Genomic DNA, 115343 nt, shown 5'->3' with positions numbered 1-115343 from the left:
GTCCATGAAGTCGGTTTGGCAATGGCCGTGGTCCTCCATGGGGCCTCGGCTGCCGACCTTTCCTCCCGACAGATGAGATGGTATTGAGCGGAACGCTCGGGAATGTCATCCTGACGCGTTCATTGTTCCCTCTGGATACAACCCTATGGTGAGTACGGCTCATATCGAGAGTACAGGAGCCCCGGCTATTTTTTGCCTGGCCACGAAGAGGGCGCATCGAGCGATGGTTCCGTCCTCGTGCATCCGGCCGGGTTCGGCGAAGAAGCCGGATAGATCGAAACGGGCGGACCGCGCATCGTTCCCAAGGCGTTCCGTGGATTTCTCGTGCGGCCTGGAGCCGCGAACGTTTCATCAGACGACATCAGCCTGAAGATGGCACAGCCAGTTACACGACCTGACGAGGCGCGAGAGGCGTCCGCCCTGATCGCGGAGGAGCAGGCAATCGTCGATCGTATGTCGGAAGAGATCAGCCGTTTGCGAAGTGAGGCCGTGGTATTGGTGTTGACGGGCCCGGTCTCGGACGCTCTCTTCGAGCGCTTACGGCGAGAGCCCCGTGTCACTCAGGTGATTTCGCAGACATCACCGGGTGTAAGAGACATCCGAAGATTGGGAGGCTCTGCGTTTCGGCTCCGAACAGCACTGATCTTTTGGTCCGAAGATTTCGCGGGATTGCGCTGGGCCGTCGCGGTATTGCGAAGCGGCGCGCTTCGGATCGTCAAGGTTTCTCGCCATCCACCGACGTCGGAGTCAATATCCACGCTCCAGTTCATCGGTCGGGACGTTCGCGGTCGTCTCCGTCTGACGGACCGATTGCTGCAGCTGTTGGCGAAGAGCGGAAACGCCGGTTTTAGAAGGCTCTCCGAAAGAATTGTCGGCGCTCCCATTTCCCGACTGCAATTATCGAGCTTTCCGATCAATCGCATCCAGGCCGATGGTCCGATCGTCTATGCCTCCGGTTCGCTTGGCGCGGGCGGCTCGGAACGACAGCTTTCGCTGACGGCCAAGGGGATATCTTCCCGCTCTCGCCGTCACGTCTCGATTATTTGTCAGTCGCCTCTGACCGGCGGAAACCGATTCTTTGCCAGCGAACTCGAAGCCGCAGGCATCGTTGTCGAGGACCGGGTCAGCGTTCAGCAAAGACTGAATCAGGGCGTTGCAGGCTACGATCAGTCGATACGGTCCGCGTTTCGTCGAGATCCGCAGTTGGTGGATCTCATCCTGTTTTTCGCGAACAAGTTTTTGACGGAGCGTCCCGCGATCGTTCATGCGTGGCTGGACGAACCAAATATCGCGGCTGGAATAGGGGCGGTGATAGCCGGCGTTCCGAAAATCGTGCTGGGCTGCAGGTCGTTGTCGCCGCTCCATTTTCAGTTCTACCAACCGTATATGTGGCAGGCCTATCGCGAACTGGCGAAGCTTCCCCAGGTCACCATTCTCAACAATAGTGTCGCAGGCGCCCGTGACTACGCCAAATGGCTCCAGCTGCCGATTGCACGCATCAAGGTGATACCGAACGGGCTGGATTTTTCGTCAGATGGCAAGTCTGCAGCGGCGGATGCCGGAAGTAACCGTGTGCGAGAGGGCAAACGTGTTGTCGGCACAGTGGGCCGCATTGCGGAGGAAAAGCGTCCTTATCTCTGGCTTGAAATTGCAAGCAACATCCTGAAGAAACGCCCGGATGTCCATTTCGTGTGGGCGGGCGATGGTCCGATGCGGAAAGACGTCGAGCGCCGCGCCGAGCAATTGGGGATCAGCGCGCATCTGTCGCTTCTGGGCCTTGTCAGCGACATCAGCGCAGTATGGCCATCGATGACGGTGTTTCTGTTGACGTCGCGCGTCGAAGGATTGCCCAACGTATCGATCGAGGCGCAGCATTTCGGCGTACCCGCTGTTGTCGCCGCGGTGGGAGGCTGTGCGGAAACCATCAATGAAGGCGTTACGGGAGCTTCTGTTGCGGGAGAGGATGCGCAGGCATTTGCCGAAGCCGTGCTGCGGTTTCTCGATAGCCCCGAAGCGCTCGCTCGAACCAAATCGCTCGGTCCGGCACTCGTTCAGGAACGATTCTCCGTCGAGCGAATGATTGCAGCGACCATGGACGTCTACGAGCTCGAAGCCGGCAGATCATGACTTCGAGCGTGATCAATTGAACAAGCCGGTCACCAGACATGCGGTTGCTCGGCGGCAGTATGGATCGCTGCGGCGCGCGTCGTATTTCAGGAAATTGCCGTTATGACGGTTCCCAACTTCTTGAGAGTGCCCTTTCTGGTGTTGAGGGCTGCCATGTGGTTTGGCCTCGCCGCGTCGCTGGCCTATGTGGTTGCCAGCCTTGCGGCTCTTGTCGATGGCTACGCGCTTCCGACCGCAGCCATCTTTCATTGGGGGTATTGGGTTCGCGCCGCAGGCGAGCATGATCATTACGCGGCGCATTTCCTGCTGCTAGTAACCAGCCTGTGCGCCGTGGCGACCTGGCTGTCCGCGATGATAGGGGCTCGCTCGTACGAGCTGGAACTGGAATCGCTCGATAAATTTCTGCAATTCTGGGGGCTGCCGCTCACGCTGTGTCTGTTTATATTCTCGATGAGCGGGACGTGGGCGGGGTTGCCGCGTCCCGGAGATTTCAACGGCGCAAGCATTGGTGGCCTCATTCCGTTTTCGGATGCCCACGGCTACTTCGCCGCTGCTCAGGATCAGGCGAGGGACGGTTACTGGAACGGCATGGCCCTGCGCAGGCCGTTTGCCGCAGCTTTCAGATCGATATTGATGGGGGCGGCCGGGTTCTCTTACGCCCAGATGTTGCTGATCCAGGTGATCCTGTGTGCGGCCGCGGTCTGGGTCGCGGCGCGATCGATTCTCATTTGGCGCGGCCCGCTGGCATGCCTTGCCTTTGTCGCGCTCTCATTGATGTTCTGCCGCTCGTTCCTGGCCACCAGTCTTACCGAACCACTCGGGCTTATCTGGAGTTTTCTCTCTGTCGCCTGTTTTGTGGAATCGTTCAGGCGTAAGTCGCTGCAATTTGCATTGCTGGGCGTGGCGTGGACCTTCATGGCGCTGATGACGCGAATGGGCGCGATGTTTCTGCTGCCGGCTTTGCTGTTGTGGGTCATGTGCTGCTTTGGGGATCGTTGGCGCAACAAGTTCCGGATCGGTGTCATCCTGATCGCAATTGTCGGCACCGGCCTTGCGACCAATTTTGCGCTGCAGAAGATTTATGGCAGGGGCGCCGACATTTCAGGCAGCAATTTTGCCTATGTCATCTGCGGACTTTCGATTGGGCAGGACTGGTCGTCGTGCCCTGTTCGATATGCGGTTCAGCTGAAGCAGGTCGGCAACGCCGAGAAAGCCCAGACCGATTTCCTGTATGCCAAGGCCGTGGAGAATATCGTGCAAGACCCGGCAACCATCGTTCGCCGTCTTGCCGTCAGCGCTGCATTGTTTGCACGGGCTTTGCCTTCGGTCATGTTGAATGGCTACCTCACTTCGCCGCCGACGAGATGGCTTCCGACTTCTCTGTTCTTGTCGGTTTCGTTGGTCGGCCTGGTCATCTTGATCGTGTGCCGTGCCTTTGGTGCGGAAACACTGTTCTGGCTGTTTTCCATGCTTGCGATTTGGGTGTCGTCGGCATTCGTCTATTATGATGACGGCATGCGTGTCATGACCGGAAGCTACCCGTTGATAGCAACGCTGGTAGTCTCCGGACTTTTTACCCGAGACATTCAAACCGTGACCGAAATGGAGCGACCAGCGAGGCAGTGGTGGGGCGGCCTCGCCGCCGCTCTGCTGCTTCTCCTGTCGATTCCGTGGATCGAACATCGGGTTTCGCGGCCCGCAATAACGGCGAAGGCTGTTCCAAACCAGCAATTGGTATTTGGAGGGAAGCGAATCTCCGGCTTCCTTGTTGTTGCTGATGACCAGCCGTTGAGGAAGGACGTGCCGAGCCTTCACTTGACGGAGTTCGCCAAAATAGTCGCGCTGAGCAATAATGAAATTTATCAACCTCTTCTCAAAGAGAAGGTTCCGCAATTGCCGTTCGGCTTTATAGTTGCCCCGAGAATGGAGGCGGGATTGGATAGCAATAACCAGTTCATCGTGCCGGCCCATGTCATGCTGGACCAGAAAGTTAAGGCCTGGAAATTCACCACCGCGGACTGGTCGAAAATCGAGGGGAACAGCATCTACTGGTACCTCGTGACTGACGCGCAACCTATAGATCTTCCGGCGAAATGAGACGCCGGTTCCGAGCGCTTTCGATTTGCGGAATTCAGGACTTCGGATGAATGTGAAGCCGGATGCGGCCAAGGGTGACGTCATCTTCACCATTGGCACGTTGGAAATCGGGGGCACCGAGTTGCATCTGGCATCGGTCGCAGCCGAGCTGGTGTCGCGAGGCTGGAACGTCTCGATCTACAGTCTGGCGGGTGAGGGGCCGCTGGCCCGGAGCCTCACGGAAAGGGGGGTGAAGATCATTTGTCCGCCGATCAAGCGGGACGGCCGGCCGGCCCCGATGATCGTCCGTTTCATCAGGTTTGCGATCGTGTCCGGACACCTCTTTGCGGTGCTGGTGCGGAGACGGCCCGCGATCGTGCACTGCTTGCTTCCGATGGCCTATTTGACAACGGCGCCATTGGCATTGCTCGCCGGCATCCGAATCCGGGTCATGAGCCGCCGGAGCCTCAACCATTACCAGGGGAAATACCCCCTGCTGCGAATTCTGGAGCGGCGCCTGCATGGCCGTATGACTGCCATCCTGGGCAACTCGCGGCGCGTGCTGGGAGACCTCTTGGAAGAAGGAGTCGATGAGCGACGCCTCGGCCTCATCTACAATGGCGTCGACCTGAAGCGTGTTACTGCAAGAGCAGCTCGTAGCGAGACGCGCGGTGCGCTGGGTATTTCAGCAGACGCTCTGGTCATGATCGTCGTTGCGAACTTGATACCCTACAAGGGGCATCTGGATCTGATCAATGCGCTCGGCGGCGCCGAACCCCCGCTGCCCCGGGATTGGCAGCTTCTGATCGTCGGTCGCGATGACGGGGCAGGCGCTGAAATCGGATCGCTGGCTGCGAAGCTGGGTATCGGTGACCACATCAGGTTTCTGGGTTCGCGCAGCGATGTTCCGGACCTGATTGCCGCGAGCGACCTTGGTATTCTGCCATCGCACGAAGAGGGATTTTCCAACGCGGTCATTGAACAGATGGGAGCGGGACTATGCGTCATCGCGACCGACGTGGGCGGAAATGCCGAGGCGATACTTGATCGCAAGACCGGCGTGATCGTGCCGCCGCGAGATATCGACGCATTGTCGCGGGCAATCGGACAGCTAGCCGGCGATCCGGCCTTGCGTTCCCGCCTTGGAAGCGCGGCAATGGCGCGCGTGCTGTCGAATTTCACCATGGATGCATGCGTCGCCGGATATGAGAGCCTTTATCGCGGGCTACTCGGCGGCAAACCGGTTTATGATATTGGAGAAGTGCGCGTGCCCGGTAACGCCGGCAGCAAGGCTTAGGCCCAACGCTCGCGCCAGGCTTCGAACATCAATACATCCCACAGCAGGTACGCCCAGTTGTTTTTTCTGGAAAGGTGCTGTTCCCAATAGTGGCGTACCAAGGCCGTATCGAACAGGCCGGCTTCGCCAAGCCGTTTTTCCGATAGCAGGTTTTCCGCCCAGTCCCGGAGCGGACCGCGAAGCCAATCAGCCAGCGGCACGCCGAACCCCATCTTGGGCCGCTCAACGAGTTCGGCGGGAACGTGCCGATTGAGTACTTGCCGAAGCAGCCATTTGGTTTTTCCGTTCCTGATCTTGACCGAGCGGGGCATCCTCCAGGCGAGTTCCACCACGCGATGATCCAGCAGGGGAACGCGTGCCTCGAGGGCGACGGCCATGCTCGTGCGGTCGACCTTCGTGAGGATGTCGTCGGGCAGATAGGTCGTCAGATCGAGCAGCTGCATCCGGTCGAGCAGGTTGGGGAAGTCGTGTTGAATCGTGTCGTCCTGCAGGATGCCGACCGTCTCTGAAACACCCGGCATCAGGGCGGCGGGATCCCAATGGCTCACCAATTGACGATAAATTTGCGTGGAGTCGTCGACTTCAAGCAGGCTGGCCAGCTTGTGCAGGCTACGGCCGGGCTGGGCCGTCGGGCGATATCTTCGCAGTATGGCGAAGATATTGTCCCATTGGTCGGCGCCGACCGAAGCCAATCCCGAAGCTGCGCCCTTGCGCATGAACGCGGGCAGAAGTGCCAGCTTTCGCCATATGTTCGAAGTCAGCTGATATCGGTTGTAGCCTGCGAACAGTTCGTCGCCGCCGTCTCCGGACAGAGCGACCGTGACATGTTTTCGCGTCATCGCCGACACCAGATAGGTTGGAATTTGCGATGAGTCGGCGAATGGTTCGTCGAACATTTCTGCGAGCCTGGGCACGACATCCAGCGCCTCGCTGGAGCTAACCATCAGTTCGGTGTGTTCGGTTCCAAGATGTTTTGCGATCGCCGCGGCATAGGGTGCTTCGTTGAATTCCCTTTGTTCGAAGCCGATCGAGAACGTCTTCACCGGGCCTGAGTTGGTCGCCTTCATCAAGGCGACAACCAGAGATGAATCGATGCCGCCGGAGAGAAACGCGCCGAGCGGCACATCCGCCATCATGCGTTTTCCCACCGCATCGAGCAGCAGGGACTCGAGACGGTCGGTCAACTCCTTATCGTCTTCACGAAGCAGATTGCGCATGCCGTCGATGGCAACTTCGCGTGCATTCCAGAATTTCTCGCAGCTGGGTTCGCCGTTCCACGGCAGCGTGAGAATCGTTCCGGGCTCGAGCTTGTGGACGCCCTGATACACCGTATGCGGCGTCGGAATGTAATTGTGCCGCATGTAGGAAGCGACGGCCTCCGGCCTTATCCGCGGTGTCCATCCGCGGTATTCGCGCATCGCCTTCAGCTCCGATGCGAACATGAAGACGCCGTCGATCTTCGCCCAATAGACCGGTTTGATACCGAGCCTGTCGCGGACCAGCGTCAGGGTGCGGTCCCTGCGGTCCCAGATTGCGATCGCGAACATCCCGATAAGCCGGCGTATTGTTCCGGTGATGCCGTGTCGCGCGACTGATTCAAGAATGACTTCGGTGTCGGAATGGCCGCGAAAGCTCTGTCCGGCAGCCTCCAGTTCCCTGCGAATCTCGAGGTGGCTGTAGACTTCGCCATTGTAGCTGATGACGAAACGCCCGTCGGCCGAATGCATGGGCTGGCGGCCGGCGGGCGACAGATCGACGATGGCCAGGCGGCGGTGGACCAGCGCGACCCCGGCATCATGGTCAAGCCAGACGTCGTGGCCGTCCGGCCCGCGATGCTCGAGGCTGCGATCCATCGAATCTGCGAGACCAGCGAGATCGTCCGGGGATATGCGCCGATTTGGGTCGATGATGCCAGCTATGCCACACATATACCAGCCAGCACCATATTCTGTTGTTCGAAGTCGTTATTGCGGGGATTTGCGGCAGATTTCACCACTTCTTACCCAAAAATACCTTCTTGGCAAGCCAACGCAACCAGCGCATAAGGATGGCCAAAAGCGGAAATTGATAGCGCGAAATTCACGCTGGATGCGTGCGGGATAGCTGCGCCGCGAGGGGATATTCGAAAGTGCTCACGAAGCCATGATAGTCGTCGCAGGACCATCGCGCAAAGCCGCTATTCTAAATCATTCAGAGGCCTATGCATCTGCTCGCGCCAATTGGCGAGAGAAGGCCGGTTTTTTTCATCGTGAAGACGAAAACTATCTGCGCTTCTTGATCCCGAAAGGTGCGCGCGTTCTGGAAATCGGATGCGGCACCGGCGATACGCTTGCGGGCCTCGAGCCGTCGTTCGGTGTCGGTCTGGATTTCAGCCCGGCGATGGTTGAACAGGCCCGCAAGCTTCATCCTGGTCTGACGTTTCTGGTTGGCGATGCCGAAGACCCGGAGGTGATTGCGTCTATTCCCGGGCCGTTCGATTTCATCGTTGTGCTGGATACGATCGGATCACTCGACGACGTTCAGGCATTTTTCGAGCGGCTTCATCCGTTGTGTACACGCGAGACGCGGCTGGTCATCGGTTACTTTTCACATCTGTGGATGCCGTTGCTGAAGCTGGCTGAATTCGCCGGGGGGCGCATGCCCCACCCGCCACAGAACGTCCTGTCGCCGGCAGACGTCCAGGCGTTGGCCGGTCTAGGCAGCTTTGACGCCGTCAAAACCGAACAGCGCATGATTGTTCCCATGTCCCTGTTTGGAATCGGACGTCTCATCAACCGCTTCATCAGTATTCTCCCGCTGTTCCGGTGGTTCGCGTTGCGTCACTACGAGGTGTGCCGTTCAGTGCTGAAGTCCGATGACGGGTTGCGTTCTGCCACTGTTGTCATTCCGGCGCGCAACGAGCGCGGCAATATCGAGGCAGCAGTCCAGCGCATCCCGCAGTTTTGTGATGATCTGGAGATCATCTTCATCGAGGGTCACAGCAAGGACGGCACCTTTGAGGAAATGCTGCGCGTCAAGGCTGCGTATCCGGACAAAGACATCAAGACCATGGTCCAGCCGGGCAAAGGCAAGGCAGACGCTGTGTTCGCCGCCTACGATGTTGCGCGTGGCGATGTCCTGATGATCCTCGACGCCGATCTTACGGTGCCGCCCGAGCAACTCCCGAAATTCTGGGCTGCGATCCAGTCCGGCAAGGGCGAATTCATCAACGGGTCGCGCCTCGTCTATCCGCTGGAAGATGACGCCATGCGGTTCCTGAATCTGATCGCCAACAAGAGCTTTTCGTATTTGTTTTCGTGGTTGCTCAATCAGCGCTATACCGACACGCTATGCGGCACCAAGGTAATGCGACGAACCGACTATTATCGCCTGCGCGAAGGTAAGGCGTATTTTGGCGATTTCGATCCGTTCGGAGATTTCGATCTGATTTTTGGTGCATCGAAGCTAAACCTGAAGTCGGTCGATCTTCCGATCAGGTATGCCGCCAGAACCTATGGCGAAACCCAAATTTCGCGATTCCGCCATGGCGTGATGCTGTTGAAAATGGTGGTGTTTGCCTTTTTCAAGATCAAGGCGATTTGACACGCGTTGCATGTGCAATTCGCTTCAATTGACTCGCGCGATGACATTGATGCTCTCCCCGTCGGCGATCAGTTTTTGCAGTTCACTTGCGGTCGACGGCATCGCGCGCTCGGTACGCTCGTCGTAGAGACGGTAGCCGTTGGGGATCAGGAACGAGAGCATTTCCTCCAGCGAAGCGCCGCGCTCGACGAGCACATAGGGCGCAAGCTCCATTACGAAAATCGGCCGTTGATCGCGAAGCAGTGCGGTAGCTCCACGAAGAATCTCGCACTCGAAACCATCGACATCGAGCTTTACCAGTTGCACAACGGGGTTGCCTGCTTCTGCAAGGACGCTATCGATGCTGCGGGTTGTCGCCGTTTCGGTCGCCATCGCCCGTCCAAGGTGTTTCTCATGAAGTTCGCCTTCCGGCATCAAGGGCCAGCTCGAATAGATGGCGTCCGGGAGAGTGTTGCCGTCTTGTGCCCCGAGGAAGCAATGGTAAGTACTGATCCTGCCGGCAAGTGCGGGGTTCAAATCGATGTTTCGGCGCAGCTTGCGGAATGCAAATTGGGTAGGTTCGAATGCCAGGACGCGACCGGCCGGACCGACGAGTCCGGCCAAATGCAGCGTGTGTGCGCCGATATTTGCGCCAATGTCGAGGACTGTCGACGAGGGAACTACCAGCCTGCGCAGGGCTCCCTTTGTGCCGAGCTCGAACACGTTGCCGAGGTAAATCGTAAAATCAATCGCCTGCGAGAGTTCAAGCTCGAACGTTGCGCCGCCGCGATTCACGATGCATTGGTCGGATCGGCCGACAAGCGCGCGCCCCAGATGGACGACACGATACATCGAGCGCGCCAAAGCAATTTTATTGGCGGTTTTCATGAAAAGTCCTGACTCCGAATTGACGATTGCTCGTACAGATTTGATCTTTCGGCGCTACGCATTTAGGCTCGCCGCTGCCTCTTTAGCGGACATTCTTGCGCTGCGAAGTTTGTAAGCATATGGAAGCCATAACGATGTATTCGGTGAATTGATAAATGTCCACCACACTCTCGCATGACCCTCACGCTTCCTATCGCAGTGTCTGGGCCACAAAGCCGATCCTGCGATTGGTCTACGAGGACTATTACCGCCGGATTGCCGCGGCGTGCGTGGCCGGAGAAACCATTGAAATTGGCGGGGGGATCGGGCAACTCAAGAACTTCATTCCCGCGGCCATATCTTCGGACATCCAGCATTCCCCCATGGTCGACGTGGTCGCGGATGCACAGAATTTGCCATTTGGTTCCGGCGCCATCAGCAACATCGTCATGCTCGACGTGCTGCACCATATCGAGTTCCCAGTTCTGTTCTTCCGGGAGGCCGAGCGTGTTTTGCGCGCTGGCGGCCGTTGCGTGATGATCGAGCCGGCGATTACTCCCGGGAGTACGGTTTTCTACCGGTTGATTCATCCCGAACCGGTACGAATGAGGGCAACTCCGTTTGCCGAAGGTTTGCCGAACCCCGAGCGTGATCCCTACGATTCCAATCAAGCGATCCCGACGCTGCTGGCGACGCGCGACCGTCTGCAATTCGAGAGGCTGTTTCCAAATCTCGAATTCGTCGAGGTGTCCTGGTTTTCTTTCTGGGTCTATCCGCTTTCCGGCGGGTTCAAGCGCTGGACGCTGATGCCGGAGTCGTTGGGGCGGCGGGTGCTGGCGTTCGAGAAGCGCATCGAGTCTGCGCTCGGTCGCATGCTCGGGTTTCGAACCATGATCGTGCTGCAGAAAAAATCTGCCTGACCATCGTCCAGCGAATCTAATTGCGGCGCCCTCAGCCTGTCTCTGGAAGTGCGTCGGGAGTCTTTGCAGCTTTCTCCGCGCTGAGTATCCAGACCAGTCCGCCAATCGCGCCTACGACGAAGGAGGATGCGCCGTAAAGCAGCGACACCATGGTGCCATCTGTCTGCACCAGGCCGGCGTAGCCGAATGCGACCATCATGGTCGCCTCCCGCACACCCCAACCGGCAATCGAAATCGGCAGCATCGTGACCAGCATGATCGGTGGTATGAGGAGGAACACCTGGCTGAAGTCAGCGGGCGCAGAGATCGCGCGCACGACACACCAGGCAATCACAACGGTCAGGACGTGCACGCACAGCGAAAGGATTGCAATCCTGGGTCCGCTGTGACGGTCGAAGAGGGTTCGATTTGCAATCAGTGAGCAGGCGTGGATGTGCCGTGTTGGCCACCACGTCCGAAGCCACTTCCACGGCAGGTGCCCCAGGAGCAGGAAGCCCAAACCGCCCGAGATAGCGGCAAGATCAATCAGCACAAGAGCAAGGCGTCCCCGCGAATCCCCGATCAGCTGATAACTCCAGGGGAGGCTGACAACCACGACCATCGCGAGCGCGATGAGTCCGATTGCGCGGTCGACCAGCACCGAATAGGTGGCAGCTCGCCAACCTGCACCGGTACGGTTGACCAGCCAAAGACGCAGGGCGTCTCCGCCGATGGTTGACGGAAGCGTTTGGTTGAAGAAAGTTCCGATCATGTTGAACTTGAAGGCTTGCGTTGCACGCAACGGAGCCCCGCAGGGACCGGAAATCTCCCGCCATCTCAAGGCGCCAAAGAAAATCTGGACGATGTTTACCAGCACCGAAAGTCCCATCCAGCCCAAAATCCAGGCAGGGCTGCTTTCGCTGAGGCGGGACTGGATCGCGGCAAAATTCACGCCGCGGAGCGCCAGATAGAGCAGGGCGCCGGACACCAGAATACGAGCAGCAAGAACCAGAAATCCGCGCATTCCGAGCCGTCGAGTTGGAGTGAAAGACGCCCTGCGCGCCGACCGCTATTTACCAGAAAGTGAAGGGTTATCTAGCCCTGTTATGGGTTTACGGCCGAATAGGCAATACGGTCCTTTTCGGCTATTGCTGAAGGCGCAGCACTGCGGGTAAACAGGCCCCGTCGTGGGGTATGACGCAGCTGGAAAACCATAAGTGACACATAGACGTAGCATAGCAGTTATCGGCTTGGGATATGTGGGATTGCCTGTTGCGGTCTCTTTTGCTCGGGCGGGTGTTCCGGTCGTGGGTTTCGACGTGGACCGTACCCGCGTTTCCGAGTTGCAGGCTGGCCATGATCGCACCCGGGAGGTCGAAGCCGATGACCTCCGACATGGGTCGCTGGCCTTCAGCCAGGAACTCGCGGACATCAGAAACTCTGACTTCTTTATCGTGACCGTACCGACACCCATCGACGACGCGCACAAGCCGGACCTTGGTGCGATGATTTCGGCATCGCGTTCGATCGGAAGCGTGCTCAAGAAGAATGATATCGTCGTCTATGAATCGACGGTCTATCCCGGTGCGGTGGAAGAAGATTGCATTCCCGTCCTGGAGCAGGCGTCATCCCTCAAGGCGGGTGTGGATTTTACGGTCGGCTATTCGCCCGAGCGCATCAATCCAGGCGACAAGGAACATCGCTTCGAAACAATCATGAAGGTTGTCTCGGCGCAGGACGATAAAACGCTGGATATCGTTGCGGACGTCTACGGGTCGGTTGTGACGGCCGGTATCCACCGTGCCCCGTCCATCAAAGTGGCCGAAGCCGCGAAGGTGATCGAGAATACCCAGCGCGACCTCAACATCGCGTTCATGAATGAACTTTCACTCATCTTCCAATCCCTCGGAATCGACACCGGCGACGTGTTGGCGGCCGCGCGGACGAAATGGAATTTCATGCCGTTTCAGCCCGGGCTGGTTGGTGGTCACTGCATCGGGGTCGATCCCTATTATCTGACCCATCGGGCCGAGAAGGCAGGTTACCATCCGGAAGTCATTCTTGCCGGGCGCCGGATCAATGATGGAATGGGGCAGCGCATCGCGCGCGAATGTATTCGCGGGCTGCTGCGCCGAAAGGGCAAGGCCGGAATTGTCACGGTGCTCGGTCTGACCTTCAAGGAAAACGTTCCGGACACGCGCAACTCTCGTGTGATCGATATTATTCGCGAACTGGAATCGTTTGGTCTGACCGTTCAGGTTCATGATCCAATGGCTGATGCCGCGGACGCTCGCCACGAATACGGTGTAACTCTGGTCGACGCCGACGCTCTTCGGCCGGCTGATGCCGTCATATTGGCGGTGGCGCATGATCTCTACACTGACGGAGGTTGGCCGCTGATTCAGAAATTGTTGAACGACGGTGCGGGATTGGTTCTCGACGTCAAGACCAGGCTCGACCGCGGCTCGCAGCCTGCCGGGATCGAGTTGTGGCGGCTCTAGGAATAAGGTCGGGAGATAGATGTCGGATACGATACTAGTCACCGGGGCCGCGGGCTTCATTGGCTTTCACGTGGTGCAGCGCCTGCTGGCGGCTGGCCGCAAGGTTGTTGGTCTCGATATCGTCAACAGCTATTACGATCCGAGACTCAAGGAGGCGCGTCTCGAAATTCTCAAGCGCGATCCAAATTTCGCTTTTGAGAAGCTCGACCTGGCTGATCGCGCGGCGATCAAATCGCTGTTTGCGCAGCACCGCTTTCCTACCGTTATCCACCTCGCGGCACAGGCGGGCGTTCGCTATTCACTTGAAAATCCGCACGCCTACATCGATGCGAACATCGAAGGCTTTATCAACGTGCTTGAAGGTTGCCGGCATAATGGATGCGGGCATCTCCTGTTCGCCTCATCGTCGTCGGTCTACGGCGCCAATACCAAATTGCCGTTTTCGGTAAACGACAATGTCGATCATCCCATCAGCCTCTATGCCGCTTCGAAAAAGGCCAATGAGCTGATGGCGCACACCTACAGCCATCTTTATCGCGTTCCGGCCACCGGCCTGCGATTCTTCACGGTCTACGGTCCGTGGGGGCGTCCGGACATGGCGATGTTCATTTTCGCAAAAGCGATCCTGAGCGGGACGCCGATCAAGTTGTTCAACCACGGCAAGATGCGCCGTGATTTCACCTTTGTTGAGGATGTTAGTGAGGCGATCGTTCGCTTGGTGGACCGGCCACCTCAAGGTAACCCGGACTGGTCCGGCGATCGGCCCGATCCTTCGAGCAGCGCGGCGCCGTGGAAGATCTACAACATTGGCAACAACAATCCTGAAGATCTCATGCATGTGATCTCGGTTCTGGAGAAAGAGTTTGGACGGACGGCCACCAAGGAGATGTTGCCCATGCAACCGGGTGACGTGCCGGCAACATACGCCGACGTCGAAGACCTGGCGCGAGATATCGGCTTCCGTCCTGCGACCAGGATTGAAGATGGTATTATGCGATTTGCCAGGTGGTATCGTGAATATCACAAGATTTAGCGGCAGGGCTTAAATGAACAAGCGCATCATTCCATTGATCATGTGCGGCGGCGCTGGAACCCGGCTGTGGCCGGCCTCGCGCGAGGTCCATCCGAAGCAGTTCCTGCCCTTGTTCGGGGCACGTTCGACGTTTCAGGATACGCTGATCCGGGTATCGGACGCGGCGCTGTTCGAGCGTCCTGTTATCATCACCAACAACGCCTATCGCTTCATGGTGCTCGAGCAATTGGCGGAGATCGGCCTGGAGGCCGACGTGCTGCTGGAGCCGATGCGGCGCGATTCCGGGCCTGCGATCGCGGCCGGCGCTGCCTTTGCGCAAACGCGCGACAAGGATGCGATCATTCTGGCGCTGGCGGCCGATCACGTGGTGCGCGACACCGCAGCCTTCGTCGCCGCCTGCCGCGAGGGGCTGACGGCTGCGCAAGCCGGGCACATCGTGACCTTCGGCGTACAGCCCGAGCGGCCCGCCACCGAATACGGCTACATCAGCCCCGGCGATGTCATCTCGGGGCAAGTTCGCGCGGTCGCAAAATTCGTCGAGAAGCCCGACGCAGAAACGGCGGCGGGCTATGTCAAATCGGGCTATCTCTGGAACAGCGGCAACTTCATGTTCCGCGCCGCGGTGCTGCTCGACGAATACCGCAAGGTCGATACCGCCAGCGTTCAGGCCGTCGCCGATTCCGTCGCCAACGCCGGCAGCGACCTCGGCTTCATCAAGCTCGATACCGATACGTTCGCTTCCGCCAAGTCGATCTCGATCGACTACGCGGTGATGGAGAAGACCTCGCGTACCGCCGTGGTGCCGGTCGCCTGCGGCTGGTCCGATGTCGGCTCCTGGCATGCGGTGTGGGAATTGTCCGACAAGGACGGGCAGGGCAACGCCGCGCGCGGTGCCGCCGTGTTCGAGGATTCACGCAATTGCAACGTGACGACCGACCGCGCGCTGGTCGCGCTCGAAGGCGTCGATGACCTCGTAGTGGTCGCAACGCAGGACGCGGTGCTGGTATCCAGGCAAAAGGACGCCAACGGATTGAAGCGGCTGGTCGCGACATTGAAGAACGTGGCACCGCAGGTGACCGAGGATCATATCAAGGTGCACCGGCCCTGGGGCTCCTATCAATCGGTGGACAATGGCGAGCGTCACCAGGTCAAGCGCATCATCGTCAAGCCGGGCGGCCGGCTCTCGCTGCAGAAGCACCATCACCGTTCCGAGCACTGGATCGTGGTGCGGGGTACGGCACAGGTGACCGTCAACGAACTGGTCAAGACCGTGCACGAAAACGAGTCGATCTACATTCCGATCGGCGCGGTGCATCGGCTGGAAAACCCCGGCAAGATCCAGCTCGAACTGATCGAGGTCCAGACCGGCAGCTATTTCGGCGAGGACGATATCATCCGCATTGAGGATGATTACAGTCGTTCATAGAGGGGTCGATAAGCTAGCGATCATTGGGAGCAATTCTGCGCTTGGGATACCCATTTTGTCCTATGGCCAACGAAATGCGCCGCCGATTGATCCTCGATCGGCTTTCGAGAAACCTCGCCTTCATAGCGACTTTGATGGATGCGGGGGTCTAGCTCATTGCGGTCGATAATCCTCACGCAAACAAAGTTACCATTCACATCCTCGCAGCCGTGGCGCAGCATGAACGGGAGATGATCGCGGAAAGAACGCGCGCGGCACTTCAGGCGGCGAAGGCGAGGGGTGTCAAAATTGGACGCAATGGCGCTGAATGCCTAGCGCCCGCTTATCGGGTAGCCGCTGCTGAACGGGCGATGAGTCTCGCTCCTGTTCTTACACAGCTAGTGAAAGCTGGCCTGTCTGCGAGACAAATTGCCGCCGAACTGACAGCTCGAAAGGTGCCCACCCTGCTAGGGGTGATGGCATGCCCAAACGGTGCTCAGGGCGGTGCATCGCGCAAAGCTTAAGGGTGTCTGAGGTACAGACCGAAGTGACGGAAGTCAGAGGCGACCGGTGGCAACGGGCAACAATCATCAGTTCGTCGGACCTCCGTCATCTTCATGTATAACCTATTGAAAAAACGTATATTTTGTAAATGTAGCGCATAGGGTCCCTAACTCGGCCCCAAACTGGTGTGTGTGTAACCGTTCCTGTGGCGTGGTTGCGTTGGTATAGCTGCCGTGCTTGGAAAGCCATTCAACCCTTCGGGCAATTAGGCATTAATCGTGGATCATAACGCGCCCAAGACAATTGCTACTTACCCTGCTGTTTCTGTTGTTTGTCCCCTCTTTAACGAAGAGGCGATTATCGAGCGCGCCGTTCAGCGCATGCTCATGAATCTCCGCCAGCAATTCGGCGATGCGTTTGAGCTGATTTTGGTCAATGACGGATCAAAGGATAAATCGCTGGAACGCTTGTTTGGCGTGCTCGTGGCCGAACGTGCAGAAAAGCAGGTCCGAGTGTTGTCTTATCCGATCAACCAGGGACGAGGGCGCGCTATCAAAATCGGTATCGACGAAGCGACGGCTCCTATCATCGTAACAACAGAGGCCGATTGCTCGTGGGGCGACGACATAGTTCAACGCTTACACGCAGAGCTAGTGGCTCATCCCGAGGCGGATTTTGTAATTGCGTCGCCCCATCGCGAAGGCGGAAGTTTGGTGAACGTATCACCCACGCGGGTGTTCCTGACTCAAGCAGGCAACAGGCTGATCCGTCTTTTCTTCGACAGCAGCGTCACGATGAATACGGGCATGACTCGTGGTTATCGCGCCGCCGTTATTCAACCGCTCCTGACGGAGGAGAATGGTAAAGAGTTTCATCTTGAGGTGCTTCTCAAGCTTCTTGGCCTCGGCTTTCGTGCGCGCGAGATCCCTGCCACTTTGACCTGGCTCGATGACAAACTCCAACGCGACGGTGCGGCCAAGCGCAAGTCATCTACGAAAATTTTCAAGACTATCACTAGCCATCTGCGCTTTATCGCTATCGCCCAACCTGTTCGGCACTTCGCATTCTTAACAGCGCTAATCGCTCTGCTCGGCTGCGGATTCATCGCAGCCGCTGTCGCCATGCTGGTCACGCATGCAGCGCCAGCGATCTATCTCGCGCTGGTCGGCCTTATTCTCTTCGTTATTGCTCTGCTTTTTGCAGGCTTTTCTATTTTGTTCTTTCAGCTACGAGAGCTCGCGCGAACAAATTGGATGCAAGGATACGGTGCGAGGACTCCGCCGACAGCAAAGCCTGCTGAATTGGTATTTCCCGTGAAAGCTAGCTAACGAGATGTGCGGTATTGTTGGGACAGCAGGCCGGTATGATCCGGCTTTGGTACGTCGCATGGCCGATAGGATTTCCCACCGCGGACCCGATGGCGCTGGATTTCACGATTTCCCAAGTGCCGAAATAAGCATTGGAATGCGGCGTCTTGCCGTTATTGACCTTAATACTGGCGATCAGCCGCTGCATGGCGATCAGAATCGCGTCCACATCGTCTATAATGGTGAGGTCTATAACTATCGTGAATTGCGTACCGAGCTTGAGAAGCTGGGTCATCACTTTATCACCACGAGCGATACCGAAGTTGTGCTTCATGCCTATCTAGCATGGGGGCGCAACGCCTGGGTGCGCCTTCACGGCATGTTCGCGATCGCCATTGTTGATGAACGTGGCAGTCGAACGAAGCTATTGCTGGTTCGCGATCGTCCGGGCATCAAGCCTTTGTATTTCTGCCGTCAGGGCAAGAGCCTGCTGTTCGCGTCCGAGATCAAGGCGCTTCAGGCAGACAGCGGGTTTTCGTCCGAGGTCGATCTGGCCGCAATCCGTTCGTATCTGTCTCTTCGATATGTGCCAGGCCCCGGTTCGCTACTGACTAGCGTCGAAAAGCTTGCGGCCGGGCATGACCTAGTTTGGTGCCAAGGCGACATCGAGGTGAAGCGCTGGTGGTTTCCGCCCGGCGCGGACTCGGTGGAAGCTGGCCTTGATATCGAAGCGGCCGCGGATCGCTTTGGCACGGCCCTGCGCGCGTCCGTTCACCGGCACATGATTGCGGACGTGCCGGTAGGCGCCTTCCTGTCCGGGGGCATCGATTCAAACGTAATTGTCGCCTTGATGGCCGAGGTTGCGGCTGGCCCGGTCAAGACGTTCTCGATCGGATTTCCCGATTTCCCCGATCACGACCGCGAGCTTGCGGCTCTAACGGCGCGTCGCATCGGAGCTGACCATCACGCGATCGATTGCCGCGCCGAGGATATGGCCAGCTTGCCGGAGATCGCTTTTGCGCTGGACGAGCCGGTGGGAGACGCGATTGTTGTTCCCATGTATGTGCTCGCGCGCGAGGCCCGAAAAGAGGTCAAGGTCGTATTGTCTGGTGAAGGCGCAGATGAAATTCTCGGCGGATACATGTTTCACCGCAAGCTTCAGCAAATTGCGCGAGTGAAGTCGTTTGTGCCGGCGCATTCGTTTCCAATTGCCGCACGCCTCGCCTCGATTATACCGGTCGCGATCCTTGAGAGACTTTTCGACTATCCTGGCGCGCTTGGCAAAGTGGGGCGTCGCAAGATCGTGTCCATGTTGGAGCGCATGGGTGATGCACCGCTGACGGATCTCTATCGATCGGCTGTGTCGCTCTTCGACGCGGATGATATCCGCGCGATGGCGGGAGGTCATGCGCTTGCCGGTGTGGCGGATCGCAGCGTCGGTCCGGTTTTAAAGAGATTACCCGGTGAAACGGCACTACAATCGCTGGTCGCGATGCAGTACCCCGATTGGCTACCAGACGACATTCTTATGAAGGCCGACAAGATGACCATGGCCCATTCGCTCGAAGGGCGGGTACCGTTCATGGACGAGTTCGTCATCGCAGCCGCGGCAGCCTTGCCGGATGCGACCAAATTGGGGGCGTCCGGCAACAAGCTTGCGTTGCGGCGCTTCGGAGTTGGTCTCCTGCCGTCGGAGGTCCTGCAGGCTCCTAAACGCGCATTCTACATTCCGCTTGAGGCGTATGCGACAACCAAGCCTCTTGCTGATATTTTCGATTGGGCTCTCGATCCCGTGCGTGTCAAGAAGCGCGGTCTCTTCAGTCCTCAATGGATTGCCGCGCAGCGCGCTGCGGATCCTGCCCAAGGTTTTTTACCACTCAAGCGGTTGTTCTCGATCGTGATGCTGGAGCTGTGGTTCGAACGATTCGCGCCGTCTTCAAGCTGGACTTGAACTGCGCGTTAATACAGAAGGTGCCTATGAAGATTGTGGTGCAAAATTTCAAGTCTGGCGTTTTGTCGGTCGCCGATGTTCCCGCGCCGCGTGCGGGTGCCGGTCAGGTTCTCGTTCGGGTGCATAGTTCGCTCATCAGTTCCGGCACCGATCGCGCGATAATCGGCTTGGGCAAGAAGGGTTATCTCGGCAAGGCTCTGGACCGTCCCGATCTTGCGATGAAGGTGATAAACAGGGCGCGCACCGAAGGCCTTTGGCCAACGTATAAAGTAGTGAAGAATCTGATCGCAGAACCGATCCCACTCGGATATTCCCTTGTCGGCACCGCGCTGGAGGTTGGGCGCGATGTGAACGACATTTCGGTGGGCGATCGCGTTGCTTGCGCCGGCCTTGGTTTTGCAAATCATGCGGAGTTGGTGGCCGTTCCCAAGAATCTCTGTGTTCGTGTGCCAGCAGCGGTTACCGACGAACAAGCCAGTTATGTGACGCTGGGCGCCATTGCACTCCACGGCTTGAGGCAGGCGGATCAGCAACTGGGAGCGACTGTTCTGGTCGTAGGATTGGGCTTGGTCGGTCAATTGACCGTGCAGTTATGCGTCGCTGCGGGTATGCGGGTTGCGGGCCTCGATCTCGATTCTCGCAAACTCGATATGGCGCGAGCCGCCGGTGCGACCGTTGCCACAATACCGTCTGATCCCGCGCTTGCGACTCAGATAGCCACGATGACAGGTGGTTTTGGTGTGGATTCAGTTTTGCTAACTGTGGGTTCGCGCGATAGCGGCGCAGTTTTCGAAGATGTTGCGAAGCTGTGTCGTGACCGGGCGCGCGTAGTCGTGGTCGGCGATGTCAAGATGGATATAGCGCGTCGAACCTATTTCGAGAAAGAACTGGAGATTCTTCAGTCACGCTCATACGGACCGGGCCGATATGATCCCGCCTATGAAGCGAAAGGTCAGGATTATCCGATCGGCTATGTGCGCTGGACTGAGCGGCGCAACCTCTCAACGTTTCTTGAATTGATTGGTGATGGCAGGTTGGATCCGGCGCGGCTTACGACTCATAAATTTTCAATCGCGGATGCAACCGAGGGCTACGATCTGGTCACCGGCAAGAAACAGGATTTCAGCGTAGGCATTGTCCTTGAGTATCCATCCGAAATGAGTCCCTCGAAGTCGCTTGCTCTTTCGGCATCGCGACGGCCCGTATCCGGTCGGATTGGCCTTGGTGTCATAGGGGCAGGAACGTTTGCAAAAGGTATCCTGCTGCCCGCTTTGATGGACGCTCAGGCTTTCCACATGGTCGGCGTAGCTACCGGAAAGGGCATTTCGGCAAAAAGTGTTGCCGAGCGATATGGCGCCGGCATGGCCCACAACGATGCAAATGCTTTGCTGGATGATCCCTCCGTTCAGGCGGTCGTCATCGCTACCCGTCACGACAGCCACGCGCGTTATGTGGTCGAAGCTTTGAACCGGGGCAAGCATGTCTTTGTCGAGAAGCCGTTGGCAATCTCGCGCCAAGAACTTATCGATGTTGAGGCAGCGGCGCGCGCCTCTTCATGCACGTTGACTGTCGGTTTCAACCGGCGGTTTTCACCTTTAGTGCAAGCGATGGCTGGGCATTTCAAGGGGCGCTCGGAACCAATGGCTATGCTCTATCGCATCAACGCTGGCCGTATTGCACTCAAGTCTGAACTCGGCTGGGTACACGATCGGGAAAGTGGTGGCGGCCGAATTATCGGTGAGGCCTGCCATTTCATCGATGCGATGCAGAGCGTCTGCGGTTCACTTCCAGAGTCTGTTCAAGTGGCCCATGTTAGTCCGCGACGTTCTGATGTTGCCGCCGACGATATCGTTACCTTTACGGTGAGATTCCAAGACGGGTCGATTGGCACCGTGCACTACTGGTCGAACGGTGACGCTAGCTATCCCAAGGAACGGTTCGAAGCCTTTGCGCAAGAGCGCATGGCGCTGCTGGACAATTTCCGTGCACTCGATCTTGTGGCCAAAAACAAAACATCGCGCCGCCGCTCTTTGAATGTTGACAAGGGATTTGCGGCGGAAGCGGCCGCTTTCGCGGAGGCTTGTCGAACGGGCAATCCCGCAATTTCGATCGAAAGCCTGATTGCAACCACCGAGGTTACCCTCGCAGTCACCGAGGCCTTGCGGGGCGTTGGATCCGAAGATGAGATTGAGTGAGCGGACGCATGACAAGGGAGATCGTGCCATGCGTTGTTTGCGGTTCGTCTGACCCGCGGCCGTTGCGAGTTTCGCTGGGGTACGGCGGCATCCGCGAGTGCGGCAGTTGCGGATCAGGATTGCTGGAACCGCGTCCCTCCGCACCCGATCTGATGGCACTGCATGGCAGCGACGAGTATTTCAACCATCCGTATTTCATCGCGCGGCGTGAACTGACTCCCTTGCTGCGTGCGACATGCGAGGCAAAACTGTCGCGGGTCGAGCGCCAAATCGGCGCGCTTGACGGCAAAGCTCTGGTCGATGTCGGGTGCGATCTCGGAATCCTCGTCGCCTATGCCGTAGAAAGTCGGCATATGACAGCGATCGGCATCGACATCTTTCCTAAGGTGGTGGAGCTCGGCCGCGCCGCGGGCCGCGACTTGCGGGTCGGTACGCTGGAGACCGCTGCGTTGGCGGCATCTAGTGCAGACATAATCTGCGGATTTGATCTCATCGAGCACGTCGATAATCCTGATCGCTTCCTCCGCGAAGCATTTCGTGTGCTGAAGCCAGGCGGCACGCTGGCGCTGGAAACGCCAAATTACGATGGCCTCGTCTATCGGATCGGCCGGGGGCTTGCGAAATTGTCTGGATTGCTGCGGCCTCTGCAAGAGCGTCTCTGGCCGCCCTTTCATGTTCAGTATTTTACTGAGGCGTCGCTGGCGGCGTTGTTGCAGAAAACAGGCTTTGAACAAGTGAAAATAGAGGGCCGCGAGTTGGAATCGTCTGAGCTGGCTGTAGCGCAGCCCGTTTTGCGTGTTGCGGTGCAGAGCGTATTCGCGCTCGCGCGCCGCGTTGGCTCCATGACTTTGCTGACAGCGATTGCCCGCAAGCCGTTGAATGACATCAAGGCCTGATGTTCTTCGAAGCATGTCGGTCGTCGGCGCGAGCATGCTTGTTGTAATTAGAGGTGGCAAAAGATGAGCGGGCCAATGGATAATTCGGACAGTTATCTCGCCGCCATCCGGCCGCTGTTGGGCCGTGCCCTTTCAGGTCTCGATGCCGAGCCAACATCGCCGACACACGGTAGCTTCGATCGAACGTGGTGGTGCTGGAAGTTTACCGATTTTTCTGCCACCCGCTTCCAAGAAGGCGCGCATCTGCTTGGCTGGCTGGCGTCATCCCCAAGATCGCCGGCGCCTGTCGAAGCAAGAGGCCGCATGACAGAGCTTGCCGGTGGCGCCCTGCGTTTCTGGACAAGGCTTCAGCACAGCGATGGCAGTTTTGACGAGGCTTATCCGTTTGAGCGCAGTTTGGCCGCGACGGCGTTCACCGGCTTCTATCTTGGAATCGCGCTGGAGCGGATACGGGACAGGGTAGACCAGGCGACGGAGCTGAAAACACTTTCGTCGATCGAGCGTGGGGCGACTTGGCTCGCAAATAATGGCGAACATCATGGTATCCTCTCCAACCATCTCGCGGCGTCCGCGGCTGCCTTGCAGGTGGCGGGTGACGTCATCGGCACTGACAAGTTTAAGGCCGCGCGGGATCGCTATCTCGGCGTGATTTACAAGCATCAGCATCCTGATGAAGGATGGATGAAAGAGTATGGCGGTGCGGATCCGGGCTATCAAAGTCACGGGATGTTTTATCTTGCCGAGATCGAACGTCGGACCGGCGATAAGGAGCTGTTCGGGCGTCTGATCCGTGCTAGCGATTTCGTGAGCTGGTTCGCTCATCCGGACGGCAGTCTCGGGGGAGAGTATGCGAGCCGAGGAACGAAGTTCGCTTATCCCGCTGCATTCGAAATGCTGGCAGCGCGTGTGCCATCATCTGCCGCGGTTGCCAAGCACATGCGCGAGAGATTGTCAGCGGGTCGCGGCGTAGGTGCGCAAGAGATGGACGCGTGGAATCAGTTTCCGCTGCTTAACAACCTGCTTTTCGCCGCGGATGCCGCTGGCGATCTTTCGCATGCGGCGGAGCTTCCCTGGCGGACTCGAGGTGCTGTCGCAGTGTTTGCGGATGCCGGCCTTGCCATAGCAAATGCCAATAATCGCATTGTTGCGATGGGTGGCCAGATGGGTGGCTCGGTCAAATTGTTCGAGATGACAGGCGCTTTGATCTATGAGGACTGCGGATATGCTGTCGCGTCGCCGAAAGGCTTCGTAATCAGCCAGGGTGAGGGGCGCTGCCAGATCGAGACCGATCGCGAGCGTATGCTGCATGTTGATGTGGAAACTGCCTTTCGTGGCATTCCCTCGATGCGGTTCGATCCTTGGCGATTCGTCGCGTTCCGACTCTTCACCACCACGCTGGGGCGCTTCCCTGTTGTATCGCGCTGGCTCAAAGACCTGCTGGTCACGACGCTCATTCGCAAGAAAAAGAGTCATCCGGGCCGGCTGCATCGGCGCATTTCCGTCGCGAAAGACGGGAAGATAACCATCGAGGATCGGATCACAGGTGTGAGCGGAGCGCCTATTCCCGTGCCGCGCCATGTGCCCTTTCATATGGGATCATCACGGTACGCGGATTTTGAGGATTGGTGTGGTGCGCATGTCGCATGTAAGCCAGCGAAACCGCTCAGCGACGGATCCCAAGAACCGCCTACCTATCATCGACATATAGAGCTGACCTGATGCCGCGAATAATCTTGAACATCGGCTGGAATCTAGCCGTCCGGCTCCTTAAGGTCATGTGCCATCACCGATAGAATGATGCGATCATCAAAAGCAATTGTCTTGATCGAAGTTATCTGTGCCAGCGCGTTGGCTTTGGTAACTATTGTGGCAATTGAATCAACACTCCGAAGCAAGCCAGTTCTTCAGTGGCTCGATCACAACAGGCCTCCTTACATACCCAGAAGTGGGTTGGTTGATATCAGGCTTCACGTTGAAAAGCAGATGGTGCACCTCGAAGCCTTGGCGCGAGAACCAGAACGAAGAGTTTCGTTCGTTGGTAGTAGCTCGGTCGTCAATGGCATAGACGAGTACGATGTCAAAGCAGCGCTAAAAGCGGCGCCCAAACTTCAGCCGAGAAACTTGGGGCTCACGGGTATGCTGGCTAGCGAGCTTTCGCCGCTACGGTCTTTGCTTGTTTCGGATGGCACGGTGGCCGTGGTGTATTTGTACAACGGCTTTTCCTTTTCTGATGTCCGCAATCCCGATGCTATCGATGCCAGAGGGAGTGCAATTGATGACCTAAAGCATGAGCCGATTGCGTGGTGGCAAATTCGGCGCGCAGCTCGCTTTGGTGAGCGGCTGCTATCAGAACGCCTTTGGATCCGGCGCTATCGAAATCTCATTATTTCGTATGTTGAACGCTTGCTTGCGTCGGATATTGAACCGCTGAGGTCGCCCTTTGACTATTCTGTTGACCGCCCGCCGCCTCCAATCAGCGAGCGGACCAGAGTGCCACGGCCGCCCGTTTCATCGGAAAATTGGGTGCGTCGCGCCTACATTGAGAGCTCGGAGCGCGACACTACACTTGGCTATTCAGCACTAAGCTCTTTTTGCGATGATCTTAAGCGAAATAACATAAGGCTCATCATATCGGCGGCCCCGGAAGCACTTTTTGGCCGAACCAATCCATACGCTGTTGGAATTGACTTCGATGCGATCGATGCGCGCATCGAAAAGATTTCGAAGCAGTGTGGCGCTTACTACATCGGTCGCGACAAAGTGTTTGAAGATGATGATACAAATTTCGTTGATGAAGTGCACTTGTCTGCCAAAGGGCGTGAGAAATATAGCAAAGCCATCGGCGCAAAGGTTGATGAGGTGCTTGGCCGATGAGTTTTCACTCCATTGAATTCCTTTTGCTTCTTTCGGTAACGTTATTTGTTTTAGCTGCTGTAACGCATACGGCTAGACCGTGGATTCTGGTAATTGCAAGTTACTTGTTTTATGCGGCCGGGTCGCTCTTTTGGCTGTCGATCCTGGTTGCAATGACGTTGCTGAATTTCGGATTGGCAAAGCTGACCGAACGTGGATCGGCCAAAGGTAACAGCGGGGCGCTCATAATCGGCGTCGTAATCAACGCCGCGCTGCTTGCCTCTTACAAGTATGCTGGATTTCTCGCGGAGACTTTTAACTCGATTGCGGGCTGTAAGTGCCTTCCGATAGTTTCCCTGGAACTGCCGTTAGGTATTAGCTTCTATGTGTTCGAGTCGATCAGTTATATTGTCGATGTGCACCGTAAGCGTATGCCTGCGGTCAGGCGGCTGCGTGATTATGCTCTGTTCATTTCGTTCTTTCCCCATCTTGTCGCGGGGCCAATAGTTCGAGCTGCCGACTTCGTTCCGCAAATCGAAACCGCGAAACCATTTGATCCTTATGCCTCCAGGCGCGGTCTTGAACTAATCGCTGTTGGCTTTTTCAAGAAGCTCGTTATCGCGGACAACCTTGCGCCGTTTGTAGATCGAGTTTTCCTCAACCACGCTGCATATGGCGGAGGCGTCTTGTGGATTGCTTGTATTGCGTTCGCCATCCAAATCTATTGCGACTTCAGTGGATACACGGATATTGCGCGTGGCATTGCGAAGTTGCTTGGCTTTGAGCTGGCCTTGAACTTTGACTGGCCCTATTTCAGCCGATCAATCCGCGACTTCTGGCGCCGGTGGCACATCTCTCTTTCATCGTGGCTCCGCGACTATTTGTACATTCCGCTCGGAGGAAACCGAGGCGGTCTAACGCAGTTCGCTTCAGCCGTAACGGTTACATGGTTTTTGGGTGGATTGTGGCACGGAGCTTCTTGGACTTTCATACTCTGGGGAATTTACCACGGCGCGTTGGTCACCGCCGCCGGCTGGTCGCGTGGCTCCCGAATCGGAAGCTTGTGGGAACATGTACCCGCTCCGCTACAAATGCTGATAGTTTTCCTGTCGGTTGTTGCTGGTTGGGTTCTTTTTCGCGCAAAAACGATCGTAGATGCAATGCAAATCTGGGGAGGGATGCTTGGCCTTGGATCAATGCCGTTCAGCGAAAAGTTCGATCGCGTGTCGCCGCTGCTAATTGTTGGGATGCTCATAGCGGCCTTAATGCATTCCATTACTTATCGGCTACGACGACACCAGGATAATGTTTGCGCAATCGGAGCTGAAAGCGTCACGCTAAGAGTCGTGGCGATCGCAGCAATAATTGTTGGCTGCTTCCTTTTAGCAGGCACTTCTCAAACGTTTATCTACTTCCAGTTCTAGATTCAGTTCAGAGATTGCCGACAAACGCGGTCTCAATCTTGGTGCTGTCGAGCCGTACAAGCGCGCAATCACATTGGTTTAACGACGTGCACGGCGATCATCAGGCCGTATCGTCGGGATATGAAGCTGTGCAACGGCTTCAAAAGTGCTCCCATCCGGCCAAGGCTGCGCAAAGGAAAATAGTAACGCCAGGCTTTCTCGATACTGAAACCCGCGTCCACCATCATCCGGCAAATCTGCGCCTGGGTGTACGACTTGCCAACGGGGTTATCGACTCCGTCGTAAAGTCGAACGATTTCATTTGCATCACCTGACTTAAGCAAATCTTCGCGCCCTCGGCCCGGCAAGAAAACCATCTTACCGAGCGCAAACGCAGCTAGTCGTGTGAGTAGTTTCGATTTCAGAATCGCATTGCGCCGATACACGCTAATGACGGCGGATCCGCCCGGCTTCAAGCTCTGAATGGGATCGTCTCGGCATCTGCCGTAATCGCATGAGCGTGCAAGTCAAATATAGCCAAGCTCTTTGTTGTCAGTTTTGCCGCTGCGAGAGTGATATCAATGCCAATGACGTTCATCCCGCGACGGGATAGCTGCCGAACCCAAAAGCCCGGACCGCACCCCACGTCTATGATCATTTCCCGATCCTTGAATGGGAAAAATTCAGACGGTATCAGCCCGCGCGGGAATACATCAGATAGGTAGACATTTTCGTGATGCTGAAAATACTCGCGAGTGCCTGGATCATGCGTGCTTTCTCCCGCAAACAAGGGTTTGCTTTCCCAAAACGTTCTAACGTCGCTTTTCAAATCCCGCGACATGATAATCCTGCTTATTCCGAAAGCTGATACACGACATAGGTGTCGTTTTCAAAGACGCGGGGTAGATCCAGAGTTTGCGTTTCGGCCGGCCCGCATGTCCATTGCGCAGGTGTCGCTCCAGGTTTGATCGCAACGAAGTAGTGCAACGAGGGGTACTGCGAGCGAAGTTGGTGTAATCGAGAAATGTCCGACGTGAGCTTCACGTAACCCTTTTCAAAGACGCAGAGTATTTGGCCGTTTTTTGCGACGTAAGTTTGAATGGTCTGTGGCGAAAAATTCAAAAGATTGATTTTAAGTAGAAGCTCGATCTGGTTGATTTCGAGCGCCACGAGTCCGCGTGCGTAAACGGAGTACCCCATGTACCCGTAATCGGCCGGATTTATGTGTCGAGACGAAACCGTGGCGTAAGGATATGGCGGCATCAGAACGATCTGATCGCGTGGAATAACGTTTCGGACGTAATCTGTGACCTGTGCCCAGGAAGTGCCGGGGTGGCGCGGCATCATGGCAAGCGCCCCTTGCCATTTAGCGGGCAACATAAGAAATGGCGCAGCAACGGCGAGAACTGCGAGCGCAGTGCCGGGGAGTCGCGTTGTGCGTCGCACGGCGACGGTCGGCGCCGCATCGGGTAGGTACATGAGTATAGTTGTTGCTACCAACGCTATCAATGACGATGCTTTGACGAAATCGCTGGCGATCGGAAGAGCCAGTAAGGCGCTTGTTAGCGAAGCGAGAATCAAGCGCAGCGCGTTCAATGTATTCTGCTGCTCGTTCCAGCTTCTCAAGCAAAGTATTGTAAGGGTCGCTGCAAGCGCGGGGATCGCGGCCATTGGAATCAATGCCGAGCGCGACAGGACCGCCCCGATCAGTGCAGGTATAGGAACAATTGCGAAGGCGGCGTACGCTATTGCACAAAAAATGGTAACTGCGACTCCCGTCGCAATTAGTCGGTAAGTGTAGATGGCAGATATTCTTGATGACAGTGCCGCAATCAAGGCGCACCAAAAAGCAAGTATCCAGCACAGAGGTTGGACAATGCCGCCTGGGCCCCAAAGATAGATGTGGAATGGCTTGCGAAAGCTCATCAGTGTCCACCACGCTGTGTCAGGCACCCCGGTGGGCAGGCTGGCAGGCGGCAGCTGATAAAGTATGAGAAGCCCTTGCGGCAAAGCTCCAAGCGAGAAGAAAAATATCGCCGACACAATACGCTGCAATGCAGGTGCGAGTTTGCGGGCGATCAAGGCTTCAATACTGATACCCGTAAGAATAATGCCTATAACAATGAGTCCGTACGTTGCGTGCAGATTGGTAAGCAGCCCCGCCAGTCCAGCACAAATCAATAAATTTACGAGTGTTTGTCCGGACGTAATCCAGATGACCCAAACGAAAAGTGAGGCGGCAATTCCCCAGCTGCCAAGCAGATGGCTTGGATACTGAACATACAAAGGATAGCCGACGTTAAGTGCAGTTACCCAACTCTGTAAGAACACTACGATCGCAAGAATCGCGACGAAAGCCGCTCCATAGCCGCGAGCCGATGACAGTCTGACCGCCAGGATACCAATGGCGCCGAGACCGCAAACCAGGAAAAGGCCCGCAAGAACATCATGAGCCAACTCCACGGAAAGAGCCCACGACTGGTCTAGCGCACCTAGGATCCGTGGGAGCAGGAGTGGGAGCTGAGGGAATAGGGAATGTTGTAAGGTGCCGACGGGAGCCGCGAGCTTCCCGGCGTACCAAAGCGAAGGGGCAATGGTGTCGCTGTAGTTTGGATCAGGCGGGGCCATTAACCAGAGGCTGGAGCCCCAAACTGCAATACCAACCAGGCAGGTAGCGACTGCAAGTATCGTATGAAGGCGCACATCCATTTGCATTAATATGGTCCGGAATCTTACGCCGCGGCGAGAAGTCGAATATATCCTTGTTCAGTAAAAGGCCTTTTCAATCAATGCATATCTCAAAGTTGGCGAACAGTTTTCGAAATCATTCAGATGTAATCTCGCGACCAGGGCGGCGCACCCGTAGCCGAGCGCTGACTCGCAATGGTGCGAATTCCGGCGAGGGCGATATCATTCGCATTGAGGATGATCAGCGCGCGTGATCGGGACTACTGAACGTCCCGCACGACGCGAAAACCGTTGGCGAAGTAGCGCACGTCGAGATCGTAGCGGTAACGCGCCGCCGAGGTGACCGTATTGGCCTTGTTGGCGAACGATCCGCCGCGCAGCACGCGCTGACGGCATTGTCCTTGCGTCCAGGCGGAGCCGTCCTTGGGCGCATTCTTGTAATTGTCGTTCCAGCAGTCCTCGACCCATTCATAGACGTTTCCAGATGTGTCGTAGAGCCCGAAGCCGTTCGGCCGGTAGGATCCGGTCCGCATCGTCCGGCGCAGCGAGTCGCCGCAATTGTCGCAATTGGCGTTCGACTTGCCGACCTCTTTGCCCCACCAGTAGGTGGTCGTGGTGCCGGCGCGCGCCGCATATTCCCACTCGGCTTCGCTCGGCAGGCGGTAGTTGCGGCCGGTCTTCTGCGTCAGCCACAGAACGAAAGCCTTGGCATCCTCCCAGCTCACGTCGATGACCGGCTGATCGCCGCGACCCCAGCCGCGATCGTCCGGCCGGTGCCTGCATTTGCCGTCCGAGACGCACGCATCCCACTCGGCGAAACTGGTTTCGCGCCGTTCGATCGCGAAGTTCTTGGCGATGGTGACCCGGTGCGGCGGTCCCTCGTACGGGCTGTCCTTGCCGCCCATGTCAAATTCGCCTGATGGCACCACCACCATTTCCGGGCAATCCGGACAGTCGCGGAACAGCTCGCCGGGTTCGGGCGGCGCGGCCGACTGGGCGGCGGCCGGTCCGGCAGCGAGCAGAAATATCAAAAAAGCAAAAAATCTGAACATCATACCCTCGGCCTCAATGCGCCGGTCGTCCTGCGCGCCGCCTATCGGTCCATCGTGCCCGCAACACTCCATAAAATCAAAAGTCGCAGTGTCGCTATCGTCAGTTAGTTTTATGGTAATATAATACTCCAGTTTGCCTCACCCATCATCAAATCGATGAGAGCTTGTGCGCCGGGAGTGGTCCGCCCGCGGCAGGGGACGATATTCAATAGGGTAAATCCAGTGTACTATTTCACAGACGCATTACAGTTCTTGAGTTATTTGAGATTTTGGCCGCCGGCCCGTCCTGATTTTAGGAGGCGTTTGTGTTCTCGAAAGTACCGACCGGAATTGCTGTTTCGCTTTTGATGCTGGCAGGAACGATCGGACCGGGCCACGGACAACAAAAGCCGGTTGGCGGTCCCAATCCCTCTCCCCCCGGTGCGGCCGTTTACTTCGTCGGTCTCAAGGATGGTCAGACGGTACCGACCACCTTCACCGTGAATTTCGGCCTCAAGGGCATGGGCGTCGCGCCCGCCGGCTCCGACAAGGCGAACGCCGGACACCACCATTTGCTGATCGACACCGAGCTGCCGCCGCTCGATCAGCCGATACCGAGCGACTTCAATCATCTGCATTTTGGTGCGGGGCAAACCGAAGCCGAAGTGACCTTGCCGGAAGGCGAGCACACGCTGCAGCTGGTGCTGGGCGACAAGGACCACATTCCGAATACGATTCCGCTGATCTCCGAGCGGATCAAGATTCGCGTGGTTGCCGCTTCCGCGGTGCCTGCGGCGTCGGCTGCTGCGGCGGCGCCCGCCACGACCAGCCCCGCCAGCGCGGGCCGCAAAAAATCTCCTGAAGGCGCCAAGGTATATTTCGTCTTTCCGAAGAATCGCGGCTATGTCACGCCGACGCCGGTCATCCGTTTCGGCCTGATCGGCATGGGCGTTGCCCCCGCCGGCTTCGAGAAGGTCAACACCGGTCACCACCATCTGTTGATCGATACCGACGTTCCGAACCTCGACCTGCCGATTCCCGCCGACTTCAATCATCTGCATTTCGGCGCCGGCCAGACCGAAGCCAAGATCACGCTGCCGCTCGGCAAGCATACGCTGCGATTGCTGCTGGCCGACGAGCTCCACATCCCGCACGATCCGCCGTTGCTGTCGGAACCGATCACGGTCATGGTCACCGCCAACGGCCGTCCGCCTGCAAAGAAGAAGTATCGCAAATATCGTCGCTATTACTAAAGGGGGGCAGTTCCGGAGCCTGATATGAGCACACGTCGTCCGATCTGGATTGCAGCTCTGTATAGTCTCGTGCTGCTGACCTGTTCGATCAGCGTTGCGAAGGCTGACCGGCGCGTTGCGCTGGTTGTAGGCAACTCGAACTACAGCAATGCGAGCCTGTTCCTGGCCAATCCGAAGAACGACGCCACGGACGTTGCCGCGGCACTCCGCGGCGTCGGTTTCGAAGTGTTGCAGGCGATCGACGCCAACAAGCGCGATCTCGACCTGAACATGGCCAAATTTGCAAGGCTGGCGACCGACGCCGACGCCGCGCTGTTCTATTACGCCGGTCATGCCGTCCAGTATCAGGGCCGCAACTTCCTGATGCCGACCGACGCCGAAGTAGAGGACGAGATCAGCTTCCGCTACCAGATGACGCCGCTCGACGACGTGCGCGCCGCGCTCGACCGCGGCGACGGCGTCAAGATCGTGATCCTCGATGCTTGCCGCAACAACCCGATCGTCAACGCGCTTCGCCGCAAGAAGAAGTCCGGCGACAGCCGCGCCATCGATGCCGTGCGCGGCGGGCTCGCCAAGATCGACAAGGCCCAGGGCATGGTGGTGGCCTATTCCACCGCGGCGGATGAAGTCGCCGCCGACGGCGACGGCCGCAACAGCCCGTTCACCAGCGCCTTCCTGAAGCGGCTCAAGGAGCCCGGCCTCGAAATCGAACAATTGTTCCGCCGCGTCGCCGCCGACGTCAACGCCCAGACCGGCGGCCGCCAGCGCCCGGAAACCTACGTGTCGCTGCTGAGCAATTACTACCTCAACCAGACCGACCGGATCGCGTTCGACAAGATCAAGGACTCGCCCGATCCCGCCGTGCTCCAGGACTTCATCGCCAAGTTCTCGACGTCGAGCTACGTGCCGGAGGCGCAAAACCGCATCCAGCGCATCGAGGCCGCTATTCGCGAGCGCCAGAATCAGGAGGCCCGGCAGCGCGAAGCAGCAAGGCTTGCGGAAGAACAGCGCAAGGCCGAACGCGAAGCGGCGCTGCGCAAATTGGCCGAGCAGGAAGAGGCGCTGCGCAAGCAGGAGACCCTCCGTGCGCAGGCGGCAGCTGAAAAAGTCCGCAAGGAGCGCGAGGCCGCCCAGGCGCAGGAAGAGCAGCGCTTGCGGCTCGTGGCCGAGAAGGAGCGCAAGGAGCGGGAAGCTGCAAAGGCCCAGGAAGAGCAACGTGTGAAGCTTGCGGCCGAGCGGGAGCGCAAGCTGCGTGAAGAGGCTGCGCAACTGTTGGCCGAGCAGGCGCGGACCAAAATCGCCGCGATCGATCGGAAGGAGCCGACCAATCCCTCGCTTGCCGGCATATCGACCGACATCCGGACGCTGCCGCCGCCGACCGAGGCCGCGCCGGCGCCTGGCGATCCCTGTGATCGCGACGGGGCCATGCTGGCGCAGTTGCGCAGCAACGCGTCGATCGAGGCGGTCACCGAGTTGGAGCGGCGCCTGAGCTGCGAGAAATTGCGTGCCCAGATCCTGCGGTTGCGGGAAAGCCTCTCGGCGGTCGCCAATGCGGCGCCGGCCATCGCCCCCCAGATCAAGCCTGCCGTTGAAAAAATTGCCCCGCCGCCGGCCCTGGTGATTGCGCCACCGCCGCCGCCGCCGGCCGCCCCGAAACAGGAAGCCGCCCCGAAGCCGCCGGAACCGCCGAAGGTTGCCGTTGCGACTGTCGCACCGGCACCCGAATGCAAAAAGGACGAAGCCAGGCTTGCCAAGATCCGCGCCAATCCCTCGCACGCCGATCTGGCCGCGCTGGAGCGTGACCTAGGCTGCGAACGGTTGCGCCCGCAAATCGTGCGCTTGCGCGAGAGCCTGCCCAAGGAAACTGCGAAGGAAACTGCGAAGGACGCGCCGCAGCCGGATCAGCCGTCGGCTGCGGCCAATCCGCCAACCCTTCAATCCGCTCAGTCCGCGCCATCAGGGGCGAAGCCGGCGCAACCCGCGCCGATTGTCCAGGTCCGAAGCTGTGACGAGGAGCGGGCCACCTTGGCCAAGCTACGCGCCAGCCAGTCACGCGAGGATGTGGTTCGATTCGAGCGCGAACTCGCCTGCGAGCAGTTGCGGCCTCAGGTCATACGGCTGCGGGAAAGCCTGTCCGGCGGTTAGTCAGGACGGGCTCTCACAGCCCTCGGCCAAGCACTTAATTCCTCCATATTGCGGTGGCCTAAGCCCCCTATGAGCCCTGCGAATGCGCTTCTCACAGTGCTTCCTGGGCTGTAACTCTTTGAATCAAAACGTGTCCGGATAGAGTGGATGGCGTTCGCCACATTTGTGGCGGCGTGCTAGAGAACCGCCGGGGCGATACTTCGAATAGTCTATTGGGGTCCACAATATGAGTTCCAAAGGGTCCGGGTCGGATGCGAAAGCCGGCGCCACGCCTGAATTGCGCGTTGGCGTGATCGGTGCCGGCGTGATGGGCAGCAACCATGCCCGCGTGCTGGCGGGCCTGCCCGGCGTCACGCTGGTCGGCATCGTCGATCCGCTGCCGGAACACCGCGCGCGCGCCACCGAACTCGTAGGCTGCCGCGCTTTCGGAGTCCTCGAAGAATTGCTGGCCGAGGGCGTCGATGCGGTCACGATCGCAGCTCCGACCCATCTGCATCATGAGGTCGCGCTCGCCTGCATCGCGCGCAACATCCATATCCTGGTCGAGAAGCCGATTGCGCCCACGGTCGAGGAGGGGCGGGACATCGTCGACGCCGCGCGGCGCGCCGGTGTCACGCTGATGGTCGGCCATGTCGAGCGCTTCAATCCGGCGGTCGCGGCAATCAAGCAGGCGATCTCCGGCGAGGACATCCTTTCCATCGGCATCACGAGGGTCGGGCCGTTTCCGCCGCGGATGTCGAATGTCGGCGTCGTCATCGATCTGGCCGTGCACGATATCGACCTGATCCGCTGGTTCACCGAATCGGACATCGTCGAGGTGCAGCCGCAGCTCTCCAGCGCGATCGCCGAGCGCGAGGACATCGCGCTGCTGCAGTTCCGCACCGCCTCGGGCGTGCTCGCCCATATCAACACCAACTGGCTGACGCCGTTCAAGGCGCGCAACGTCACGGTCGCGACCCGCGGCAAATATGTGATGGGCGACCTCTTGACGCGTCAGGTGACGGAGTGCTTCGGCTTCAAGCCCGACGGCAGCTATTCGATGCGTCATCTGCCGGTCGGCCATGACGAGCCGCTGCGCGCCGAATTGATCGCGTTCCTCGATGCCGTCCGGTCAGGCAATGTGCCGGCGGTTACCGGCGACGAGGGCGTGGCCAGCCTCGAAATCGCGATCCGCTGCCTCGAAGCGCCGGCCCGGCCCGCAGCTTCCTCCGCGCGCAAGGGTCCACGCCGCGTCGCCGGCTGATTATCGTTCATCTCATTCGTAGCAAGGCTCCATGAACCAGCACATGCGTCCAGAACCCATTCCGCTGATCGATATCGCCGCGCAGCGCCGCCGGCTTGGCAAATCGATCGATGATGCCGTGTCCCGCGTGCTCAACCACTGCCAGTTCATCAACGGTCCGGAAGTGACCGCGCTCGAGAAGGCGCTGGCGGCCTTCAGCGGCGCGAAACATGTCGTGAGCTGCGCCAGCGGCACCGATGCGCTGCTGATGGTGCTGATGGCCAAAAACATCGGTCCCGGCGATGCCGTGCTGTGTCCGTCGTTCACCTTCTGCGCGACTGGCGAAGCCGTGGCGCTGACGGGCGCTACGCCGGTTTTTGTCGATGTCGATGAAGCCACCTTCAACATCGATCCCGCCTCGCTCAAGCGCGGCATCGCGACCGCCCGGCAGCGCGGCCTGAAGCCGCGTGGCGTGATCGTGGTCGATCTGTTCGGGCAGAGCGCCGACCACGACGCCATCGGCGCGGTTACGGAGACCGAGGGGCTGTTCGTGCTGGATGACGCCGCGCAGGGCTTTGGCGCCAGCTACAAGGGCCGCAAGCTCGGCACCTTCGGGCTTGCCACCGCGACCAGCTTCTTCCCGGCCAAGCCGCTCGGCTGCTACGGCGATGGCGGCGCGATCTTCACCGACGATGACGAGCTTGCCAACACGCTGCGCAGCATTCGCGTGCACGGCCAGGGTGCGGACAAATACGACAATGTCCGCCTCGGCCTCACCGGACGGCTCGACACCATGCAGGCGGCGGTCCTGATCGAGAAGCTGAAGATTTTCGACGACGAGATCGCGGCGCGCAACAAGATCGCGGATCGCTATGCGCGCGGCCTCGGCAATGTCGTGACCGTGCCGCGGCTCGCCTCCGGCTGCACCTCGGTGTGGGCGCAGTACACCATCCGTCTGCCCAAGGGGACGGACCGCGATGGTTTCGCCGCCGCGCTGCAGGCGCAGGGCATTCCGACCGCGGTCTACTACACCAAATCGATGCATCAGCAGACCGCGTATCGCAATTACCCGGTCGCGGAAGGCGGCCTGCCGGCGAGCGAAAGCCTTTCGGAGGACGTCATCAGCCTGCCGATGCACGCCTATCTCGATGAGGCGACGCAGGATCGCGTCATCCAGGCGGTGCGCGGCGCGCTTTCCGCCTGATCTCGGCATAGCGTTTTCGAAGAAAACGCGTCAAACAACCGATAGCGTTTACGTGAAGAAGGCGCGTCATTGCAAATATAGCTCTCGGTTCTGATGCAATCAGAACCGAATATGCGCTAGAAGCTAGCCCATGCTTGGGCGCATCTTCACCGTCGGCGGCTATACGCTTCTTTCGCGCGTGACCGGTTTTGCACGCGACATCATGCTCGCGGCGATCCTCGGCGCAGGGCCGGTCGCGGACGCGTTCTTCGTGGCGCTGCGCCTGCCCAATCATTTTCGCGCCATCTTCGCCGAAGGCGCCTTCAACGCCGCGTTCGTGCCGGCCTATGCCCACCTTCATGGGCAGAACCAGACCTCGGCAAAACTGTTCGCCGATCGCATCTTCACGCTGTTGTTCGGCGCCCAGATCGTATTGCTCGTGGTGGCGTGGCTGTTCATGCCGCAGGTGATAGGCCTCCTGGCGCCGGGATTCTCCGACGATCCGGCCCGCGGCGAACTTGCGATTGCGCTGACCCGGATCACGTTTCCCTATCTGCTGCTGATCACGCTGGTGACGCTTTACGGCGGCATGCTCAACGTCATGCATCGCTTTGCCAGCGCGGCGGCGGCGCCGATCTTTCTCAATCTGTCGATGATGGCGACATTGGCACTGGCCGCGTTCTTTCCGGGCGCAGGCTATGCCGCCGCATGGGGCGTCCTGATCGCCGGCATCCTCGAATTCCTGCTGCTGGCCGGTGACGCGGCGAAGAACGGCATCCTGCCGAAGTTCAGCATTCCCAGGCTCGACAACGATGTCCGCGCCTTCTTCCGCGCGCTGGGTCCGGCGACGATCGGCTCGATGGGAACGCAGGTGGCGCTGTTCGCCGACACCATCATCGCGACGTTTCTCGCCGCCGGCGCGCTGTCGGCGCTGTATTACGCCGACCGCCTCAACCAGTTGCCGATCGGCGTGATCGGGATCGCGATCGGCACGGTGCTGCTGCCGGAAATGTCGCGGCGGCTGACGGCGCACGACCATGCCGGCGCCGCCAAGGCGCAGCGGCGGGCGTTCAATTTCACGCTGTTGTTTTCGATACCGTTCGTCGCCGCGTTCCTCACGGTGCCTGACGTGATCATGCGCGCCATGTTTGCGCGCGGCGCTTTCTCCAAGGCCGACGCCGCAGCGGCGGGCGCGACACTGGCGGCCTATGCCGTCGGCCTCATTCCCTTCGTGATGATTCGCAGCGCGGTCGCCACCTTCTATGCCCGCAAGGACACCGCCACGCCGGTCAAGGCGGCGCTGACCGGCGTTGCCGTCAACGTCGCCCTGAAAGTCGCGCTGATGGGGACGCTCGCCCAGATCGGCCTCGCGCTCGCCACCGCGATCGGCGCCTGGGTCAATCTGCTGCTGGTACTCGGTTTTGCAGTGCGAAGAGGATTTCTCGAGCTGGACCGCGAGTGGCTCAGATCGCTCGCCAAGTTCGCGATAGCTGGCATCCTGCTTGCCATAGCCCTTTGGCTGACCGCGCGTTTCGCCAATTTTTATTTCGCGCAAATGAGCTCATTCCGCGACGAACTCGCATTGCTGTTACTTATGGTGAGCGGCATCTTTGTCTATGGTGTTTCAATCCTCGTCCTGTTCGGCAGAGGCTGGATTTTCTCGCTGATCCGCGGCTAAACCCGTTTGCGCTTCCTGGCGAACCACGCCAATATGGCGCGAAACCAATCAGGCTATTGGAGATACGATGGCAGCTCCCATCAAGTTCGGCGTCGGTCATAGCGTCCGCCGCAAGGAAGACGATGCGCTCATTCGCGGCAAGGGCCGCTACACTGACGACGTCTCGCCGTCTCCCGCGTTGCACGCGCTGATGCTGCGCTCGCCGCATGCGCATGCGAAGTTCACCATCAACGTCACCAAGGCCCGCGGCATGCCCGGGGTCGGCGCGGTCCTGATCGCCGACGACGTCAAGGATCTCGGCGATCTGCCCTGCCTGTTCAATTTCGAAGTCGATCCGTTCACTGGGCCTCCGTACCCGATCCTCGCCAAGGATGAAGTCCGCCACGTTGGCGATTCCATCGCCTTCGTCGTCGCCGACACCATCGATCAGGCCCGCGACGCGATCGAGGCGATCGAGGTCAACTGGACGCCGCTGCCCGCGGTGGTCGGCCTTGTCAACGCGGTCAAGAAGGGCGCTCCGCAGGTCTGGCCCAATCATGCCGGCAATTTGCTGTTCGACGTGCCGATCGGCGACAAGGCGGCAACCGAGGCCGCGTTTGCAAAAGCCCATGCGGTCGCCGAAGTGTCGATCGTCAATCCGCGCGTCATCACCAACTTCATGGAAACGCGTGCCGCGGTCGCCGAATACGACGCCAAGAAGGACCATCTGACGCTGACGATCGGCAGCCAGGGCAGCCATCGCCTGCGCGAGATCATCGGCGGCATGGTGCTCAAGATGCCGTTGGAAAAGATGCGGGTGATCTGCCCCGATGTCGGCGGCGGCTTCGGCACCAAACTGTTTCCGTACCGCGAATATGCGCTGATCTCGGTCGCGGCGAAACGGCTGAAGAAGACCATCAAATGGACCGCCGACCGCTCCGATCACTTCGTCGGTGACGCGCAGGGGCGCGACAACGTTACTGTGGCGAAGATGGCGCTCGCCGAGGACGGCAAGTTCCTGGCGATGGACGTCGACCTGATGGGCGACATGGGCGCGTATCTGTCGACCTTCGGTCCCTACATTCCGCATGGCGGCGCCGGCATGCTGCCCGGCCTCTACGATATCCAGACCTTCCACTGCCGCGTCCGCACCGTGTTCACCAACACCGTGCCGGTCGATGCCTATCGCGGCGCGGGCCGCCCCGAGGCGGCTTACGTGATCGAGCGGCTGGTGGATGCCTGCGCGCGCAAGCTCGGCATGACGCCCGATGCGATCAGGCGCAAGAATTTCATCCCGCCGAAGGCGCTGCCCTACAAGACCGTGACCGGCAAGGTTTATGACTCCGGCGATTTCACCGCGCATATGAAGCGGGCGATGGAAGTCGCCAACTGGAAGGAATTTTCCAAGCGCGCCAAGGCCGCCAAGAAGGCGGGGCTGGTGCGCGGCATTGGCCTTGCGAGCTATGTCGAGATCTGTGGCACCATGGGCGATGAGACCGCCAATGTGGCGCTCGATCCCAATGGCGACGTCACCATCCTGATCGGCACCCAGTCGAGCGGGCAGGGCCATCAGACCGCCTACGCGCAGTTGATTGCCGAACAGTTCGGGTTGCCGCCCGAGCGCGTGCACATTGTGCAGGGCGACACCGATCGCGTCGCCACCGGCCTTGGCACCGGCGGTTCGGCCTCGATCCCGACCGGCGGCGTCAGCGTGCAGCGTGCGGCCCACGACCTCGGCGGCAAGCTGAAGGAGATCGCGGCCGAAGCGCTGGAAACCAGCGCTGCTGACCTCGAGATCAGCGACGGCCGAATCCGGATCGCCGGCACCGACCGTTCGGTGAGTTTCGCCGACCTGGCGAAACGTCCTGATGTCGATCCGTCAAAGCTGAATGCGAGTGCGACCTTCAACCAGGCCGACGGCACCTATCCGAACGGCACCCATCTCGCCGAAGTCGAGATCGATCCGGCGACCGGCATCATCAAGATCATCAACTACGTGATCGTCGACGATTTCGGGGTGACGCTCAATCCGCTGCTGCTGGCCGGGCAAGTCCATGGCGGCGCGATGCAGGGCATCGGCCAGGCCTTGATGGAGCAGGCGGTGTTCTCCAGCGACGGCCAACTCGTCACCGGCACCTTCATGGATTACGCGATGCCGCGCGCGGCCGACGGCCCGTCATTCCACTTCGAAACCCACAACGTTCCCTGCACCACCAATCCGCTCGGCGTAAAGGGCGCGGGTGAGGCCGGTGCGATCGGGTCCTGCCCGGCCGTGGTCAATGCGATCGTCGAGGGGCTGTGGCGCGAATACAAGATCGACCACATCGACATGCCGGCGACCGCCGAACGGGTCTGGATCGCGATCCGGGAGGCGCAGCGCCGGCATAACCTCTGATATTTTGTCGCAGCTGGAATGATTCTAAGTTTATGGTGTTATCAGGCTGGGCGAGGTCCGCGGTGACCGCGGCCCGGTCTGTGTCATAAAAAAGGGATCTGGCGAATGAAACGGGTTTTGGTGGTTGCAGGAGCACTATTGCTCAGTGTCGGCGTTGGCGTGGCGCAGCAGGATCCCGTCAAGGATGCCCAGAACGTCATGAAGGCCAACGGAAAGAACCTCGGCGGCGTGTTGAGCCCGATGTTCAAGGGCGAAAAGCCTTACGATCAGGCCGCGGTCGATACTGCGCTGACACAACTCGAAGACACCGCAAAGAAGCTTCCGACCTTGTTCCCCGCCAGCGTCAAGGATGCCAAGTGGGAGGGCGACTACGCCCCCTCGCCAAAGATCTGGGAAGACAAGGCCGGCTTTGACGCCAAGGTCGCCAGCTTTACCAAGGTGGTGGCCGAGGCCAAGGCCAAGATCAAGGACCTCGATTCGCTGAAAGCGAATTTCCCCGGCATCGGCAAGGAATGTGGCGCCTGCCACGAGACCTACCGCCTCAAGAAGGGCTAGCTCTTCGGTTGACCAGACAGGAAGAGGCCGGATGCGTGATGTGTCCGGCCTCTTTTCTTTATTCGCGGACGCGAAGGCTTACCTCGCTCATCAACTCGGTGTGAAGTGGGCTTCATCACTTCGGTGTGAAGCTGCTTCATCGTCGTGTGAAACTTACCACTTGCCCATGGATTTCCACGCGCGGATTGGCCGCGATTTGTTGCCAAAACGGCGTTGAGTTGTCGAAATTTCATGGAAGCTTCCGGCTGAAATTGCGTACATACTGGCCGCTATACTGAAACGCCCGATGACGGATTGGTGAATGCTGAAACGACTGTTCCTTCTGGCCGTTTTGGCCGCCGTCGCCGGGCTTGGCATTTTCTGGTGGCTGACCATACCGGCGGTGGTCGCTGCGAGTTCATTGCCCGCCTACAATCCCAACCTCGCCAACGGCCTCACAGCGTTCAATGCCGGCGGATGTTCGTCCTGCCACGCGGTGCCGAACCAGCCCGATCGCCTCAAGCTCGGCGGCGGATTGCCGATTCCGTCGCCGTTCGGCACCTTCAACGTTCCCAATATCTCGCCCGATCCGAGCGATGGCATCGGGCGATGGAGCGAGGCCGATTTCGTTACCGCCGTGCTCAAGGGCACGTCGCCGTCGGGCTTCCATTATTTTCCGGCGTTTCCCTACGCGTCTTACGAGCATGCCAAGGTCGAAGACGTCCGGGACCTGTTTGCCTATTTGAAGACGCTGGCGCCGGTGGCCGGCAAGACGCGCGACCATGACGTGCCGTTTCCGTTCAACATCCGCCGCAATGTCGGAGTGTGGAAATTCCTGTTCACGGACGGCAAGCCGTTCACGCCGGATCCGAGCCGTTCGGCGCAATGGAATCGCGGCGCCTATCTCGTCAACAGCCTCGGTCATTGCGCGGAGTGCCACAGCCCGCGCAATTTTCTCGGCGGCATCGTCGATGCGCAGCGTTTTGCGGGCGGGCCTAATCCGGAAGGCGAGGGCTGGGTCCCCAACATCACCCAGAAGCGGATGTCGGACTGGAGCGCGAAGGATTTCGCCTATTTCCTCGAGAGCGGGCAGACGCCGGACGGCGACACCGCCGGCGGCTTGATGACGCGCGTGATCCGCAACACTTCGCAACTGTCGCCGGAGGACCGCACCGCGATGGCGGAGTATCTGAAATCGCTGCCGCCGGTGGAGGGACCGCCGCGGCCGAAGAAGGCGGAGAAGGCGTCATAACTCGGCTCTGACTGGATCAGAGCCGAAGCTGTATCCACCAGTCATTCCGGGATGGTGCGTAGCACCAGACCTCAGGGGCGCAATTGCGCCCCCGGGGAATCTCGAGATTCCGGGTTCGATGCTACGCATCGCCCCGGAATGACGTTGCCGCATCACTCGAACGTATTGACCATGCCGGCCTTGGCGAGCGCGGCCTTGCGTGCGCTCATCCACTCCTCGGCGAGTTTTGCCGGGTCGGAAGACGGGCTTCCCTTGATGTAGTCGTTCCACGCCGCGATCAGGACTTCCTGCCGCTTGAGCAGTGCGTTGTTGTGCTTCTCCTGGTCGTCGCTCCAGGCACCCACCTCTTTGAGAGCCTTGACCGCGCCCTTGTGCGTCGGCACCGCCCAGTTCTTTGCCTGCGCCTTCACCGCAAGCCCGCTGGCGCCGGGCGCGTTGTCCTTGTAGCCGTCATAGCCGTCGATCAACGCCTTGGTCAGCATGTAGACCTCGTCTTCGGACTGGCTGCCATAGACGCTGTAGATCGGATATGGATAGGTGCCGACCTCGAGCGGCTTGTCCTTGGAAAATTCGCCCGCGCCGCAGGTTGCCTTGTGCTCGGTGAAATACGGGCCGACCTTGCGCATGCGTTCCCATCCCGCTTTGTCGGAGAATGGCATGGCGGGCCACGTGATGCCGCGCGGCGATGTCTGCAGTTCCTTGGCGGGCCCGGAGATCGTCGAACCGAATACCGCATCGGTATCGTTGTTGATGATGCCTTTCCACATCGCATTGTTGCCCGCGAACTCGACGATCTTGACGTCCTTTGCCGTCAGATTGGCGAACGCCAGCACGGCAAGCGCATTCTGGTTGAGCGCGGGAGAGCCGACCACGAAGCCGATGCGCTTGCCTTTCAGGTCGGCATAGCTCTTGACGCCGATGTCGGCGGCGACCGCCAGTGAAAGGCCGTTGCAGTCGATCGAGCTCAGCGTGATCTGGATGGGCTGCGGTCCCCATTCCCGGGTCGCGAATTCGAACACGCCTTCCTGCGCGAAAAAGACCCCGACGCCCATTGCCGAGATGCTGGCGCGGTTGAGGCGCAGCGGTTGCAGGCGGGCGACGTCGTTGCCGGCCGGCAGCACGCGCGTATCCGAGCCATATTTGTCCTTGAACATCTTGCCGACGGCAACCGTGATGTTGAAGCCGGAGGTCCCCGTGTCATACGCGGTCATCGTCACGTTGGGCGGCAGTTTCACCTGTGCGACCGCCGTCGATGCCGCGACCGCGGTTCCGGTCAGCGCGATGGCCGCAAGCATCATCTTCGGATTGATCATTCATCCCTCCCGTTGCGGCTGACGTTGCAGCCTTGAGACGCTTGTCGCCGATGTTTCCTTGCCCGCAACGGACATCAACTGGAAACAGGCTCTGCGATTTGGCGCGAATGCTCGCGGATTTCCGCGTCTACTGCAAGGCAGAAGCAGGGGGGACCGATCCGCGTCAGCTTGACGCGTTGCGTTGTCCGAAACGGCGGAGGGTGGCGGCAAGTCCTGATTCAGGTCAGGTTCGCCATGCCAAGCTCATCGGCGACCTGATCGAGCCCGCGCATCAGCGCCGGCGGAATCGGAATGCCATCGCGCATCCGCGCCTCTCGCGTGGCGTGGCTGCGCTCGCCGGGAACGAAGATCCGCTCCACGCCGGGCATCCGCTCGGAGTTTCTGAAATCGCGCACCAGCGCATCGACGCTCGCCTTGAACACGTCAACATCGCCGAAGGCCGAGATGTTGATCGCGGCGACCGCCTGACCGGTATTGGTGACGCTGTCGTCATCATGGTTGAAGTCGATGACGTCCCGGCCCATCGCCGCGCCACCCAGCGTGCCCGCGAGCAGGCCGATGATCATGGCGAGCCCATAACCCTTGTAGCCGGCCTCCATGCCGCCGAGCGGCAGCAGCATGCCTTCGTCGGCGCGCTTCGGATCGGTCAGCGGCTTGCCCTCACGATCGATCATCCATCCCTCCGGCATGGTCTCGCCGCGCAGTGCCTTGGATTTCACTTTTCCATAGGCCGCAACCGTCGTCGCCATATCGAGAATGATCGGCTTCTCATCACCGGCCGGAATTGCGGCTGCGATCGGGTTGGTCGACAGCAGCATGTCGAGGCCGCCCCAGGGTGGCAGATGGTTGGCGTTGCCGACCGCGAAATAGAGCCCGATCATGTCGTGGGCCAGCGGCATCGACGCGTAGAGCGAGGCAGGACCTGCATGGTTGCTGTATTGCGAGTTGACCCATGCGATCCCCGTGGTGCGCGCCTTTTCGATCGCGATCTCGGCCGCGCGCTTCATTACGAGATGGCCCATGCCGTTATCGCCATTCAGCAAGGCGGTGGAGGCGTGTTCGCGCACGATCCGGATATTGGGCCGCACGTTGAATCCATCAGCCTTGATGCGGCGGGCGTATTGCGGCAACCGGCTGACGCCGTGGCCGTCCGATCCCTGCAGATCGGCTTCCGCCATCAGCGCGGCGACATCAGCGGCGTCGGCTTCAGGCAGGCCCAGCTTTGTCATGGCTTCCCGGATGAAGGCCTTCAGCCGGTCGAAAGTCACTGTCGATGTCGTCAGGATACCAACTCCCGTTTTCTTGTTGGCGCACTTGCGCTGAACATATCGTGGCAAATTCCTAGTCGGATAGGAAGCGCACCGATGATGTGGCGATGGCGACGGTCACAGCGGTGCCGACCTCGTGCAGCGTGTCGCCGGCGTGGAAGGGACAATCGACGGCGATGTTGGCGGCGCCTGCGCGCACGCCATAGCGCACGCTGGCGCCGAGGAATTCGCGATAGGTCACCGTGCCCGCGGCTTCTGTCCTGTCTGGCCCCGCGCTTTCGCCAGCACCGATGATCGTGCAATCCTGCGGCCGAAACAGCATGCGTGCACCCGGGGCCACTTTCCGGTCCGCAGCAATCGGTATCTTCGGGCCGCCGGCCACCTCAAAGGCGCGCGACGCGCCGTCGCCGATCACGCGGCCTTCGACAATGTTCGCCGTGCCGATAAAGTTCGCCACGAACAAATTGGCCGGCTGCTCGTAAAGGTCTTTCGGCGTGCCGACCTGCTGAATGACGCCCTGGTTCATCACCGCGATCCGGTCGCACACGGTGTTGGCCTCTTCCTGGTCGTGGGTGACGAAGATGGTGGTGAGCCCCAGCCGTTGCTGCAGTTCGCGCAGCTCGCGGCGGACCTGTACGCGCAGCTTGGCATCGAGATTGGACAAGGGTTCATCGAGCAACAGGAGCTTTGGCTCGACCGCGATGGTGCGCGCCAGCGCCACGCGCTGTTGTTGCCCGCCGGAGAGCTGCGCCGGGCGGCGTTGATCGAGGCCGGTGAGCCCGACGAGTTCAAGTGCAGCCGCGACCCGCGGGCCGATCTCGGCGCGCGGCACGCGCTTTTCCTCAAGGCCGAACGCGACATTGCGCGCCACCGTCATATGCGGCCACAGCGCATAGGACTGGAACACCATGCCGATGTCGCGCTTCCATGGTGGCAGAGCGGAAATATCCTTCTCTCCGACCAGCACGCGGCCACTGTCGGCATGGTTGAAGCCGGCGATCAGCCGCAGCAGCGTGGTCTTGCCGCAGCCGGAGGGGCCGAGAAACGCAAAGAACTCGCCGGGGCGGATATCGAGATCGATCGACTTCAAGACGTGATTGTCGCCATAGGACAAATTGACCTGTTCGATCCGGACACCGACGGCCGGTACGGCGAGCGCTCGATTGGCTGTTGCGGCCGTCATGGTGCTGAAGATCCCGGCATGAACATCAATGTCCTGCTTGCGGCATGGCGCGGCCACGCTCGATCACGAAATGCGACAGGACCGTGCAGACCGCGACCAGCAGCACGGCGATGACGCCGAGCGCCGCGCCAGGGCCGCGGCCCGCGGCCGATTGCATCAGGACGTAAAGGCCGTAGGCCAGCGGCGCATCGGAATTGGACTGCACCAGCATCAGCGTCGCCGAGAGCTCGACGGCGGCGGTGGCAAAACTGGTGACGAAGCCGGCCAGCATGCCGCCCATCATCAGCGGCGTCACGATCCGGCGCACGGTACGCAGCTTGGTGGCGCCGAGATTTTCGGCGGCTTCTTCCAGCGATACCGATATCTGCTGCAGCGCCGCGTAGCAGGCCCGCAGCGCGTAGGGCAGGCGGCGGATCGCCAGCGCCAGCACGATCACGATCCACAGCGAGGCCAGCGGCGTGCCATCCCACAGTTTCACGCCGTAAAACGCGCGCAAATAACCGATGCCGAGCACGATGCCAGGGACGGCGAGCGCGGCCGAGGCGGCCCAGTCCAGCGCGTCGCGCCCGATCAGTTTGGTGCGCAACACCAGATAGGCGATTGCGGTCCCGAGCACGACGTCGATCAGCCCGGCCAACGAGGCATAGATCAGCGTGTTCTTGATGTAGAGCGAGCTCTCGCCGAAAATTCGCGCGTAATGCGCCATTGTATAGCCGTCCGGCAGCGGCGAGAACGACCAGATCGTCGAGAACGACAACAGCAGCAGGCCGGCATGCGGCGCCAGCACCAGCAGCAGGATCAGCAGCACCGTCAGATAGGCGAGCACGCTTTCATATGGACGCAGCACGCGCCGGGCGAGCCCGCCACCGCCGCGCTGCACGGTCGAATAGTCGATGCCGCGCGTCGCCAGCGCCGAAAGTGCCATCGCCGCGACGGAGGCCACGATCAGCACCACCGCGATCACATAGCCCATGGGATCGGCGATCCCGATCGAGGTGACGCGCAGATAGGCCTGCGGCGCCAGCATGTCCTTGACGTTCAAAAGCAGCGGCGTGGCGAGATCGTCGAACACCTTGACGAACACCAGCGAGGCGCCCGCGATATAGCCGGGCATCGCGAGCGGAAACACGATGCGGCGAAACAGGCGAAATCCGGACGAGCCGAGATTTTGCGCGGCTTCCTCCATCGAGGCGTCGATGTTGCGTAGCGCCGCCGAGAGGTTGATCAGGATGAATGGAAAATAGTGGATCGACTGCACGAAGATGACGCCGTTCAGTCCCTCCATGAACGGGATCTTGAACCCGAACGCGTCGTCGAGCAGCAGGTTGACGCTGCCGTTGCGGCCAAAAAACAACTGCATCGCCACGGCGCCGACGAATGGCGGCATGATCAGCGGCAGAAATCCCAGCGTCTGGATCAGCGCCGTGCCGCGAAAGGCAAAGCGCGAGGTGATGCAGGCGAGCGGCAGCGCCAGGATCGACGCCCCGACCACCGCCAGCGCCGAGACGTAGAACGAATTCCAGAACGAACGCAGGAATAAGTCAGTGCGGAAGAAGTCGACGAAATTGACCAGGGTAAACGCGCCGCCGCCCTTTTCGGTGAACGCCACATAGATCACGGTCGCTGACGGCCACACCAGAAACAGCGCGAGGAAAACCGCGATGCCCAGCGCCAGTGCGATCTGCCCCGGCGTTGCCGAAAATCTTGCGCGGGCACGAGGTGCGGAGAGGGTGAGGCTCATGGGCGGCGTATCCACAACGTCGTCCCGGCGAAGGCCGGGACCCATAGCCACCGGAGCTTGTTGGTGAAGAAGGTCGCCGACACCCGAGTGTCACAGCGAGGCTGCGGCGTATGGGTCCCGGCCTTCGCCGGGACGACGCTGAGAGGGCGCCCTCGTATCACTTCGCCAGCTTCGCCGCTTCCTCGGCTTTGGCCTGCGCCTGCGCGTAGCGTTCCTTGGCGAAAACAGCCCATTGCTGTTCCAGCTCGGCCTGCCGCGCGCCTTTCTGTTTGCCGCCGGTGAATGCGCTTGCCGTCTCCTTGGCGGAGGCTGCGGCTTCATCGACCGGCATCGCGGCGATCAGCTCGCGCGCCTGTGTGATGAGCGCGCGGGCTTGCGCATTGTCCTTCCTGGCGATCGCGGCTTCGGCCTCGTGGATCGCCTTGGTCGCGGCCTTGAGCGAATCGAGCTGGAACGAAATCAGCTGATCGAACAGCACGTCGACCACATCGTTACGCGCCTCCGATTTGGCGACGTCGAACTTGATCATCGAGTTCAGCCGCGGATCCTTGAAGGGGTTCGGGTAGTCCGCGGGCGCCTTGGCATAGACGTCGGGATTGACGGGGAGGCGGCGGATGCCCGGCTCGAACAGCACCTGCTGGCCGGCCGGCGACAGCAGGAATTCCACGAAGGCTTCAGCCGAGGCCTTGTTCGGCGCATTGGCGACGATGCCGACATTGGCCGGCACGATCGTCGTGACCGTCGGATAGATGAATTTCACGGGGAAGCCGGAGGCCTGCGCCGAGAACGCGAAGAAGTCGATCACGATGCCGTAGCCGACCTGCCCGGAATTGACCGCTTCCGGCACCCCGAACGAGCGCTCGGTGATGTTGCGGAAATTGCCGGCCATCGCCTTGACGGTGCTCCAGCCCTTGGCCCAGCCTTCGCCCTGCAGCACGGCTTCGACGGTCAGATGCGTGGTGCCGGAGCGCGAGGGGGCGGCGATCGAGACGTGGTCGTAATAAACCGGCTTGGCCAGATCCTGCCATTCCCTGGGATCAGGCAGCTTGTTGGCCTTCACGTAGCGCTCGTTCCACATGATGCCGTAGCCGGACGCGGCAAAGCCGAAATAGAAGCCGGCGGGGTCGTTGATCGGAAATTGCCCGATCTTCTCGGGAATGCCAGTCGCCTTGGGCGCGTATTTCTGCAGCAGCCCCTTGCCCTTGAGAACCTCGAACGCATCCGGCGCCGAAGCCCAGAACAGATCGACCTGGTTGCTGGACTTGGTTTCCTCGAGATATTTCACGCCGGCATTGGTGTTGCGGTTCTGCACTTCCAGCGTCACGCCCGGCGTCGCCGTCTCAAACGCCTTCTTGACGGGGTCGGTGACGTCCTTGGCGAAGGAGGTGACGACCGTGACCTTGCCGGCGGGCGCCTGCGCGAACGCCGCGGTCGAGACCAGCGCTGCGCAAAGCGACAGCATCAACAGCCGATGCATCATGTTTCCCCGTTTGCTTGTTCTTTTCGTTGCCGGTGGCCGCGGAAGCGGGGTCTAGCCCCCGCCGAACGCCTTGAAGGTGATGATGGTGTGGGTGTCCTGGATGCCGGGAATGACCTGCACCTTCTCGTTGACGAAATGGCCGATGTCGGTGGCGTTGTCGACGTAGAATTTGACCAGCAGGTCGTAATCGCCGGCCGTGGAATAGATTTCCGAGGCGATCTCGGCTTCCGCGAGCGCATTGGCCACCGCATAGGACTGGCCGAGCTTGCATTTGAACTGGACGAAGAAGGGAACCATGGCTGTCGTCTCCGAAGGGAAGATTTGTGCTCAATATAGCGTTTTCAAGCGAAGTGGATACCGGTTCGCATCAGGAAAACGCGTCAGAGTCAGAAGGCCAAAAACGGGAGCCCGTGGCAAGCCAACTTGCTGGGAATGGAACGGCGCGGTAGGACAGTTCATGACCCCGAACACACCTTTTGCACGAGGCGGGCGATGACACCAATCGCGCTGACCATCGCAGGCTCCGATTCGTCCGGCGGCGCCGGAATCCAGGCCGACCTGAAGACCTTTGCGGCGCTCGGCGTCTATGGCGCCTCCGTGATCACGGCGCTGACGGCGCAGAACACGACCGGCGTCAGCGGCATCCATCAGGTGCCGGCGGAGTTCATCACCGCCCAGATCGATGCGGTATTTTCCGATCTCGCCGTCGGCGCGGTCAAGATCGGCATGGTGGCGCAACCCGCGAGCATAGATGCCATCGTCGCAGGGCTGACGCGCTGGTCGCCGAAGCATGTCGTGCTCGATCCCGTGATGGTCGCAACCTCGGGCGACCGCCTGCTGGCTGCGGAAGCCGTCGATGCGCTGCGCACCAAGCTCATTCCGCTCGCCTCGGTCATCACGCCTAATCTGCCGGAAGCGGCGGCCTTGCTCGATGAGCCGATTGCGACAGACGAAGCCGCGGTCGAAAATCAGGGCAAGCGGTTGCTGGCGATGGGCTGCCGGGCGGTGCTGATCAAGGGCGGCCACGGGCAGGGCGCCGAGAGCACCGACTATTTTATCGACGCCGGGAAGACCATCACGCTGGCAGCACCGCGCGTCGCCACCAAAAACACCCACGGCACCGGCTGCTCGCTATCGTCGGCGATTGCGGCCGGACTGGCGAAGGGCGAGAACATGGAGACCGCCGTCCGCAACGCCAAGGCCTGGATCAGCGCCGCGATATCAGCCGCGGACCGCTTCAGCGTCGGCCGCGGGCATGGCCCGGTGCATCATTTTCACAAGTATTACTGAAAGCGCTTCCGGGCGGCGTTTGCGATCAGGCTCAGTCGCTGTTCGCCTTCATTCTGCTCATGCGGAGCGGCCAGGCGCCCCGGCTGTTCCTTGTCCGAATGGCCCATTGGCGGGACCATGCCCGGCGCCTATAATTCACCGCCTGTAATTCAAGTGAATCGCGACGTCGCCAACGAGCGGACCAGTGTCGCAATATCCGGGAGAGAAACGCCGTGAGACAAAAGACCCTGCGCTACGCCATATTGACCGTTCTGGCGGGCCTTTCCATCGCCGCAAATCCGGCCCAGGCCCAGACATGGCCGGACAAGCCGATCACGTTCGTGGTGCCGTTCGCGGCCGGCGGCGGCACCGACGCTTTCGCGCGCCCGCTCGCAGCCCAGCTCGACAGCCAGCTCGGCAAACGCGTGCTGATCGAAAACCGCGCCGGCGCCGGCGGCACGGTGGGCGCCTCGGCGGCGTCCAAGGCCGCTCCCGACGGCTACACCTTCTTCATGGGCGCGGCGCACCACGCCATTGCACCCTCGCTCTATCCCAACCTCGACTACGACATCGAGAAGGATTTTGTCGCGGTTGCGCTGATCGCGCGTCCGCCGCAGGTGATCGTAGTCAATCCCGACAAGGTCGCCGCCAAGACGCTCGCCGAATTCATCGCGTTCAACAAAGCGAACCCGGGCCAGTTGAACTACGGCTCCGCCGGCGCCGGCACCACGCATCATCTCGCGGGCGAGTTGTTCAAGATCCTGACCAAGACCAACCTCCAGCACGTGCCCTATCGCGGGGCGGGACCTGCGATGCAGGATCTGATCGCCGGCCACGTGCCTGTGGTGTTCGACGGCATGGGCTCGTCGGCCGCGCCGATCAGGGCCGGGCAGCTCCGCGCGCTCGCGGTCGCCGCACCGAAGCGGGTGGCGGCTTTCCCCGACCTTCCCACCGCCAAGGAAGCCGGTCTGCCTGACTACGAAGTCGCGACCTGGTACGGACTGTTCGCGCCCAAGAACACGCCGCCGGCGATCGTCGAACGCATGATCAAGGAGCTGCAGCAGGCGATGCAGGTGGCTGCGATCAAGGAGGCCTGGGAGCGCAACGGTTCTGATGTCCCTGATGTGACGGGTCCTGCATTCGCCACCATGGTGTCCGCCGAAGTCGTGCGCTGGCGGAAGGTCGTAAAAGAGGCCAATGTGAAGCTGGACTAGAGAGCGTTTTCCAGCGAAGTGGGCACCGGTTCGCGTCAAGAAAACGCGTTAAAATAAGAATCCGGAGCCCCGTACCGGTTCAATCGGTACGGGGCTCTAGCAAATTGCGCGTCGCGATGAGGCGACGCGGGGAGCAAGACGCAGACTTCGCCTTGCTCCAATGCGGGCACCGCCCATCGGTGCCCGCCCGCCCGCCGCGGATCGCGCGGTGCGCGGAAGTAGCCCTTCCACGCATGCCCCAAAATTCGTTAAGATGAGGGCCGAAGGGTCGCGGAAGCCTCTGCCCGCGCCAACCGATTTGCAATCCAGGGAGTGATCACATGAAGCGCCGTACGTTCCTCAAAGGCGGCGCCGTGGCCGGCGCGACGACGCTGGTTGCGGCACCCGCGATCGCGCAAGCCGCGCCCGAGATCAAGTGGCGCCTGACCTCGAGCTTTCCAAAGTCGCTCGAGACCATCTACGGCACGGCGCAGACCTTTGCCAAATACGTCGCTGACGCCACCGACAACAAGTTCCAGATCCAGACGTTTGCGGCCGGCGAGATCGTGCCCGGCCTGCAGGCGCTCGATGCCGTGAGCACCGCAACCGTCGAGATGGCGCAGACCCCGCTCTATTTCTACATCGGCAAGGAGCCGGCGCTCACCTATGCCACCGGCGCGCCCTTCGGCATGAACCATCGCCATCAGCATTCCTGGTGGACGTTTGGCGGCGGCGCCGAACTCTGCAACGAGGCGCTGAAGCCGTTCAAGGCGCATGCGATCCTGTGCGGCAACTCCGGCACGCAGATGGGCGGCTGGTTCCGCAAGGAGATCAAGACCGCCGATGATCTCAAAGGTCTCAAATTCCGCATCGCGGGCATGGGCGGCCATGTGCTGGCAAAGCTCGGCATCGTGCCGCAGCAGATCGCGGGCGGCGACGTCTATTCGGCGCTCGAGAAAGGCTCGATCGATGCCGCCGAGTTCGTCGGTCCTTATGATGACGAGAAGCTCGGCTTCTACAAAGTAGCAAAATACTATTATTACCCCGGCTGGTGGGAAGGCGGGGCCATGCTCCACATGATCGTCAACGACGAGAAGTGGAATGCGCTCCCCAAGCAATACCAGGCGATCCTCAGCCAGGCAGGTTCGGCGGCGGGCGCGTGGATGATCGAAAAATATGACAGCGTCAATCCAGCCGCCCTGAAGCGGCTGATCGCGGGCGGCGCCGAACTGCGCGCGTTCCCGCAACCGGTCATGGAGGCCTGCTACACCGCCACGCAGGACCATCTGAACGAAATCGCCGAGAAGAGCCCGCTCTTCAAGAAGACCAAAGAGAGCCACGACGCCTACATGAAGGAAGTGCTGTTTTACACGCAGATCGCGGAAAACTATTACGACAACTATCTGCTCAGCAAAATGCGCAAGGGCTGAGCGCGGCCGGCCGGGAGAGGCGGATTGCTGCCTGGGGTAAGGCCAGGAAGCAATCCGTGTCGCTCACCTCAGCGCAAACTGGCTGCCGTCGCAAGTCCTTCATGAACGCAACAGGATGGCCACTGGTAAGCCCGGCTATGTCCGCTATGCGCCGGCGGCGTCAAAGTCGAGCACCGTAGCGAACTGACGCGATGTGCCAGGTGCGGACGTGCGAACTGTCCAACGATCGCCATGAACGCCGGCCAGTTTGGGGCGGACAAACCAATCGGACCACGATGTCCCCTAGCTCCAACACCAGTATCGCCAAGAAAGCTCGCACGAAAGCCGAGGCGGATTTTACCACTTGGCTCATGATGGCCAAGCTCGGTGGTTACGATGACCTTCCGTCAAACGCACAGAGCTTTCTGACTAACTATAGAATCCGACTCGAGACGATGAGCGAGGCCGAGTCCACGGCCCTGGCCGTTCGCGAGGTCTATAACGCTTATTACAGCGAGATGGGAGGCGTGGGCGCGGCCCCAGAACCAAAGGCTCGCACACCAGCGTCAGAGGGCAACGGCGTGCGGCCCCAGAGACGGCCTAAACCTCAGCCCGGTCTGCCGGCTGCGCGCGATTCGACTAGGCCAATGATCCGAAAGTCCCTTCCGGCACTGCTGATTTTCGCGAGCATGGTGGCTGCGATTGTCGCATATGGATTTCTGGCGCAGTAACACCGCCCGCGGATTGTGTGCGAGGACGTAGTGCTGCTCACAGCAACCACAGGTGCGCAATTTGATCCTCTCCTCTTGGCCTGCCCTCGCCAAATGGCCCAACAGGAAATTCGTGCGGCGCACGTTCTTGGTGTTGATCGACGCCATTGTGCCGGCGGTCCGCTCGGGGTTAAGAGCCGAAATTCCATCGAAAGCGGACTGGTCAGCATGATTGGCATGTTTCACTTCCCAACAGGTGGACCGATAACCTCGTTGACACGATTTTCAATATTTTTACTTTCCTCGCTTGGCCCGTTATGCCCTCCGTTAAATTCTTGGGCCCGGGGGCTTTTGTGCTTTTGGCACCGCCTCGATCAACAACGCGAGCGCCTTGCTGAAGCCTGAAGCGGCGTAAGATTCGCCCCGATAGTGCCCGAGACGCACGACGACGAGATCGTGCGAGGGAATGATCAGCGTGGTCTGCCCGCCAGCGCCCGCCATGTAATAGGCATCGCGCGGGACTGGATATTGCCCGTCGCCGTTGAGCCAGAAAAACGCTCCATAGATCGGCCGATTGTCCGCGGCCCAGGCGGGCGCAAGCGTGCTGACGAATGTGGTGTAGCCCTCTGGGAGAATGCGCTCACCGTTCCAAACGCCCCCCTGAAGATAGAGATTGCCAAGCCGCGCCCAATCGCGCCCGGAGCCCACCTCATAACCTTGCCCTAGAAAATTTCCGAACGGATCAGTTTCGATCACCATGGTACGGATGCCGAGCTTGTCAAACAGCACCCGCTGAGGAAATGAGAGATATTCGTCGCCGCTTTTTTCGACACCGAGCCGGATCAGATAGTTGATCAGGACCGGATCGGTGTTGCGATAGCGTCCGACCGTGTTGGGAGGCCATTGCAATGGTCGTGTTGCCGCGTAGTGAAAGGAATCGATGCCGCCGGTATAAAGATAGACGTGATCCGGGTAAGGCCCCGCTGGGTCATAATCCGGGTCTTGGGGCGCCCTGATCCGGAGCCCGCTCGACATGTGAAGGAGATCTGCAATGCGTATTTTGGCACGCGGGTCGCCGGGCGTTTGCCATTCAGGGACCGGTGCCGGCTGGTCCAAATCATAGACGCCGTCTTTGACCAGAATGCCAAAGAGCGTTACCGTAACACTCTTGCCCATGGACCAGCCTTCGAGCGCTGTCTGCGCCGTAACGGCTTCAGCGTAGCGCTCCGCAATGAGGCGGCCTTTCCACGTCACAACGAACGCCGCGGTCAATGCTTCGGCTGGCTGGAACGCGGCATTCACGGCAGCTTTGAGTTTCTCGGCGTCAATTTCTGCCGGCAACGGATCCTGCGGCAGCATGTCGCCCATGGGCCACAGTTGGGTCGCGGGATCGGGCAATCGGCTCGTGACAACGACCGGCTTGAAATTCATGGCGCTCTCGCCGATCGGGAACGTGACGCAACCCTGGCTCCCGAGATATTTGGCCGTCCGGGTCGCGCCGTTAGGGAGTGTGACGTGAACCGCCTTGTTGACGCGATCGATGACCGGCTTGCCGAGCTTCGCGCGCTGTCGGTAGGGCGCCGTGAAAAACCCAACATTTCCGGCCGCGAAATCGGGTGTAAGGCCGGTCAAGAATACAGCTGAGCACATGACCTTCGCATATCCGGCGGCATGATGCATCCAGGGATCGCCTGGCGGCGGCACATAGGGCGTATCGAGTTCGAATGATTTCGCGCGGGCGATGAGCGCGTCTTTGGTGGGAGCCTGCGCCCCCGCGGCTGTACCGGTGAGAGCCACCAGAATTGTCACCAGAACACACTTATTCATGATCGCTCCCGCGAAAACAAAAAATCGTTTGGTACAATTGCTGCGCGCAACACATCAATATACCCCAACGCGTATCTGAGTGAGAGTATGGACCAGCCCTCGCGGCGCAGGATATCAGATCGGTGGCACAACCGCTCGGCCGCTGGCTACGGACCGCGACTTCCGCTTCGGGTCATCCGCGAGCCGGTCAGGTCGCTCGCACGCCCGGTCATGTCCGCAATGCCGCCGAAAGCAGAAACCTGCCTGCGAATGCATTTCCGACCAGCGAGCTTCGCTCGTCTCGACCCTGCGAAGCGGGGCGAGGGAGAGGTGCTCCGCTTCGCTCCGATCTAACCGCATCACTAAAGCTGCCGCAGAATCACGGGATCGGTAATCCTGTCGTCGGCCGCGAGCAGCATCGCCTTGGAAAGGATGATCGATCAAGGTGCGGTCGCCTCCGGCGCCTATAGTTCACGATTGGGAAAGTTCGCTCGACTTCATACTCCGGCTCGGTTGGCTTGCACACCGCCACCACCCATAACCGCCGTCCACGGTTGTTGTACGAAAACCCGTTGAAGCATCGAATGCTGTTGCTCTAGTCCATCAATCAGAGCCAATGTCTGGTCGATCTCTTCGAGTTTCCTTAAAACGTCGGCGCCGATTGCTCCAGGCGCTTCGTCACTCAGTCGCACGGCTATGACTTCGCTCAAAATTCGAATGACAGGCCGAAAACGCCTGGCGTCGCGTCCGTTCTCCCCGGCCCATGTTGGGGCTGCACCCCACCACAATATGTCGACAAGCCGCGTAAGGTCTGCCTCAAGAAAAACTGCTCGCGCCAGGCCCGCTACCGCTTGAAGCAGCGCGCCCTTGACTTGATCGACCCCAAGCCGGCTGTCGCCCAAAACCTCCCCGAGCGCCTCGAGTTCGCTATCCAGCGCCTGTTTGTCAAAATTTTGTATGCGTGCACCGACCATGGTGCCCGTGTGGTCATGGAAGATCGTAAGCGCTTCCAGGGCGTTGATGAGCGGATGATATTCCTGACCTTCGTCCCAGCCAAACTGCCCCCGGAAGAAGATTTCGTCATAGCCTTTCGGGACGCCCTGGAACCAAATGCCGGCGGGCTTGCTGCTGCGGTCGATGGTGTAAAGCGCCAGTTCCAGCGTGTTGACCGGCCAGCCCAGATCGATGGCGGACCAGAATCCATCCGGCGGCGTCTCGTCAGCCAATGCCAGGGCATTGATCAACAGATGAGTGGCCTGACGAAGATTCTGGACATTAAAGTTGCGGTCCGGACCATGCAACGCGACCATGCCGGCTTCTATGCCGTCGAAAATGTCCTGCGTGACTAGCCCATTTTCCATGATGTGAGTGAAGCGTGTACAACGAAAATGTGTGGACGTGCTCCGCCGTCCAGCATCGACCCACTGGGCTTCGGCGAGTTTCTTGCTGCCGGCGTAGACGTGGTCGCTCACATAGGCAAAGCATTTGCCAGTGGAGGAGTAGATCGCAGCTTCCACGTCATGCCGCAGGCATGCGTCGATGACATTGCGGGTGCCAAACACGTTGGTCGCGATGGCGTCGCGCACCGCGGCCTCCGCGCGGCCCGGCTCGCGAACGCCTGCCAGGTGAAAGACGACATGGGGCCTTAGTGCCGAAAAGATGGCATCGAGCGCCTGCGCGTCGCAGATATTGACCTTGTAAGACGTGGGTTGCGGCCCGTCTTCCTCTTGCCCGTCAGGCTTGTAAGGATGGTCCGCGATATCCACGATGGCAACCGACTGAACTCCCAGGCCGATCAGCAGGGGGATGAGGCGTGAACCCACGCAGCCAAGGCCTCCGGTCACGAGAACACGGCGACCTTCAAGCCGCGCCGCCGCCGCATCGCGATGCAGATCGACGGTGCGGGTCATCGCGAGCATCATCGGGCTTTCGTCGAGCCGGCCATCCGCCTTAAAGATGTCGATCAATTCGCGCGTGGCGTCTTGTAGCTTTTGCGCCGTCTCCTGCGTCTGCGGGCATCCAAGGGCCATAATCTGACGGATAACATCGTCGCTGGATACAATCTGCTTCTCAAGGTCCATCGGCGATTTCCTTAACAGACGCCTGTCGGCTTCCATCCGGTATAGTCAGTGCCTGATCGGGAATGAGATTCATCAATGCCAACCGCGTCAGAAAGTAACGTGACCTGGCCACGCAGACATGCCTTGCTCAAGATTGAAGAGGCGCTTCGGATCATATCCTGCCGCAACAAGAAACTTAATGCTGGCACTGCTGCGCATGCCTGACTGGCAAGCCACGATGATGTCTTGGTCCATCGGAAGGCACGACAGGGGCGCGCCGTTTGCTTGCGCGAGCGCCTTCTCCAGTTCCGGCTTGGGAAAGCCTATCGATCCGGGAATGCGGCCGGTCAGCCATTCGTCCGGACTACGAACATCGACAATGATGAGTGGCTCTTGCGCATCAAGCCTGCCCTGAAGCGCCTCGGCGCGGATCGTCCCGCCAACAGGGGCAGCACAGATCATAACGGTTTCAGTGAGCACGATATCTTCAGAGGCTTTGCTGCAAACGCGGCAGTCGCTGTCCTTGGCGATCCGCATGGTGTTGAAGCTGAGGTCGAGCCCATCATAGATCAGCATGCGCCCGATCATGGGCGTGCCGATACCCGCAAGCAGCTTGATCGCCTCCGTCGCCTGGAGGCAACCGATAACCCCCGGCATCACGCCCAGCACACCCGCCTCGGCGCAGTTCGGCGCAAACTCGATCGGCGGAGGTTCGGGAAAGATGCAGCGATAGCAAGGGCCGTAGCGCGCGTCGAAGACGCTTAGCTGGCCATCGAAGCGCAATACGCCGCCGAAAACATTCGGCTTCCCAAGTTTCACGCACGTGTCGTTTACGAGGTACCGCGTCGGGAAGTTATCCGTTCCATCGATGATGACATCATATTGCGAGATCAGTCCGACGGCATTTTCCAGTTCGAGCCGCATCTGGTGACGCTCGATCACAAGATCAGGATTGAGGTCGAGCATCCTCGCCTCGGCGCTGTCGATCTTTGGCTTCCCCAGGACCGCATAGCCATGTGCGATCTGGCGCTGAAGGTTGGTCTCTTCGACGACGTCGGCATCGACGAGACCGATCCGGCCCACACCCGCCGCGGCGAGATAGAGCGCGGCAGGGCTGCCTAGGCCGCCTAGGCCAATCAGCAGCGCGCTGCCGGCCTTCAGGCGGCGCTGTCTTTCGATGCCGAACTCCGGCAAAACGAGATGGCGACCAAAGCGCCGGAGTTCGGCGTCCGAAAGGCTGGGAGCGGGATCCGCACGCATGCGCGTTCATCCTCCGGCGACGCTGGCTATGATCTGGACTTCGTCAGCGTCCTCGATCGGCGTTTCCATGCCGTTGAGCAGCCGGATATCCGTGCCGTTCTTGCAAACGACCACGAAGTTGCGCAGCGTCTTGCCCGTGAACAGATGGTTCTGCAAATCTTGGGAACGCTCGGCAAAGCGCGCGAGAGCTTCCGCTATTGTTCCGGCAGAAAGGGAAAGCCTGCTCTGTTGGTCCGAGTATCTGCGTAACGAACTGGGTACCAGGATGACTGCCAATCTAGTACTCCCTCAAGTTGCACTGCCCGGACAACAAAGACTAGTCAAAAAGCCGCGCCTGGTTATTGTCGGATATCAAGTTGGCCACATGGAGCCCACGTTTTCCTCGTCCTTTCCGGGTCATTCGCGACCCGGTCAGGACGCCAGTAAGCTCGGCCATGTCCGCCATGGCGCCGAAAGCGGAAGCTTGCACGCGCGTGCGCTTCGACGATTGATAAGGTTTTCCGCAAATTGATAATTGGCGAACAATCGCTCTGGCAAAAGCTTTAGACGACCGCGCCGACCAGGGGGTAACCCCAAAGGGTGAGGCTCGAGGGACATGCCCGCAGTATAATTCTGTGCGCCCATCGGCATGCACGCAGTCGCGGAGCGGAAACCGAGATGCGCTAACCGACAGAGGAGGACGCCATGCGCCTGGTCCACACTTCGGCATTAGTTCTTTGTCTCATCACCGCCGGCCCGGGAGTGTCGTTCGCCGATGACGCCAGAGGCTCGGTCGAGAAGGCGTACACAGCCTGGGATGCAGCCTTTAACAAGCAGGACGCGAAGGCCGTTGCGGCCACCTATGTTTCCAGTGCCAAGCTGATGCCGCCGACGCACCAGGTCGCGTCGGGGCCAGCGGAGATCGAGAAGTTCTGGGCCGGGCTCTTCGCAAACGGCGTGACAGGCCACAAGCTGGAGGTCATTGACGCCGGCGGAGATGACAAGGTTGTCTTCGGCACAGCGAAGTGGAGCGCTACAGGCAAGGACAAGGACGGCAAGCCGACGCCTCTCAGCGGTCTCGCGATGCACGTATTCGAGCGCCAAGCGGACGGCTCACTGAAGCTGAGACTTCAAACATTCAACTGAGTGGCCGAAGCCCTGGTCAAGCTGCCGGTCGGGAGATCCTGCCGTGCTTATGCTCCTCACGGGAGCAGTGAACACACTTGAATCCCCACACGTGAGTATTGAAGGAGTTTGCCCGAGGAATCGCGTTCAAACAATGGAGCTGATCATGAGCAGAATGGCACTGGTGATTGCATTCGTGCTGGCGTTGATCGGACCAGCGCCGGCCCAGAAGGCGGAGATTGAGGCGGCAAACGCCAAATGGATCGAACTCTTCAACAGGGGTGACTACGCCGGCGTCGCGTCATTCTACGCCGCTGATGCCATCGCACTTCCGCCTGGTTCTGCGATGGTACAGGGGCGCGCGGCGATCGAGGCAATGTGGAAAGGCATGGCCGAGCAAGTCAGCGATCCGAAACTCACAACCCTGGACGTCAAGTCGCTCGGTCCATCCGCGGCGCGCGAGATCGGAACTTTCAACCTGAAGACCAAGAGCGCGACGCCACAGGACGTGATCGGGAAGTACGTTGTGGTTTGGGAAAAGGTCGGAGATGACTGGAAACTCGCGACCGATATTTGGAACGATGGCAAGTAGCCTTTTGCATTTTGGCTGATGACAACTACCGCTCGTGATGCATCGGCTCGCCGTTGCAATGGCGTTCGCGCAGTTCCGATGACTCACGGAAGCGGATTTGCGGAGCGGAGGTTACCATGACCAGTTCCAATGGAGGCCGGCCGACGGGTCTTTGTCGGTTGATCCTGGCGCGCATGGTGGGATTTGGTGCGGTTGTTTTTCTCGGGATCAGCACAGCCTATCCGCATGACGCGATGCGACCAGAGATCAACGCATGGTTCAAAAGTCTCAAGAACAAGGCGGGTGTATCGTGCTGTGACACTGGAGATGGCCAGCACGTGGAGGCCGAGTGGGATATGGGGAAGGGTGGGTATAGGGTGCTATTGAAGAATCCGCAGAGGCCAAACGAACCGGGGCAATGGTTCGACGTGCCATACTCCGTCGTGCTCAACCAGCCGAACCTCAGCGGCATTGCCATGGTTTGGTGGTGGCCGCGCTACAACAGCCGCGATGGAAGTATGATTCCCATGTTGCGCTGCTTCATTCCGGGACCGGGGGGATGATGTTCGGTGAGCAAACAGTAACGGCCGCAGGTTCGCTATGAGTCTTTCGCGGTTCGGTCAGACCGCCAGCGAGCCCGGCTAAGTCCGCGATGCCGCCGAAAGCGGAAGCCTGCCCGCGAGTGCGCTTCGACAATTGCTTAAGATTTTACGCAAATTGATAAGTGACGAACAACCGCTCCGGCAAAAACAGGGCGATGTTAAACCGGGCCTTTATCGTGCGCGTGCATCCTCCTGCAAAAGGAGGCGCATAAGCGATGCCCATTTTTCAGTATTTTTCAGTCGTAGGATCGGCACTGTTCGTATTGTTGTTTGTTTCCGATGCTTGCCTGCGCGACAGCGAGAGCGATTCACGCTTCGATGGGTCACTCTATCAAAGCGCCATCTACGCGCCCCGGCCGGTGGAAAACCTGACGGAACCGCGCTTCACGCGCGATGCGACGCCAGCCGACCGCGTCAGGGAAGTGTTTGCCCAGTTCGTGCCCAATGAAGGCAAGCGCGGCAAACGCTACTCTTCGGTGGCGACGCGCGGGACGTAGAACTTCCGCACGCCTAACGCAGTGCGCGCGATCCAATCACGCGCAGTGCCGCGATCGCTGTCGTCAGGCCACGGCCTCGATCGCTTTGCCGTTGACGCGTGTCTCGTCCTGCAAATTATCGACCGTGACATGGGTGTCGTACCAGGTCAGGCGAGGGCGCACCCCGAAGCGTTTGGTCAATTCCGCCACGCGTTCCTCCGTGAACCAGGCTTCCGCCGATTGGCGGCTGTCCCAGAGATAGACGCCGCCGGTGCCGGTTTCGCCGTTCAGGTAGTCCTTGCGGATCAAACCTTTCCGGGCGAGGCCGCGATAGGTCGGCGCGCTCGACGTGCCGCCTGTGATTGCCTGTTCCTCTGATCGCTTCGGCAGATCGAACTGAACGACGACGATGCAATTGGCCATGGCGGTTTCCTCAGGTGGGGTGAGCGGCTGGGGTAGCGATATAAGCGCAGTTCGCGCGCGTGCAGTTCAACCTAGTTGCCGAGCTTGATGCCGGCGTCCTTGATCACTTTTGCCCATTCGGGCGTCTCCTTCTTGATGACGGCCGCAAACTCTGCCGGCGTATTGCCGACCGGCTCGAGCCCGAGTTCGTCGAACTTCTTGCGCACCTCCGGCATCGCCAGCGCCTTGACGGTTTCGCCGTGCAATTTGTCGATAATGTCCTTCGGCGTGCCTGATGGCGCGAGCAGGCCGAACCACGGCACCGCCTCGAAACCGGGAAACCCGGATTCCGCCATCGTCGGCAGGTCGGGCGCAAGGGCTGAGCGCTTGACCGAGGTGATGGCCAGTGCGCGTAATTTGCCTTCCTTGGCCAGCGGCACCACGTTCACGATATTGGCGAACGACATCGCGATGCGGTTGGCGAGCAGGTCGGGCATCAGCGCCGTGGTGCCGCGATAGGGGACCGATGCGATGTCGACATGCGCCATGTATTTGAACAGTTCGGCGCCGAGATGCTGCGACGTGCCGACGCCGGCATGGCCATAAGAGAGTTTGCCGGGCTGCGCCTTGGCGAGTGTCACCAGTTCCGCCACCGTCTTGACCGGCACCTCGGGCGGAACGGCGAGCACGTTGGCCGCGATGAACACCTGCGAGATCGGCGCAAAATCCTTGATCGGATCGAACGGCAGTTTCTCATACAGGCTCGGATTGATGACGAGCGCCGAGTTGCCGCCCATCAGCAGCGTGGTGCCGTCGGCGGCCGCCTTGGCGACCCGTTCGGTGGCGATGTTGCTGCCGGCGCCCTGAAGGTTCTCGACCACGAACGGCGTGCCCCAGACCTCGGCAAACCGTTCGGCCAGAATGCGCGCCGCAAGGTCCGGCGCGGTGCCGGGTGTGAAGCCGACCAGGATCTTCACCGGCTTGTTTGGATAGCTGGACTGCGCCGATGTCGTCTGCGCCGTCAGCAGCACCAGCAGCGCGGCGGACAGGCTCGCAACGAACTTCATCGTTTCCTCCCTGTCCTGCATGCCGGCTTGCGCGGTCATTGCCGCAGGACCCGGAGCAAGTGTGGCAGCAGCGGGCGCCACTCGCAAGGCGGTGCAGCCGTAGCCGCGCGCCCCGGCGCATCCGGATCACCACCGCCAAATGTGGCCCGACGGCCACGCCCGGCGCGATGCGCCGCGAGAACGCGAAATTGCGTTTTGGATGATGGTGCCAACAACAAACACCGCCGTCGTCCCGGCCTTGAGCCGGGACCCATAACCACAGGGAGAAGTTTTGCGAATGGTCTCTGCTACCAAGCCTCATCGAGAGATCGCGCGGTATGGGTCCCCCGATGCGCAATTGCGCATCTGCGTTCGCCGGGACGACGCGTGGAGCGTGACGCCGTGGAACTACGGCCCTCTGCTGCCGTCGTTTCCCTGTCGCATCGCGCTGCTATCCGCTTTGGCAGGGGCGCGTCATCGATTCGCGTGGGGCTATCAGTCGCGTCGGTTGTCATCGCTCCGTCACAGGAATCTGTTAGGTGCACGGCATGGGTAGTGACTCCTCGAGTGAAGAGAGCCCGGAGCGGCGCTTTCGCACTTTGTTTATCTCCGACGTCCATCTCGGAGCCCGCGGCTCGCAAGCCGACCGGTTGCTGGACTTCCTCAAAAGCCACGACGCCGACACCATCTACCTCGTTGGCGATATCGTTGATGGCTGGGCACTGAAGTCCAACTGGTACTGGCCGCAATCGCATAACGACTTCGTGCAGAAAATGCTGCGCAAGGCGCGCAAGGGCGCCAAGGTCGTCTACGTGCCGGGCAATCACGACGAGTTCCTGCGCAACTATTACGGCACCCATTTCGGCGGCATCGACGTGGTGGAAAACACCATTCACGAGGGCGTCGACGGCAAGCGCTATCTCATCATCCACGGCGACATCTTCGATCTCGTGGTGCAGAACGCGCGCTGGCTCGCCCACCTCGGCGACAAGGCCTATGATTTCGCCATTCAGATGAATCGCCTGGTCAACTTCTTCCGGCGCATGTTCGGCGTTCCCTATTGGTCGCTGTCGCAATGGGCGAAGCTGAAGGTCAAGAACGCGGTGAATTATATCGGCGCGTTCGAAAAGACCTTGGCCGGCGAAGCGCGGCGTCACGGCGCCGATGGCGTGATCTGCGGCCATATCCACTACGCCACGATCCGCGACGAGCACGGCATCCGCTACATGAACTGCGGCGACTGGGTCGAAAGCTGCACCGCGCTGGTCGAGCACGAGGACGGTCGGTTCGAAATCATCACCTGGGCCGATCCGCAGCGCCGGCTGGCGCCGGTTCCCCGCGTCGCGGCGCGCGCGGCATGACGCATATCCTGGTCGCGACCGATGCGTGGCATCCCCAGGTCAACGGGGTGGTGCGGACGCTGACCATGATGGCGGAAGCCGCCAAAGGCTTCGGCGTCGATGTCAGCTTCCTGACGCCGCAATCGTTTCGCACCTTTGCGATGCCGAGCTATCCGGATTTGCAACTCGCGCTGCCTTACCCGGCGAAGATCGCGGCGTTGATCGAGGCGGCGAAGCCCGACAGCATTCACATCGCCACCGAAGGCCCGATCGGCCTTCTGGTTCGCCGCTATTGCCGCAAGCGCGGGCTGCCGTTCACCACCAGCTTCCACACGCGCTTTCCGGAATATGTCTCGGCGCGCTCGCCGATCCCGGAAAAATGGGTCTGGCGCGCGCTGCGCTGGTTTCACCGGCCGAGCCAGGCGGTGATGGCGGCAACGCCGGCGCTATCAGCTGAATTGCGCCAGCGCGGATTTCGCAATGTGGTGCTGTGGTCGCGTGGCGTCGACACGTCGCTGTTTCATCCGCGCACCGCCGACCTCTGTCTGCCGCAGCCGGTGTTCCTCAGTGTCGGCCGCGTCGCGGTCGAAAAGAATCTCGAGGCGTTCCTCGACCTCGATCTGCCCGGCACCAAGCTTATTGTCGGCGATGGCCCGGCCCGTGTGGCGCTGGAGCGGAAATATCCAGACGCCGTGTTCCTCGGCGCCCGGCACGGCGAGGAACTGGCGGAGATTTATGCGGCCGCCGACATCTTCGTGTTCCCGAGCAAGACCGACACCTTTGGCCTGGTGCTGCTGGAAGCGCTCGCCAGCGGCGTGCCGGTTGCCGCTTTTCCGGTCACCGGTCCCCGCGACGTGATCGGTGCGGCGCCGGTCGGCGTGCTGAGCGACGATTTGCGCGCCGCCTGCCTGGACGCGCTGCAGATCTCGCCGCAGGCCTGTGTGGAATTTGCCGCCGCCCACACCTGGCAGGCCTCGGCGCGGGTTTTTGTCGACCATGCGCTTAATGTCCGGGCCCCAGGCTCCGAAGGCGAGGTGGTGGAGTTTGTGGAAGACCCGCATTTCGCCGCCTGACTTCACCGGATTGCGTCTTGCCGGCCTGTCCACGGACGCGATACAAAGCCGTCATGACGGATCAGGCCTCGATGGCACCGATTGGTGCTGCAGATATCGATGCGGCGGCGCGGGTGGTTGCGCCCTTTGCGGTGCGAACGCCGCTGTTGTCGTTCCCCGTTCTCAACGAACGCGTCGGAACCAAGGTCTTTCTCAAGCCGGAAATGCTGCAGCGGACCGGTTCTTTCAAGTTCCGCGGCGCCTTCAACAAGCTGGCCTCGATCCCGCAGGCCGAACGCAGCGGCGGCGTGGTCGCGTTCTCGTCCGGCAACCACGCCCAGGGCGTGGCGGCGGCGGCGCAGATCCTCAACATGCAGGCGACCATCGTGATGCCCAAGGACTCGCCGCTGACCAAGCGCGAGCGCACCAAGGGCTATGGCGCCGAAGTCGTGCTCTATGACCGCGACAAGGAAGATCGCGAGGCGATCTCTCAAGATATCGCGCGCAAGCGTGGCGCAACCCTGGTGCGCCCCTATGACGATCCTTTCGTGATCGCCGGGCAGGGCACTGCGGGCCGCGAGATATCAGAGGATATGGCCGCGCTTGGCCTGACGCCCGATATCGTGGTGGCGCCGGCCTCCGGCGGCGGGCTTATCGCGGGCGTGGCGACGGCCATCAAGGCGCGCTTTCCGCAATCGACGCTGATCGTCGCCGAACCCGAGGGCTATGATGATCACGGTCTCTCGCTGCGCGCCGGCCATCGCGAAGCCCATCATGCGGCCGATCGCACCATCTGCGATGCGCTGATGGCCGCGATCCCCGGCGTGATGACGTTCTCGATCAACAGCAAGCTGCTGGCCCAGGGCGTGGTCGCCTCCGACGCGGAAGTCGGGGCGGCGGTGGCCTATGCCTACCGGGAACTGAAGCTGGTGGTCGAACCCGGCGGTGCCGTCGGCCTCGCTGCGTTGCTGGCCGGCCGGATCGATGTGCGCGGCAAGAACGTCGTCATCGTCCTCTCCGGCGGCAATGTTGACGCCGACCTGTTCGCCAAGCTGGTCGCTTGAATGGGTGCAACCGGACGCCGCAGCCCGCTGCAGCTCAGCCCGACCTTATAGCGAGAACTGCCAAATCCTGTGATTCCCGAGCCGCTTGCGCCTTAGTCCAACTGGTGGCCGGCCGGAGTCCATCCCGTTGCTGTGGTAGTGTTGCACCGCAGATACACGCGAGTTCCCCAAATGTAGGTACGTTGTTCCCGCTGAGGAACAGCATAACGAACGTTGTGGAGCTTGGAATGAATATCCGGAAGTGCGGTCTGTGGATCTCGGCGACGGCGCTCGGCGCGATGATCCCGTTTGCAACCGCCCTGGCGGCCGACATGCCGGTGAAGGCGGCGCCGATCGTGGCTGCGGCTTACGACTGGTCCGGCGTCTATCTCGGTGTGCACGCCGGTTACGGCGGCGGCATGAAGGATTGGGATACGCGCAACGCTGATTTCGTCGCCCGCGGTTTCCTCGCCGGCGGTCAGGTCGGCATCAACAAGCAGATTTCCAGCTTCGTGTTCGGCCTCGAACTCGACGGTTCATGGGCCGATATCAGTGGTTCGCAGTTTGTCAGCGTCGGCAGCGCGGCGCTTGGCATCACCAGTTCCCAAACCGCCAGATCGAAGATCGACGGTCTCGTGACCATTGCGGGCCGAGCCGGCCTTGCGGCCGATCGCTGGTTCGTTTTTGCCAAGGGCGGCATCACCGTGGCGCACGAGCGTCATTCGATGGATGCTTCCGCGACCGGATTTGGCGCGACCGGAACGGCTACCGCCAGCGGCAACGAGATCCGTTATGCGCCGATGGTTGGCTTCGGCGCCGAGTACGCGCTGGGCGGCAATTGGTCGGTCAAGGGCGAATACAACTACATCCATCTGGACACGACGACGCCGACGTTGAGGGGCACCGCGACACAAAACGGGGTCACCGCTCCGTTCAGGGCCGATGCGCAGATCGAAGAAGCGATCCATGTCGTCAAGGTCGGCGTCAATTATCGCTTCGGCGGCATTGCGAAAGACCCGTCCTATGCGCCGGTGCCTGCTGCGCCGGGCACCAACTGGTCGGGCGTCTATATCGGTGCGCAGGCGGGGTATGGTTTCGGCCGCAAGCATTGGCCGGACCTCGAGCAGGACGTCGCTCCTGTGATCAACCTGCCGCAGTATGACATGACGGGCTGGCTGGCTGGCGGCACCGTCGGCGTCAATGCCCAGGCCGGGCGCTTCGTGTTCGGCGTCGAAGGCGAGTTCCTGGGGACAGATATCAAGGGAAGCCAGACGATTGCGCTTGCCAATGCTGGTGTCACCCAGACCCTCAACTATGACAGCAAGATCGACTGGCTGGCGCTCGCAACCGCGCGTGCCGGCTTCGTCGTCGGCGATCGCCTGATGTTCTACGGCAAGGGTGGCATTGCGATCGCGCAGGAGAAGCACAATTTCAGCTTCGCCACGCTTGCCGTCCCGGGTCCGGGCGGTATCGCGGCGAATGTATCCGCGAAGGCGGTGCATACCGGCGTGGTGGTGGGCGCCGGTGGTGAATACGCGCTGGGCAACAACTGGTCGATCAAGGCGGAATACGACTACATCAAAATGTTCGCGCAACAGATCACGGCCACGGGCACCGTGAATTTCAACATCCCGGGCGTGCTTGTCGGTACCGGCGGTGGGGTCTTCCAGGCCAGCAAGCTGACCCAGGATCTGCACCTCGTCAAAATCGGCGTGAACTATCACTTCAGCCCGATGCCGACCGTGGTCACAGCGCGCTACTGACCGGCGCTTCGGAACGCATTGAAAAAAGGCCCCGGCATCGACCGGGGCCTTGTTGCATCATCGTGCGATCAGCGCCTGAACCCGCCACCGCCGAACGAACCGCCGCCACCGAATGAGCGGCCACCACCGAACGAATGCCGCGAGTGAGCAAACGAGCTACGCGAATGGTTCGCGGCGAAGCGGTGGCCGGAATGGCTGTGCATGCCGCCGCCCATCCTGCGCGGTCCGCGGTCGTGGAATCGGCTTTTGCCCTGCATGTGATTGGCATGGGCGTGGGCGTTCATCCTGGAGGAAGTGTTCGTGAACCTGCCCGTCCTGTGGCCGTTCATTGAGGCGGATGCATTCATTCCCTTTGCCGATGAGGCCAGGGCCGGCGCCCGATGACCGTTCGAAAACCCGAGGTGGCTCCCAGGCTTCGACAGACGGTTGAAGTGCATCAGCGGAACGCTTCTCGGCTGTGCTTGCAGCCTCAATGCTGTGCGCGCATACGGACTATCGGGGAAGCGGTCGCGGAACGACCTGTAGCCGACGGATGTGTTCGTGAGCACCGCCTTGTGCCATGCATATGACTGCCGCCAGTTGCCAAGCAGCACGCGGACGCGATCGGACAGCGGATCGGACGGATACAGCTGAATGAATTCCTCATAATGTTCGGGCGAACCTTCCGACAGGACGTAGTCATAGGCCTGACGCACCGAACGCGAAGGCAGGTTCGACGCCATCTCGACCACCGGGCCGCGATCGGGCGCGCGGGTTGCCGCAACAGCCGTATCGCCGAAGAAATAGAAGTCGTTGGTCAGCGACGAGCTTTCCCACGGCGTCTGCCGGCCGCCGGTGGCGTTGTTCACTTCAAGACGAACGCGCTTGAACAACTGCTCAATCGGCAGATTGGGCTGGCGCGCGATGTTCAGGAACGCCGACGTATAGGGGCTGTGATTGCCATCGCCATCATGGGCTACCATGCCCGGCGCCGTCGAGTATCCGACGATCGAGCCGGCCGGCGCATCGACCATCGCAAGGCCGCGCCCGGAATCGTCGACGTCGGGAAACGGATTGTTGCGGCAGGCGTCGAGCACGACGATCCGCATCCGGCTCGAGATGGTTTCCAGCGTTCCCATCAGATCGACCAGACGCAGCGAATTGCTGTCGAGATCCGACAGCTTGGAAATTCTCGCGTCGATCGGCAGCAGGTAATTTTCGCCCTCAAGCTGCACGCCGTGCCCGGCATAATAAATCATGGCGACGGCATTGGGTCCGCGATCGGCAACCCGGGTAATGAAATCCTCTACGGCCTTGAGCATGTCGCTGCGCGTCAGATCGGTCGCCGTCGTGACGTCAAAGCCCGCCGTGTTGAGGAGCTGCGCTACCGATCGCGCATCGTTGCTCGGATTGGCGAGCCGCGGCGCGATCTGGTAGTTCGCGTTGCCGATCACGAGGGCGACCCGCTGCTCGGCCGGCAGCGATCGAACGCCGTCGCTGATGGCAGCGTTCACCGCCTCGGCAAAAGCGGTGCCGGTGTCCCAGCTCAGCAGGCTGCCCAGCAAACCGGCGCACAGCGCCAATGATTTGAAACGCGGCATGGGTGTCCTCCATCCAATCTCAAGGCGAGATGTCCGGCGGACAGGCTAGTTTGGGGTGTGGGTGCTGTACGTGACCTCGGTCACTGTTCGATTTCGGGAGCCGGGGAGGTCGGCTTCACGAGAAGAACGCGATCTTCTCGGCCTGGCTCATGCGCCGGATCGGGGCCAGCGGATCATTGGCCGCGACAGGTCTGCGCACGATGCCGCTGGCGATGATCGACGAGCCGAGCGAGACTTCCAGCGCCGGTTCCGGCGCGGCTGCGGCAACGGGCTGAGGCGGTGGTTGAACCGGCGGCGCGACCGGTGCGGACATCATTGGGTCGGGCAATGCAGCGACGATTTCGGGCGGGGCCGGAAGCGGCCCAGCAATCTGCGCCTCCTCAACAATCGGCTCCGCAAGCCGGGTTTCCTCAACCATCGGCACTGCGACGTGGGTTTGCTCGATTTCCGGTTCGACGAACTCATCGTCGTCGATGGGATCGGGCGCGCCCATCTCCATCGCGATCATGTCGAGGACCGCCTCGTCATGGGCGTCGGCAGCCTCGGCGGTGAGTTCAATCCCAGTCGTCTCGGCGGTTTCCACTTCCTCCAGCGCGGCCTCGGCCTGGGAGACCACAGCTTCGGCGACCATAGCTTCAGCGACCATAGCTTCGGCGGCCGGAGCTACGGCCTCGGTCGATAAGGAGCTGGTAGCAGCCTGAATTTGCGGGGCGGGCGCTTCCTCGATGATCTCGGCGACCGCCGGGGACTCATCCTGCGCCACCGGGGCGGGCGCGGCGACATACGCCTCAGCAACTGAAGTCTCAGCAACCGGCGTCTCGGCAACCGCCGCCTCGGCAACCGGGGCAGGCGTCTCTTCATCGCTGAATTCTGCGATCCGTCCGGCAAGCGAGGCGAACGCGGCCTCCAGCGCCGCCTTGGCCTCGTCGGAGGAGATTTGCTCGGCGCCCTTCTCGATGACCTGGACCTGCGAATCGATCAGGTCGCAGATTCGTCCGTCATTGCCGATTTCCCGCAAGCGCCAGGAGATCTCCCGAATCACCCGCGCGCCCTTGCGCACCGGCGCCAGCTTCTCGTTCAGCGCAAGGGCGTCGATCGCCCCCATCGCCGAGGTCTGCGCCGCCTCCAGCGCCCCGCGAATCGCAATCAAGGCCTCAACTAATTTGGCCTCGGCGAGGCTGTTGTCCGCGACGGCGTCCGCCGCCGCTCGCTGTGCGTTGGCAGCTTCGCGCTGTGCGCTCGCAGCCTCCCGCTGGATGGCAAGGCTCTCTTCCTTCTGCGCGGCAAGGCTTTGCTCGATCCGCGCCACCGCATCGAGCACCATGCTGGTGTCGGCGTTGCGGTTGCGTTTGGCATATTCGCCGAGAAACCAGCGGCCGCGCGAAGTCTCCATGAAGGCTTCGCTGATCGCAGCATAGTCTTCCTCGCCCGGCAGCGCAGCGCGTGCTGAGATCGGCGAAAGGGCGAATGCTTCGTCGGCCATGCTAAACTCTTCGCGCAAATCACCGCGCGTTGCGATAACGAAACAACACGATATCGGGCGAATCGCAATTGAATTGATGCCAAGCGAATCACAAATCCCCATCGCATCTCAAGGCGCATCGAAGCGATTCGCGGCGCGGCTGGCGCTGTTCTACGGCGCGACGTTCGGGACGATGGGCACCCATCTGCCGTTTTTCACGCTGTGGCTGAAGTCGGTCGGCATCGACGCCTCCTGGATCGGAATCATTTCCGCGGTTCCTGCGGTGACGCGATTTACCGTGCTGCCGTTCGTGACCGGCGCCGCGGGGCGGCGCTATTCGCTGCGCGCGGTCCTGATCGTCACCGCGACCGCCACCGCGCTCGGCTTTGCGGTGATCGGCACGCAATATCTGCCGCTCGCGGTGCTGCTCGCTTACGCCGTGACCTGCTGCCTGTGGACGCCGATGGTGCCGCTGACGGACGCCTACGCGCTCGGCGGGGTGGCGCGCTATGGCCTGAATTACGGACCGCTGAGGCTGTGGGGTTCGGCGGCCTTCGTGGTGGGCGCATTGATCTGCGGCCTGCTGGTCGATTTCATTGCGGCTAGCCAGCTGATCTGGGTCATTGCGGCGGTCGCGGCGCTCGGCGCGGTCGCGAGCCTGGGGCTGCAGCCGCTGGACCGGCCAAAACCGCCAGCGACCGCGGTGCTTGGCGCGAGCGCCTTGCTGCGAGATCCCGGTTTCCTCGCCATCATCGTCGCGGCCGCCCTGATCCAGGGCAGCCACGCCGCCTATTACGCCTTTGCTTCCATCACCTGGCAGGCGTCCGGCCTGGACGGGCTGACCATCGCCGGCCTGTGGGTGCTGGGCGTGCTCGCTGAGATCGTGGTGTTCGCGCTCTCGCCGCGTTTCACGCTGGCGCCGGCGCTGCTGGTGGTGATCGGCGCGCTCAGCGCGGTGGCGCGCTGGCTGATCACCGCGCAGGAGCCCTCGGTCGTGGTGTTGTCCTTGGTACAGCTCGCGCATGGCCTGACCTATGGACTGACGCAGATCGGTGTCATGGGACTGCTGGTGCGTCACGTGCCCAGCCATGTGATGGCGCGCGGGCAGGGCTATCTTGCGGCTTGCGGCGGCATCGTCAGCGGCACGGCGTCGGTGGCGTCGGGATTGGTCTATGCGGGCTATGGGCAGCGGGTCTATTACGTGATGGCGGCGATGGCGCTGCTGGCTGCGATCGTGATGTGGCTGGCGCGGCACCGGCTGGCAGCGATTTCAAGCGAAAGCCTGCCCCGGACTTGATCCGGGGTGGGCACCGGTTCGCGCTAGAAAACGCGTCAACGATTGAATCTACCAGGTCAGCCCCAGAGCGCGGCTTCCGGCGGATAGACCAGACTGCCTTCGTAGCGCAGCCCGTCCTCGCGGTCGTGCGCCAGCAACAGTGGGCCGTCGAGGTCGACGAAGCGCGCGTGTTGCGCCAGCAGCATTGCAGGGGCCATCGCGAGCGAGGTGGCAACCATGCAGCCGATCATGATTTCGAAGCCGAGTGCGTGCGCGGCATCCGCCATCGCCAGCGCTTCTGTCAGTCCGCCTGTTTTGTCGAGCTTGATGTTGACGGCGTCATAGCGTTCGCGAAGGCCGCTGAGCGAGGCGCGGTCATGCACGCTTTCGTCGGCGCACACCACAATCGGCCGCTTGATGCGCGCCAGGGCGGCATCACTGGCGGCGGCAAGCGGTTGCTCGACCAGCGTCACGCCGAGTTCCGCGCAGGCGTTGAGGTTCCGCTCGAGGTTGTCCGAGGTCCAGGCCTCGTTGGCGTCCACGATCAACTCGGATTCGGGGGCGGCCTTGCGGACGGCCGCGATCCGCCTCTCGTCGCCGTCGCCGCCGAGCTTGATCTTGAGCAGCGGCCGGCGCGCCGCCTTGGCGGTCGCTGCCGCCATCGCCTGCGGCGTTCCCAGCGAAATCGTGAAGGCGGTGGTGCAGGCTCGCGGCGCCGGCCGGCCGAGCAGGGTCCAGACGCGCTGGCTCCTGCTTTTGGCCTCAAGGTCCAACAGCGCGCAATCCAGCGCGTTACGGGCGGCGCCTGCTGGCATCGCGGCCTGCAGGGCCGTTCGGTCCAATCCCCTGGACAGCGGTTCCTGCATCGCCTGAAGGGCAGCCAGGGTCGCTTCCGCCGTTTCGCCATAGCGGGGATAGGGAACGCACTCGCCGCGCCCGGTATGGCCCCCATGGCTGACTTCGGCCACGACGGTAACCGCTTCCGTCTTGGCCCCCCGGCTGATGGTGAACGAGCCGGCGATCGGCCAGCGTTCGATACGGGCGACAAGCTGTCGGGCAAATTCTTGGGATTGGCTGGAAGTCATTTTAAAATCTGGCAATTTCTGAACCGCGCGCTTGCTCGCCGCAACCAACTATGGCTGGTTAGGGACAGATTCTACAAGGCAATGCGGCGTGCCGAACCATACCTTTTGCATCATTAGCGGGCGGGCCAGGGGGCGGGCATCGTGAGCGCAGACCCGACACTGGAGCGGATAGCCCAAGGCAACGGGCTTGCGCTGTGCGCCGCCGGTTCGTGGACGGCCCGCTTCGCCCCGGTGCTCGAGAAAATGGTGGCCGACGCCGAGAAGCTTCGTGGCAGCCGCCCCAACATCTTCATCGACGTCTCGCAGGTGTCGAAACTCGATACGTTCGGCGCCTGGCTGATCGAACGGTTGCGCCGCAGCCTGACCGATGGCGGTATCGAGGCCAAGATCGCGGGCCTGTCGGCGAATTATTCCAGCCTCGTCGACGAGGTGCGCCGGGTCAAAGCCGAGCCTGTCGTCGCGACCCGTTCGGTGACGATCACGGGCATGCTGGAGCAGATCGGCCGCAGCGTCGCCGGCGTCGGCGGCACCCTGGTCGGATTGATCGAGATGCTCGGCGCGGTGCTATCAGCGGCCGGCCATGTCCTGATTCGTCCCCGCGGTTTCCGCCTGACCTCCACCGTGCATCATCTGGAGCAGGTGTGCTGGCGCGCGGTGCCGATCGTGGTGCTGATCACGTTTTTGATCGGCTGCATCATCTCGCAACAGGGCATCTTTCACTTCCGCAAGTTCGGCGCCGACATTTTCGTGGTCGATATGCTCGGCGTGCTGGTGCTGCGCGAAATCGGCGTGCTGCTGGTGGCGATCATGGTGGCGGGGCGTTCGGGCTCAGCCTACACCGCCGAACTCGGCTCGATGAAAATGCGCGAGGAGATCGACGCGCTGCGCACCATGGGCTTCGATCCGATCGAGGTTCTGATCCTGCCGCGCATGCTGGCGCTGGTCATGGCGTTGCCGATCCTGGCGTTTCTCGGCGCGATGGCCGCGCTCTATGGCGGCGGCCTCGTCGCGTATCTCTATGGCGGCGTCGAGCCCGAAGCCTTCCTGCTGCGGCTGCGCGATGCCATCTCGATCGATCATTTCATCGTCGGCATCATTAAGGCGCCGGTGATGGCCGCGGTGATCGGCATCGTGGCCTGCGTCGAGGGGCTTGCGGTGCAGGGCAGCGCCGAATCGCTCGGACAACACACGACGTCGTCGGTGGTGAAGGGGATCTTCTTCGTCATCGTCATGGATGGCGTGTTCGCCATCTTCTTCGCATCGATCGGAATGTGACCATGCCGGGCGAGATTTCCGACGCCATCATCCGGGTCCGCGACATCACCGTGCAGTTCGGCAAGACGCGGATTCTCGACGGGCTCAATCTCGACGTGAAGCGCGGCGAGATCCTGGGCTTCGTCGGTCCGTCGGGCGCGGGCAAATCCGTGCTGACGCGCACCATCATCGGCCTCGTGCCCAAGGTCGCCGGCCGCATCGAAGTGTTCGGCGTCGATCTCGACAAGGCCTCTACGACCGAGCGGCGCGGCATCGAACGGCGCTGGGGCGTGCTGTTCCAGCAAGGCGCGCTGTTTTCCTCGCTCACCGTGCGGCAGAACATCCAGTTCCCGGTGCGCGAATATCTCAACCTCTCGCAGCGCCTGCTCGACGAGGTCATGGTGGCCAAGCTCGGCATGGTGGGCCTCAAGCCCGAAGTCGCGGACAGGTTTCCGTCCGAGCTTTCCGGCGGCATGATCAAGCGCGTGGCGCTGGCGCGCGCGCTCGCGCTCGATCCGGAACTGGTGTTCCTGGACGAGCCTACCTCGGGCCTCGACCCGATCGGCGCCGGCGATTTCGACGAGCTGGTCCGCACCCTGCAGCGTACTTTGGGGCTGACCGTTTTCATGGTAACCCACGACCTCGACAGCCTCTACACGGCTTGCGACCGTATCGCCGTTTTAGGGAACGGTAAGATCATTGCAGCAGGATCAATTGCCGACATGCAGGCCTCGCAGCATCCATGGCTGCAGCAATATTTTCACGGCAAGCGCGCCCGCGCTGTGATGGGCTAGAGCGTTTTCGAGCGAAGCGGGTACCGGTTCGCGTGAAGAAAACGCGTCAAAAGGATAAAGTCGGGCGCCTGGTTCTGATCAGAACCGAGCCCTGGTATCGGAGTAATTTGAGTTATGGAAACGCGGGCGAACTACGTCCTGATCGGAGCCTTCACCCTGGCGGTGATCGCGGCGGCGTTCGGATTCGTACTCTGGTTCCAGAGTCTGCACACCACCAAGGCGCGCAGTCCGCTGCGGGTGATTTTCGAAGGCCCGGCGACCGGCTTGCGCAATGGCGGCAGCGTCAATTTTAACGGTATCCGGGTAGGTGAAGTTGTCCGCGTGAAGCTGGACAACCCGCGTCGCGTCGTCGCACTGGCGATGGTCGAGAACAACGCCCCGATCCGCAAGGACACCCTGGTCGGCCTCGAATTCCAGGGGCTGACCGGCGTGGCTGCGATCTCGCTCAAGGGCGGCGAGGAGGGGGCACCTCCCGTGCCGCTGGACGAGGACGGCGTTCCGGTTTTGACCGCCGATCCGGCCGCGCTGCAGGACGTCACCGAGTCGATCCGCGCCACGTTGCAAAACGTCAACCGGATCGTCGCCGACAACCAGGAGTCAGTGAAGAACTCGTTGCGGAACCTCGAGACCTTCACGGGCGCGCTCGCACGCAATTCCGAGAAGATCGACAACGTCATGCTCAAGGTCGACGGTGTGATGCTCAAAGCCGACAATCTCATGCTCGGCCTCAACACCATCGCGGGCGGTGCCAACGGCGGCGAGGTGAACCTGATGGTGAAGTCGATCCGCGAACTGGCTGACGATCTCGACAAGCGCACGGGCGCGCTGATTTCCGATGGCCGCCGTACGCTCGCCGACATCAGCCGTGCCGTGAACAATTTCGATCGCAATCCGAGCCGGGTGATCTTCGGCGGCAGCAACAACGCCGCGCCGGCAGAGCCCGCGGCAGCACCGCCGCCGGCCAGGCCGGCCTCGCCCAGACCGCCTGCCGCTGCCGCAGCGCCGAGCGGGCAGAAGCGGCAATAGGCCGAGTAGGAAATACAGATCGCCAAGCGGCCGTCATTGCGAGCCACCGGGTCGCGCGAACGCGCGCCCGATGACAGGCTCCGCGAAGCAATCCATGCCGACCGCGTCGGAAGAGTGGATGCTTCCGCCTTGGCTCTTCGAGCTACGGCGGACAAGTCGTCGCTTCGCTCCCATGCGCAAACGCTTCGGGGTTGTCGCAGGCAATGATGCAAAACAAAACGGAGGCCGCGAGGCCTCCGTTTTTTATCCCGTAGGCTTGAGCTCAAACCTTATCCCAGCCGTCCCGCCGCATGCGCGAGCAGGGTGTAGACGAGGCCGGTCTCCGAGGTCAGGTGGCCGCGCAGGGCCTGCGGACCGCGATCCTCTCGGGCAACTTCGTCGAGCAAGCGTTCAAACTCGGCGATGTAGCGGTCGACCGTCTGCTTGAAGGCGCGGTCGGCGCGGTATTTGCGGGCGACCTCATCGAACGCCTTCTGGCCGGCGGGCGTGTAGAGCCGCTTGGTGAAGGCCTTGCTCTCGCCGCGCTGATAGCGGTCCCACATCTCGGCCGCGAGATTGCGATCCATCAGCCGGCCGATGTCGAGCGACAGCGATTCCAGCGGATTGGCCGGACCTTGCGGCGCGCGCGGGCGGGGAGCATCGCGTCCGCTCGGACCACCGGCGTCGGTGCGGCTGAGCAGGTCGGACAGCCATCCGTCGCGTCCACCGTCCTGGCTGCTCGCCGGGCTGACCGGCGGGGCTTCGGTGCGGCGCGTCGCCGGCATGCCGAGATCCGGCGGCGGCAGGTTCGACGCGCTGCCGGTGTCGCGCATGCGCACGTCGTTGCGGCCGCCGCTAGCGGCTGCTGCCATCACGGGTTCTTCCTGGCGTTGCACGCTGGCGCGGCTCGTCGTCATGACGTCGAGGCCGCGGCCGTGATGGGCGACGATCCGGTTGAGTTCGGCCAGCGCCTCGATCTGGTCGACGATCACCTTGCGCATCTGCGCGGTGTTGTCGGCGGCCTCCTGCGGCATTTCGAGCACGCCGCGGCGCAGTTCGTTGCGGGTCGCCTCGAGCTCGTGATGCATCTCGGAGGCCATCTGCTTCATGGCCACCACCATGGCGCCGAACTTCTCGGTCGACTGCTTGAACATCGCGTCCGTTTCGGCGTTGCTCTGCTGGTACAGTTCGTTCATGGCGTCGATGGTCTGGTGCCGCTCGTTTTCGGCTGCGACACGAACCGCTTCGAACTGCCGGCTGATCGCGGCAGAACCGGCGCCGGCGGTTTCCGCCACCACGCGGGCGATGTCGCGGGCGCGTTCCTCGGCGGCGGCAAGCGATTCATCCAGCAGGCCGGTGAAGCGCGACAGCCGCTGATCGAGGTCGGTGGTGCGCAAATCGATGGTGGTCACCAGCGATTCAAGCTGCGCTTTGCGTTCGGCGACAGACGTCGTGGTGGTGCGGTTGGCCTGTTCGACCGCCGTGGCGGCATCGACCAGCGCCTTGCCGTGGGTTTCGAACTCGCTGGACAGCGAGCCGAGATCCTCCAGCGCCTTCGAGGTCTTGGTGTTGAAGGTTGTGAGCTGGTCTTCCAGCGTCTGGGTCGCAACGCCGTTGCGCGAGGTGACGTCGTTCATGGCGGACACGAAGTCGGCCACGCGGGTCACCAAAGCGCGCTCCAGCGAGTTGAGGTTGTCGTGAGCGCCGGTCAGCACTTCCTGCAGCAGGATGTTGCCTTCACGCAGCCGCTCGAACAGCGCGACGGTGTCGGTGCGCAGGATCTTGCTGGTCTCCTGCATTTCGGTGACGGCGGCGATCGAAACCTGACGCGACTGGTCGATGGCCGAACGCGACGACTGCTCGAGATCCTTCAGCGACTTGGCCACCGCGCCGGTTGCCATATCGCCCGCGGAGGTGATCGTGCGGGCGACTTCCGAACCGTGGGTCGCCATTGATTGCGAGAACGCCTGGCCCCTGGTCTCGATCGACTTCAGCGAGTCGGCGGTGACGCGGTCGAGCTCGGTCGTGAGCTGGGTGGTCTTGGCGCTGAGCGCCTCGACCAGCGAACCACGGCGGCTGTCCACGATCTGCGCCAGACGATCGGTCTGCTGCTGAACGTAGGTGACGATTTCGTCGGTCTTGCCGGTCATCGTCGAGCCGAAATTGCTGCTGGCTGACAGCACCGAGCGTTCGATATCGGCCGAGGTCGTCTTGACCTTGGAGCTGACTTCGTTCGACGCGGCAACAAGCGCACTCTGTGCGTTCTGCGCGCTGGCCTGGATCGCGTTCTGCGCGGTCTGCGCCGTGGTCTGGATGTTGTCGGTGGTGGCGGCAGTGACCGCAGCGAGCGAACGCTCGATGTCGCTGGCGATCGCCTTGATCTGGCTTGCGGCGTCGGCCGAGGTCGCGGCGAACGAGCTCTGCGCTTCGCGCGCGGTGCCGAGGATCGAGGCGGCGGTGCCGGCGCCGACCGCGCTCAGCGTGCGTTCGACATCGATGGCCAGCGACTTGACGTGGTCGGCGGCTTCCGTCGACGCGGTGGTGAGCGCGTTCTGCGCTTCACGGGCGCCTGATGTGATCGACTCGGCGGTGGCATTGCCGGCCATCGAGAGCGAACGTTGCATGTCGGCCGCCAGAGACGCGACCTTGGTCGCGACATCCGTTGATGCGGTGAGGAGGGTGTTCTGGGCTTCGCGTGCACCCGATGTGATGGCCTCGGCAGTGGCGGTGCCGGCGGCAGACAGCGAACGTTCGACATCGGCCGTGAGCGATTTGACCTGGCTGGTTGCATCCGCGGAAACGGTGACGAGGGTGTTTTGGGCTTCGCGTGCACCTGATGTGATGGCCTCGGCTGTGGCGGTACCGGCGGCCGACAGCGAGCGTTCGACGTCGGCAGCGAGCGACTTGACATGGCTGGCTGCATCCGCGGACGCGTTGATGAGGGTGTTCTGGGCGTCACGGGCGCCGGCGGTAATCGATTCCGCGGTGGCGGTGCCGGCGATCGACAGCGAACGCTGGACGTCGGCAGAGAGCGACTTGACCTGGCTCGCCGCATCCGTGGACGCGTTGACCAGCGTGCTCTGCGCCTCGCGGGCGCCTGCGGTGATGGCCTCGGCGGTGGCGGTACCGGCGATCGACAGCGAGCGCTGCACGTCGGCGGCCAGCGACTTGACCTGGCTGGTGGCCTCCGTGGAGGCTGCGATCAAGGTGCTCTGGGCTTCGCGGGCGCCGGTCGTGACGGCTTCGGCAGTGGCGGTTCCGGCGGCCGACAGGGCACGTTCGACGTCGGCGGCGAGCGACTTGACCTGGCTTGCCGCGTCCGCAGACGCCGCAACCAGCGTGGTCTGGGCTTCGCGGGCGCCGGAGAGTACCGACGCAGCGGTGGCGTTGCCGGCGGCCGAGAGCGTGCGCTCGACGTCGTCGGCCAGCATTTTGATCTGGGACGCAGCTTCGCTGGAAGCCGAGACCAGCGAGGTCTGGGCCTCGCGGGCGCTGCTGAGGATCGAGTTCGCGGCACCGGTGCCGACGGCGGTGAGGGAGCTTTCGACCTCGGCCGATGTCAGCCTCAGCTGGGCGCCGACATCGGACGAAACCGTGAGCAGCGCCTGCTGCGCGGTGCGCGCGCCGGTCTGGATGGTTTCAGAGGTGTTGACCACGAGGTTGGTGAGCGAGCGCTCGGCGTCCTCGACGTGCGACCTGATGCCCGAGGACAACAGTTCGGCGCGCGCCATGAGGTCGTCGCTGGCCTGACGGCCGCTGCTTTCGATACGGCCGGCCACGGCTTCGACGCGCGAGCCGAGCAAATCCTCGAACTGGGCGACGCGCATGTCGATGTCGGTGGCGACGGCGCCGACCCGGGTTTCGATACCCTGGTGGATATCCTGGAACCGCGCCGCGATGGTGTCGGTCAGATAGGCGCTGCGGCCGTCGATGGTCTGGGTCACGCTGGTGATGCGCTGGTCGATGGCTTCGACCGCCTGTGCGGTGCCAACGGTCAGCGACGTGGTGACATTGCCGAGGCGCTGGTCGATGGCTTCGACCGCTTGCGCGGTGCCAACCGTCAGCGACGTGGTCACGTTGGTGAGGCGCTGGTCGATGGCTTCGACCGCTTGCGCAGCGCCAACGGTCAGCGACGTGGTGACGTTGGTGAGGCGCTGGTCGATAGCTTCGACGGCTTGCGCGGCGCCAACCGTCAGCGACGTCGTCAGGTTGGTGAGGCGCGAGTCGATCGACTGGATGGCCTGCGTGGTGCCTCCGGTCAGCGACGAGGTGAGTTCGGTGAGACGCGAGTCGATCGAGTGGATCGCCTGCGCGGCACCGTCGGTCAACGAACTCGCCAGTGTGCCGAGGCGATCATCGATCGTCTCGGTGACGGACCTGGCGCGGGTGTCGAAGGTCTGCTCCAGCGCTTTCAGGCGGCCGTCGACGGTTTCGTCGAACGACCGGATCTTGGTGTCGAGCGAGTTGTCGAGATGGTTGACGCGCGTGCTCAGCGTGGTTTCGAACTGCAGCAGGCGCTGATCGAGCGAGGCGGTGATCTCGCCGCTGTTGGAGATCAGGCGGGTGTCGAAGGTATCGACATAGTTCTTCAGGCTGTCGGCGATGTCCTGCGTCCGCTGGCCCATGCGTTCGACGATCTCGCCGCCGAAGGTTTTGACGGTGCGGTCGAATTCGGAAATGTGACGGGTGATCAGCGCGCCGAGCGTGCCTGAGTCGCGGGCGAATTTCTCGACCAGTTCGCTGCCCTGGTTCTGCACCAGTTCGTCGAACGCGCTCATCTGCAGCGAGAGGCTGTCATGCGCGGTCTCGGTCTGGCTGACGACCTTGGCGACCAGCGAGTTCACGGTCACGTCGAGCGCGTCGCTGGCCTTGTCGCCGGAGGTCATGATGCGGGTCGCCAGGCGGTTGCCGGCCTCGTCGATCTTGCTGACGAGATCGCCGCTGCGCAGCTCGAGTTCGAGCAGCAGCGAGTCGCTGGAATTCTTCAAGGAGTCGTGGACTTGTTCGGTGCGGTCGGAAATGCCGTCGACGATGGTCGAGGAACGCTGCTCGAATTCGCCGGTGATGCGGTCGATGCGCTCGTTCAGCATCTCGTGGACGCGATCGGCCAGATCGACGAACTCGTCATGGACGTGGCCGGTCTTGAAGTTGAGGCTGGTGGTCAGCCGTTCCGAGGCGTCGAGCACGGCGCGCGTGGTCTCGGCGCTGGCTTCCTCGAGGCGGTCGAGCAGGTCGCCGCCGCGCTCGCCGAGCGCGAGGATCATGTTGTCGCCGGCATGGCTCAAGGCGGTGGTGATGTGGGCGCCGCGCTCTTCCAGCGCGCCGGTGATGCTTTTGGCGACTTCGTCGACGCGCGAGGCGATCGCGTCCGAGATCAGCGCGATGTCGTGGCGCAGGTCGATCTGCACGCCGGAAATGGCGCTGCGAACCTGCTCGGCCTGGCCGACCAGATTGTCGCGCTGATGGGCGATGTCCTGCAGCAGCGCGCGGATGCGCACTTCGTTGTCGGAATAGGCACGCTCAAGCGCCGCGACTTCGTTGGCCACCAGCGTTTCCAGTTCGCCGGCGCGCGCGATCGCGCGTTCGACGCCGTCGCCCATCGCCGCGACTTCGCGGCGGATCGCCTGGCCGACCGTCACCATCGAGTCGGAGGCGGCACCTTCGGGCTCGGAGAAGCGGATCGCGACCTGCGCCATCGATTGCGCGATCATCCGCATTTCCTGGCCGCGCCAGGCAAGGCTCGCGAGGAAATAGAACAGCAGCACCGGCGCAAAGAACAGCGCGGCAAGGCCGCCCAGCACCAGCACGCCGCCGCTCTGTCCCATTGCGGCCTGCAGCGAAGGCAGGAAAGCGGCGGTCAGCAGCGCGCAGCCGACGATCCAGACGCCGGCGAACACGGTGGCAAGCGTATAGACGCCGCGGGCAGGGCGGCCCTTCTGGATTGCCTGCAGAATTTGTCCGATGGTTTCGCGGTCATCGTTGGCGGCGCGACGCGGGGCGCGCGGCTCTTCGATCGGATCGAATACCTGGCGGTCGACGCCAGAACGCGTATCAACGCGCGTATCGAACTGGGTTTCGGAATAGGCCGGGGGCGTGGACGAAATGCTTGATGGCGAAAGGTCGTTGTTGCCGATCGAATTGCGATTGGGATCGACAGTGGTGTCACTGATGTTCAGCGCTTCCTGAATGGCGGAAAGCGCGACTTCGGTGGGATCTTTGACCTTCTTGGGATTGTTCGCCATGTTCAGTCGAGCCCTCTTACTTTTTACGCGTCCAGCTGGTCTTGCAAACGCCCCCGCAAGCCCAAACCGGATCTTTGCCCCCACACGGACCGCAGCCGCGCCCCGTCGGCGGCTTGTCCGCTACATCCGCAAACATCCTATTGGTTGAGTGATGCGAATGAAATGGTCGCGATTAAGACATTCTTAATCATCGTTAACAGCTTTGTGGCTTAAGGCCTTACGGATACTCGAAATTCCCGTGGGAGGCTGTCCTTTGCGGCAACTCCTCGGCGAAAAGTAGGCAAAGTTGCGGCAATTCCGGTGAACGTTCCGTTAACCAGTTTCGTGATTGGGTGGCCAAAACGGCCCTGCCTGGATCGGTCCGGCGGGGAGATGTGGGTCAGGCCATGCCGCTTCACCTTGAACGGATACAATGGATGCCATCGCCGCCGCTCGCTCCCGATGACGGTCCGATCGATTTCGAACACCTTAAGCGCATGACGCTTGACGACGCCGGCCTCGAACAGGAGGTGCTGGCGATGTTCGCGGCCCAGTCGGCCAAGCTGATGGCCATGCTTGCCACCGGGCCGGCAGATGCCGACGCGCTGGCCCACACGCTGAAGGGCTCGGCCCGCGCGATCGGCGCCTTCGGTGTGGCGGACACCGCCGCCCGGCTGGAGGCGGTTCTTGCCGATGGCGCCGATCCGTCCCGGCTTGTTGCCGAACTCGGTGAGGCCATTGCGCGGGCGCGGGCGGCGATCGAGGCGATTCTGCGCCGGTCTTGAGTTGGCGATCTGACGCCCGCCAAAACCCCGCCAAATTAGCCCCTTAGGATTTCGTCCCGACCGCTGGCGCTGTGCGGATCGACCCGTTATAGGACTGCCGGGGACCCTCCTACCGTATACCGGCAGCACGAGCGATCATGGCCAAAATCCACTTTGTCGACCATTCCGGCGAAACACGAACCATTGAAGTCGAAAACGGCGCGACCGTGATGGAAGCCGCGATCCGCAACGCCATTCCGGGCATCGAAGCCGAGTGCGGCGGGGCCTGTGCCTGCGCGACCTGCCACGTCTATGTCGACGACGCCTGGCGCGAGAAGGTCGGCTCGCCCACGCCGATGGAAGAGGACATGCTGGATTTCGGCTTCGACGTACGGCCGAATTCGCGCCTGTCGTGCCAGATCAAGGTCTCCGACGAGCTCGACGGCCTCGTGGTCTCGACGCCGGAACGGCAGGCGTAGAGCCCATAGCGTTTTCCAGCGAAGTGGCGCCGGTTCGCGTCAAGAAAACGCGTGAAAATTAGGAATCCGGAGCCTTTTTCCGTTTCGATTCAATCGAAACGGAAAAGGCTCTGGTCCAGCTCCGCCGGATGGTTCAGCGCGCTCCGGCGCGCTCCCTTTCGACCAGTTCCTCGTCGACCGCATAAACCGCGCAGTCGGCGGCAGCCTTTGCGCATGCGGCAAGGGCCGCGTCCTGCGCCACGACGGCCGACCGCTGCCCGGCGCGGTAGCCAAAGCCGCCGGTCGGAGACACCGCAAATGCCTTGTGAGGGCTTGCGGCCAGATAGGCTTCAAAAGCTGAACGGCCTTTCTCGCCCAACCGGGGCGGCGGCGAAAGCGCCGCCGGAAGCGGCGCTGCGGCCAGTTCTCGCGTCCCCAGATTCTGCTCCTGCAGGAAGCGATCGACCATCGGGGTCCAGAGCGCAATGCCCCTTGAGAACAGCGTGTGGCCGTCGTCGCCGAACGCAGGCGCGTCGATCAATTCGGCGCGGCCGCCGGCGCCGGTGAACGCCGCGTGCATCCGGTGCGCGAGGTCGGGGCGAAAGAACTTGTCGTTCTCCGCATAGATCCACAGCATCGGAATTCGCGACGTCCGGCCCAGAGCCGCAAATGCCCGCACCAGTGCCGCCTCGTCGCAGACATCGTCATCGGCACGTGAGCCGCGTCCGCCGGCGAAGCTGATCGCGGCGACGAGGCCGGGCGGCGCAGTGGCGGCGAGCGCGATGCTGGCAAAGCCGCCCGCCGAGGAGCCGACCGCGATCATGCCGTTGGTGGAAACGTCGGTGCGGTCCTGCATGGCCCGGATCGCGGCGGCCAAATCTTCGGCAGACGCCCGGGCCGATCGCAAATAATCACGATTGGCGCAGCGACCGTTGCTCTCGGCATATCGGCCGCCGGAGTCGCCATAATCTCGCCGCATCACGACCAGCGCTGCGAAGCCGCGCCGCGCGAATTCGATCGCCTGCCGGTACGTTCCATATGGCGACATCGTGGCTCGCGCGGTGTGATCGCGCGGTGCGCCGTGGCTGATCAGCGCCAGCGGAAAGCGTCCGCTGCCCGATGGCCGCACCAGCATGGCCTCAAGGCCCGCCGTTTCCGCGGCCGCCATCGAAATCCGCAAATCCTCGCGATAGAATCCATCGGCTGCGGCGGGCTGCATCGTCACGGAGACGATCAACACCGCCAGCAGCGCGGCGCGCATTATCGTCCGTCCATTCCGCGCCGCAGCCAGCGCTGGAAGTTCCCGATGATCTCCTCGGTCAGCGGTGTCGGCTTGCGGGTGGCTTCGTCGAGCAGCACCGATACCGATTGTGCCGAGGCAACGCATGTGCCTTCGGCAAATACCACCTGATCGAAGGTCACGGAGGTGCGGCCGAATTTCACCACCCCGAGCCCCATCTCGATGGTGCCGGGCCAGCGCAGCTCGGCGCGGAAATGCATGTCGAGCCGGACCATGATCCAGGTGACGCCGTGCGGCATCAGCCCGTAACTGCGATCCTTCATCAGCGTGACGCGGCCGGTTTCGAAATAGGTCGCATAGACCGCGTTGTTGACGTGCTGGTTGGGGTCGAGGTCGGCGAAACGCACATTGTCGGTCAGCCGGTAGGGGAAATCCTCCAGGCGCGGCGTTGAATCGAGGCGGGCAGGGGCGTTCACGGGGCGGTCTCCGAACGTTTCACGTTGTTACAGCCCAGTTGTCCTGCTCCGGCAAGGGGTTGAGGCGAAGGCCACCTGCCATATTATGGCTTTCCTGTTCCACCGGCGTTGGCTAGACAGACGCTGCCCCAGAAGCGCCGCCCAGGCCATCGGCGCGGTCCAACCGAAAAGATGCTGAGATGAGCGAAGCGATCAAAACCGATGTGCTGATTATTGGTGCAGGTCCTTGCGGACTATTCGCCGTGTTCGAACTGGGCCTCCTCGATATGAAGACGCATCTGGTCGACATCCTCGACAAGATCGGCGGCCAGTGCGCCGAGCTCTATCCGGAAAAGCCGATCTACGACATTCCCGGCATTCCCTTTGTCACCGGCCAGGGCCTCACCGAAGCGCTGCTGGAGCAGATCAAGCCGTTCAATCCGACCTTTCACCTCAACGAGATGGTGGAGACGATCGAGAAGATCGGCGATCCTCTCTTTCGCGTCACCACCGACGTGGGCCAGGTGTTCGAATGCAAGGTGGTCGTGATCTCCGCGGGCGGCGGCTCGTTCCAGCCCAAGCGCCCGCCGGTGCCGGGCATCGAGGCCTATGAGGGCACCTCGGTGTTCTACGCGGTGCGCAAGATGGAGCAGTTCCGCGACAAGAATATCCTGATTGTCGGCGGCGGCGATTCCGCACTCGACTGGACGCTCAATCTGCACCCCATTGCCAAGCGCGTGACGCTGTTGCACCGGCGCGATGATTTCCGCGCCGCTCCGCACAGCGTCGAGCAGATGCGTGCACTGGTGGCTTCCGGAAAAATGGACCTGAAGATCGGTCAGGTCACCTCGCTTGAAGGCGAGGGCGGCAAGCTCTCGGGCGCCATGATGAAAGGCAACGACAACGCGGTCTCGAAAGTCGAGTGCGATACGATGCTGCCGTTCTTCGGGCTGACCATGAAGCTCGGACCGGTTGCGAACTGGGGCGTTGCGCTCGAGAACAATCTGGTGCCGGTCGAAACCGCCGCCTTCGAGACCAATGTTTCCGGCATTTTTGCGATCGGCGACATCAACACCTATCCGGGCAAGCTGAAACTGATCCTGAGCGGATTCCACGAGGGCGCACTGATGGCGCAGAAGGCGCACCGCTACGTCTACCCGGACAAGCGCCTCGTCTTCCAGTACACGACCTCGTCATCGAGCCTGCAGAAGAAGCTCGGCGTCAACTGACAGCCGGCGCATCTGACGAAAGTATTTGACTAAGAGTTCGACTGACGTTCATTTTACAGCAGCGCCCCTGAGCTGTCCCATTCGGAGAGCACCGTGAAACGTTGGTCGAACCGAGTGAGGCGGTGCGCGGTAATCTTGCTTTTGTGCGCTCTGCTGCCGGCGGGTAGCGCCGTCGGTGGCGAGAGTTCGGACGACACCATCAAGGTCGGCGTCCTGCATTCGCTTTCCGGCACCATGGCCATCAGCGAAACCACGCTGAAGGACACCGTCCTGTTCCTGATCGACGAGCAGAACAAGAAGGGCGGCGTGCTCGGCAGGAAGCTCGAGGCGGTCGTGGTCGATCCGGCGTCGAACTGGCCGCTGTTTGCGGAAAAGGCCCGCGAGCTGATCACCAAGGACAAGGTCGCCGTCGTATTCGGCTGCTGGACCTCGGTGTCGCGCAAATCCGTGCTCCCGGTGTTCAAGGAACTGAACTCGATCCTGTTCTACCCCGTGCAGTACGAGGGTGAGGAAAGCGAGCGCAACGTGTTCTACACCGGTGCGGCGCCGAACCAGCAGGCGATCCCCGCGGTCGACTACCTGACGAAGCACGAGAAGGTGAAGCGCTGGGTGCTGGCCGGCACCGACTACGTCTATCCGCGCACCACCAACAGGATCCTCGAAGCCTACTTGAAGTCGAAAGGCGTCGCGCAGGAAGATATCATGATCACCTACACGCCGTTCGGTCATTCGAACTGGCGGACGATCGTGGCCGATATCAAGAAATTCGGCTCGGCCGGCAAGAAGACCGCTGTTGTCTCCACCATCAACGGCGACGCCAACGTTCCCTTCTACAAGGAGCTCGGCAACCAGGGCATCAAGGCGACCGACATTCCGGTTGTCGCGTTCTCGGTCGGTGAAGGCGAACTCGCCGGCATCGACACCAGGCCGCTGCTCGGCCATCTGGCCGCCTGGAACTACTTCCAGTCGATCAAGGATCCGGCCAACGAGAAGTTCATCAAGGCCTGGCAGGCCTACACCAAGAATCCGAAGCGCGTGACCAACGATCCGATGGAAGCACACGTCATCGGTTTCGAAATGTGGGTCAAGGCGGTCGAGAAGGTGAAGTCGACCGACGCCGACAAGGTGATCGACGCGCTGCCGGGCATCGAAACCAAGAATCTGACCGGCGGTATCGCGAAGATGCTTCCGAACCATCACATCACCAAGCCGGTGTTCATTGGTGAAGTCAAAATCAATGGCCAGTTCGACGTGGTGTGGAAGACCCCGGGCCTGGTGGCCGGCGATGCATGGTCGAACGAACTCGAGGGCTCCAGGGACCTGATCGGCGACTGGGTTGGCAAGAAGTGCGGCAACTACAACACCAAGACCAACAAATGCGGAGGCAGCCATTGAAGCCGGTTTGCGTATCGAGCCGGTTCCTGGCGCTTGCCGGAGATGATTCCAACGAAAATATGACCGAATGGCCGCGGCTCGTTCGCCGCGGTCTCGCGTTCGTCCGTCCAGGCACTGGAACCGTCCGCGAAATGGCCTTAGTCTGCGGCCATTCATTTTGTGAATTAGTCGGGTGATGACGATGCGAAGTGCGCTTTCTGTGGTTCGACTGATATTGCCGATCGTGATGGGGCTTGCGTTCGTTTGCGACCTTGCTGCGCAAACGGCGGAGCCGTCAGCCGCCGGGCTGTGGCAGAAGGTCGAGAAGGGAAAGCCGGTCGGATGGTTTCTGGTGGTCGATCGCGACGGCATCTATGAAGGTGCGTTTGCCAAGCTTTTTCCTGAGCCAGGCGATGCTCCCAATCCGGTCTGCTCAAAATGCACCGACGATCGAAAAGATCAGCCGTGGCTCGGGCTCTCCTTCATCCGCGACATGAAGCGAGACGGACTGAAATACGAGAATGGCAATGTGCTCGATCCGCGCGATGGCAAGATCTACAAAGCCAAGATGACGGTCAGTCCCGACGGACAGACTTTGACCATGCGCGGCTATCTCGGCTTCTCATTATTGGGCAAGGACGAGATCTGGACCCGGCTGCCGGACTCCTCGATTGCTTCGCTCGATCCGGCCATCATCGCGAAATATCTGCCGGCACAGGCGGCGGCGATGAAGCAGCCCGCTCCGAAAGCGCCTGCCCCAAAGAAGACGACGGCGCCCGCACTTGCGCCGCCACCTGGCGCGCCGGCCCCAGCGCGTTGAGCGGTGGCTGTTCGGCCAATGGCGCTTCAAATCGCCGATTTCAGGTCGGCGAAAGCCTCTTTGAGGTAAACCGCGATAGGTCGCTTTCCCTGGTCGCGGTTCCAGTTGTCGATCGCAAGACGCAGTGCTCCGATCGACATCATCGCGACGATGCGGAGCGCAGGCTGCCGCTTGGGCTGCGGCCACATCTGGCAGAGCGCGTCGAATACCGCTTGTTCTTTCTCTACATATTTCGCCTGGTGTCGTATGCGAAGCGACTCGTTCGCGCACATCAGGCGTTCGATCACCCTGGTCTGCTTGTAATCGGCCTGAAAGCGCAACGTCAGCTCCAATAAGGCGCTCTTCACGGCGTTGAGGGGGGACTGTTTGGTCGATTGCTCGAGCACGGCGGCTCGCAGGGTCTCGTTGAAACCGCCGTCCTGCCACGCCAGCAGAATCTCTTCCTTGGACTTGAAGTAGTAGAAGAACGTCCGCCGCGAGATTCCCGCGGCCTCCGCGATCGCGTCGAGCGTGGTGGCCTCGTAGCCGTGGGTCAGAAACAGTTTCAGGCCCTGCTCGGCGATGCGATGCAGCGTCTCGCGCCGCTTCCGCTCTCGCAGGCCTTCTTCCTTGGGGGACGAATTCTCCATGGCGTCTTGTGGCACGAATATATTTCCTTGCAAAATTACACTAAGTGCAATTACAATATTACACCCAGTGCGAATTGTGTTCAAGGTGAGGCAGCATGGACAGCAGGATTGGCGGCGGTGCATGGTTGCGGCGTGTTCAGTCCGCTGCATTCGGTCAGGACGGTACAACCGGGACGGCTTCGCGGTCCCGACGGTCCGGCAAAGACGTGCCGGCCACCATCACGCGACGGGGCCTCGGCGCCATGCTGCTCGCCGTCGCAATCACGGCCGCCGTTCCGGTCAATCCCGCGGCAGCGGAGGCCGATGCGCCCCCTTTTCGCGTCGTTGATTTCGACTGGATCGACCCGACGCGTTCGCGGACCATTCCCGCGCGCCTGCACTGGCCCGCGAATATCGCGCCGGGTGCGCGCGTGCCGCTCATTGTGTTCTCCCATGGGATGGGTGGCTCCCGCCGGGGATATCGTTATCTCGGCCAATATTGGGCCGCGCGCGGCGTTGCCAGCCTGCATGTTCAGCACGCGGGCAGCGACTCGTCGCTTTGGGCAGGCAATCCTCTTACCGTCGTCGACCGTTTGCAGCGAGCGGCTCACGAGAGCGAGGCGCTTGCCCGGGTCTGGGATTTGCGCTTCGCGCTGGACCGCGTGCTGCTCGGCGGTGTCGGCCCCTACGGCGCCCAGATCGACCGTCGGCGTATCGTCGCGGCTGGTCATTCGTATGGCGCGAACACGGCGCTTCTTGCCGTCGGCGCGCGCGTGATGCGCGAAGGGCAGTGGGTCGAGGCCCGCGACCCGCGCTTTGCCGCGGCGATCGTGATCTCTGCGCCGCCGTTCTACGGTGAAACCGATCTGGCTTCGGTGCTGAGCAAAATCACGGTTCCGAGCCTGCACGTGACCGCCACCAATGATGTCATCCAGATTCCCGGGTACTACTCGCCCGCAGCCGACCGGCTCGCCGTCTTCGACGCCATGGCCGCACCGCGCAAGCTGCTCGCCGTATTCGAAGGCGGGTCGCACAGCATTTTTACAGACCGCTCGTTCACCGGCGGTCCGGCTCTTAACCCGAAAGTGAAGGCCGCCACGGCGGAGCTCACGCTGGCTTTTCTCGATATGGCCTTCGACGGCAACGGTACGGCGCTGACGCGTTGGAATGCGACATGGCAGCCTATTTTGGCGTCCGCGCCCGGCACCGTGCTTTCGCCTGGTCCGATCGCCCGTTCGCGGCGGGTGGTGCAGGGATCAACGATCGGCTTGCCGGTCACGCCATGAGGTGGATCGTCGTCGTGGCGTTAGGCTGGATGGCCGGGGGCTGCACGGCCGTACAACTGGAACGGTCCGGCTCGTTGGCTTCCTACGACAATCTGACCCCGTCCGATGGGCTTCTGACCAAGTCGCAGGTTCGGGTTAGCAAAGCCGAAGTTCTCGCAGCAAAGACCCTGCGGATCGAGCCAACCGCACTCACGGCAGCCGCCGCGCGCGTGCCCTTCTCGGACGAGCAGCGCAGCCTGATCAAGAATGCGGTCAGCAGAGCAATGTGCCTTGCTCTGAGCGAGCGCTTCCGGGTCGTAGCACCGACGGAGACGGCGGATCTGAGCGTCCGTGCGGTGATCATCCACGTGGCGCCGACCGATGCGACGGCCGCAGGCGTCTCCAAGGTCGCGAGCGTCGTGCCGTCGATCGTTGCCCCCGGTGTACCGATTCCCGTCCCACGGCTTCCGATCGGGCTCGGGAGCCTCGCCGTGGAGGCCGAGGCCCGTGATCGTAACGGCAGCCAAAAGGCCGCCATGATCTGGGCGCGTGGCGCGAATTCCTTTACCAGCCCACCGCGTGTGTCGAGCGACGGGGACGCCTATGATCTGGCTTCCGCCTTCGGAGACGATTTCGGGAAGTTACTGGTCACGGCCGAGAGTCCGTTCGGAAAAATTTCATCACCGCCATCGATCGCCAGATTGCAGGCCTCCCTCGGTGGAGCGCCGAAGGAGGTGGCTTGTGAAGCATTCGGGCGCGCGCCGGGACTGGTCGGTATGATTGGAGAGCGGGCTGGACTGCCGCCGGACTGGACCGACAAGGGCGCACCAGCGAACGGGATTCACAACGAACCCACGCCGCCTGTTGACGGCAAGGCAGTTTCTGCGATCGAACGCTAACGCGCGGGCAATTCTGGCGTCTGCGCCATAATGCCGTGCAATCGCGCCAAACCTCTTGCTGCTGTGTGAGTTCGACCGCCACGCCATGGTCGATCACGGCATTGGCGAATACGTTCGCGGCGACGCTCACAGCAACACCGTTGAAGGCAGTTTCTCAGTTCTCAAGCGCGGCATCGTCGGCACTTACCACCACGTCAGCGAAGGGCATTTAAAGCGCTATCTGGCAGAGTTCGATTTCCGCTACAATAACCGCACTGCCCTTGGCATTACCGATGGGGAACGGACGGCAAATGCTCTCAAAGGTATTGAGGGCAAGCGCCTGACGTATCGGCCGACTAACTAAGATCAGCCACCACAAGCAGGCCGTCAAACGTTTCTTGGCTTGGGTAAGCGTCAAAAGCGCTAGCGACGAATGATATGAGGAACCAAACTTGGCCCTCTGTTTATCTTGCTGACACTGCGAACATCAAACGCGTCGCCAATCTCATTATGGCGCAGGTCCATTTCACAGAATAAATCTGCCAACACCGCCCGGGCTTGGGTGCCGCCAACTAGGCGAACATAAGTTGGAGCAAGCAATCCAGCTTTCGTGACCGCTTGCGCGTTATCCAACAGTTCGGGGTATTTCTTGAAGAACGATTTATAATCCTCAGGAGCACCTTCCGCATCTTTTCTGACGGGCAATCCCTTTTCCAGCCTGCGAGCAAACACCCGCGCAATCCCGAACGGAGCGTCCTTATACGTCATAAGATCATTGAGGCTCTCAACGAGAGAAATAATGTTGGCCGGCGTTTCTGGATTAGCAACTAAGGGCTTTGCCGCAGAGTAGAACCGATCAGACCAATGCTCATAACGAGCCAAGCGCAACAGATCGGCATGCATGTACGCACGATAGAAAAGCATCACAACGAACGACGCGGCAATTATTGAGGCCCCTAACCAAAGCGTCATTTCGCTTCTCCCTGACCGTTCCGCTTCCGAGCCTTTATCGCTTCGTTCAAGTTGGCTTGCTTGTCTCTTACCTTGGTCGGTATGCGCTGCCTGTCTTTTCTGTGCTTTCCGAACGTCTTGTAAATCTCGTTCAGAGCATGGAGGTAAGCCGGTCCTCGAAACACGATAGAAACGGCAAGGCCCAGAGCCAGAATGAGCACCACCGTGTTGGCAATACCGATTCTCTCAACCGAGGTGATCCACTGACCGGGGTCAGGTAACGCGTCTTTGCCCATGAAGGTTCCATTTGCAACCGTCACGGTCAATAGCTAGTTTACACCACCCGGGCAACCATTCGTTAACGGGAAGGGCTTTTTCGGCCTATTTTTTGCTAGCCTTACGTCTAGGGGCCGTCTTTTTCGTAGCCTTCCATTTCCTCGTGCGGCTTTGGCTTCATGCGCACGAGTGCGCCCATCAATTCTTTGGTCTTTTTCAAATCGGAATTGTTCGTCATGACGAAGCCACCCAAAAATAAAAAGCCTAAGCAGCCAGACCCACCCTGGAAAGTTCTTTGGCCGGGAGATCGCGGCGCGACCAAAGGTGATTCAGAGCGCGACACCCTTCTTGCGGCCGTCGGGTTTGCACTTAGCACATGGGAGATGATGGAGGAAGAACTCGCACTATTGTTCTCCGAACTAATTGGCGCGAAGTGGGGTGGCCCGGCAGTCCGAGCATATGGGTCAGTCAGCAACTTCTATGGGCGAGCCGACATGCTGTCGGCCGCCGCAGAGGCCTTCTTTTACGAAGCTACCACAGGTCGGATTAAGATCGCTGGCCCTGATCGCGAGGTCGCGCATACCCAACCCGAGTTTGGTGACTTGATGAAGCACTGTCGCCAATTCTCGGCTAGAAGGAACGACATTGCACATGGCCGTTACTTTAATCACCCCGACCTAGGTTATTTTCTGAGACCCGCTTTATACAATTCAAAAAAGTTCGATTTTGACGAGCATATGTTTGGCAGTTACTCCTACACGTCGTTTGAAATAAACGCCTATAGGGATCACTTCAGCATTCTGATCCAGCGGGCCAGAGAAGTGCGGTCCGCAGTCGAAACCATTGCCAAGAAGATATCCTGAACAATCTCACGCGTGTGCCAGAGTGACACTACATCACCGCCGTTAGTAAGCACGCGAGCCCCAGCCTCAACCATTTGAGGGGTGATCTCAATTTCATTGCCGCCCTGTAAATCGCGGGACGATGTATTTGTCCCCCTGATTTGCCCGACGTGTCAAAATGTTTTTGCGGGATCGCTCAAAGCTCAAAGCACCCACGCCAGCGACCGCCTGCTACTTTGCATGGGGTTGTTTTCGAGATTTTAATTTGGAAGCGGCCTAACGCGTCCCCGGCAATATCGGGATCGGCGATACCGGCTGCGAAATCACTTCAGGCACGGCGGCATCCAGTTGCAGCACGGCGGCTGCGGCCGGCAGTGCCGCGTCCGCCATTGCGGCGTGGCCTTCGGCGGTGGGATGCACGGCGCCGCCATACACCGCCGACAGAACTCCCCAGGTCGCGTCGTGGATGTCGGCAGGCTGCTGCGACGACGGCAAGCCCAGCGGATAAGTCATTGCCGCGAAGTAGCTGTCATTGGCGTCGCGGATCCAGCGTGCGCGCGGCAGATAGGCGCGATAGTCGCCGGCGCTGCGGCCGCACAGCATCGGCTGGCTGGCGGCGGTGACGATATCAGGATCGAAGCTTTCGCCGCGGGCCGAAAAGCATTGACGATCGAATTCGGGATCGCTCTCCGCACGCGCGCAGAAACCGTGGTTCGCAAACGTCGCTTGATGCGCATCGACAAAGGTCATGCGGTCGGCGCGCGGGTTGCGGCACAGGATGCCGGATTGGCACAGCGCGAGCGCCTTTAGCTGCGGCAGGAATTCGCCCTCGACAAAGTTCGAGACGGCGGCGAGCCGCCGCGGCTCGGCGTTGAACGAGGGGTGGATATCGAATCCCGCCCGTCCGCCGGGGCAGGGCGTGCCGTTGTTTGCCAGCGTCGGGTTGGCGTAGGAAGTGTAGACCACGCGGGACATGTCGCCGACCAGCGGCTTTAACGCCTCGCGCAGCTTGGCGAACCCTTGCGGGAGGTCGCGCATCAACGCGCCGCGTGCCTCCTCGACCGATGCCAGCACGCCGCTGCGCCGGAACAAAGCGCGCTCCGTCGCCGTGTCCACGATGACGTCGGCGACTAGCCCTGAAAAATAAATGTCGTTGGCGCCGACCGACAGCAGCACCAGATCGAGCTTGCGATCGGGCTGGCGGCTTTTGGCCGCCGTAACAGCTTCGCGCAATTCAGCGAGCTGGGCGTTGACCGTGCCCCGGCAGCTGCCGGATTTCGACGGCGGGCAGTCACGGGCGCGCTGCGAGCCGAACAAGCCGTCGGCGATGGTGGCGCCGGTGCAGGCCAGCGGCAGATACGTCACCGCGATATGCGGATATTGTACGGCGAGTGCCAATGCGGTCCGCGTCTGGTAGCTGTAGAGCGAGCGGTGGCAGGCTGCATTGAGCCAGAGCGCGCTCTGCCGCTGCCATACGGCCATCGTATCCGGCGCTTCACAGGCCCGTCCGCCCTTATAGCCGGCGCGGCTTGGACGGTAATATTGTGAGGCGGCCGTTCCCAGATAGGAGCGGAAGCAAAAGCCTTCATCTGACAGCGCGATAGGCCGGTCCGGATTTCCCTCGCCGGAAGCGATGCTGTCGCCGAGCCCGGCGATGAAGATGTCGCGCACCGAGATCTCGGTAGCGACGCGCTGGCCGCCGTCCGAGCCGGCGGAGACGTCGACGCTGGCAACGGTGGTACGGCCATAGCGGACCCTGAAATTAACCGGCTCGGCGCAGTCGAACGTGGATCCTTGCGGCCCGTCGCCGTCGTCGAACGACCAGGCGCAGGTGGCGCCGACCGGAACCGGTCCGGTCAGGCGGACGGTGATGGGATGATCGATCGGCGTCAGGTAGCTTTCCTTGACGTTGTCGCGGGTACAGGGCTCGCTGACACGGCCGGCAAGATCGATGCAAAGCCGGTTCACGGTGTTTCGTGCCCAGCCGCGGCCATCGCTCTGGATCGCCAGCGCTTGTTCTGCGGCCAATACGCTGCGGCCGCGCCCGGTCTCGGCGTGCAGCAGAAAATCCCGTTCCTCGCGGAACAGGCGGAAACGGTTGCGGACCTCCCAGGAAATCTGCATGGCGCCTTGGGCGATCTGCGCTTCCGCAGGGGGAGGCGATAGCGCCGCCAGCGCGCCGGCGAGCAGCGCGACTGATACTATCGATCGAGGTAAAATTCCGGCCATGGCGCGTTTGACGTTAGCGGTAAGGCAGAAATAAGAGAACCCGACCCTCGTAGCCCAAAAGACTGAAGCAGGCAGATAACGTCGCTGTTACCGTTTCGCTCGCTTGAGCGGCTGCCTGACCGGGACCTCCGCCGTGCGGGGCTGTTCGTTCATCTGGCGGCTGGCCTGCGCGAGCCTGCGGCGTTCCTGCCAGGGCTGCACCACGCTCAGCCAGAGTTCGCGCGCGCCCATGATCCAGATCGAGATGCCGAAGGGAATCAGGAAATACAGGATCCGGAACACCACCAGGGTTGCCAGCAATTGCTCCTTGCCGAACTGCGGCAGCGCCACCAGCATCGCGGCGTCGAACACGCCGATGCTGCCCGGCGCATGGCTGGCGAAGCCGAGGAGCGTTGCGAGGATGAAGACCACCGCCAGCGAAACGAAATCGATATGGGGCTGCGTCGGCATCAACAGATACATCGCCAGCGCGCAGAACCCGAGATCGACCACGCCGATCATGACCTGCAGCAGCGTCAGCCGCGCCGAGGGCAGCACCACCTTCCAGCCGTTCTGGCCGAGTTCGCGGCGGTTCTCGCCCATCACCAGCCAGAGGAAATAGGCTCCGATGCCGGCGAGGCAGCCGAGCGCGATCAGACGGTTCACTGAAGGCGGCAGCAGATCCATGGCCGTCGCCGCCTCCGGATGCCACGCCATGCCCATGCCGAGCACGAACAGATTGCCGAGCCAGAAGGTCAGGCCCGAGAGGAAGCAGATTTTGGCGACATCGATCGCGGTCAGGCCGTAGTCGGAATAGATCCGGAAACGGATCGCGCCGCCGGTAAAGACGGTGGCGCCGATGTTGTGGCCGATGGTGTAGCTGGTGAAACTCGACAGCGCGGCGATGCGATAGGGCACGTGCGTCTTGCCGATGGTTCGCAGCGCAAAGAAATCATAGAAGGTCAGCGTGCAGAACGCGCCTACCACGCACAGCGCAGCCAGCGCGATCCGATGCGGCGCGATCTCCGTCAGCGCGGTCAGAATGATCGCGGTATCGACACCCTTCAGGGTGTGAACCAGATGGGTGACCGCAAGAATGATGATAAGGAGACTCGCAGCGATCCCTAGCCGTTTCCAGCCGATCTTCTCCTTGAAGCCACGCCCAAGCGTGGTCAGCAGCCGATGCATTCATCCTCCCGGCGGGACGGCAAAAAAAGAAAAACCTGTCAAAAGGGCCGACAGGGACGGTCAGACGCACCGTGCGCGGAGACACATAAGCCAAAATCGAACGGTTGTGCAGCCCTTGACAAGCCTAGCTTCTGCGTTCGTTCGGCAACCCTGTCATACGTCCTACATATGCTGCCGCGTTAACGATTGTGAGTCGCGGCTAAAGGTGTTCCCGACGCTCTCTTGTAAGCGCCGTTTCGCTGTTGCCGGGGCCGCCCTGCGTAGATCGGCTTGAGGAGGGGCCGCGGTTTCGCATTCCCAAGCCGAGGGACGGTTATTCGGAGGCATCACGAACCATGAACGGCTTGTTCATCCCGAATTGCGGACATCTAATATTACGCTGAGAGACAACTCGTGAAAGCGTCGCCGCCGAAGACGCCCGAGAACGCGGCCGAAAAGCAGCTTAAACGGGGCTTTTTGTGTCATCTCGACCAAACAGACGCATGCCCGGAAAGGTGCTTCCGCTGCGGGTGACCGATGGGCAAGGCGGTCAATTGCCCGTCGATCGACGGCATCATCCAGAAGGCCGACGAAGTCGGGGGCGAGGTCGCGGCCGTGCTGGATGCAACGCTGAGCCATGTCGCCTGCGCCGCTGCGCCTGACGAGATCTCGCTATCGCCGTCCGGGTGTGGAAGCTGCCGCGCGACCACGCGCTGGCGGAGCCCACGGTTGGTCTGCGGGCCGAGAGCAGATTTGTCTGGTCCATTGAGGCAAAACGCCGCGCGTGAAAATCGCGCGCGTTCTTGCGTCCGTGGCTGCGATTCTGGCCGGCGTGCCACTGCCGGTGCGGGTACTCACCGCTTGGGAATCACCTCGCCGGTTCGTCGTTTCAGTCGATCGCGGGAATCACCGGGTAACCGCGGGAACCCGCAACCGGCACGCGAGGACGCCAAGCATTTATTCACCATCGAAGCAGACGAAACCGGGTCGGTTACCCCAAATGCACCATTAGCGTCGTCATTACAGACCGATAGCAGGGGTCTGTGATGTATCAAGTTCTGAATTGCCTCGTCACCGAGCATGATTTGCGGCTGGTCGTTCTTGGCGGCATCATTTGCTGGCTCGCCAGCGCGGTAGCGATCAGCCTGTTTCATCGCGCCCGGGCTTCACATGGCCGCACCCGCGCGATCTGGGTCGGTCTTGATGCTGCGGTCGGCGGCTGCGGAATCTGGGCCACCCATTTCGTGGCGATGCTCGCCTACGATCCCGGGGCGGGGGCCGGATACAATATTCCGGTCACCCTGCTGTCGCTGATTTTTGCGGTCTCGATCGCGGCGGTCGGGCTCAGCGTTGCCTTGCTCAACGACCGCCGGTCGACGCTTGCGATGGGCGGCGCGATTGTAGGCGCTGGCGTCGCAGCGATGCACTACACCGGCATGATGGCGCTCGAGCTTCCGGCGCGCATCGTCTGGTCACCCGGCATCGTGCTGGCATCCGTTGTGTTCGGGAGCATATTCGCAGGCTTGGCGCTCGTTGTCGCCGCGCGCCGGGATGACCGCAAACATACCTTGGCCGCCACGGGCCTGCTGACGATCGCGATCGTTTCCCACCATTTCACGGCGATGGGCGCGGTGACGCTTGTTGCCGATCCGACCCTCGTCACCGACGAATTGACGATCTCGCCGGCCGCGCTTTCCTTTCTGACCGCGGTGGCGGCATTCGCCATTCTCGGCATATCGTTCTTGGCGGCGTTGCTCGATCGCCGCTCAAGCAGCGAACTGCATCAGCAGAAAGTCCTGCTCGACTCGGCTATCACAAACATGTCGCAGGGACTTTGCATGTTCGATGCGGACGGCCGCATCATGCTGTTCAACGAGCGCTACAGCGAGATGATGGATCGGACCAATATGCCCCTGCAGGGCCGTTTGTTGGTCGACGTTCTCCGGGATCAGAAATCGATCGGAAAATGGGACGGCGATCCCGATGAATTCTTCAACATTGTGTTGACCGCGGCGAAAGCCGGCGAGAGCCTGACCCGGGTCGTCACCCGCAACGGACGTTCGATCCGCGTGGTCGATCAGCCCAAAGAGGGCGGTGGTTGGGTCGCGACCTTCGAGGACATCACTGAATGGCAGGCGGCGCAGGAGCAGATCACCCATATGGCGCGCCATGACGCGCTCACCAACCTGCCGAACCGGACGCTGTTCCGCGAGCAGCTTGAAAAGGCGCTACGCCTCGTCAAGCGCAGCGATCAGCTCGCGATATTCTGCCTCGATCTCGATCATTTCAAGGAAATCAACGACTCGCTCGGCCATCCGGTCGGCGACGCGCTGCTGAGGGAAGTCGCCCGCCGGCTCGGCGAATGCGTCACCGAGCACGACACGGTGGCAAGACTTGGCGGCGACGAATTCGCGGTCGTGCAGTTCTGCAGCGACTGCGATCCGTCGGCGGTGGCCTTGCTTGCCAGCCACATCGTCGAGAAGATCGGGGAGCCCTACGATATCGGAGGCCACCAGCTCGTCGTCGGCGTCAGCATCGGCATCTCGCTGGCGCCCGAGGACGGCAAGAACCCCGATGAACTGCTGAAGAAAGCCGATCTCGCGCTCTATCGCGCCAAGGCCGACGGCCGCGGAACTTATCGCTTCTTCGAGAGCGGAATGGATGCCCGCGCCCAGGCGCGGCGCATTCTGGAACTGGATTTGCGCGCGGCGCTGCAGCGCGACGAGTTCGAGGTCTATTACCAACCGATCCGCGACGTCGCCACCGACAGCGTCGTCGCATTCGAGGCCCTCGTACGCTGGAACCATTCGCTGCGCGGCATGATTGCGCCGGTGAATTTCATTCCGCTGGCGGAGGAAACCGGCCTGATCATCCCGCTCGGGGATTGGGTGCTTCGGCAGGCCTGCATTGACGCCGCAGGCTGGTCCGAGGATATCACCGTCGCCGTCAATCTTTCGCCGGTGCAGTTCAAGAATCCGAACCTGATCCTGTCCGTCAAGTCAGCGTTGCAGGCCGCCGGACTTCCGGCGCATCGCCTCGAACTGGAGATCACGGAATCGGTGCTGTTGCAGAACAGCGAGGCGACGCTTGCGGTTCTGCACGAGCTTCGCGGCTTTGGCGTCAGGATCTCGCTCGACGACTTCGGAACGGGCTATTCGTCGCTGAGCTATCTGCGCAGTTTCCCGTTCGACAAGATCAAGATCGACCGTTCGTTCGTCACTGAACTGGCCACGCGCGACGATTCCATGGCCATCGTCCGCGCCGTGACCGGATTGGGCAAGAGTCTCGGGATCGTCACCACGGCGGAGGGCGTCGAGACGGAGGCCCAGTTCGATCTGCTGCGCCGCGAAGGATGCACGCAGGCCCAGGGCTATCTGTTCAGCAAGCCGCGTCCCGCCGCCGAGGTGGCCGCGATGCTGTCGAAGCCGCGCGCGCGCATCGTCGCTTAGTTCGCGAGTTTGAAGTTACGCCTTACGCAGCGCGAAATGCGCGCCGCAGAACGCCATCACGGCGCCGAGGCATAACGCCGCAAGACCCGAAAGCACGCCCGAAATCGTCGGGATCGGGCTCGGCGCGGAGGCTGCCTGGCCGGCGCCGGCCAGGATCAGGACGCCGACCGCGATCAGGAACTGGCGCATCCGCTGCGGGATTTGGCCGGACACCGCACTGTGCATCAGATTGGCGGTGAAATAGCCGCCGCAAAAACCGACGCTCGCAATCAGCCACCACGCAATGGCCGCGCCCGCGGGCATGAATTCGCGGGTATCGGATCGCCACAGGCCGCCGAGGTCGAGCCCGTAGCGCGCGCCGAGCATGTGAACGGCAAGCGCCAGCAGCACCCCGGATATCATCGCGCCGGCCAGAATCAGGCGTCGCGGAAAATAGGTCGTCTCGGCCATGGCCTGCTTGTAAGGTAAAGCCGGTTGGCCGCGCAAGCTGCGCGCTCAGCCGCTACCGGGATTTTTCAATTGCCAACCTCGTTACCCAACAGGACGGAGACATCGGGCGAGAGCGCGCCCGAGACCCGCTACGTCTACAAGGCGTCGCTGATCGGATCGGCGCATGAATTCAAGCTGACCGATGCCGGCTTGTCCTGGCATATTTCGGGCAAGTCCGGTGTCTGGGGTTATGCCGACATCGCGGCGATCCGCCTCAGTTACAAGCCGTCGTCGATGCAGTCCCGCCGTTTCCGCGCCGACCTCCAGGGCAGGGATGGTGGACGCATCACCATTCTCTCGACCACCTGGCAAACCGTCTCGCTGATGGTGCCGCAGGATCGCGACTATCGTGCCTTCATCACCGAGTTGCATCGGCGTATGGCGAAGGCGGGCAGCAAGGCCGCGTTGATCGCCGGTATCGGACGGATCACCTACGCCGCGGCCCTTGCGATGGTGACGTTGCTCGGCATCGCGATGGCCGGCCTTCTGATGCGCGCGTTCGCGACCGGTGAATGGTACGGCGCGTTGTTTCTGGTTGGCTTCGTCGCGCTGTTCAGCTGGCAGATCGGCGGCTTCATCAAGCGCAACCGGCCGCGCGCTTACGACTTCGATCATTTGCCGAAAGCGTTGCTGCCGTAGCTTGCGCAATCAAGCGCAATCAAACGTGACTTCGCGAAGCGCGCCGCATGCGGCATCGTGCCAATGCGTTCCCCGCGGTTGGATGAGCATTGCTGCGAGCATGAAGTGACGGATCGAAGCACGCGATTGCCGAGCGAGGCCGAGATTGCCGCCATCAATGCGCAGCATTTGATCAGCACGCCGCTGAAGCCAGCCGATCTGCTGTTCGTGTTCGGCACCCGCGTCGATGTCAGGGAGCGCGTCGATGAGGCTTTCAGGCTGTGGCGCGACGGGTACTTTCGCTGCTCGATCGTCAGCGGGGGGATAACGCCGGGATCGGAACGCTCGGAATGCGAAATCATTGCCGATGCGATGATCGCACGCGGCATCCCGCCCGGGCGGATCCTGCGGGAAGATCGCGCGATGAACACCGGCGAGAACGTGATCTTCTCGCTCCCGGTCCTCGACGCCGCGCTGGGGCTTGCGCATGTTCGCAGCGTGATTTGTCTCGGCAATACCTGGACCGCGCGCCGTTATCCGATGACGCTGCACCGGCACTGGCCGGAAGTGGAGAAAATGCTGGTCACGGTCGACAGCTTTGCGACGCCGCGGTCGCTCTGGCACACCGATCCCGAATTCAGGCGCCGCATGCTCTGTGAATGGGACAAGATCGAGCCGTACAAGGCGAAAGGCTTTATCGCCGAGTGGCCGTGAGGTGAGGGCAGCCGGTCTATTCGGTCGATTCGAAATCTTCTTCGCTCGCGCGCAGCATTCCCGCCAGTGTCCGCAGCGCCGTATCAAGCTGGTCGACGGGCGGCGCGGCCAGCGCCAGCCTTATTGCGTTCGGCGCATGTCCGGGGCTCACCGCAAAGGTCGACGAGGGTGTCAACGCGATGTCCCGGCGGGCTGCTGCGGCGACGAAAGTCTGCGACCGCCAGTGGGGCGGCAGCGTCAGCCACAGATGGTAGGATTTCGGGTTGGCCTGCAGCTCGAAGCCAGCCAGCCGTTCTGCGGCAATGTGCTGACGCCGCTGCGCATCGATGCGCTTTAGTCTGACGAGTTCGGACGCGGTGCCGTCGGCCATCATGCGTTGCGCGGCCGCGAAGGCGTATCCCGACGCCGTCCATCCGCCGGAACGAACCGATGCCATGATGCTCTCGCGCAAACGTGGCGGCGGAACGATGAAGCCGAGCGCCAGACCCGGCGCGACCTTCTTGGAAAGACTGTCGAGCACGACGCAGCGATCGGGCGCCAGTGCTGCCAGCGGAGCCTCGTCGTCGAGGAATCCATAGACCGCATCTTCGATGATGGTGAGATCGAGTTTCTCGACGACGCGCAGCAACTCGGTGCGGCGCGAGGCCGGCATGGTCATGCCCAATGGATTCTGAACCGTCGGCTGGATGTACAGCGCCGACAGATGCGCTTCACGGTGGGCCTTTTGCACGGCGTCGGGACGCACGCCGTGCTCGTCCATCGTCAGTGGCACCAGTGTCACGCCGATCCGGGCGGCGATGCCCTTGATGAAAGGATAGGTCAGGGCCTCCACGCCGCAACGGCCGCCGGCCGGTACGATCGCGGCCAAGGCGGCGGCGATGCATTGCCGGCCGTTGGCGGTGAAGACGATCTGCTCCGCGCGCGCCGACCAGCCGTTTTGGGAAAGGAAATCAGCTGCGATATTTCTTGCCGCTTGCGTGCCGGCGCTGGTGCCTTGCCGCAACGCGATTTCGAGGGCTTCCGGCCGCTCCAGTCCCTCAAGGCTTTTCGCAATCAGGGCCGATTGCGTCGGCAGCAGCGGATAATTGACTTCCAGATCGATGCGGGCGCCGCGTGGTTCGGTCAGCGTGGTGATCGCACGGGGCGCCTGTCCGGAAATGAACGTGCCGCGTCCGACTTCGCCGATCACGAGGCCGCGGCGTAACAATTCCGTGTAGACGCGGCTCGCGGTGGAGACGGCGATCTTGCGCTCATAGGCAAAACTGCGCTGCGGCGGCAGGCGATCGCCCGGTTTGAGCCCGCCATTGGCGATCTCGGAGGCAACGGCATCGGCAAGCCTGAGATATTCGAACTTTGACATAATTGCACCGAGAGCAATGTTTTACTTGCACCGAGGAATGTACCGGATCATTTTGAACCTATCAAGCCTGAGATTGCACTGAGGAGAGTGCAAACAATCAGACCCAAAGGCGCTGCCGCTGATTCCCAGCGATTGCGTCGGCGGCATCGCCTTGCCGCGTGAAAGCCAACTGGAGAAGACCAATGACCACGATGTCCCAAGCCGCAGCCCAGCCTGCAATTTCCCTTAGCTCGGGTGGATTTTTCCGCCGGCTCGGGATTTGGGCGCATGCAATCGTCGCGTATCTGGATCGCCGGGCGGCGGTCAAAGCGCTACGGCAGCTGGACGATCGTGAGCTCCGCGATATCGGAATAACACGCAGCCACATCGAGCACGCGGTTTGGGGTCATGTCGATCCCGAACTCGGGCGGCTTCGGTAAGGGCCCGCGCGCCTCGACCTGCACGATAAAAACACATGCAGCCCGGTCGGTCGACCGGGCTGCACCGTGATCGGGTATCGTGCTCCGTCAGTGCCGGACCACCAGCACCGAGCATTTGGCATAGCGCACCACATGGCCGGCATTGGAGCCGAGAAAATAGGTCCGCATCGCCGGCCGATGCGACGTCATCACAATCAAATCGGCCTTGATTGCTGCGGCCTCTTCCAGGATCTCGTGATAGATACCGCCTTGCCGCACCACAGCGGAAATGCGCGACGCCTCGATGCCGGATTCCTGCGCCACGATCGCGAGCGCTTCTTCCGAGGTCTGGCGCTGCTGGGCGTCGAAATCGGCCGGTACATATTCCGCCAGCATCACCGGCGTCATCGGCATGACGTTGAGCAGCCGCACCGTACCGTTCCAGGTCTGTGACAGCGTTGCCGCCGTTGCGATCGCGGGCTTGGCCAGATCGGTGTCGGCGAGATCGAGCGGCACCAGAATGGATTTGAACATCCGCGCCTCCTGTCAGCCACGAGCCTAGCATGACGGCGCCGGGATGTCCGCCCGGCCTACTTTGCATGGGGTTGTTTTCGCAATTTTATCTTTGGGCTAGTCGTCCGACGTCTGCTTCAGCAATTTCGGGCTGGTGAAGCGCACCAGTGTGCCGCGGCGAAACGCCACCTCGTTCCAGTCCTTGCTCGCAAAATCGAGGATCGCAAGGCCGCTGGTCGGCAGATTGTGCTCGAGTGCTTTCTTCGCGGCCGCATCGCCGCTGCCGGACAGCGCAAGCGCCAGTTCATGCATGCCGGGATTGTGGCCGATCACCATCAACCGCTTCGGATCGGTGGCTTCGGCCATGCGGATGATCTGCAGGAGATGCGTCGGGTCGGCGCCGTAGAGTTCGGCCAGGAACTCGACCTGCGGCGGGACGAAATCCTTGGCCGCATCCTGCATCGCCTGCCGGACGATCTCCCAGGTCTGCAGCGTCCGCACCGCGGTCGAGATCAGGACCGTGTCGGGGAGGGGGAGGTGCCGGCCGATCCAGCCACCGATGGCGGCGGCGTCCAGCCGGCCGCGGTCGTCGAGACGGCGGTCCTGGTCGTGCCCCGAGGGCGCGTCGTGTTCGGTCTTGGCGTGACGCAGCAGCATCAAACGGCGCATGGGCGCAATCTCGATTCGTTTCGGCCTGAATTAATCTACAGGCTCATGCCCAGGACAAGGTGACAAGCGCCGCAGCGGTCCGTAAGAAAACGCCATGGCAGAGACTTTCACAAGTGCGACCAACGGTCAGGACGACGACGCGCCGTTTCGCTCGCGCCTGTCGTTCGACCTCGATGTCGATATCTGCGTGGTCGGAGCAGGCCTCGCCGGCCTGACCGTGGCGCTGGAGGCCGCGCGTCTTGGCGCCAGCGTTGCCGTGCTCGAGGGCCGGCACGTCGGCTGGAACGCGTCCGGCAACCAGCTCGGCACCGTCATGCCGGGCTATAGCCTTCCGATCGGCGAGTTGATCGAGCGCGTCGGCCTTGAGGATGCCCGCGAGCTCTGGGCGCTGTCGAAGGAGGGCGCTGATTACATTCGCGCCGTGGCGAGCGAAGAGGCGATGCCGGGCATTGCGCTGACCGAGGGGGCGCTGGAAGTCTCCAATGTCGATGCCGGTGAAACCTTGATCAGCCGGCTGCAGACGCTGAGCGAGGATTTCGAGACTGAAGTCGAGGGCTGGCAGGTCGATCGGGTGCGCGATCAGCTCAAGACCGGACACTATTTCCACGGGATCTATTACCCCAAGGCGTTTCAGGTCGATGGCCGCAAATATGTCCATGGCCTGGCTGCGCTCGCAAGGCGGGCAGGGGCGCGTATCTTCGAGGACACGCCGGTGGTCAGCATCGATCCTTCGGGCATTCGCAAGCGCATCGTGACGCCGTCGGCGCGGCTTCGCGCATCGCACATCGTGCTGGCCGGCAACATCCATCTCGGGGCGCCGTTGCGGCGGCTGTCGGAAACGCTGCTGCCGGTCTGGCGCTATGCCGCCGTGACCGAACCGCTCGGCGCGCGCCTCACTGACGCCATCACCTTTCAGGGATCTGTTTGCGACAGCGACGGCATCGATCATTTCCGGATCGTGGAGGGCGACCGCCTGATGTGGGCCAGTCCGGAAACGACCTGGGACGCGCGGCCGCGGCGCTTCGGCGCGACCATCCAGCAGCGAATCTCCACCATTTTTCCAAAGCTCGGCAAGGTCGGAATATCCGACGTCTTCGGCGGCGCCGTGGGTGTGACCGTCCACGGCATGCCGCAGATCGGCCAGTTGCGGAAAGGATTGTGGGTCGCCTCCGGCTTCGGCCGCCAGGGGATGAACACCGCGGCGATGGCGGGGCAATTGGTGGCGCGCAGCATTCTGTGGGGTGACGAGCGCTGGCGGCTGTTTTCGCCGTTCGAACTGGTCTGGGCAGGCGGCACGACCGGGCGGGTCGCCGGTCACCTGATCGGCATGTGGGGGCGGGGAAGTTCAGCCGCCGCGGGCGCGCTGGCCCGTTATCGGGAAGGCATGCGCGCCAAGGAGCGGATTCGCGAGGCGCGGGTGGCCGAGGCCAGCCGGCAGGCCGGAACCAAGCCGCCGCTCCGTCGCCGTCCGCCGCCGGGTCCGTCGCGGCCGGTCCGCCCGCAGCCGCCGTCGGAAGCCACGGACGCCGCAATACCGCCGGTCGCCGCCTCGCAGGAAAGTGAGCGAATTCGGGACGGATCCGTGTAACTTCCGCACGCGCGCGCCGTATTTGATGGCGAACCACCTTGTTCCGCCTCGCACGGAGACCCCGATGATCGACCGCCGTATCCTGCTCGCATCTGTGGCCGGCCTGTTCGGCCTTGTGGCCTTCCGCTGGTTGCGCACATCGCCTGCGCAGGCCGCCGAGAAATTCGAGATCGAAAAGACCGACGCCGAGTGGCGCGCGCAGCTGACGCCGCAGCAATATGAAATCCTGCGCAAGCACGGCACCGAGCGTCCGGGCTCGAGCCCGCTTCTGAAAGAGCACCGCAAGGGCATCTTTGCCTGTGCCGGTTGCGACCTGCCGCTGTTCGCCTCGGAGACGAAATTCGAGAGCGGCACCGGCTGGCCGAGTTTCTACCAGCCGCTCGACAACGCGCTCGGCAAGACCGAGGACCGCACTTACGGCATGCTGCGCACCGAGGTGCATTGCAGGCGTTGCGGCGGCCATCTCGGTCACGTCTTCAACGATGGACCGAAACCGACGGGGTTGCGCTATTGCATCGACGGATTTGGGATGGTGTTCCATCCGGCATCGCCGTCGCCTTCGTGACGCTTGCGCCCGGCAAATGTTGCCCGCCCGGCAATTGTGCCCCGGTCTTCGGACCGGGGTTTTTTGTTCAAGTCATTGGTCTGTATAGATTTTTGTATTTGGCACAACGCTTGCGACATCTTCTCCCGACGCGGCCTGCAATGACGTGAGACCGGCGAGCCGCCCGGATCGAATTTGGAGAATATGTCATGGGTATCTTCGGCGCTCTCACCACGTCCGTCGCGGGCCTGCGGGCGAATTCCTACGCCCTAGAAAACATTTCCGGCAACATCGCGAACTCGCAAACGACCGCCTTCAAGCGGATCGACACCAGTTTCATGGATATCATTCCCGACACCGGTAGCACCGCGCAACTCGCGGGCAGCGTCACCGCCGGCTCGCGCAGCACCAACACCATCGCAGGGTCGGTGCAGTCGGCGGCGGTATCGACTTACATGGCGATCAACGGCGACGGCTTCTTTGCGGTGCAGAAGCCCGGCAGCATCTCCGACAACAACCCGGTGTTCGACGGCATCAATCGTTACACGCGGCGCGGTGACTTCTCGCTCGACAAGAACGGCTACCTCGTCAATGGCGCCGGCTACTATCTGGAAGGCGTGCCGATCGATCCGACCACGGGCAATCCGAGCGGCAGCGTGCCGCAGGTTCTGCGCTTCCAGAATGACTTTCTGCCGTCGCAGGCAACAACCAAGATCGACTACCGCGCCAACCTTGCGAGCTACCCGCTGACCAACAAGCACGACACCTCGGTGCCGGGATCGGAGTTGCTGCGGCCGGCCGACTTCATTTCAAATCCGAGAATCCTCGGGACCCCTGCGACCCCGTATTCCAATACGGCCGTGCTGGGTAACGCGCGGAACAACTATGAGACGATACCGCAGCCGATATCGGCAGGCACGTTGCTCACAAGCACGTCCGGCACCAACTCACTTCCTGCTGGATTTGCAAACGGCGATACGCTCGTGCTCAAGACCACCACCGGTGGCGTCACGACGACCAACACACTGTCCTTCTACACCGGTGCTGCGCCTGCTCCGGTAGCCGGCACCACTTTCATCGACCTTGCCACCGCGACAGTTGGAGGCCTGCTGACCACGATCGATGGCCTCACGGGCGGTGCGCCTGCTTCGAGCGTCTCCGCTGCAGGGGCCATCACGCTGAATACCGGTACCACGAACGACTTTACCCTTGCGGCCGGTGCGTCGGCATCGGCTGTATCGGCATTCCAGGCGCTCGGCTTCACGGGCACCGTCACGGGGCTTCGCGGTGGCGGCGGCACGGCTGGTACCGGCATCGTGATCGGCAGCGACAATAAGGCGTTTCTCGACGAGTCGATCAGCGGCGGCACCAGCACCGCCTACGACGGCAACGGCGCTCCAGTCGCCTTGCAATTCAGATGGGCCAAAGTGGAATCGGCCACACAGGGCGCAACGGACACCTGGAACTTGTTCTATCAGGTCAATCCCGGCGCCACCGGCAACACCGTCTCCTGGCAAAACGTCGGCACCGATTTCAAGTTCGGCACCAACGGCCAGATGCAGCCGGTTGTCGGCCAGATTACATTGACCGGTTTGACGGTCGCCGGCACCAGCCTCGGCAATGTCACAATGGCCTTCGGCACCGGTGGTCTCACGCAATTCGCTGATACCAACGGTAATGCTCAGGTGAACCAGTTGCAGCAGGACGGCTACGCGGCCGGTCAACTGCAGAGCGTATCGGTCAGCAACGAAGGCCGCGTCGTCGGCAGCTACTCCAATGGCCGCAACATCGATCTGGCGGAGGTCAGCGTGGCGACCTTCAACGGCGCCGACTTCCTGAAACGTATCGATGGCGGTGCGTTCGAGGTCACCAACGAATCCGGTGAAGCCCTCTACGGCAAGGGTGGCAACATTTCCGGCTCGTCGCTGGAATCGTCCAACACCGACATCGCCGACGAGTTCACCAAGCTGATCGTGACGCAGCAGGCCTACTCGGCCAACACCAAGGTGATCACGACGGCGAACACGATGGTCCAGGATCTTCTGAACGTGATGCGATAGTCCACGCAGTATTCCGTGGCGGTTTCCGAGAGCGGTAGTTTGTCATGAGTCTCAGCGACGCACTCTCCATTGCGATGTCCGGCCTGCGCACCAATCAGGCCGCGATGTCACTGGTGTCGTCGAATGTCGCCAACGCGGAAACGCCCGGCTACGTTCGCAAGACACTGAATCAGGTCGCGACCGATGCCGGGGCCTTTGGCAGCAACGTCCGGAGCGTTGGCGTCAACCGCGAGCTGGATCAGTATATCCAGGCACAGCTACGCACGGAAACCTCCGGCGCCGGCTATGCCTCGCTGCGATCCAACTTTCTGCAGCAACTGCAGAGCCTCTACGGCAACCCGGGTTCGGTCGGCACGCTCGAAGATGCGTTCAACAAGCTGACCACGGCGGTACAGGCGCTGTCGACCAGCGCCGACAGCCAGTCGGCGCGGATCGGCGTCGTCAACGCGGCGAACGTGCTGGCGAGCCAGCTCAATTCGATGACGCAGGGCATTCAGACGCTGCGCGGCGCAGCCGAAAACGGCATCAGCGATTCCGTCAACACCGCCAACAACCTGATGTCGCAGATCGCGACCATCAACAACCAACTATCGGCCAATCCGCTCGGCGGCACTTCGACCGACGCATCGACGGCGGCACTGCTCGACCAGCGCGATCAGTACATCACGCAATTGTCCGAACTGATGGACATTCGCGTCACCACCAACGGCGCCAACCAGATTACGGTCTTCACCACCTCCGGCGTGGAGCTCGTGGGCAACCAGGCCGCCAGGCTTTCATTCAATGCGCAGGGCACGGTCACCCCCAACACGCAGTGGAACACCGACCCGTCGAAAAGCAACCTCGGCTCGGTCGTCATCTCCTATACCAATGGCGGATCGATTGATCTGACTGCCTCGGGCGGCATCAGGTCGGGTAAGATCGCCGCCTATACGGAGTTGCGCGACAAGTCGCTGGTCGAGGCGCAGAACCAGCTCGACCAGTTCGCGGCATCGCTGTCCAGTGCGCTGTCGGACAAGACCACCGCGGGCACCGCGGTGACGTCAGGCCCGCAGTCGGGATTTGATTTGAATGTTGCCGACCTGAAGGCCGGCAACGTCATCCATGTCACCTACACCGACACCGCGACCAATACGCAGCGCCAGATATCGATTATGCGCGTCGACAACGCCAGCGTGCTGCCGCTGCCGAACAGTGCGACCGTCGATCCCAACGACCGGGTGGTCGGTATCGATTTTTCGGGAGGCATGGCCTCCGTCGTTGCTCAACTGAACACGGCGCTGGGCGGATCGGACCTGCAGTTCTCCGGCTCGGGCTCCACGCTGACGGTGCTGAACAGCGCCGGCAACTCCACGGTCAACGCAGCTTCGGTCACCACGACGCAAATCAACCTGACCAACGGCAGCGCCGAGCTCTCGCTGTTCACTGACAGCGGCTCGCCCTACACCGGCGCGATCGGTGCGACGGGTTCGCAGATCACGGGCTTCGCGGGACGTCTCACCGTCAACAACGGGTTGGTCGCGGATCCCTCCAAGCTCGTGCTCTACAGCGCCTCGACGGCCGCGGGCGACACCACGCGTTCCGATTTCATTCTGTCGCAACTGACCACGGCAAAGTTTCAATATTCGCCGGCATCGGGCGTCGGCAGCGCCAGCGCGCCGTTCAAGGGCACGCTGCTGAGCTACATGCAACAGTTCACCAGCTCGCAGGGCGCGGCCGCCGACGCGGCGGCGCAACTCGCCGGCGGACAGGATGTGGTGCTCAACACGCTGCAGGAAAAGATGTCGTCGACCTCGGGCGTCAACATCGACGAGGAGATGGCGCATCTGCTGTCGCTGCAAAACGCCTATTCGGCCAATGCGCGTGTGATGTCGACCGTGAACGAAATGTACAAGACCCTGATGCAGGCGATTTGAGGTAGTCATGACCATTAGCGGCGTCAGCGGACGGACATCCTACATCGGCTCAGGCATCCTTGATCTGCGCAGCCAGCTCGACGCGCTGACTCAGCAGTTGGCGAGCGGCAAGATCTCCAACACCTATGCGGGGCAGGGCAGTGGCCGCAGCCTCGCTATCGGCTTGCGCTCGCAGCTCAGCGGCCTGGCCGGCTATGCCGATACCGCGGTAAACCTGAACACGCGCATCAGCGTCGCCAACCTGTCGCTGCAGCGGCTTGTCGACGTCGGCTCGTCGGTAAAGGGCGCCGCGGTCAGTGCGGTCAGCGAGATCGACAACACCGGCCAGACCGCGGGACAGAAAACCGCATCGCTCGGGTTCCTTGATTCCGTCGATATGCTCAATGCCAAGTCCGGCGATCGCTACCTGTTCTCCGGCCGTGCCACCGACACGCCGCCGGTGACTCCCGCCGACGTAATCATGAACGGCAACGGCGCCCAGGCCGGGCTCAAGCAATTGATCCTGGAGCGCAAGCAGGCTGACGTCGGCACCAGCGGCCTCGGCCGCGTCGTGTTGACGGCGCCGTCGGTGACATCAGTGCAGATCGCCGAGGACGCTTCGCCGTCCGAGTTCGGCCTCAAGCTCAATGCGATCACCTCGACGCTGACGGGCGCGACGATCACCCAGCCGACCGGCACGCCGGCGGCGATGTCGGTTGATCTGGGTGCCACCAACCCGGCTGAAGGCGAATCGGTCAAGTTCACCTTCAATCTGCCGGATGGCACCACCGAGGACATCACTTTGACGGCCTCGACGGCGACGCCGCTGCCGGCCAACACCTTCGCCATCGGTGCCAACCCGGCCGCGACGGCTGCCAATCTCAACGCCGCCCTCAATACCTCGATCGGCAAGCTCGCCAATGGGCCGCTGGTGGCGGCATCAGCGGTGACGGCTGGCGACAATTTCTTCGACCAACCGCCGATGCGCGTCGGCACCACACCGTTCGGCGCGGCGACCACACTGGTGGCGGGCACGCCGGCGAACACTGTCAGTTGGTACCAGGGCGAAACCGGCACCGATTCCGCGCGCGGTACCGCCGTCGCGCAGATCGATCAATCGATCACGGTGCAATACGGCGCCCGCGCCGACGAACAGGCGTTGCGCTCGCAACTGCAGACCGTCGCGGTTTTTGCCGCGGTGACGACGTCGGTGACCGATCCCAATGCCAACGCGCAGATCGCTGCGCTGAACCAGCGCATTGCCCAGAATCTCGCGGACGTGCCGGGGACGCAGTCGATCCAGGACATCCAGGCCGACTTCGCCGGCGCCGGGGCGTCAATCAAGGCGGCCACCGATCGCCAGGCCCAGACCAAGGCGATCACGCAGACGATGCTGGATTCGATCGAGGGCATCAACGACGACGAGGTCGCGACCAAGATTCTCGCACTGCAGACCAGCCTGCAGGCCTCGTACCAAACCACAGCGATGCTCTACCAGACCTCGCTGACCAAATATCTCTGATGATCGCCGGCTGATAGCTCCTCCGACACGCAAAAAAGGCCTCCTTGCGGAGGCCTTTTGTCGTTGCGGTATTGTCCGGTGCCGATCAGGCCGACTTGCGATCGGCTTCGCTGCCGGAGTTGGCCGCCCGCAGGTTTCTCGCGTCGGCGATCAGCTCTTCTTCGTGGCCGATCAGCTTCTTTGATTCCTTCAGGGCGTGATACAGGTCGCCGTTCAGGATGTTATTGTTGATGCCTTCGATGAAGGGCCACGCGCTCGGCATGGTGCTCAGGATGTCCCGCACCAGGCTGAAATAGGTCGGGTGATGCGCCATCGGATCCGGCGACAGATACATCAGTTGCACCGAGAGATAGATCAGCTTGGCCGGCGTATCGGCGGTCTCGGGCGTCAGGATGTCTTTCTCGCGCAGGATCGGAATCCTGTCGCCGTCGATCAACAGGCGCGCGCGCTGGTCGGTGTTGGTCACCACGCAGGCGCCGATGATGATCCGCTCGTTCGGCTTGAGTTCAACCTTCAAGGCCATGCCTGTTCTCCGTCGCCGTTTTGAAAGCGCAGTCATTGAAGAGGGAAAGCGTGCCGCCAGCTACGCGCTGGCGCTCCTCCAGGCGATTCGAACGCAATCCTTTCCCATTATAGTTAACCATTGGTGAACGAGGCCAACCGGCTGCTTTTTCATCTGTCGCCTAATGTGCAGCAATATCAATGGTTTTTCGAGGTAAGGCGCGTCAATGAAGGCGATTTGTTCCTTTTTTTGCGCGGGAGGAGTCCGGTTTCGATTCATTTCTCTTTAGGGGGCTTGGCCGCAGGTTGGCGTCACCCGATCGAAAAAGATTGGGACAACGACTGTTCCTCGATTTTCACACCAGAAAGGTCTGAAACATGTCCATCGTTCTCTCGGCTTCGGTTCGCCAGAACCTGCTCTCCCTCCAGTCCACCGCCGACCTGCTGTCGACCACCCAGAATCGCCTTGCGACTGGTAACAAGGTCAACTCGGCGCTCGACAACCCGACCAACTTCTTCACCGCGCAGGGCCTCAACAACCGCGCCAGCGACATCAACAACCTGCTCGACAGCATTGGCAACGGCGTGCAGGTTCTGCAGGCTGCCAACACCGGCATCACCTCGCTGCAGAAGCTGGTCGATACCGCGAAGTCGATCGCCAACCAGGTGCTGCAGGCTCCCGCCGGTTATACGACCAAGTCGACGGTGACCTCGACGGCGATCGGCACCGGCACCGCGGCCGACCTCGTTGACGGCACCGTCATCGACGCCACCGACGTTCTGTCGATCGCGGCTTCCACTGGCCATGATGCATTCAGCTTCACCTTCACTGCCACCTCGTCGCTCGCTGACTTGAATACGGCGCTGGCGGCCAGCAATTATTCGGCCAGCCTCGACAGCAGCAACCAGCTCGTCATTACCACGACCAACGATACGGCGTCGTCCACGATCGGTGCGGTTACGTTCACCAACACCGGCGGTGGTACCCTGACCTTCGGGGCCGTCGCTGCGCCGGTTGCCGATGCGGCTTCGCAGACCATTCGCGCGAGCCTGGTGAAGCAGTACAATGACATCATCACCCAGGTCACGACGACTTCTCAGGATGCCTCGTTCAATGGCATCAACCTGCTGAACGGTGACGATCTCAAGCTGACCTTCAACGAGACCGGCAAGTCCACCCTGAACATCAAGGGTGTGACCTTCAACGCGGCGGGCCTCGGCCTTGCTTCGCTGACCTCGGGCACGGACTTCCTGGACAATTCGTCCGCGAACGCCGCACTGACCAAGCTCAGCGCCGCCAGCACCACGCTTCGCACCCAGGCGTCGTCACTCGGTTCGAACCTGTCGGTCGTGCAGATCCGCCAGGACTTCAACAAGAACCTGATCAACGTGCTGCAGACCGGCTCGTCCAACCTGACGCTGGCCGATACCAACGAGGAAGCGGCCAACAGCCAGGCGCTGTCGACCCGCCAGTCGATCGCGGTG

The 115343-nt window shown here is 61.4% G+C and carries 93 protein-coding genes and 1 pseudogene; 59 read left to right on the top strand and 35 right to left on the bottom strand.

What is annotated here, in order from left to right:
• Positions 1 to 372: 372 nt before the first annotated feature.
• The 3 genes from JQ567_RS03635 (at position 373) to JQ567_RS03625 (ending at position 5500) form a co-directional block, all read left to right on the top strand.
• Entirely contained in the window at positions 373 to 2127 is a 1755-nt protein-coding gene (locus tag JQ567_RS03635; RefSeq protein WP_212437523.1) for a glycosyltransferase, read from the top strand.
• A gap of 102 nt (positions 2128 to 2229) precedes the next feature.
• Complete coding sequence (locus tag JQ567_RS03630; RefSeq protein WP_212437522.1) at positions 2230 to 4224, top strand: hypothetical protein; 1995 nt, start codon at positions 2230 to 2232, stop codon at positions 4222 to 4224.
• Between the two features lie 46 nt (positions 4225 to 4270).
• Entirely contained in the window at positions 4271 to 5500 is a 1230-nt protein-coding gene (locus tag JQ567_RS03625) for a glycosyltransferase (protein WP_212437521.1), read from the top strand.
• On the opposite strand, the gene asnB (JQ567_RS03620) is transcribed toward JQ567_RS03625, so the two are convergent.
• On the bottom strand, positions 5497 to 7428 hold the full coding sequence (gene asnB, locus JQ567_RS03620) for an asparagine synthase (glutamine-hydrolyzing) (RefSeq protein ID WP_212437520.1): 1932 nt from the start codon (positions 7426 to 7428) through the stop codon (positions 5497 to 5499). The genes JQ567_RS03625 and asnB (JQ567_RS03620) overlap by 4 nt on opposite strands.
• 214 nt (positions 7429 to 7642) lie before the next feature.
• On the opposite strand from asnB (JQ567_RS03620), the gene JQ567_RS03615 reads away from it, so the two are divergent.
• Positions 7643 to 9082, top strand: coding sequence for a glycosyltransferase (locus tag JQ567_RS03615; RefSeq protein ID WP_212437519.1), 1440 nt, complete (start codon positions 7643 to 7645; stop codon positions 9080 to 9082).
• Positions 9083 to 9106: 24 nt separating this feature from the next.
• Here JQ567_RS03615 and JQ567_RS03610 read toward each other — a convergent pair whose 3' ends face one another.
• Positions 9107 to 9949, bottom strand: a complete 843-nt coding sequence (locus JQ567_RS03610) for an FkbM family methyltransferase (protein ID WP_212437518.1) — start codon at positions 9947 to 9949, stop codon at positions 9107 to 9109.
• 227 nt (positions 9950 to 10176) lie between these two features.
• Here JQ567_RS03610 and JQ567_RS03605 point away from each other — a divergent pair, with 227 nt between their 5' ends.
• Positions 10177 to 10848, top strand: a complete 672-nt coding sequence (locus tag JQ567_RS03605; protein WP_212437517.1) for a methyltransferase domain-containing protein — start codon at positions 10177 to 10179, stop codon at positions 10846 to 10848.
• Positions 10849 to 10879: 31 nt separating this feature from the next.
• Here JQ567_RS03605 and JQ567_RS03600 read toward each other — a convergent pair whose 3' ends face one another.
• Positions 10880 to 11851, bottom strand: coding sequence for a lysylphosphatidylglycerol synthase transmembrane domain-containing protein (locus JQ567_RS03600; RefSeq protein WP_212437516.1), 972 nt, complete (start codon positions 11849 to 11851; stop codon positions 10880 to 10882).
• A 193-nt stretch (positions 11852 to 12044) separates the two neighbouring features.
• Between JQ567_RS03600 and JQ567_RS03595 the strand changes: the two genes are divergently transcribed.
• The 11 genes from JQ567_RS03595 (at position 12045) to JQ567_RS03545 (ending at position 26896) form a co-directional block, all read left to right on the top strand.
• Positions 12045 to 13328 carry a nucleotide sugar dehydrogenase gene (locus JQ567_RS03595; protein WP_212437515.1) on the top strand — a complete coding sequence of 428 codons (1284 nt, stop codon included), beginning with the start codon at positions 12045 to 12047 and terminating at the stop codon, positions 13326 to 13328.
• A 19-nt stretch (positions 13329 to 13347) separates the two neighbouring features.
• Positions 13348 to 14361: an NAD-dependent epimerase gene (locus JQ567_RS03590; protein WP_212413326.1), complete on the top strand. Its 1014-nt coding sequence runs from the start codon at positions 13348 to 13350 to the stop codon at positions 14359 to 14361.
• Between the two features lie 13 nt (positions 14362 to 14374).
• Positions 14375 to 15787, top strand: a complete 1413-nt coding sequence (locus JQ567_RS03585; protein WP_212437514.1) for a mannose-1-phosphate guanylyltransferase/mannose-6-phosphate isomerase — start codon at positions 14375 to 14377, stop codon at positions 15785 to 15787.
• 155 nt (positions 15788 to 15942) lie between these two features.
• Positions 15943 to 16290, top strand: a complete 348-nt coding sequence (locus tag JQ567_RS38010) for a recombinase family protein (protein ID WP_312017342.1) — start codon at positions 15943 to 15945, stop codon at positions 16288 to 16290.
• 258 nt (positions 16291 to 16548) lie between these two features.
• Positions 16549 to 17598 carry a glycosyltransferase family 2 protein gene (locus JQ567_RS03575; RefSeq protein ID WP_212437513.1) on the top strand — a complete coding sequence of 350 codons (1050 nt, stop codon included), beginning with the start codon at positions 16549 to 16551 and terminating at the stop codon, positions 17596 to 17598.
• A 4-nt stretch (positions 17599 to 17602) separates the two neighbouring features.
• Positions 17603 to 19528 carry an asparagine synthase (glutamine-hydrolyzing) gene (asnB, locus tag JQ567_RS03570; protein WP_283816441.1) on the top strand — a complete coding sequence of 642 codons (1926 nt, stop codon included), beginning with the start codon at positions 17603 to 17605 and terminating at the stop codon, positions 19526 to 19528.
• A 26-nt stretch (positions 19529 to 19554) separates the two neighbouring features.
• On the top strand, positions 19555 to 21723 hold the full coding sequence (locus JQ567_RS03565; protein ID WP_212437511.1) for a bi-domain-containing oxidoreductase: 2169 nt from the start codon (positions 19555 to 19557) through the stop codon (positions 21721 to 21723).
• Positions 21724 to 21731: 8 nt separating this feature from the next.
• On the top strand, positions 21732 to 22619 hold the full coding sequence (locus JQ567_RS03560) for a bifunctional 2-polyprenyl-6-hydroxyphenol methylase/3-demethylubiquinol 3-O-methyltransferase UbiG (protein WP_212437510.1): 888 nt from the start codon (positions 21732 to 21734) through the stop codon (positions 22617 to 22619).
• A 75-nt stretch (positions 22620 to 22694) separates the two neighbouring features.
• Complete coding sequence (locus tag JQ567_RS03555) at positions 22695 to 24338, top strand: hypothetical protein (RefSeq protein ID WP_212437509.1); 1644 nt, start codon at positions 22695 to 22697, stop codon at positions 24336 to 24338.
• A 78-nt stretch (positions 24339 to 24416) separates the two neighbouring features.
• Positions 24417 to 25493, top strand: a complete 1077-nt coding sequence (locus JQ567_RS03550) for a hypothetical protein (RefSeq protein WP_212437508.1) — start codon at positions 24417 to 24419, stop codon at positions 25491 to 25493.
• The gene (locus JQ567_RS03545) at positions 25490 to 26896 is read left to right on the top strand and encodes an MBOAT family protein (protein ID WP_212437507.1); all 1407 of its coding nucleotides are present in this window, start codon (positions 25490 to 25492) and stop codon (positions 26894 to 26896) included. Before JQ567_RS03550 ends, JQ567_RS03545 begins: the two co-directional genes overlap by 4 nt.
• Before the next feature lie 68 nt (positions 26897 to 26964).
• Here the strand turns inward: JQ567_RS03545 and JQ567_RS03540 are convergent, their stop codons facing one another.
• The 4 genes from JQ567_RS03540 to JQ567_RS03525 form a co-directional block, all read right to left on the bottom strand.
• Positions 26965 to 27351 (bottom strand): hypothetical protein, encoded by a 387-nt coding sequence (locus JQ567_RS03540; RefSeq protein WP_212437506.1) that lies wholly within the window; start codon positions 27349 to 27351, stop codon positions 26965 to 26967.
• Positions 27348 to 27716, bottom strand: a complete 369-nt coding sequence (locus JQ567_RS03535) for a class I SAM-dependent methyltransferase (protein WP_212437505.1) — start codon at positions 27714 to 27716, stop codon at positions 27348 to 27350. Before JQ567_RS03535 ends, JQ567_RS03540 begins: the two co-directional genes overlap by 4 nt.
• Positions 27717 to 27727: 11 nt before the next feature.
• Positions 27728 to 29338, bottom strand: a complete 1611-nt coding sequence (locus tag JQ567_RS03530; protein WP_212437504.1) for a hypothetical protein — start codon at positions 29336 to 29338, stop codon at positions 27728 to 27730.
• A gap of 485 nt (positions 29339 to 29823) precedes the next feature.
• Positions 29824 to 30615 (bottom strand): formylglycine-generating enzyme family protein, encoded by a 792-nt coding sequence (locus JQ567_RS03525; protein WP_212038481.1) that lies wholly within the window; start codon positions 30613 to 30615, stop codon positions 29824 to 29826.
• 305 nt (positions 30616 to 30920) lie between these two features.
• Here JQ567_RS03525 and JQ567_RS03520 point away from each other — a divergent pair, with 305 nt between their 5' ends.
• From JQ567_RS03520 to JQ567_RS03485, 8 genes are all read left to right on the top strand, one after another.
• The gene (locus tag JQ567_RS03520; protein ID WP_312017338.1) at positions 30921 to 31847 is read left to right on the top strand and encodes a DUF4399 domain-containing protein; all 927 of its coding nucleotides are present in this window, start codon (positions 30921 to 30923) and stop codon (positions 31845 to 31847) included.
• 24 nt (positions 31848 to 31871) lie between these two features.
• Positions 31872 to 33992 carry a caspase family protein gene (locus JQ567_RS03515; protein ID WP_212437502.1) on the top strand — a complete coding sequence of 707 codons (2121 nt, stop codon included), beginning with the start codon at positions 31872 to 31874 and terminating at the stop codon, positions 33990 to 33992.
• 226 nt (positions 33993 to 34218) lie between these two features.
• Entirely contained in the window at positions 34219 to 35235 is a 1017-nt protein-coding gene (locus JQ567_RS03510; protein WP_212437501.1) for a Gfo/Idh/MocA family protein, read from the top strand.
• A 31-nt stretch (positions 35236 to 35266) separates the two neighbouring features.
• Positions 35267 to 36418 (top strand): DegT/DnrJ/EryC1/StrS aminotransferase family protein, encoded by a 1152-nt coding sequence (locus JQ567_RS03505; protein WP_212437500.1) that lies wholly within the window; start codon positions 35267 to 35269, stop codon positions 36416 to 36418.
• A 130-nt stretch (positions 36419 to 36548) separates the two neighbouring features.
• Positions 36549 to 38075, top strand: a complete 1527-nt coding sequence (gene murJ, locus JQ567_RS03500; RefSeq protein WP_212437499.1) for a murein biosynthesis integral membrane protein MurJ — start codon at positions 36549 to 36551, stop codon at positions 38073 to 38075.
• Positions 38076 to 38142: 67 nt separating this feature from the next.
• The gene (locus JQ567_RS03495) at positions 38143 to 40449 is read left to right on the top strand and encodes a xanthine dehydrogenase family protein molybdopterin-binding subunit (protein ID WP_212437498.1); all 2307 of its coding nucleotides are present in this window, start codon (positions 38143 to 38145) and stop codon (positions 40447 to 40449) included.
• 105 nt (positions 40450 to 40554) lie between these two features.
• Positions 40555 to 41004 (top strand): cytochrome c, encoded by a 450-nt coding sequence (locus JQ567_RS03490; protein ID WP_212437497.1) that lies wholly within the window; start codon positions 40555 to 40557, stop codon positions 41002 to 41004.
• 301 nt (positions 41005 to 41305) lie between these two features.
• Positions 41306 to 42235 (top strand): cytochrome c, encoded by a 930-nt coding sequence (locus JQ567_RS03485; RefSeq protein WP_212437496.1) that lies wholly within the window; start codon positions 41306 to 41308, stop codon positions 42233 to 42235.
• 152 nt (positions 42236 to 42387) lie between these two features.
• Here the strand turns inward: JQ567_RS03485 and JQ567_RS03480 are convergent, their stop codons facing one another.
• From JQ567_RS03480 to JQ567_RS03455, 6 genes are all read right to left on the bottom strand, one after another.
• Positions 42388 to 43530 carry a TAXI family TRAP transporter solute-binding subunit gene (locus JQ567_RS03480; RefSeq protein ID WP_409363576.1) on the bottom strand — a complete coding sequence of 381 codons (1143 nt, stop codon included), beginning with the start codon at positions 43528 to 43530 and terminating at the stop codon, positions 42388 to 42390.
• Between the two features lie 236 nt (positions 43531 to 43766).
• Complete coding sequence (locus tag JQ567_RS03475; RefSeq protein WP_312017337.1) at positions 43767 to 44816, bottom strand: Ldh family oxidoreductase; 1050 nt, start codon at positions 44814 to 44816, stop codon at positions 43767 to 43769.
• Between the two features lie 73 nt (positions 44817 to 44889).
• Positions 44890 to 45999 (bottom strand): ABC transporter ATP-binding protein, encoded by a 1110-nt coding sequence (locus tag JQ567_RS03470; protein WP_212437494.1) that lies wholly within the window; start codon positions 45997 to 45999, stop codon positions 44890 to 44892.
• Positions 46000 to 46024: 25 nt separating this feature from the next.
• Entirely contained in the window at positions 46025 to 47740 is a 1716-nt protein-coding gene (locus tag JQ567_RS03465) for an iron ABC transporter permease (protein WP_212437493.1), read from the bottom strand.
• A 157-nt stretch (positions 47741 to 47897) separates the two neighbouring features.
• Positions 47898 to 49220: an extracellular solute-binding protein gene (locus tag JQ567_RS03460; protein ID WP_212437492.1), complete on the bottom strand. Its 1323-nt coding sequence runs from the start codon at positions 49218 to 49220 to the stop codon at positions 47898 to 47900.
• 51 nt (positions 49221 to 49271) lie between these two features.
• On the bottom strand, positions 49272 to 49517 hold the full coding sequence (locus JQ567_RS03455; RefSeq protein WP_212437491.1) for an Lrp/AsnC ligand binding domain-containing protein: 246 nt from the start codon (positions 49515 to 49517) through the stop codon (positions 49272 to 49274).
• Between the two features lie 195 nt (positions 49518 to 49712).
• Here JQ567_RS03455 and thiD point away from each other — a divergent pair, with 195 nt between their 5' ends.
• From thiD to JQ567_RS38005, 4 genes are all read left to right on the top strand, one after another.
• Positions 49713 to 50510: a bifunctional hydroxymethylpyrimidine kinase/phosphomethylpyrimidine kinase gene (gene thiD / locus JQ567_RS03450; protein WP_212437490.1), complete on the top strand. Its 798-nt coding sequence runs from the start codon at positions 49713 to 49715 to the stop codon at positions 50508 to 50510.
• 212 nt (positions 50511 to 50722) lie between these two features.
• Positions 50723 to 51703 (top strand): tripartite tricarboxylate transporter substrate binding protein, encoded by a 981-nt coding sequence (locus JQ567_RS03445; RefSeq protein ID WP_212437489.1) that lies wholly within the window; start codon positions 50723 to 50725, stop codon positions 51701 to 51703.
• Between the two features lie 320 nt (positions 51704 to 52023).
• A complete protein-coding gene (locus JQ567_RS03440) occupies positions 52024 to 53112 on the top strand; it encodes a TRAP transporter substrate-binding protein (RefSeq protein ID WP_212437488.1) in 1089 nt (362 codons plus the stop codon).
• Between the two features lie 275 nt (positions 53113 to 53387).
• The gene (locus tag JQ567_RS38005) at positions 53388 to 53822 is read left to right on the top strand and encodes a hypothetical protein (RefSeq protein WP_249165205.1); all 435 of its coding nucleotides are present in this window, start codon (positions 53388 to 53390) and stop codon (positions 53820 to 53822) included.
• Positions 53823 to 54128: 306 nt separating this feature from the next.
• Here JQ567_RS38005 and JQ567_RS03435 read toward each other — a convergent pair whose 3' ends face one another.
• The 4 genes from JQ567_RS03435 to JQ567_RS03420 form a co-directional block, all read right to left on the bottom strand.
• Entirely contained in the window at positions 54129 to 55481 is a 1353-nt protein-coding gene (locus tag JQ567_RS03435) for a serine hydrolase (protein ID WP_212437487.1), read from the bottom strand.
• A 623-nt stretch (positions 55482 to 56104) separates the two neighbouring features.
• The gene (locus JQ567_RS03430; RefSeq protein WP_212437486.1) at positions 56105 to 57688 is read right to left on the bottom strand and encodes a polysaccharide biosynthesis protein; all 1584 of its coding nucleotides are present in this window, start codon (positions 57686 to 57688) and stop codon (positions 56105 to 56107) included.
• Positions 57689 to 57775: 87 nt separating this feature from the next.
• Positions 57776 to 58927, bottom strand: a complete 1152-nt coding sequence (moeB, locus tag JQ567_RS38550; RefSeq protein ID WP_212437485.1) for a molybdopterin-synthase adenylyltransferase MoeB — start codon at positions 58925 to 58927, stop codon at positions 57776 to 57778.
• 6 nt (positions 58928 to 58933) lie between these two features.
• Positions 58934 to 59203: a MoaD/ThiS family protein gene (locus JQ567_RS03420; RefSeq protein WP_212437484.1), complete on the bottom strand. Its 270-nt coding sequence runs from the start codon at positions 59201 to 59203 to the stop codon at positions 58934 to 58936.
• A 408-nt stretch (positions 59204 to 59611) separates the two neighbouring features.
• On the opposite strand from JQ567_RS03420, the gene JQ567_RS03415 reads away from it, so the two are divergent.
• The 4 genes from JQ567_RS03415 (at position 59612) to JQ567_RS03400 (ending at position 61701) form a co-directional block, all read left to right on the top strand.
• A complete protein-coding gene (locus tag JQ567_RS03415; protein ID WP_212437483.1) occupies positions 59612 to 60052 on the top strand; it encodes a nuclear transport factor 2 family protein in 441 nt (146 codons plus the stop codon).
• A 145-nt stretch (positions 60053 to 60197) separates the two neighbouring features.
• The gene (locus JQ567_RS03410) at positions 60198 to 60623 is read left to right on the top strand and encodes a DUF4440 domain-containing protein (protein WP_212437482.1); all 426 of its coding nucleotides are present in this window, start codon (positions 60198 to 60200) and stop codon (positions 60621 to 60623) included.
• A gap of 116 nt (positions 60624 to 60739) precedes the next feature.
• Positions 60740 to 61165 carry a hypothetical protein gene (locus JQ567_RS03405; protein WP_212437481.1) on the top strand — a complete coding sequence of 142 codons (426 nt, stop codon included), beginning with the start codon at positions 60740 to 60742 and terminating at the stop codon, positions 61163 to 61165.
• Between the two features lie 254 nt (positions 61166 to 61419).
• On the top strand, positions 61420 to 61701 hold the full coding sequence (locus tag JQ567_RS03400; RefSeq protein ID WP_212437480.1) for a hypothetical protein: 282 nt from the start codon (positions 61420 to 61422) through the stop codon (positions 61699 to 61701).
• 63 nt (positions 61702 to 61764) lie between these two features.
• Here JQ567_RS03400 and JQ567_RS03395 read toward each other — a convergent pair whose 3' ends face one another.
• Positions 61765 to 62103: a monooxygenase gene (locus JQ567_RS03395; RefSeq protein ID WP_212437479.1), complete on the bottom strand. Its 339-nt coding sequence runs from the start codon at positions 62101 to 62103 to the stop codon at positions 61765 to 61767.
• 71 nt (positions 62104 to 62174) lie between these two features.
• Positions 62175 to 63149, bottom strand: coding sequence for a tripartite tricarboxylate transporter substrate binding protein (locus JQ567_RS03390; RefSeq protein WP_212437478.1), 975 nt, complete (start codon positions 63147 to 63149; stop codon positions 62175 to 62177).
• A 527-nt stretch (positions 63150 to 63676) separates the two neighbouring features.
• Here JQ567_RS03390 and JQ567_RS03385 point away from each other — a divergent pair.
• The 4 genes from JQ567_RS03385 to JQ567_RS03370 all read left to right on the top strand — a co-directional run bounded on the left by JQ567_RS03385 (position 63677) and on the right by JQ567_RS03370 (position 68326).
• Positions 63677 to 64489: a UDP-2,3-diacylglucosamine diphosphatase gene (locus JQ567_RS03385; RefSeq protein ID WP_212437477.1), complete on the top strand. Its 813-nt coding sequence runs from the start codon at positions 63677 to 63679 to the stop codon at positions 64487 to 64489.
• The gene (locus JQ567_RS03380; RefSeq protein ID WP_212437476.1) at positions 64486 to 65541 is read left to right on the top strand and encodes a glycosyltransferase family 1 protein; all 1056 of its coding nucleotides are present in this window, start codon (positions 64486 to 64488) and stop codon (positions 65539 to 65541) included. The genes JQ567_RS03385 and JQ567_RS03380 overlap by 4 nt, the downstream gene beginning before the upstream one ends.
• Positions 65542 to 65594: 53 nt before the next feature.
• The gene (locus JQ567_RS03375) at positions 65595 to 66584 is read left to right on the top strand and encodes a threonine/serine dehydratase (protein ID WP_212437475.1); all 990 of its coding nucleotides are present in this window, start codon (positions 65595 to 65597) and stop codon (positions 66582 to 66584) included.
• Between the two features lie 227 nt (positions 66585 to 66811).
• Entirely contained in the window at positions 66812 to 68326 is a 1515-nt protein-coding gene (locus JQ567_RS03370) for an outer membrane protein (RefSeq protein ID WP_212437474.1), read from the top strand.
• Positions 68327 to 68394: 68 nt separating this feature from the next.
• Here JQ567_RS03370 and JQ567_RS03365 read toward each other — a convergent pair whose 3' ends face one another.
• Positions 68395 to 69906, bottom strand: coding sequence for a caspase family protein (locus tag JQ567_RS03365; protein WP_212437473.1), 1512 nt, complete (start codon positions 69904 to 69906; stop codon positions 68395 to 68397).
• Positions 69907 to 70021: 115 nt separating this feature from the next.
• Positions 70022 to 71389 (bottom strand): hypothetical protein, encoded by a 1368-nt coding sequence (locus tag JQ567_RS03360; protein WP_212437472.1) that lies wholly within the window; start codon positions 71387 to 71389, stop codon positions 70022 to 70024.
• A 76-nt stretch (positions 71390 to 71465) separates the two neighbouring features.
• Between JQ567_RS03360 and JQ567_RS03355 the strand changes: the two genes are divergently transcribed.
• Positions 71466 to 72665 (top strand): MFS transporter, encoded by a 1200-nt coding sequence (locus tag JQ567_RS03355; RefSeq protein WP_212437471.1) that lies wholly within the window; start codon positions 71466 to 71468, stop codon positions 72663 to 72665.
• Positions 72666 to 72721: 56 nt separating this feature from the next.
• On the opposite strand, the gene dgcA is transcribed toward JQ567_RS03355, so the two are convergent.
• A complete protein-coding gene (gene dgcA, locus JQ567_RS03350) occupies positions 72722 to 73729 on the bottom strand; it encodes an N-acetyl-D-Glu racemase DgcA (RefSeq protein ID WP_212437470.1) in 1008 nt (335 codons plus the stop codon).
• Positions 73730 to 73870: 141 nt separating this feature from the next.
• Here dgcA and JQ567_RS03345 point away from each other — a divergent pair, with 141 nt between their 5' ends.
• From JQ567_RS03345 to JQ567_RS03335, 3 genes are all read left to right on the top strand, one after another.
• Positions 73871 to 75004: an ABC transporter permease gene (locus tag JQ567_RS03345; RefSeq protein WP_212437469.1), complete on the top strand. Its 1134-nt coding sequence runs from the start codon at positions 73871 to 73873 to the stop codon at positions 75002 to 75004.
• Between the two features lie 2 nt (positions 75005 to 75006).
• Entirely contained in the window at positions 75007 to 75777 is a 771-nt protein-coding gene (locus tag JQ567_RS03340; RefSeq protein WP_212437468.1) for an ABC transporter ATP-binding protein, read from the top strand.
• A gap of 114 nt (positions 75778 to 75891) precedes the next feature.
• Positions 75892 to 76803, top strand: coding sequence for an MlaD family protein (locus tag JQ567_RS03335; RefSeq protein ID WP_212437467.1), 912 nt, complete (start codon positions 75892 to 75894; stop codon positions 76801 to 76803).
• 269 nt (positions 76804 to 77072) lie between these two features.
• Here JQ567_RS03335 and JQ567_RS03330 read toward each other — a convergent pair whose 3' ends face one another.
• The gene (locus JQ567_RS03330; RefSeq protein ID WP_212437466.1) at positions 77073 to 83024 is read right to left on the bottom strand and encodes a negative regulator of septation ring formation; all 5952 of its coding nucleotides are present in this window, start codon (positions 83022 to 83024) and stop codon (positions 77073 to 77075) included.
• A 386-nt stretch (positions 83025 to 83410) separates the two neighbouring features.
• Here JQ567_RS03330 and JQ567_RS03325 point away from each other — a divergent pair, with 386 nt between their 5' ends.
• Positions 83411 to 83788: an Hpt domain-containing protein gene (locus JQ567_RS03325; RefSeq protein WP_212437465.1), complete on the top strand. Its 378-nt coding sequence runs from the start codon at positions 83411 to 83413 to the stop codon at positions 83786 to 83788.
• 137 nt (positions 83789 to 83925) lie between these two features.
• Positions 83926 to 84246, top strand: a complete 321-nt coding sequence (locus JQ567_RS03320) for a 2Fe-2S iron-sulfur cluster-binding protein (RefSeq protein WP_212264246.1) — start codon at positions 83926 to 83928, stop codon at positions 84244 to 84246.
• A gap of 133 nt (positions 84247 to 84379) precedes the next feature.
• Here the strand turns inward: JQ567_RS03320 and JQ567_RS03315 are convergent, their stop codons facing one another.
• Both JQ567_RS03315 and JQ567_RS03310 read right to left on the bottom strand, forming a co-directional pair.
• Positions 84380 to 85486 (bottom strand): S9 family peptidase, encoded by a 1107-nt coding sequence (locus JQ567_RS03315; protein ID WP_212437464.1) that lies wholly within the window; start codon positions 85484 to 85486, stop codon positions 84380 to 84382.
• Positions 85486 to 85941, bottom strand: a complete 456-nt coding sequence (locus JQ567_RS03310; protein WP_212437463.1) for a thioesterase family protein — start codon at positions 85939 to 85941, stop codon at positions 85486 to 85488. The genes JQ567_RS03315 and JQ567_RS03310 overlap by 1 nt, the downstream gene beginning before the upstream one ends.
• A gap of 179 nt (positions 85942 to 86120) precedes the next feature.
• Here JQ567_RS03310 and JQ567_RS03305 point away from each other — a divergent pair, with 179 nt between their 5' ends.
• The 3 genes from JQ567_RS03305 (at position 86121) to JQ567_RS03295 (ending at position 89343) form a co-directional block, all read left to right on the top strand.
• Positions 86121 to 87149, top strand: coding sequence for an NAD(P)/FAD-dependent oxidoreductase (locus tag JQ567_RS03305; RefSeq protein ID WP_212437462.1), 1029 nt, complete (start codon positions 86121 to 86123; stop codon positions 87147 to 87149).
• 135 nt (positions 87150 to 87284) lie between these two features.
• Positions 87285 to 88544, top strand: coding sequence for an urea ABC transporter substrate-binding protein (urtA, locus tag JQ567_RS03300; RefSeq protein WP_249165204.1), 1260 nt, complete (start codon positions 87285 to 87287; stop codon positions 88542 to 88544).
• A 181-nt stretch (positions 88545 to 88725) separates the two neighbouring features.
• A complete protein-coding gene (locus JQ567_RS03295; RefSeq protein ID WP_212437461.1) occupies positions 88726 to 89343 on the top strand; it encodes a DUF2147 domain-containing protein in 618 nt (205 codons plus the stop codon).
• 26 nt (positions 89344 to 89369) lie between these two features.
• Here the strand turns inward: JQ567_RS03295 and JQ567_RS03290 are convergent, their stop codons facing one another.
• Positions 89370 to 89987: a helix-turn-helix domain-containing protein gene (locus JQ567_RS03290; RefSeq protein ID WP_312017336.1), complete on the bottom strand. Its 618-nt coding sequence runs from the start codon at positions 89985 to 89987 to the stop codon at positions 89370 to 89372.
• Between the two features lie 80 nt (positions 89988 to 90067).
• Here JQ567_RS03290 and JQ567_RS03285 point away from each other — a divergent pair, with 80 nt between their 5' ends.
• The 3 genes and pseudogenes from JQ567_RS03285 to JQ567_RS03275 form a co-directional block, all read left to right on the top strand.
• Positions 90068 to 91237: an acetylhydrolase gene (locus JQ567_RS03285; protein WP_249165203.1), complete on the top strand. Its 1170-nt coding sequence runs from the start codon at positions 90068 to 90070 to the stop codon at positions 91235 to 91237.
• On the top strand, positions 91234 to 92115 hold the full coding sequence (locus JQ567_RS03280) for a DUF3313 domain-containing protein (RefSeq protein ID WP_212437460.1): 882 nt from the start codon (positions 91234 to 91236) through the stop codon (positions 92113 to 92115). The genes JQ567_RS03285 and JQ567_RS03280 overlap by 4 nt, the downstream gene beginning before the upstream one ends.
• Before the next feature lie 67 nt (positions 92116 to 92182).
• Positions 92183 to 92458, top strand: a pseudogene (locus JQ567_RS03275) (transposase); the annotation flags it as partial.
• 59 nt (positions 92459 to 92517) lie between these two features.
• Here JQ567_RS03275 and JQ567_RS03270 read toward each other — a convergent pair.
• Both JQ567_RS03270 and JQ567_RS03265 read right to left on the bottom strand, forming a co-directional pair.
• Positions 92518 to 93066, bottom strand: coding sequence for a hypothetical protein (locus JQ567_RS03270; protein ID WP_212437459.1), 549 nt, complete (start codon positions 93064 to 93066; stop codon positions 92518 to 92520).
• Positions 93063 to 93341 (bottom strand): hypothetical protein, encoded by a 279-nt coding sequence (locus tag JQ567_RS03265; RefSeq protein ID WP_212437458.1) that lies wholly within the window; start codon positions 93339 to 93341, stop codon positions 93063 to 93065. Before JQ567_RS03265 ends, JQ567_RS03270 begins: the two co-directional genes overlap by 4 nt.
• Positions 93342 to 93557: 216 nt before the next feature.
• On the opposite strand from JQ567_RS03265, the gene JQ567_RS03260 reads away from it, so the two are divergent.
• Positions 93558 to 94184 (top strand): hypothetical protein, encoded by a 627-nt coding sequence (locus JQ567_RS03260; RefSeq protein WP_212437457.1) that lies wholly within the window; start codon positions 93558 to 93560, stop codon positions 94182 to 94184.
• Positions 94185 to 94439: 255 nt separating this feature from the next.
• Here JQ567_RS03260 and JQ567_RS03255 read toward each other — a convergent pair whose 3' ends face one another.
• Positions 94440 to 96392 carry a hypothetical protein gene (locus JQ567_RS03255; RefSeq protein WP_212437456.1) on the bottom strand — a complete coding sequence of 651 codons (1953 nt, stop codon included), beginning with the start codon at positions 96390 to 96392 and terminating at the stop codon, positions 94440 to 94442.
• An 87-nt stretch (positions 96393 to 96479) separates the two neighbouring features.
• Positions 96480 to 97559 carry a YbhN family protein gene (locus tag JQ567_RS03250; RefSeq protein ID WP_212437455.1) on the bottom strand — a complete coding sequence of 360 codons (1080 nt, stop codon included), beginning with the start codon at positions 97557 to 97559 and terminating at the stop codon, positions 96480 to 96482.
• Positions 97560 to 98584: 1025 nt separating this feature from the next.
• On the opposite strand from JQ567_RS03250, the gene JQ567_RS03245 reads away from it, so the two are divergent.
• A complete protein-coding gene (locus tag JQ567_RS03245; RefSeq protein WP_212437454.1) occupies positions 98585 to 100987 on the top strand; it encodes an EAL domain-containing protein in 2403 nt (800 codons plus the stop codon).
• A 15-nt stretch (positions 100988 to 101002) separates the two neighbouring features.
• On the opposite strand, the gene JQ567_RS03240 is transcribed toward JQ567_RS03245, so the two are convergent.
• A complete protein-coding gene (locus JQ567_RS03240; RefSeq protein ID WP_192737728.1) occupies positions 101003 to 101437 on the bottom strand; it encodes a hypothetical protein in 435 nt (144 codons plus the stop codon).
• A gap of 69 nt (positions 101438 to 101506) precedes the next feature.
• On the opposite strand from JQ567_RS03240, the gene JQ567_RS03235 reads away from it, so the two are divergent.
• Entirely contained in the window at positions 101507 to 102115 is a 609-nt protein-coding gene (locus JQ567_RS03235; protein ID WP_212437453.1) for a hypothetical protein, read from the top strand.
• 105 nt (positions 102116 to 102220) lie between these two features.
• Entirely contained in the window at positions 102221 to 102808 is a 588-nt protein-coding gene (locus JQ567_RS03230) for a YdcF family protein (protein WP_212437452.1), read from the top strand.
• Between the two features lie 16 nt (positions 102809 to 102824).
• Here the strand turns inward: JQ567_RS03230 and JQ567_RS03225 are convergent, their stop codons facing one another.
• Positions 102825 to 104168 (bottom strand): PLP-dependent aminotransferase family protein, encoded by a 1344-nt coding sequence (locus JQ567_RS03225; RefSeq protein ID WP_212437451.1) that lies wholly within the window; start codon positions 104166 to 104168, stop codon positions 102825 to 102827.
• Between the two features lie 182 nt (positions 104169 to 104350).
• Here JQ567_RS03225 and JQ567_RS03220 point away from each other — a divergent pair, with 182 nt between their 5' ends.
• Complete coding sequence (locus tag JQ567_RS03220; protein ID WP_212437450.1) at positions 104351 to 104587, top strand: DUF1127 domain-containing protein; 237 nt, start codon at positions 104351 to 104353, stop codon at positions 104585 to 104587.
• A gap of 87 nt (positions 104588 to 104674) precedes the next feature.
• Here JQ567_RS03220 and JQ567_RS03215 read toward each other — a convergent pair whose 3' ends face one another.
• Both JQ567_RS03215 and JQ567_RS03210 read right to left on the bottom strand, forming a co-directional pair.
• Positions 104675 to 105100, bottom strand: a complete 426-nt coding sequence (locus JQ567_RS03215; RefSeq protein WP_192737723.1) for a universal stress protein — start codon at positions 105098 to 105100, stop codon at positions 104675 to 104677.
• Positions 105101 to 105196: 96 nt separating this feature from the next.
• Complete coding sequence (locus tag JQ567_RS03210; RefSeq protein WP_212437449.1) at positions 105197 to 105748, bottom strand: histidine phosphatase family protein; 552 nt, start codon at positions 105746 to 105748, stop codon at positions 105197 to 105199.
• A 94-nt stretch (positions 105749 to 105842) separates the two neighbouring features.
• On the opposite strand from JQ567_RS03210, the gene JQ567_RS03205 reads away from it, so the two are divergent.
• The 5 genes from JQ567_RS03205 (at position 105843) to JQ567_RS03185 (ending at position 113357) form a co-directional block, all read left to right on the top strand.
• Positions 105843 to 107336 (top strand): FAD-binding oxidoreductase, encoded by a 1494-nt coding sequence (locus JQ567_RS03205; RefSeq protein WP_212437448.1) that lies wholly within the window; start codon positions 105843 to 105845, stop codon positions 107334 to 107336.
• A 64-nt stretch (positions 107337 to 107400) separates the two neighbouring features.
• Positions 107401 to 107901 carry a peptide-methionine (R)-S-oxide reductase MsrB gene (msrB, locus tag JQ567_RS03200; protein WP_212437447.1) on the top strand — a complete coding sequence of 167 codons (501 nt, stop codon included), beginning with the start codon at positions 107401 to 107403 and terminating at the stop codon, positions 107899 to 107901.
• A 188-nt stretch (positions 107902 to 108089) separates the two neighbouring features.
• Positions 108090 to 109940: a flagellar hook protein FlgE gene (locus JQ567_RS03195; protein WP_212038767.1), complete on the top strand. Its 1851-nt coding sequence runs from the start codon at positions 108090 to 108092 to the stop codon at positions 109938 to 109940.
• A 44-nt stretch (positions 109941 to 109984) separates the two neighbouring features.
• Positions 109985 to 111856: a flagellar hook-associated protein FlgK gene (flgK, locus tag JQ567_RS03190; protein WP_212437446.1), complete on the top strand. Its 1872-nt coding sequence runs from the start codon at positions 109985 to 109987 to the stop codon at positions 111854 to 111856.
• 7 nt (positions 111857 to 111863) lie between these two features.
• Positions 111864 to 113357 carry a flagellar biosynthesis protein FlgL gene (locus tag JQ567_RS03185; protein WP_212437445.1) on the top strand — a complete coding sequence of 498 codons (1494 nt, stop codon included), beginning with the start codon at positions 111864 to 111866 and terminating at the stop codon, positions 113355 to 113357.
• Between the two features lie 85 nt (positions 113358 to 113442).
• Here the strand turns inward: JQ567_RS03185 and flbT are convergent, their stop codons facing one another.
• Positions 113443 to 113880: a flagellar biosynthesis repressor FlbT gene (gene flbT / locus JQ567_RS03180; protein ID WP_212264264.1), complete on the bottom strand. Its 438-nt coding sequence runs from the start codon at positions 113878 to 113880 to the stop codon at positions 113443 to 113445.
• 356 nt (positions 113881 to 114236) lie between these two features.
• Between flbT and JQ567_RS03175 the strand changes: the two genes are divergently transcribed.
• The coding region (locus JQ567_RS03175; protein WP_212437444.1) for a hypothetical protein at positions 114237 to 115343 on the top strand (1107 nt) is incomplete at its 3' end.

The sequence above is a fragment of the Bradyrhizobium sp. AUGA SZCCT0431 genome (genome assembly GCF_018131065.1).
Taxonomy (GTDB): domain Bacteria; phylum Pseudomonadota; class Alphaproteobacteria; order Rhizobiales; family Xanthobacteraceae; genus Bradyrhizobium.
This window is presented reverse-complemented; position numbering and strand designations above follow the sequence as displayed.

What these genes read in the sequence shown, in the direction of transcription:
- JQ567_RS03440 (WP_212437488.1), top strand. Translation starts at nt 52,024, where the DNA reads ATGAAGCGCCGTACGTTCCTCAAAGGCGGCGCCGTGGCCGGCGCGACG.
- JQ567_RS03335 (WP_212437467.1), top strand. Translation starts at nt 75,892, where the DNA reads ATGGAAACGCGGGCGAACTACGTCCTGATCGGAGCCTTCACCCTGGCG.
- JQ567_RS03455 (WP_212437491.1), bottom strand. Translation starts at nt 49,517, where the DNA reads ATGGTTCCCTTCTTCGTCCAGTTCAAATGCAAGCTCGGCCAGTCCTAT.
- JQ567_RS03485 (WP_212437496.1), top strand. Translation starts at nt 41,306, where the DNA reads ATGCTGAAACGACTGTTCCTTCTGGCCGTTTTGGCCGCCGTCGCCGGG.
- JQ567_RS03400 (WP_212437480.1), top strand. Translation starts at nt 61,420, where the DNA reads ATGCCCATTTTTCAGTATTTTTCAGTCGTAGGATCGGCACTGTTCGTA.
- murJ (WP_212437499.1), top strand. Translation starts at nt 36,549, where the DNA reads ATGCTTGGGCGCATCTTCACCGTCGGCGGCTATACGCTTCTTTCGCGC.
- JQ567_RS03510 (WP_212437501.1), top strand. Translation starts at nt 34,219, where the DNA reads ATGAGTTCCAAAGGGTCCGGGTCGGATGCGAAAGCCGGCGCCACGCCT.
- JQ567_RS03405 (WP_212437481.1), top strand. Translation starts at nt 60,740, where the DNA reads ATGACCAGTTCCAATGGAGGCCGGCCGACGGGTCTTTGTCGGTTGATC.
- JQ567_RS03380 (WP_212437476.1), top strand. Translation starts at nt 64,486, where the DNA reads ATGACGCATATCCTGGTCGCGACCGATGCGTGGCATCCCCAGGTCAAC.
- JQ567_RS03280 (WP_212437460.1), top strand. Translation starts at nt 91,234, where the DNA reads ATGAGGTGGATCGTCGTCGTGGCGTTAGGCTGGATGGCCGGGGGCTGC.
- JQ567_RS38005 (WP_249165205.1), top strand. Translation starts at nt 53,388, where the DNA reads ATGTCCCCTAGCTCCAACACCAGTATCGCCAAGAAAGCTCGCACGAAA.
- JQ567_RS03465 (WP_212437493.1), bottom strand. Translation starts at nt 47,740, where the DNA reads ATGAGCCTCACCCTCTCCGCACCTCGTGCCCGCGCAAGATTTTCGGCA.
- JQ567_RS03460 (WP_212437492.1), bottom strand. Translation starts at nt 49,220, where the DNA reads ATGATGCATCGGCTGTTGATGCTGTCGCTTTGCGCAGCGCTGGTCTCG.
- JQ567_RS03375 (WP_212437475.1), top strand. Translation starts at nt 65,595, where the DNA reads ATGACGGATCAGGCCTCGATGGCACCGATTGGTGCTGCAGATATCGAT.
- JQ567_RS03630 (WP_212437522.1), top strand. Translation starts at nt 2,230, where the DNA reads ATGACGGTTCCCAACTTCTTGAGAGTGCCCTTTCTGGTGTTGAGGGCT.
- JQ567_RS03305 (WP_212437462.1), top strand. Translation starts at nt 86,121, where the DNA reads ATGAGCGAAGCGATCAAAACCGATGTGCTGATTATTGGTGCAGGTCCT.
- JQ567_RS03250 (WP_212437455.1), bottom strand. Translation starts at nt 97,559, where the DNA reads ATGCATCGGCTGCTGACCACGCTTGGGCGTGGCTTCAAGGAGAAGATC.
- JQ567_RS03220 (WP_212437450.1), top strand. Translation starts at nt 104,351, where the DNA reads ATGACCACGATGTCCCAAGCCGCAGCCCAGCCTGCAATTTCCCTTAGC.
- JQ567_RS03470 (WP_212437494.1), bottom strand. Translation starts at nt 45,999, where the DNA reads ATGACGGCCGCAACAGCCAATCGAGCGCTCGCCGTACCGGCCGTCGGT.
- JQ567_RS03480 (WP_409363576.1), bottom strand. Translation starts at nt 43,530, where the DNA reads ATGCTTGCGGCCATCGCGCTGACCGGAACCGCGGTCGCGGCATCGACG.
- JQ567_RS03245 (WP_212437454.1), top strand. Translation starts at nt 98,585, where the DNA reads ATGTATCAAGTTCTGAATTGCCTCGTCACCGAGCATGATTTGCGGCTG.
- JQ567_RS03395 (WP_212437479.1), bottom strand. Translation starts at nt 62,103, where the DNA reads ATGGCCAATTGCATCGTCGTCGTTCAGTTCGATCTGCCGAAGCGATCA.
- JQ567_RS03590 (WP_212413326.1), top strand. Translation starts at nt 13,348, where the DNA reads ATGTCGGATACGATACTAGTCACCGGGGCCGCGGGCTTCATTGGCTTT.
- JQ567_RS03585 (WP_212437514.1), top strand. Translation starts at nt 14,375, where the DNA reads ATGAACAAGCGCATCATTCCATTGATCATGTGCGGCGGCGCTGGAACC.
- msrB (WP_212437447.1), top strand. Translation starts at nt 107,401, where the DNA reads ATGATCGACCGCCGTATCCTGCTCGCATCTGTGGCCGGCCTGTTCGGC.
- JQ567_RS03315 (WP_212437464.1), bottom strand. Translation starts at nt 85,486, where the DNA reads ATGCGCGCCGCGCTGCTGGCGGTGTTGATCGTCTCCGTGACGATGCAG.
- moeB (WP_212437485.1), bottom strand. Translation starts at nt 58,927, where the DNA reads ATGCGTGCGGATCCCGCTCCCAGCCTTTCGGACGCCGAACTCCGGCGC.
- flgK (WP_212437446.1), top strand. Translation starts at nt 109,985, where the DNA reads ATGAGTCTCAGCGACGCACTCTCCATTGCGATGTCCGGCCTGCGCACC.
- JQ567_RS03615 (WP_212437519.1), top strand. Translation starts at nt 7,643, where the DNA reads ATGATAGTCGTCGCAGGACCATCGCGCAAAGCCGCTATTCTAAATCAT.
- JQ567_RS03515 (WP_212437502.1), top strand. Translation starts at nt 31,872, where the DNA reads ATGAGCACACGTCGTCCGATCTGGATTGCAGCTCTGTATAGTCTCGTG.
- JQ567_RS03325 (WP_212437465.1), top strand. Translation starts at nt 83,411, where the DNA reads ATGCCGCTTCACCTTGAACGGATACAATGGATGCCATCGCCGCCGCTC.
- JQ567_RS03295 (WP_212437461.1), top strand. Translation starts at nt 88,726, where the DNA reads ATGCGAAGTGCGCTTTCTGTGGTTCGACTGATATTGCCGATCGTGATG.
- JQ567_RS03535 (WP_212437505.1), bottom strand. Translation starts at nt 27,716, where the DNA reads ATGTCGCGGGATTTGAAAAGCGACGTTAGAACGTTTTGGGAAAGCAAA.
- JQ567_RS03185 (WP_212437445.1), top strand. Translation starts at nt 111,864, where the DNA reads ATGACCATTAGCGGCGTCAGCGGACGGACATCCTACATCGGCTCAGGC.
- JQ567_RS03545 (WP_212437507.1), top strand. Translation starts at nt 25,490, where the DNA reads ATGAGTTTTCACTCCATTGAATTCCTTTTGCTTCTTTCGGTAACGTTA.
- JQ567_RS03625 (WP_212437521.1), top strand. Translation starts at nt 4,271, where the DNA reads ATGAATGTGAAGCCGGATGCGGCCAAGGGTGACGTCATCTTCACCATT.
- JQ567_RS03285 (WP_249165203.1), top strand. Translation starts at nt 90,068, where the DNA reads ATGGACAGCAGGATTGGCGGCGGTGCATGGTTGCGGCGTGTTCAGTCC.
- JQ567_RS03635 (WP_212437523.1), top strand. Translation starts at nt 373, where the DNA reads ATGGCACAGCCAGTTACACGACCTGACGAGGCGCGAGAGGCGTCCGCC.
- JQ567_RS03505 (WP_212437500.1), top strand. Translation starts at nt 35,267, where the DNA reads ATGAACCAGCACATGCGTCCAGAACCCATTCCGCTGATCGATATCGCC.
- JQ567_RS03205 (WP_212437448.1), top strand. Translation starts at nt 105,843, where the DNA reads ATGGCAGAGACTTTCACAAGTGCGACCAACGGTCAGGACGACGACGCG.
- JQ567_RS03195 (WP_212038767.1), top strand. Translation starts at nt 108,090, where the DNA reads ATGGGTATCTTCGGCGCTCTCACCACGTCCGTCGCGGGCCTGCGGGCG.
- JQ567_RS03525 (WP_212038481.1), bottom strand. Translation starts at nt 30,615, where the DNA reads ATGTTCAGATTTTTTGCTTTTTTGATATTTCTGCTCGCTGCCGGACCG.
- JQ567_RS03355 (WP_212437471.1), top strand. Translation starts at nt 71,466, where the DNA reads ATGCCAAGCGAATCACAAATCCCCATCGCATCTCAAGGCGCATCGAAG.
- JQ567_RS03560 (WP_212437510.1), top strand. Translation starts at nt 21,732, where the DNA reads ATGACAAGGGAGATCGTGCCATGCGTTGTTTGCGGTTCGTCTGACCCG.
- JQ567_RS03390 (WP_212437478.1), bottom strand. Translation starts at nt 63,149, where the DNA reads ATGAAGTTCGTTGCGAGCCTGTCCGCCGCGCTGCTGGTGCTGCTGACG.
- flbT (WP_212264264.1), bottom strand. Translation starts at nt 113,880, where the DNA reads ATGGCCTTGAAGGTTGAACTCAAGCCGAACGAGCGGATCATCATCGGC.
- JQ567_RS03370 (WP_212437474.1), top strand. Translation starts at nt 66,812, where the DNA reads ATGAATATCCGGAAGTGCGGTCTGTGGATCTCGGCGACGGCGCTCGGC.
- JQ567_RS03210 (WP_212437449.1), bottom strand. Translation starts at nt 105,748, where the DNA reads ATGCGCCGTTTGATGCTGCTGCGTCACGCCAAGACCGAACACGACGCG.
- JQ567_RS03555 (WP_212437509.1), top strand. Translation starts at nt 22,695, where the DNA reads ATGGATAATTCGGACAGTTATCTCGCCGCCATCCGGCCGCTGTTGGGC.
- JQ567_RS03255 (WP_212437456.1), bottom strand. Translation starts at nt 96,392, where the DNA reads ATGGCCGGAATTTTACCTCGATCGATAGTATCAGTCGCGCTGCTCGCC.
- JQ567_RS03430 (WP_212437486.1), bottom strand. Translation starts at nt 57,688, where the DNA reads ATGGACCTTGAGAAGCAGATTGTATCCAGCGACGATGTTATCCGTCAG.
- JQ567_RS03610 (WP_212437518.1), bottom strand. Translation starts at nt 9,949, where the DNA reads ATGAAAACCGCCAATAAAATTGCTTTGGCGCGCTCGATGTATCGTGTC.
- JQ567_RS03410 (WP_212437482.1), top strand. Translation starts at nt 60,198, where the DNA reads ATGAGCAGAATGGCACTGGTGATTGCATTCGTGCTGGCGTTGATCGGA.
- JQ567_RS03565 (WP_212437511.1), top strand. Translation starts at nt 19,555, where the DNA reads ATGAAGATTGTGGTGCAAAATTTCAAGTCTGGCGTTTTGTCGGTCGCC.
- JQ567_RS03550 (WP_212437508.1), top strand. Translation starts at nt 24,417, where the DNA reads ATGCGATCATCAAAAGCAATTGTCTTGATCGAAGTTATCTGTGCCAGC.
- JQ567_RS03265 (WP_212437458.1), bottom strand. Translation starts at nt 93,341, where the DNA reads ATGGGCAAAGACGCGTTACCTGACCCCGGTCAGTGGATCACCTCGGTT.
- thiD (WP_212437490.1), top strand. Translation starts at nt 49,713, where the DNA reads ATGACACCAATCGCGCTGACCATCGCAGGCTCCGATTCGTCCGGCGGC.
- JQ567_RS03365 (WP_212437473.1), bottom strand. Translation starts at nt 69,906, where the DNA reads ATGCCGCGTTTCAAATCATTGGCGCTGTGCGCCGGTTTGCTGGGCAGC.
- JQ567_RS03240 (WP_192737728.1), bottom strand. Translation starts at nt 101,437, where the DNA reads ATGGCCGAGACGACCTATTTTCCGCGACGCCTGATTCTGGCCGGCGCG.
- JQ567_RS03330 (WP_212437466.1), bottom strand. Translation starts at nt 83,024, where the DNA reads ATGGCGAACAATCCCAAGAAGGTCAAAGATCCCACCGAAGTCGCGCTT.
- JQ567_RS03340 (WP_212437468.1), top strand. Translation starts at nt 75,007, where the DNA reads ATGCCGGGCGAGATTTCCGACGCCATCATCCGGGTCCGCGACATCACC.
- asnB (WP_212437520.1), bottom strand. Translation starts at nt 7,428, where the DNA reads ATGTGTGGCATAGCTGGCATCATCGACCCAAATCGGCGCATATCCCCG.
- JQ567_RS03270 (WP_212437459.1), bottom strand. Translation starts at nt 93,066, where the DNA reads ATGACGCTTTGGTTAGGGGCCTCAATAATTGCCGCGTCGTTCGTTGTG.
- JQ567_RS03260 (WP_212437457.1), top strand. Translation starts at nt 93,558, where the DNA reads ATGACGAAGCCACCCAAAAATAAAAAGCCTAAGCAGCCAGACCCACCC.
- JQ567_RS03215 (WP_192737723.1), bottom strand. Translation starts at nt 105,100, where the DNA reads ATGTTCAAATCCATTCTGGTGCCGCTCGATCTCGCCGACACCGATCTG.
- JQ567_RS03415 (WP_212437483.1), top strand. Translation starts at nt 59,612, where the DNA reads ATGCGCCTGGTCCACACTTCGGCATTAGTTCTTTGTCTCATCACCGCC.
- asnB (WP_283816441.1), top strand. Translation starts at nt 17,603, where the DNA reads ATGTGCGGTATTGTTGGGACAGCAGGCCGGTATGATCCGGCTTTGGTA.
- JQ567_RS03360 (WP_212437472.1), bottom strand. Translation starts at nt 71,389, where the DNA reads ATGGCCGACGAAGCATTCGCCCTTTCGCCGATCTCAGCACGCGCTGCG.
- JQ567_RS03225 (WP_212437451.1), bottom strand. Translation starts at nt 104,168, where the DNA reads ATGTCAAAGTTCGAATATCTCAGGCTTGCCGATGCCGTTGCCTCCGAG.
- JQ567_RS03320 (WP_212264246.1), top strand. Translation starts at nt 83,926, where the DNA reads ATGGCCAAAATCCACTTTGTCGACCATTCCGGCGAAACACGAACCATT.
- JQ567_RS03385 (WP_212437477.1), top strand. Translation starts at nt 63,677, where the DNA reads ATGGGTAGTGACTCCTCGAGTGAAGAGAGCCCGGAGCGGCGCTTTCGC.
- dgcA (WP_212437470.1), bottom strand. Translation starts at nt 73,729, where the DNA reads ATGACTTCCAGCCAATCCCAAGAATTTGCCCGACAGCTTGTCGCCCGT.
- JQ567_RS03600 (WP_212437516.1), bottom strand. Translation starts at nt 11,851, where the DNA reads ATGCGCGGATTTCTGGTTCTTGCTGCTCGTATTCTGGTGTCCGGCGCC.
- JQ567_RS03435 (WP_212437487.1), bottom strand. Translation starts at nt 55,481, where the DNA reads ATGCATCATGCCGCCGGATATGCGAAGGTCATGTGCTCAGCTGTATTC.
- JQ567_RS03495 (WP_212437498.1), top strand. Translation starts at nt 38,143, where the DNA reads ATGGCAGCTCCCATCAAGTTCGGCGTCGGTCATAGCGTCCGCCGCAAG.
- JQ567_RS03490 (WP_212437497.1), top strand. Translation starts at nt 40,555, where the DNA reads ATGAAACGGGTTTTGGTGGTTGCAGGAGCACTATTGCTCAGTGTCGGC.